The organism is Ralstonia sp. PBBBR1, assembly GCF_002256165.1.
Lineage (GTDB): Bacteria > Pseudomonadota > Gammaproteobacteria > Burkholderiales > Burkholderiaceae > Ralstonia > Ralstonia thomasii.
In genome coordinates, this window is sequence record NZ_NKIL01000008.1 from 224,717 (window position 1) to 321,914 (window position 97,198).

Annotated in this window: 93 protein-coding genes, 3 tRNA genes and 1 riboswitch (1 of these 97 only partly in view); of the genes, 64 read left to right on the forward strand and 32 right to left on the reverse strand. The window is 63.4% G+C overall.

What is annotated here, in order from left to right; translation table 11 throughout:
• On the forward strand, positions 1 to 2,365 hold the 3' portion of the coding sequence (locus CFE42_RS16705) for a bifunctional (p)ppGpp synthetase/guanosine-3',5'-bis(diphosphate) 3'-pyrophosphohydrolase (protein WP_004630924.1). The gene continues 56 nt to the left of window position 1, outside the view; 2,365 of the gene's 2,421 nt are visible here — the last part of the coding sequence; its start codon lies beyond the left edge, outside the window; its stop codon occupies positions 2,363 to 2,365.
• A 156-nt stretch (positions 2,366 to 2,521) separates the two neighbouring features.
• Here the strand turns inward: CFE42_RS16705 and CFE42_RS16710 are convergent.
• Positions 2,522 to 2,598, reverse strand: a tRNA-Arg gene (locus CFE42_RS16710).
• Between the two features lie 118 nt (positions 2,599 to 2,716).
• On the opposite strand from CFE42_RS16710, the gene greB reads away from it, so the two are divergent.
• Positions 2,717 to 3,280 (forward strand): transcription elongation factor GreB, encoded by a 564-nt coding sequence (gene greB, locus CFE42_RS16715; protein WP_004630922.1) that lies wholly within the window; start codon positions 2,717 to 2,719, stop codon positions 3,278 to 3,280.
• Positions 3,281 to 3,289: 9 nt separating this feature from the next.
• Here greB and CFE42_RS16720 read toward each other — a convergent pair whose 3' ends face one another.
• Entirely contained in the window at positions 3,290 to 4,123 is an 834-nt protein-coding gene (locus CFE42_RS16720; protein WP_004630920.1) for a DMT family transporter, read from the reverse strand.
• A 148-nt stretch (positions 4,124 to 4,271) separates the two neighbouring features.
• On the opposite strand from CFE42_RS16720, the gene gcvA reads away from it, so the two are divergent.
• The 3 genes from gcvA to CFE42_RS16735 all read left to right on the forward strand — a co-directional run bounded on the left by gcvA (position 4,272) and on the right by CFE42_RS16735 (position 6,129).
• Positions 4,272 to 5,207, forward strand: coding sequence for a transcriptional regulator GcvA (gcvA, locus tag CFE42_RS16725; RefSeq protein ID WP_004630919.1), 936 nt, complete (start codon positions 4,272 to 4,274; stop codon positions 5,205 to 5,207).
• A 74-nt stretch (positions 5,208 to 5,281) separates the two neighbouring features.
• Positions 5,282 to 5,719 carry a YXWGXW repeat-containing protein gene (locus tag CFE42_RS16730; protein ID WP_004630917.1) on the forward strand — a complete coding sequence of 146 codons (438 nt, stop codon included), beginning with the start codon at positions 5,282 to 5,284 and terminating at the stop codon, positions 5,717 to 5,719.
• A 104-nt stretch (positions 5,720 to 5,823) separates the two neighbouring features.
• Positions 5,824 to 6,129 carry a hypothetical protein gene (locus CFE42_RS16735; RefSeq protein WP_004630916.1) on the forward strand — a complete coding sequence of 102 codons (306 nt, stop codon included), beginning with the start codon at positions 5,824 to 5,826 and terminating at the stop codon, positions 6,127 to 6,129.
• A gap of 7 nt (positions 6,130 to 6,136) precedes the next feature.
• On the opposite strand, the gene CFE42_RS16740 is transcribed toward CFE42_RS16735, so the two are convergent.
• Entirely contained in the window at positions 6,137 to 7,171 is a 1,035-nt protein-coding gene (locus CFE42_RS16740) for a PHB depolymerase family esterase (RefSeq protein ID WP_037044167.1), read from the reverse strand.
• A gap of 302 nt (positions 7,172 to 7,473) precedes the next feature.
• Here CFE42_RS16740 and lysM point away from each other — a divergent pair, with 302 nt between their 5' ends.
• Positions 7,474 to 7,959: a peptidoglycan-binding protein LysM gene (lysM, locus tag CFE42_RS16745; protein WP_004630912.1), complete on the forward strand. Its 486-nt coding sequence runs from the start codon at positions 7,474 to 7,476 to the stop codon at positions 7,957 to 7,959.
• A gap of 69 nt (positions 7,960 to 8,028) precedes the next feature.
• Here lysM and CFE42_RS16750 read toward each other — a convergent pair.
• The 3 genes from CFE42_RS16750 to pepN all read right to left on the reverse strand — a co-directional run bounded on the left by CFE42_RS16750 (position 8,029) and on the right by pepN (position 11,958).
• Positions 8,029 to 8,104 (reverse strand) — tRNA-Thr (locus CFE42_RS16750).
• Between the two features lie 76 nt (positions 8,105 to 8,180).
• Entirely contained in the window at positions 8,181 to 9,197 is a 1,017-nt protein-coding gene (locus CFE42_RS16755; protein ID WP_004630909.1) for a class 1 fructose-bisphosphatase, read from the reverse strand.
• A 46-nt stretch (positions 9,198 to 9,243) separates the two neighbouring features.
• Positions 9,244 to 11,958, reverse strand: coding sequence for an aminopeptidase N (gene pepN / locus CFE42_RS16760; RefSeq protein WP_004630905.1), 2,715 nt, complete (start codon positions 11,956 to 11,958; stop codon positions 9,244 to 9,246).
• Positions 11,959 to 12,110: 152 nt separating this feature from the next.
• Between pepN and CFE42_RS16765 the strand changes: the two genes are divergently transcribed.
• A complete protein-coding gene (locus tag CFE42_RS16765; protein ID WP_004630903.1) occupies positions 12,111 to 12,779 on the forward strand; it encodes a DUF4136 domain-containing protein in 669 nt (222 codons plus the stop codon).
• 295 nt (positions 12,780 to 13,074) lie between these two features.
• Positions 13,075 to 15,396 (forward strand): NADP-dependent malic enzyme, encoded by a 2,322-nt coding sequence (locus tag CFE42_RS16770; protein WP_004630902.1) that lies wholly within the window; start codon positions 13,075 to 13,077, stop codon positions 15,394 to 15,396.
• A gap of 98 nt (positions 15,397 to 15,494) precedes the next feature.
• Here CFE42_RS16770 and CFE42_RS16775 read toward each other — a convergent pair whose 3' ends face one another.
• The 6 genes from CFE42_RS16775 to CFE42_RS16800 form a co-directional block, all read right to left on the reverse strand.
• Complete coding sequence (locus tag CFE42_RS16775; protein WP_004630899.1) at positions 15,495 to 16,565, reverse strand: porin; 1,071 nt, start codon at positions 16,563 to 16,565, stop codon at positions 15,495 to 15,497.
• 152 nt (positions 16,566 to 16,717) lie between these two features.
• On the reverse strand, positions 16,718 to 17,242 hold the full coding sequence (uraD, locus tag CFE42_RS16780) for a 2-oxo-4-hydroxy-4-carboxy-5-ureidoimidazoline decarboxylase (protein WP_004630897.1): 525 nt from the start codon (positions 17,240 to 17,242) through the stop codon (positions 16,718 to 16,720).
• Positions 17,239 to 18,201 (reverse strand): allantoinase PuuE, encoded by a 963-nt coding sequence (puuE, locus tag CFE42_RS16785; RefSeq protein WP_004630895.1) that lies wholly within the window; start codon positions 18,199 to 18,201, stop codon positions 17,239 to 17,241. Before puuE ends, uraD begins: the two co-directional genes overlap by 4 nt.
• A 110-nt stretch (positions 18,202 to 18,311) precedes the next feature.
• The gene (locus CFE42_RS16790) at positions 18,312 to 19,730 is read right to left on the reverse strand and encodes an 8-oxoguanine deaminase (RefSeq protein WP_004630893.1); all 1,419 of its coding nucleotides are present in this window, start codon (positions 19,728 to 19,730) and stop codon (positions 18,312 to 18,314) included.
• A gap of 4 nt (positions 19,731 to 19,734) precedes the next feature.
• A complete protein-coding gene (locus CFE42_RS16795) occupies positions 19,735 to 21,144 on the reverse strand; it encodes a nucleobase:cation symporter-2 family protein (protein WP_004630891.1) in 1,410 nt (469 codons plus the stop codon).
• Positions 21,145 to 21,359: 215 nt separating this feature from the next.
• Positions 21,360 to 22,118, reverse strand: coding sequence for a GntR family transcriptional regulator (locus CFE42_RS16800; RefSeq protein ID WP_004630889.1), 759 nt, complete (start codon positions 22,116 to 22,118; stop codon positions 21,360 to 21,362).
• Between the two features lie 377 nt (positions 22,119 to 22,495).
• Between CFE42_RS16800 and uraH the strand changes: the two genes are divergently transcribed.
• Complete coding sequence (gene uraH / locus CFE42_RS16805; protein ID WP_004630888.1) at positions 22,496 to 22,849, forward strand: hydroxyisourate hydrolase; 354 nt, start codon at positions 22,496 to 22,498, stop codon at positions 22,847 to 22,849.
• 17 nt (positions 22,850 to 22,866) lie between these two features.
• A complete protein-coding gene (locus CFE42_RS16810) occupies positions 22,867 to 24,123 on the forward strand; it encodes a urate hydroxylase PuuD (RefSeq protein WP_004630887.1) in 1,257 nt (418 codons plus the stop codon).
• Between the two features lie 217 nt (positions 24,124 to 24,340).
• On the opposite strand, the gene CFE42_RS16815 is transcribed toward CFE42_RS16810, so the two are convergent.
• The 6 genes from CFE42_RS16815 to xdhA form a co-directional block, all read right to left on the reverse strand.
• Positions 24,341 to 24,913, reverse strand: a complete 573-nt coding sequence (locus CFE42_RS16815; protein WP_004630885.1) for a TMEM165/GDT1 family protein — start codon at positions 24,911 to 24,913, stop codon at positions 24,341 to 24,343.
• An 83-nt stretch (positions 24,914 to 24,996) separates the two neighbouring features.
• A riboswitch (yybP-ykoY riboswitch) is annotated at positions 24,997 to 25,137 on the reverse strand.
• A 13-nt stretch (positions 25,138 to 25,150) separates the two neighbouring features.
• Positions 25,151 to 26,485, reverse strand: a complete 1,335-nt coding sequence (gene guaD, locus CFE42_RS16820) for a guanine deaminase (RefSeq protein ID WP_004630883.1) — start codon at positions 26,483 to 26,485, stop codon at positions 25,151 to 25,153.
• Between the two features lie 16 nt (positions 26,486 to 26,501).
• Complete coding sequence (locus CFE42_RS16825) at positions 26,502 to 27,539, reverse strand: adenosine deaminase (protein ID WP_004630880.1); 1,038 nt, start codon at positions 27,537 to 27,539, stop codon at positions 26,502 to 26,504.
• A gap of 2 nt (positions 27,540 to 27,541) precedes the next feature.
• Positions 27,542 to 28,576 (reverse strand): xanthine dehydrogenase accessory protein XdhC, encoded by a 1,035-nt coding sequence (xdhC, locus tag CFE42_RS16830; RefSeq protein WP_004630877.1) that lies wholly within the window; start codon positions 28,574 to 28,576, stop codon positions 27,542 to 27,544.
• 16 nt (positions 28,577 to 28,592) lie between these two features.
• Positions 28,593 to 30,959, reverse strand: coding sequence for a xanthine dehydrogenase molybdopterin binding subunit (gene xdhB / locus CFE42_RS16835; RefSeq protein ID WP_004630876.1), 2,367 nt, complete (start codon positions 30,957 to 30,959; stop codon positions 28,593 to 28,595).
• 4 nt (positions 30,960 to 30,963) lie between these two features.
• Complete coding sequence (gene xdhA, locus CFE42_RS16840; protein ID WP_004630873.1) at positions 30,964 to 32,478, reverse strand: xanthine dehydrogenase small subunit; 1,515 nt, start codon at positions 32,476 to 32,478, stop codon at positions 30,964 to 30,966.
• A gap of 213 nt (positions 32,479 to 32,691) precedes the next feature.
• Here xdhA and CFE42_RS16845 point away from each other — a divergent pair, with 213 nt between their 5' ends.
• Positions 32,692 to 33,639, forward strand: a complete 948-nt coding sequence (locus tag CFE42_RS16845; RefSeq protein WP_004630872.1) for a LysR substrate-binding domain-containing protein — start codon at positions 32,692 to 32,694, stop codon at positions 33,637 to 33,639.
• Positions 33,640 to 33,683: 44 nt separating this feature from the next.
• Here CFE42_RS16845 and CFE42_RS16850 read toward each other — a convergent pair whose 3' ends face one another.
• Positions 33,684 to 34,532: a substrate-binding domain-containing protein gene (locus tag CFE42_RS16850; RefSeq protein WP_037044162.1), complete on the reverse strand. Its 849-nt coding sequence runs from the start codon at positions 34,530 to 34,532 to the stop codon at positions 33,684 to 33,686.
• 158 nt (positions 34,533 to 34,690) lie between these two features.
• Between CFE42_RS16850 and CFE42_RS16855 the strand changes: the two genes are divergently transcribed.
• The 4 genes from CFE42_RS16855 to CFE42_RS16870 are packed head-to-tail and all read left to right on the forward strand — an operon-like array spanning position 34,691 to position 39,451.
• Positions 34,691 to 35,791, forward strand: a complete 1,101-nt coding sequence (locus tag CFE42_RS16855; RefSeq protein ID WP_004630868.1) for a substrate-binding domain-containing protein — start codon at positions 34,691 to 34,693, stop codon at positions 35,789 to 35,791.
• Positions 35,792 to 35,847: 56 nt separating this feature from the next.
• A complete protein-coding gene (locus tag CFE42_RS16860; protein WP_004630866.1) occupies positions 35,848 to 38,382 on the forward strand; it encodes an ABC transporter permease in 2,535 nt (844 codons plus the stop codon).
• A gap of 36 nt (positions 38,383 to 38,418) precedes the next feature.
• Complete coding sequence (locus tag CFE42_RS16865) at positions 38,419 to 38,823, forward strand: group II truncated hemoglobin (RefSeq protein ID WP_004630864.1); 405 nt, start codon at positions 38,419 to 38,421, stop codon at positions 38,821 to 38,823.
• A 49-nt stretch (positions 38,824 to 38,872) separates the two neighbouring features.
• Positions 38,873 to 39,451, forward strand: coding sequence for a DUF924 family protein (locus CFE42_RS16870; protein WP_004630862.1), 579 nt, complete (start codon positions 38,873 to 38,875; stop codon positions 39,449 to 39,451).
• Between the two features lie 20 nt (positions 39,452 to 39,471).
• Here CFE42_RS16870 and CFE42_RS16875 read toward each other — a convergent pair whose 3' ends face one another.
• The 11 genes from CFE42_RS16875 to CFE42_RS16925 form a co-directional block, all read right to left on the reverse strand.
• Positions 39,472 to 40,068: a LysE family translocator gene (locus tag CFE42_RS16875; protein ID WP_004630860.1), complete on the reverse strand. Its 597-nt coding sequence runs from the start codon at positions 40,066 to 40,068 to the stop codon at positions 39,472 to 39,474.
• A gap of 6 nt (positions 40,069 to 40,074) precedes the next feature.
• On the reverse strand, positions 40,075 to 40,659 hold the full coding sequence (locus CFE42_RS16880; protein ID WP_004630857.1) for a TIGR00730 family Rossman fold protein: 585 nt from the start codon (positions 40,657 to 40,659) through the stop codon (positions 40,075 to 40,077).
• Positions 40,656 to 41,366, reverse strand: coding sequence for a TetR/AcrR family transcriptional regulator (locus tag CFE42_RS16885; protein WP_004630855.1), 711 nt, complete (start codon positions 41,364 to 41,366; stop codon positions 40,656 to 40,658). The genes CFE42_RS16880 and CFE42_RS16885 overlap by 4 nt, the downstream gene beginning before the upstream one ends.
• 137 nt (positions 41,367 to 41,503) lie before the next feature.
• Positions 41,504 to 41,968, reverse strand: a complete 465-nt coding sequence (locus CFE42_RS16890) for a diacylglycerol kinase (protein WP_004630853.1) — start codon at positions 41,966 to 41,968, stop codon at positions 41,504 to 41,506.
• Between the two features lie 12 nt (positions 41,969 to 41,980).
• A complete protein-coding gene (locus CFE42_RS16895) occupies positions 41,981 to 43,024 on the reverse strand; it encodes a glycosyltransferase family 1 protein (protein ID WP_193747923.1) in 1,044 nt (347 codons plus the stop codon).
• 86 nt (positions 43,025 to 43,110) lie between these two features.
• On the reverse strand, positions 43,111 to 44,061 hold the full coding sequence (locus CFE42_RS16900; RefSeq protein WP_024972476.1) for a UDP-2,3-diacylglucosamine diphosphatase: 951 nt from the start codon (positions 44,059 to 44,061) through the stop codon (positions 43,111 to 43,113).
• A 243-nt stretch (positions 44,062 to 44,304) separates the two neighbouring features.
• Positions 44,305 to 45,321 carry an alpha/beta fold hydrolase gene (locus tag CFE42_RS16905; RefSeq protein WP_004630847.1) on the reverse strand — a complete coding sequence of 339 codons (1,017 nt, stop codon included), beginning with the start codon at positions 45,319 to 45,321 and terminating at the stop codon, positions 44,305 to 44,307.
• A 30-nt stretch (positions 45,322 to 45,351) separates the two neighbouring features.
• Positions 45,352 to 45,876: an RDD family protein gene (locus tag CFE42_RS16910; protein WP_004630846.1), complete on the reverse strand. Its 525-nt coding sequence runs from the start codon at positions 45,874 to 45,876 to the stop codon at positions 45,352 to 45,354.
• Between the two features lie 96 nt (positions 45,877 to 45,972).
• Entirely contained in the window at positions 45,973 to 46,812 is an 840-nt protein-coding gene (locus tag CFE42_RS16915; RefSeq protein WP_004630844.1) for a DUF3106 domain-containing protein, read from the reverse strand.
• Between the two features lie 11 nt (positions 46,813 to 46,823).
• Entirely contained in the window at positions 46,824 to 47,264 is a 441-nt protein-coding gene (locus tag CFE42_RS16920) for a DUF3619 family protein (RefSeq protein ID WP_004630841.1), read from the reverse strand.
• Positions 47,261 to 47,827, reverse strand: a complete 567-nt coding sequence (locus CFE42_RS16925; RefSeq protein ID WP_004630839.1) for an RNA polymerase sigma factor — start codon at positions 47,825 to 47,827, stop codon at positions 47,261 to 47,263. The genes CFE42_RS16920 and CFE42_RS16925 overlap by 4 nt, the downstream gene beginning before the upstream one ends.
• A 360-nt stretch (positions 47,828 to 48,187) precedes the next feature.
• Here CFE42_RS16925 and CFE42_RS16930 point away from each other — a divergent pair, with 360 nt between their 5' ends.
• From CFE42_RS16930 to CFE42_RS16955, 6 genes are all read left to right on the forward strand, one after another.
• Entirely contained in the window at positions 48,188 to 49,945 is a 1,758-nt protein-coding gene (locus CFE42_RS16930; RefSeq protein ID WP_004630837.1) for an acetolactate synthase 3 catalytic subunit, read from the forward strand.
• Positions 49,945 to 50,436, forward strand: a complete 492-nt coding sequence (gene ilvN / locus CFE42_RS16935) for an acetolactate synthase small subunit (protein ID WP_004630835.1) — start codon at positions 49,945 to 49,947, stop codon at positions 50,434 to 50,436. The genes CFE42_RS16930 and ilvN overlap by 1 nt, the downstream gene beginning before the upstream one ends.
• A gap of 75 nt (positions 50,437 to 50,511) precedes the next feature.
• A complete protein-coding gene (gene ilvC, locus CFE42_RS16940) occupies positions 50,512 to 51,528 on the forward strand; it encodes a ketol-acid reductoisomerase (RefSeq protein WP_004630832.1) in 1,017 nt (338 codons plus the stop codon).
• Positions 51,529 to 51,674: 146 nt separating this feature from the next.
• Entirely contained in the window at positions 51,675 to 52,322 is a 648-nt protein-coding gene (locus tag CFE42_RS16945; RefSeq protein ID WP_004630830.1) for a phosphatidylserine decarboxylase, read from the forward strand.
• Positions 52,323 to 52,335: 13 nt separating this feature from the next.
• A complete protein-coding gene (gene pssA / locus CFE42_RS16950; RefSeq protein WP_004630829.1) occupies positions 52,336 to 53,208 on the forward strand; it encodes a CDP-diacylglycerol--serine O-phosphatidyltransferase in 873 nt (290 codons plus the stop codon).
• Between the two features lie 316 nt (positions 53,209 to 53,524).
• Entirely contained in the window at positions 53,525 to 55,066 is a 1,542-nt protein-coding gene (locus CFE42_RS16955) for a 2-isopropylmalate synthase (RefSeq protein ID WP_004630827.1), read from the forward strand.
• A gap of 244 nt (positions 55,067 to 55,310) precedes the next feature.
• Here CFE42_RS16955 and CFE42_RS16960 read toward each other — a convergent pair whose 3' ends face one another.
• A complete protein-coding gene (locus CFE42_RS16960) occupies positions 55,311 to 55,763 on the reverse strand; it encodes a hypothetical protein (RefSeq protein ID WP_004630825.1) in 453 nt (150 codons plus the stop codon).
• Positions 55,764 to 55,946: 183 nt separating this feature from the next.
• Between CFE42_RS16960 and CFE42_RS16965 the strand changes: the two genes are divergently transcribed.
• The 43 genes from CFE42_RS16965 to CFE42_RS17175 all read left to right on the forward strand — a co-directional run bounded on the left by CFE42_RS16965 (position 55,947) and on the right by CFE42_RS17175 (position 96,298).
• Entirely contained in the window at positions 55,947 to 57,206 is a 1,260-nt protein-coding gene (locus CFE42_RS16965) for a branched-chain amino acid ABC transporter substrate-binding protein (RefSeq protein WP_004630823.1), read from the forward strand.
• 158 nt (positions 57,207 to 57,364) lie between these two features.
• A complete protein-coding gene (gene rpsO / locus CFE42_RS16970) occupies positions 57,365 to 57,634 on the forward strand; it encodes a 30S ribosomal protein S15 (protein WP_004630822.1) in 270 nt (89 codons plus the stop codon).
• A gap of 318 nt (positions 57,635 to 57,952) precedes the next feature.
• Positions 57,953 to 60,127 carry a polyribonucleotide nucleotidyltransferase gene (gene pnp / locus CFE42_RS16975; RefSeq protein ID WP_004630820.1) on the forward strand — a complete coding sequence of 725 codons (2,175 nt, stop codon included), beginning with the start codon at positions 57,953 to 57,955 and terminating at the stop codon, positions 60,125 to 60,127.
• A gap of 100 nt (positions 60,128 to 60,227) precedes the next feature.
• Positions 60,228 to 61,181, forward strand: coding sequence for an HAD family hydrolase (locus tag CFE42_RS16980; RefSeq protein WP_004630818.1), 954 nt, complete (start codon positions 60,228 to 60,230; stop codon positions 61,179 to 61,181).
• Positions 61,182 to 61,219: 38 nt separating this feature from the next.
• Complete coding sequence (locus CFE42_RS16985) at positions 61,220 to 62,224, forward strand: NAD(P)H-quinone oxidoreductase (RefSeq protein ID WP_004630816.1); 1,005 nt, start codon at positions 61,220 to 61,222, stop codon at positions 62,222 to 62,224.
• A gap of 79 nt (positions 62,225 to 62,303) precedes the next feature.
• Complete coding sequence (gene tpiA, locus CFE42_RS16990) at positions 62,304 to 63,050, forward strand: triose-phosphate isomerase (RefSeq protein WP_004630814.1); 747 nt, start codon at positions 62,304 to 62,306, stop codon at positions 63,048 to 63,050.
• A gap of 62 nt (positions 63,051 to 63,112) precedes the next feature.
• A complete protein-coding gene (gene secG, locus CFE42_RS16995; RefSeq protein ID WP_004630811.1) occupies positions 63,113 to 63,475 on the forward strand; it encodes a preprotein translocase subunit SecG in 363 nt (120 codons plus the stop codon).
• Between the two features lie 179 nt (positions 63,476 to 63,654).
• Positions 63,655 to 63,739, forward strand: a tRNA-Leu gene (locus tag CFE42_RS17000).
• 163 nt (positions 63,740 to 63,902) lie between these two features.
• Positions 63,903 to 64,262 carry an NADH-quinone oxidoreductase subunit A gene (locus tag CFE42_RS17005; RefSeq protein ID WP_004630810.1) on the forward strand — a complete coding sequence of 120 codons (360 nt, stop codon included), beginning with the start codon at positions 63,903 to 63,905 and terminating at the stop codon, positions 64,260 to 64,262.
• A 6-nt stretch (positions 64,263 to 64,268) separates the two neighbouring features.
• The gene (locus tag CFE42_RS17010; protein WP_004630808.1) at positions 64,269 to 64,751 is read left to right on the forward strand and encodes an NADH-quinone oxidoreductase subunit B; all 483 of its coding nucleotides are present in this window, start codon (positions 64,269 to 64,271) and stop codon (positions 64,749 to 64,751) included.
• A 1-nt stretch (position 64,752) separates the two neighbouring features.
• Positions 64,753 to 65,355, forward strand: a complete 603-nt coding sequence (locus CFE42_RS17015; RefSeq protein ID WP_004630806.1) for an NADH-quinone oxidoreductase subunit C — start codon at positions 64,753 to 64,755, stop codon at positions 65,353 to 65,355.
• Between the two features lie 13 nt (positions 65,356 to 65,368).
• Positions 65,369 to 66,622, forward strand: a complete 1,254-nt coding sequence (locus tag CFE42_RS17020) for an NADH-quinone oxidoreductase subunit D (RefSeq protein ID WP_004630803.1) — start codon at positions 65,369 to 65,371, stop codon at positions 66,620 to 66,622.
• Between the two features lie 115 nt (positions 66,623 to 66,737).
• Positions 66,738 to 67,241, forward strand: a complete 504-nt coding sequence (nuoE, locus tag CFE42_RS17025; protein ID WP_004630801.1) for an NADH-quinone oxidoreductase subunit NuoE — start codon at positions 66,738 to 66,740, stop codon at positions 67,239 to 67,241.
• Complete coding sequence (gene nuoF / locus CFE42_RS17030) at positions 67,242 to 68,537, forward strand: NADH-quinone oxidoreductase subunit NuoF (RefSeq protein WP_004630799.1); 1,296 nt, start codon at positions 67,242 to 67,244, stop codon at positions 68,535 to 68,537.
• 12 nt (positions 68,538 to 68,549) lie between these two features.
• A complete protein-coding gene (nuoG, locus tag CFE42_RS17035) occupies positions 68,550 to 70,901 on the forward strand; it encodes an NADH-quinone oxidoreductase subunit NuoG (RefSeq protein ID WP_004630797.1) in 2,352 nt (783 codons plus the stop codon).
• Positions 70,902 to 70,909: 8 nt separating this feature from the next.
• Positions 70,910 to 71,974, forward strand: a complete 1,065-nt coding sequence (gene nuoH, locus CFE42_RS17040) for an NADH-quinone oxidoreductase subunit NuoH (RefSeq protein WP_004630795.1) — start codon at positions 70,910 to 70,912, stop codon at positions 71,972 to 71,974.
• Between the two features lie 20 nt (positions 71,975 to 71,994).
• Complete coding sequence (nuoI, locus tag CFE42_RS17045; RefSeq protein WP_003261939.1) at positions 71,995 to 72,486, forward strand: NADH-quinone oxidoreductase subunit NuoI; 492 nt, start codon at positions 71,995 to 71,997, stop codon at positions 72,484 to 72,486.
• Between the two features lie 146 nt (positions 72,487 to 72,632).
• A complete protein-coding gene (locus CFE42_RS17050) occupies positions 72,633 to 73,265 on the forward strand; it encodes an NADH-quinone oxidoreductase subunit J (RefSeq protein WP_004630790.1) in 633 nt (210 codons plus the stop codon).
• A gap of 17 nt (positions 73,266 to 73,282) precedes the next feature.
• Entirely contained in the window at positions 73,283 to 73,594 is a 312-nt protein-coding gene (nuoK, locus tag CFE42_RS17055) for an NADH-quinone oxidoreductase subunit NuoK (RefSeq protein WP_004630788.1), read from the forward strand.
• Positions 73,595 to 73,623: 29 nt separating this feature from the next.
• A complete protein-coding gene (nuoL, locus tag CFE42_RS17060; protein WP_004630786.1) occupies positions 73,624 to 75,684 on the forward strand; it encodes an NADH-quinone oxidoreductase subunit L in 2,061 nt (686 codons plus the stop codon).
• A 12-nt stretch (positions 75,685 to 75,696) separates the two neighbouring features.
• Positions 75,697 to 77,163 (forward strand): NADH-quinone oxidoreductase subunit M, encoded by a 1,467-nt coding sequence (locus CFE42_RS17065; protein WP_004630785.1) that lies wholly within the window; start codon positions 75,697 to 75,699, stop codon positions 77,161 to 77,163.
• A 16-nt stretch (positions 77,164 to 77,179) separates the two neighbouring features.
• Positions 77,180 to 78,655, forward strand: a complete 1,476-nt coding sequence (gene nuoN, locus CFE42_RS17070; protein WP_004630783.1) for an NADH-quinone oxidoreductase subunit NuoN — start codon at positions 77,180 to 77,182, stop codon at positions 78,653 to 78,655.
• A gap of 13 nt (positions 78,656 to 78,668) precedes the next feature.
• Positions 78,669 to 78,983 carry a DUF2818 family protein gene (locus tag CFE42_RS17075; protein WP_004630781.1) on the forward strand — a complete coding sequence of 105 codons (315 nt, stop codon included), beginning with the start codon at positions 78,669 to 78,671 and terminating at the stop codon, positions 78,981 to 78,983.
• A 44-nt stretch (positions 78,984 to 79,027) separates the two neighbouring features.
• Positions 79,028 to 79,639, forward strand: a complete 612-nt coding sequence (locus CFE42_RS17080) for an NUDIX hydrolase (RefSeq protein WP_004630779.1) — start codon at positions 79,028 to 79,030, stop codon at positions 79,637 to 79,639.
• 137 nt (positions 79,640 to 79,776) lie between these two features.
• A complete protein-coding gene (locus tag CFE42_RS17085) occupies positions 79,777 to 80,238 on the forward strand; it encodes a DUF1178 family protein (protein ID WP_004630778.1) in 462 nt (153 codons plus the stop codon).
• A gap of 84 nt (positions 80,239 to 80,322) precedes the next feature.
• Positions 80,323 to 81,519 carry an acyl-CoA dehydrogenase family protein gene (locus CFE42_RS17090; protein ID WP_004630775.1) on the forward strand — a complete coding sequence of 399 codons (1,197 nt, stop codon included), beginning with the start codon at positions 80,323 to 80,325 and terminating at the stop codon, positions 81,517 to 81,519.
• A gap of 35 nt (positions 81,520 to 81,554) precedes the next feature.
• Complete coding sequence (locus CFE42_RS17095; protein WP_004630773.1) at positions 81,555 to 82,685, forward strand: acyl-CoA dehydrogenase; 1,131 nt, start codon at positions 81,555 to 81,557, stop codon at positions 82,683 to 82,685.
• Between the two features lie 56 nt (positions 82,686 to 82,741).
• Complete coding sequence (locus CFE42_RS17100) at positions 82,742 to 83,227, forward strand: MaoC family dehydratase (protein WP_004630770.1); 486 nt, start codon at positions 82,742 to 82,744, stop codon at positions 83,225 to 83,227.
• Positions 83,228 to 83,264: 37 nt separating this feature from the next.
• A complete protein-coding gene (locus tag CFE42_RS17105) occupies positions 83,265 to 83,744 on the forward strand; it encodes a MaoC family dehydratase (RefSeq protein ID WP_004630769.1) in 480 nt (159 codons plus the stop codon).
• A gap of 263 nt (positions 83,745 to 84,007) precedes the next feature.
• Positions 84,008 to 85,264 carry an urea ABC transporter substrate-binding protein gene (gene urtA / locus CFE42_RS17110; RefSeq protein WP_004630766.1) on the forward strand — a complete coding sequence of 419 codons (1,257 nt, stop codon included), beginning with the start codon at positions 84,008 to 84,010 and terminating at the stop codon, positions 85,262 to 85,264.
• 100 nt (positions 85,265 to 85,364) lie between these two features.
• Positions 85,365 to 86,996, forward strand: coding sequence for an urea ABC transporter permease subunit UrtB (urtB, locus tag CFE42_RS17115; RefSeq protein WP_004630764.1), 1,632 nt, complete (start codon positions 85,365 to 85,367; stop codon positions 86,994 to 86,996).
• A gap of 1 nt (position 86,997) precedes the next feature.
• Positions 86,998 to 88,167 carry an urea ABC transporter permease subunit UrtC gene (urtC, locus tag CFE42_RS17120; RefSeq protein ID WP_004630763.1) on the forward strand — a complete coding sequence of 390 codons (1,170 nt, stop codon included), beginning with the start codon at positions 86,998 to 87,000 and terminating at the stop codon, positions 88,165 to 88,167.
• The gene (gene urtD, locus CFE42_RS17125) at positions 88,164 to 89,015 is read left to right on the forward strand and encodes an urea ABC transporter ATP-binding protein UrtD (RefSeq protein WP_004630762.1); all 852 of its coding nucleotides are present in this window, start codon (positions 88,164 to 88,166) and stop codon (positions 89,013 to 89,015) included. Before urtC ends, urtD begins: the two co-directional genes overlap by 4 nt.
• A gap of 1 nt (position 89,016) precedes the next feature.
• Positions 89,017 to 89,709, forward strand: coding sequence for an urea ABC transporter ATP-binding subunit UrtE (urtE, locus tag CFE42_RS17130; RefSeq protein WP_004630761.1), 693 nt, complete (start codon positions 89,017 to 89,019; stop codon positions 89,707 to 89,709).
• 102 nt (positions 89,710 to 89,811) lie between these two features.
• On the forward strand, positions 89,812 to 90,699 hold the full coding sequence (locus CFE42_RS17135; RefSeq protein WP_004630760.1) for an urease accessory protein UreD: 888 nt from the start codon (positions 89,812 to 89,814) through the stop codon (positions 90,697 to 90,699).
• A gap of 79 nt (positions 90,700 to 90,778) precedes the next feature.
• Positions 90,779 to 91,081, forward strand: coding sequence for an urease subunit gamma (locus CFE42_RS17140; protein ID WP_004630759.1), 303 nt, complete (start codon positions 90,779 to 90,781; stop codon positions 91,079 to 91,081).
• Positions 91,082 to 91,123: 42 nt separating this feature from the next.
• Complete coding sequence (locus CFE42_RS17145) at positions 91,124 to 91,741, forward strand: HupE/UreJ family protein (protein WP_004630757.1); 618 nt, start codon at positions 91,124 to 91,126, stop codon at positions 91,739 to 91,741.
• Positions 91,742 to 91,754: 13 nt separating this feature from the next.
• Entirely contained in the window at positions 91,755 to 92,060 is a 306-nt protein-coding gene (locus CFE42_RS17150) for an urease subunit beta (RefSeq protein WP_004630755.1), read from the forward strand.
• Between the two features lie 13 nt (positions 92,061 to 92,073).
• A complete protein-coding gene (gene ureC, locus CFE42_RS17155) occupies positions 92,074 to 93,792 on the forward strand; it encodes an urease subunit alpha (RefSeq protein WP_004630752.1) in 1,719 nt (572 codons plus the stop codon).
• Positions 93,793 to 93,978: 186 nt separating this feature from the next.
• Complete coding sequence (ureE, locus tag CFE42_RS17160) at positions 93,979 to 94,605, forward strand: urease accessory protein UreE (RefSeq protein WP_004630750.1); 627 nt, start codon at positions 93,979 to 93,981, stop codon at positions 94,603 to 94,605.
• Positions 94,598 to 95,287, forward strand: coding sequence for an urease accessory protein UreF (locus tag CFE42_RS17165; RefSeq protein ID WP_037044200.1), 690 nt, complete (start codon positions 94,598 to 94,600; stop codon positions 95,285 to 95,287). The genes ureE and CFE42_RS17165 overlap by 8 nt, the downstream gene beginning before the upstream one ends.
• An 11-nt stretch (positions 95,288 to 95,298) precedes the next feature.
• Positions 95,299 to 95,919 carry an urease accessory protein UreG gene (gene ureG / locus CFE42_RS17170; protein WP_004630747.1) on the forward strand — a complete coding sequence of 207 codons (621 nt, stop codon included), beginning with the start codon at positions 95,299 to 95,301 and terminating at the stop codon, positions 95,917 to 95,919.
• A 76-nt stretch (positions 95,920 to 95,995) separates the two neighbouring features.
• Positions 95,996 to 96,298, forward strand: coding sequence for a hypothetical protein (locus tag CFE42_RS17175; RefSeq protein WP_004630745.1), 303 nt, complete (start codon positions 95,996 to 95,998; stop codon positions 96,296 to 96,298).
• 8 nt (positions 96,299 to 96,306) lie between these two features.
• Here the strand turns inward: CFE42_RS17175 and CFE42_RS17180 are convergent, their stop codons facing one another.
• Positions 96,307 to 96,966, reverse strand: coding sequence for an isoprenylcysteine carboxylmethyltransferase family protein (locus tag CFE42_RS17180; protein WP_004630744.1), 660 nt, complete (start codon positions 96,964 to 96,966; stop codon positions 96,307 to 96,309).
• Positions 96,967 to 97,198 lie beyond the last annotated feature (232 nt).

Sequence of the window (97,198 nt, forward strand, 5' to 3'; positions counted from 1 at the left end):
CTTGCCTGATCCGCGTGGCGCCGACCTGGTAGGGGAGCGGGCAGCCCTGCCGCCCAAATCGCATAAGGGCGCAAGCGCCGACGCCGCTGGCTCGACAGCCAAGCCGGAGGGCGCCGACACGCTCTTCATTGATGCGGTGCTCGAGCAGACCTATCGGCATCTTTTCGGCCCGACCTCGCAGCCGGCGGCACCGCCTCGCCAACAGGTCGTCTCCATTGCGGGGCTGACCGAAAAGCTGTCGTATCTGAAGCCGGCGGATCTCAAGCTGGTGAAGGAAGCGTTCCACTTCTCCGATGAGGCGCACCTCGGGCAGTACCGCCAAAGCGGCGAGCCGTACATCACGCATCCCGTGGCCGTGGCAGAGATCTGCGCGGGCTGGAAGCTGGATGTGCAATCGATCATGGCGGCGCTGCTGCACGACGTGATCGAAGACCAGGGCGTGACCAAGAGCGAGCTTGCCGAGAAGTTCGGCCCCAAAGTCGCAGAGCTGGTCGACGGCCTGACCAAGTTGGACAAGCTTGAATTCCAGAGCCGCGAACAGGCGCAAGCCGAGAGCTTCCGCAAGATGCTGCTCGCGATGGCGCGCGATGTGCGCGTGATTCTCGTCAAGCTCGCCGATCGTACGCACAACATGCGCACGCTCGACCACGTGCCGCCGGAGAAGCGGCGCCGCATTGCCGGCGAGACGATGGAGATTTACGCGCCGATCGCGCACCGCCTCGGCCTGAATACGACATACCGGGAGCTGCAGGAACTGAGCTTCCGCATTGGCTCGCCGTTCCGGTACGCCACGCTCGAGAAGGCGGTGAAGGCGGCTCGCGGCAATCGGCGCGAGGTCGTGAGCCGCATTCTGGAAACGGCCCAGCGTGCGTTGACCGACGCGGGCATCCCGGCCGAAATGACCGGGCGCGAAAAAACGCTGTACAGCATTTACCGCAAGATGCACGACAAGCAGTTGTCATTTTCGCAGGTGCTGGATGTGTATGGTTTTCGCGTGGTGGTCGACACGCAGATGCAGTGCTACATGACGATGGGTGCGCTGCACAGCCTGTACAAGCCGATGCCCGGCAAGTTCAAAGACTACATTGCCATCCCCAAGATCAACGGTTATCAGTCGCTGCACACGACGCTGGTGGGCCCGTTCGGCACACCGGTCGAGTTCCAGATCCGGACGCGTGAGATGAACCAGATTGCGGAAGCCGGCGTGGCCGCACACTGGATGTACAAGCAGCACCACGACGAGCCCGATCGCGCGCAGCAGCAAGCGCATCAGTGGCTGCAGTCGCTGCTCGACATCCAAAGCCAGACGGGGGATTCGCAGGAGTTTCTGGAGCACGTCAAGATCGACCTGTTCCCGGATGCGGTCTACGTGTTCACGCCCAAGGGCGAGATCCGCGCGCTGCCGCGCGGTGCTACGGCGCTGGACTTCGCCTACGCTGTGCACAGCGATCTGGGCAACCAGTGTGTGGCGGTCAAGATCAACAACGAACTGCTGCCGTTGCGTACGGAGCTGAAAAACGGCGACATCGTCGAGGTGGTGACGGCGCCGTATTCAAAGCCGAACCCCGCATGGCTCACGTTCGTGCGCACAGGCAAGGCGCGCGCGGCGATCCGGCATTTCCTCAAGACGGCCAAGCTGGATGAGGCGATTCAACTGGGCGAGCGTTTGCTCGAACAGGCGCTGCGTCAGATCGGCATCGACATGAAGGCCGTGTCCGCCCAGGTATGGGAGCGCGTCGTGCAGTGGACGGGCAACAAGGCGCGTGAAGACGTTTTTGCGGATCTCGTGCTCGGCCGCCGGGTGGCCGCCGTGGTTGCGCGCCGTCTCGAAATTCTTCTGCAAGAAGGCGGTCACGACGGCGATGAAGCCTTGATGGCGGCCGTGCATACCTTCGCTGGCGACGAGGCCCCTGCCGTCACCGTGAGTGGCGACGAAGGCATGGCAATGGTGTTCTCTTCGTGCTGCCGCCCGATTCCCGGTGACCCGATCGTCGGCTATATCGGCAAGGGCGAAGGCTTGCAGATCCACGTGCAGGAATGCCGCGTGGCCAAACGTCTGCATGGCAAGGATCCCGAGCATTGGATTGACGTCATGTGGGCGGAGCACACGACACGCGCGTTCGATGTGTCGATCAAGGTGCTGGTGCGCAATACGAAGGGCATTCTGGCGCGTGTCGCCGCCGACCTGACTTCGGCTGACGCCAACGTGGCGCACGTGTCGATGGAGCAAGAGGGCGATCAGGAAGCGACGTACATGACGTTCCTGATCCAGGTGCATGATCGCGTGCACTTGGCCGATGTGATGCGCGCGCTGCGGCGCAACCCGGATGTGATTCGTATTGCGCGAGATCGCGGTGGAGATTGACGCTCCGAGCGGAAACAAAAAAAGGCGAGGCCACATGGCTTCGCCTTTTTTGGTTGTGGCCTGCTAGAGCACACACAAGAGCGCTTTGGCACGACCGGCGCGGACAAATGAAGGGGGCTTCCATTTCTGGAAGCCCCTTTCATTCTCGTATTAGGTTGGCGCGGCTGGCAGGATTCGAACCCACGACCCCTTGGTTCGTAGCCAAGTACTCTATCCAACTGAGCTACAGCCGCAACCGAGAAATGAGATTATACAGAGATTTTTTGCCTTGTGAACCCCCTTCTTCACTTTTTCTTCGAGAGGGGCCAACTTTCTATAATGGAGCCTTGATCCACCGTGGCTTCTTCCATCATGAACAAGGCTTTCGTCCGGGAAGATTCCGGCGACGATGAAGACGATCTGCCCGAGGGCGCTGCGCCCTTGCCGCCGGGTTCCAAGAACTACATCACGCCGGCGGGCTACGAGCGCCTGCGCACCGAGCTGATGCACCTGATCGACACCGAGCGGCCCGAAGTGGTTGGCATCGTGTCGTGGGCGGCATCCAATGGTGATCGCTCCGAAAACGGCGACTACCTTTACGGCAAGAAGCGCCTGCGTGAGATCGATCGTCGCATCCGCTTTCTCACGCGCCGTATCGAGAAGGCCGAGGTTGTCGACGCCAGCTTGCAGGGCGACAACGATCAGATCTTCTTTGGCGCGACGGTTACCTACGCCAACCAGCGTGGTGAAGAGAAGACGATCACCATCGTCGGCATGGACGAGGTGGATCTGGACATCGGGCACGTGAGCTGGATCTCGCCGATTGCGCGTGCGCTCATCAAGGCGCGCGTGGGCGATACGGTGCCGCTGCGCACGCCCACAGGTGTCGAGCAGATCGACATCCTCGAAGTCAAATATCCGCCGCGCACCGCCTGAGCGTTGTGCTCAGGCCGGGTGCCCCAGGCAGTAAGCACCGAAGGCGATGACAGAGCAGGCCGACAGGCGCCGCGCCGTGAGCGACTCCTTCAGGAACAGCCGGCCGAGCAACGCGGCAAACACCACCGATGTTTCGCGCAAGGCCGACACGGGCCCCATCGGCGCGAGCGTCACAGCCCAGATGACGATGCCGTAGGCGATGAGCGAGACTACGCCGCCACCAAACGTCTTGTGCGTGTTGGCGTCACGCAGGTCGATGTTCAACGGGCCTTTCCACACGCGATAGAGCAGCACCATCGGCAGTCCGTCGAGCATGAACAACCATGCCGAGTACGCATTCGCATTGCCGGCTGCCCTTGCGCCGATGCCGTCGCACACCGTGTAGCACGCGATGAATACGCCCGTGGTGAGCGCCGCCAGCGTCGAGCCAAGGTCGGCCTTGCGGCCGCGCGCCAGACTGAGAATGCCGCCGCTCACCAGCACCACGCCCGCGAGCGCAATCACGCCCGGCATTTCGCCCGCGAAGAGCGAGGCGCCCACCGTTACCAGCAGCGGCGATGACCCGCGCGCGATCGGGTACACCTGCCCGAACTCGCCAAACCGATACGCGCGCGCGAGGAACACGTTGTAGCCGACGTGCAGCACCGCGGATAGCGCCACATACGGCCACGCGGCCGGTGCGGGCAATGGCAATGCAATCGCCATCGGTAGTGCTGCCACGCCTGAAGCCAGTGTCATCAGCGTGATGGCGCGCAGGCGGTCCGAGCCGCTTTTCAGCAATGCATTCCATGAGGCGTGGAGCAGGGCGGCGCAGAGAACCAGGGCGATAACGGCGGGGGTCACGATGACGTGGTGCGCGAAGTGAGGATCGGGTCGATTTTTCTCACCCGATGTAGTGTCGGCAAGAGCCAGAAGGCGCCAGCGTAGTGCCAGGAAGTGTGATCAACAATCGATATATACTGACCTGATCTGTGCGAAAAACTCACGCGATATGCGCAAGCTGCCTCCTCTGAATGCCGTGCGCGCGTTTGAATCGGCGGCGCGCCATCTGAGTTTCACGCGTGCGGGCGACGAGCTGAACGTTACGCATGGCGCGATCAGCCGCCAGGTTCAGGCACTCGAGGCGTGGCTCGGCGTGTCGCTCTTTCGCAGGCTGAATCGGCGGGTGGAACTGACTGATGCGGGCCAGCGCTACCTGTCGGAGATTGGCGTAGCACTTGACCGCATCAGCACGTCCAGCCAGGCGCTGCGCGACCGCGACGCGGCGCGCATCCTCCGCGTGAACAGCATCCCGACGTTCACCATGCGCTGGCTGATTCCGCGGCTCTCCACGTTCCAGATGCGCTTTCCGCGCGTGGAGGTGCGGTTGACCACCTCCATCGAAGAGATCGAGGACTTGCCCGACCATTTCGACGTGATCATTCGTGGCGGGCCGGAGATTCATGCGGGGTTTCGATCGGGACGCTTTCTGGACGAGAGCCGCTTTCCGGTGTGCAGCCCTGTGTTGCTGGAGCGCTTGCCGTTGTCGACGCCGTCGGAGTTGCGGCATCACACGCTGCTGCATTCGGACACGCTGCCCTCCGTGTGGCCAAGCTGGCTGGTGCTGGCCGGCGTACCAAACCTGCGGCCTGCGCATGCGCTAACGTTCGAGCATTTCTATCTGTCCATTCAAGCCGCCATCGATGGTTTGGGTGTCGCGATGGGGCCATCGGCGCTTATCACGGATGATCTCGAGGAGGGGCGTCTTGTGGCACCGTTCCCCAATCTCGCGCTGGGCGCGCGCAGCTACTACTGGTACAGCCCTGCGCGCAATCTCGGTGACGAAGTGGTGCAGGCTTTTTGCGCGTGGCTCGGCGAGGACCGGCCACAACGTCACGCAAACGTGAACACATTTCCGATCCCCGGTAACGGAGGTAACGCCGCGTAACACCCTAGAGGCGGAGGCGAAACGCGATGCTACGATGCCCCCAAGCTTGATTGCTTTGGAAAGGAGGTCCCCACATGAAGAAGAACGCGTGGATTCTCGCCGCATGCCTGGCCGCTGCCGGTGTGGCAGGTTCGATCGCCTTGCCGGCGCAGGCGCAGGTGTCGATCGGTGTGCAGATCGGTCCGAGCTACGCGCCGCCACCGCCCCAGTATGAGCCGGTGCCGGTCTTGCAGCCGGGCTACGTATGGGTGCCGGGTTATTGGCAATGGCGCGATGGCCGCTATGTCTGGCGTCGCGGCTATCGCGAACACGGCCGCCCGGGTTATCACTGGCGCGAGCCGCGTTGGGAGCAGGGTCCGCACGGCTGGCAGATGCATGACGGTGGCTGGGACCGCGGCGACGACGGTCGCTGGCGTGGCGGTGATCGGGATCGCGACTGGAATCACTGTCGCCGCGACCGCGACGACCGCTACCACTGCCCCCCGGGCCACGCACGCAAGGGCGAATGCTGATGATGCAACGACAGGCCGGTCATGTACCGGCCTGTTTTTTGCAAGCGAGTCTGTCGACGCCGCAACCCCTGAAAGCGAGGCCGCGGCGCCTTCCGGGAGGCCACATGACAATGGAATCGAATTGGCGCACCGAGCTGTACAAAGACTTTGACGTCTACGTACTGGCCATTCCGCGTGCTGAGCGCAAATCGGACAAGAGCGGGCAGGGACCCACGCAGTGGGATTTTGTCGTGCGCATCTGCGAGTCCGGCGCGGACCCGACGGCCGTCGAAACGCTCGTCGCCCATTCGCATGACGAACGCCCGCTGCCCACGCGTGAAGCCGCTGAAGATGCCGGGCTCACGCGCGGCTATGGCTTGATCGATGAATTGCTGGGGCGCAACGCCGTGCAGCAGTCGATCGATCTCTAACGTTCGCTTACGCCGCGAGCGCTGTATCGCGAATGTGCCGGCGTGCGAACTGCCACCACAGCCAGGTCGCGTCCGGGCCCGGCGCGTGGAAGGCGTAGCGCGGGTCGCCGCCGCTCCAGGCGTGGCCTGTGGCGGTGAGTTGGCACAGGCTGACGATGCATTCGCCGTCGCGTATGTCGTTGCGCAGGACATAGCCCTCGCCGCGCGTGGTTTCGCGTGAGACGTTGCGCCCATCGCCCAGATGATTCAGCGCGCGGAACTGCGCGGCTAACTGCGCTTGGTTGGTGGGGTTGACGGCCTCATCGCGCAGACCGTGCAACAGCATCGTTGGCATGCCGGGATAGGCGGCCACGTTTACCACGCTGGAGAGCGCATCGACGGCGTCGACGCGTGCCCCGCGGCGCATCAGGTTCAATGCAGACGCCGGCGAGCGTGCCACGCCCAAGGCCGGGCCCGAATGTAGCGCCAACGCGGCAAACAACTTCGGATGACGCAATGCCATCAGGCCGGCCAATCCCGCGCCGGCCGACAACCCTGCCAGATACACGCGCGAGGGGTCTGCGCCAGTTTGTGCCAGGGTTTGTTCGATCAGTTGGGCAATGCCGTCGGCCTCGCGCGCGCCAGCGTGCTCCGGGTCATACCAGTGCCAGCAGCATTGCGGATGCGCGCGGCGCGGCTGCTCCGGATACAGCACGATAAAGCCCTCGCGGTCTGCCAGTGCGTTCATGCGCGTGCCATGCGCCAGCACTTCCGCCGATTGTTTGCAGCCATGCAGCATCACCATCAGTGCCGGGGGCTTGCTGCCGCGTGTGGGCGGTGTGTAGAGCCAGTATTCCGGCCGGCGCGCCACCACGGCGGGCGACTCGGGTTCGTAGAGGAACTGTTCGCGGACGAAGGTGCCCTGGGTGGGCGTGGGGCGTACGCGGCGCGGGCTCTCGCCGCGTGTGGTTGGCTTGAGCGGCTTAACCGGTTTAGGCGGCCATGACGGGCGCCCAAAGCCCGGTGTGGTCAGGGCGTCGACCAGGCGGGTGATGGATTTCATCCAATTACGGTGCATGGCGGAGGCAAAGTTGCTCGGATGAGGACGATGGTGCGCGTGCTCTCCGAGAGGTCGCAAGGGGTTTCGGTATTGGTAGGACAGTGTGCCAGCGAGTTTGTTGCAATGCAGCATTGAAAGTGGGCGAAGCGCCGCATTGGCGCCTGGTCTTGGCGCAAACTTTGCAATTGCGCGCGACTGTCATGGAGACACCGTTGGCAAGCGGCTACACTGCCGCGACAGGCGCGCTCCGCTGTGGCCCGCCTCTCTGCGTTCCCGTTCCCCGTTGTGTACTTATGGAGGTCGTTATGGGTTTTTTTGACTTCATCAAAGAGGCTGGCGAGAAGCTCTTCCACGGCAGCGCTGCAGCCGCGCCGGCCGATGCGTCGGCGGATGCCGATGCCGCCAAGGCAGCCGACGATGCAAAGGGCCAAGCCATCCAGGACTACATCGCGCAGCAGGGCCTGAGCGCCACAGCGCTGTCGGTGCAGGTGGAAGGCGATGCTGCCAAGGTGTTTGGCGTAGCGCCGGATCAAGCCACGCGCGAGAAAATCATCCTGTGCTGCGGCAACGTCGAGGGGATCAAGTCGGTGGATGACCAGATGTCGGTCAGCACCGAGTCGGAAGAATCGCAATGGCACACCGTGGAGCGCGGCGATACGCTTTCGGCCATCGCCAAGAAGTTCTACGGCGATGCGAACAAGTACCCGGCCATCTTCGAAGCCAACAAGCCGATGCTGTCGAATCCGGACAAGATCTATCCGGGGCAGAAGCTGCGCATTCCGGCGGCTTGATTTGGCTTGCTTTGTTTCGGAGGCGCAAAGCAAAAAGCCCAGTCGATGAAGACTGGGCTTTTTTTATTCTGGTGCCGCTGACCGGAATCGAACTGGTGACCTTCGCATTACGAATGCGCTGCTCTACCGACTGAGCTACAGCGGCGTCGGAAACAGCGATTCTAACAGAACTTTTTGTCGCTCTGCAAGAACCGCTGGAACCACGGCCTTATATGACGTTGTTACGGCGTTTGCTTGGCCTCGAGGTGATATTGCGTGACACGATCCACCTCGTTTTTCGATCCCAGGACCACCGCCACGCGCTGGTGCAGCTTTTCGGGCTGGATATCCAGAATGCGTTGTTCGCCGTTGGTAGCCGCGCCGCCGGCCTGTTCCACCAGGAAGGCCATCGGATTGGCTTCGTACATCAGGCGCAGCTTGCCGGCCTTGCCCGGCTCGCGCTTGTCCCAGGGGTACATGAAGATGCCGCCGCGCGTGAGGATGCGATGCACGTCGGCCACCATCGAGGCGATCCAGCGCATGTTGAAGTCCTTACCGCGCGGGCCTTCGGTGCCGGCCAGGCACTCGTCGATGTAGCGGCGCACGGGCGGGGCCCAGTGGCGCATGTTCGACATGTTGATGGCGAATTCCTTCGTGTCGACCGGAATCTTCACGTCGCGGTGGGTCAGCACGAAGCTGCCGACTTCACGGTCGAGCGTGAACATGTGCACGCCGTTGCCGACGGTCAGCACCAGCGTGGTCTGCGGGCCGTACACGGCATAGCCGGCGGCGACCTGCTTGGAGCCGGGCTGCATGAAATCGGCTTCCGTCACGGCTTCGCCGGCCTTGGGCATGTGCAGCACCGAGAAGATGGTGCCGATCGACACATTCACGTCGATGTTGGACGAGCCGTCGAGCGGATCGAACAGCAGCAGGTATTCGCCCTTCGGGTAGCGATGCGGAATCTCATAGAACGATTCCATCTCTTCCGAGGCCATGGCGGCCAGGTTGCCGCCGTACTCGTTGGCTTCGAGCAGGACTTCGTTGGCGATCACATCCAGCTTCTGCTGGGTTTCGCCTTGCACGTTGCCGGTGCCGGCCGAGCCGAGCACGCCGGCAAGGGCCCCCTTGTTGACGCTGTGCGAGATCGCCTTGCAGGCGCGGGCCACGACTTCGAGCAGCAGACGCAACTCGGCCGGGATGGTGTTGTGCTCGCGCTGCTCTTCGATCAGGTAGCGGGTGAGGTTGATGCGCTTCATGGGTTCTCCTGAGACGGGCGCGATTTTACGATACAAGCGGTGACATTCAGGCCAGCGCCTTGCCAACGATCTCGCGCACATCGCGCGAGAGGCTCGGATGTGCCGCCACGCGCTTGAGCGCGTCCTGCATGGCGTCGCGCAGCGCGGGCACGTACTTGCGCCAGCGGTCCAGCGCGCGGGCCAGGCGGGCAGAGACCTGCGGGTTGATGGCGTCGAGCGCCAGCACCTGCTCGGCCCAGAACGCATAGCCCGACCCATCGGCGGCGTGGAACTGCGCTGGGTTGCCCGAGCAGAAGCTGAAGATGAGCGAACGCGCTCGGTTCGGGTTGCGCAGCGTAAAGGCCGGATGAGTCATCAGGGCTCGAACGGTTTCCAGCGTTGGCTTGCCGGTGGTGCCCGGCTGCATGGCTTGCAGCGAGAACCACTTGTCGATGACCAGGGCGTCGTCGGCGAAGCGCGTGTAGAAATCGGTCAGCGCCGCTTCCCGGCCAGGGGCGTAGCTGTTGACCATCGCCGAGAGGGCGCCCATGCGGTCGGTCATGTTGGTGGCGCCGGCATATTGCCGTTCGGCCAGGGCCAGCGCTTCGGGGGCTTCGGTTTCCACCACATAACCGAGGGCGATGTTCTTGAGCGCACGCTTGCCTGCAGACACGGCATCGGGCGAGTAGGCGCCTTCGGTCTGGTTGTCCTGATAGGCGCGCAGCAGTTCCGCATTGAGCTGTTCCGCCAGGGTGCGGCGCAACGTGCGGCGCGCGGTGTGGATGGCGGCCGGGTCGGCTACGTCCATGCGCTCGGCCAGGTAACTTTCGGCGGGCAGGATCAGCATCTGCTCGCGGAAGGCCGGATCAAGCGAGGTGTCGGCGACCACGGCGCGCAGGGCTTCGACCAGCGCCGGATCCACCACCGGCGCGCGGCCGTGCTGGATGTCGGTCACCATGCGCAGCAGGGTGTCGGTGGCCAGGCGCTGGCCGGCTTCCCAGCGGTTGAACGGGTCGGAGTCGTGCGCGAGCTGGAACGTAAGCTGCTCGGTCGTATAGCCGTATTCCACGATCACCGGCGCCGAGAAATTGCGCAGCAGCGAGGGCAACGGCGCTTCGGCCACGTCTTCGAAGACGAAGGTCTGCTTGATTTCAGTGAAGTCCAGTACGCGCGTGGTTATGGGCGAGGGCGATGCGGCCTCGCCACGCAAACGCAGTGGCAAGTCGCGGCCGTTCTTGTCGATCAGGCCGATCGCAAACGGAATGTGGAACGGTTGCTTCTGGATGCCGCTGTTCACTTCGATACCGACCGGCTCGCAGCGCTGGCGCAGCGTGAGCGTGTAGGTATGCGTGGCGGCATCGTGGTGGCCTTCGACTGCCACGACCGGCGTGCCGGCCTGGCTGTACCAGCGGCCGAATTGCGTGAGGTCGCGGCCGTTGGCATCGGCCATGGCGGCGCGGAAATCGTCGCAGGTGACGGCGTGCCCATCGTGGCGCCGGAAGTACAGGTCCATGCCCTTGCGGAAACCGTCGCGGCCCAGCAGCGTCTGGTACATGCGCACGACTTCGGCGCCTTTCTCGTACACCGTGACGGTGTAGAAGTTGTTGATTTCCTCGTAGCTGTCGGGCCGCACCGGGTGGGCCATCGGGCCGGCATCTTCCGGAAACTGCGCCTGGCGCAGCAGTCGCACGTCCTCGATGCGCTTGACGGCTCGGGCGCTGGCAGCGGCGGCTTCATTGCCGGCTTGCGCGGCCGCTTGTGCCGCCATATCGGCGGAGAACTCCTGATCGCGGAACACCGTCAGGCCTTCCTTCAGGCTCAATTGGAACCAGTCGCGGCAGGTGACGCGGTTGCCCGTCCAGTTGTGGAAGTATTCGTGGCCGACCACCGATTCGATGTTGGCGAAGTCCACGTCGGTTGCCGTTTCCGCATTGGCCAGCACGTACTTCGTGTTGAAGATGTTCAGGCCCTTGTTCTCCATCGCGCCCATGTTGAAGTCGCCCACGGCGACGATCATGAAGCGGTCGAGATCCAGCTCCAGGCCGAAGCGGCGTTCGTCCCAATGGATCGAGTGGATGAGCGAATCCATCGCGTGGCGGGTCTTGCCCAGGTCTTGCGCCTCCACCCACACCTGCAGCAGCTTCTCTTTGCCCGAGGCCGATCGGATGCGTTCTTCAATGCATTCGAGCTTGCCCGCCACCAGCGCGAACAGGTACGAAGGCTTCTTGAATGGGTCGTGCCACACCGCTTCGTGGCGGCCGTCCGGCAGGTCGCGTTCCGACACGAGGTTGCCGTTGGACAGCAGCACCGGGTAATCCGCCTTCGATGCGCGTAGCGTGACGGTGTAGACGGTCATCACGTCCGGGCGGTCGAGGAAGTAGGTGATCTTGCGGAAGCCCTCGGCCTCGCACTGCGTGAAGAAGTTGCCGTTGGAAACGTACAGGCCCATCAGCGAGGAGTTCGCTGCGGGATTGCAGTAGGTGGTGAGTTCCAGCGTGAAGCTGGTGCCAACATCGGCCGGTACGGCTTCGATGGTGAGCGTGTCGTCGGAGGCCTGCAGGCCGGACAGCGCTTTGCCGTCGACCGTCGCGCCCGCCAGCTCCAGCCCTTCACCCGCCAGCACGAGCGGCTTGCCGGCATCCGTGCGCGTCATGCGCATGCGGTTGACGACGCGGGTGCGCTCGGGCACGAGATCGATCTCCAGGGCCACTTCGTCAATGCGGAAAGCGGGCGCGGTGTAGTCCTTGCGGTAAATCGTGACGGCGGTATCGGTGCGCAACATCGGTAACATCCTCGTAGAGGTACGCAAAAGGCCATTGTACTCAGGCGCTTGGCGGGAATCTTCCGCGGCGGGCGTCACTCTGAGTATCAGACCGCGTGCGGCCAGTTTCCGGGCACGCGGCCATCTGTCTGATTGAGAGTAGGGGGATTTTCATGTGGAAATGGATCAAGTCATCGGGCATCGGGCCGATGGCCGGTGCGCTGATGGCGGCCAGCCTGCTGGCGGGCTGTGCGAGCACGGTCACCAGCCAGGTGACGGCGTTCCGGCAACCCGGCTGGACCGACACCCCGCCGCGCACCTACGCCTTCGAGCACACCGCAGCGCAGCAAAATGATCTGGAACGTCAGACCTACGAGGCCTGGACATCAGACCAGCTTGCCGCCCACGGCTTTACCAGCGTGCCGCGTGCCAGCGCGCGCTATCTGGTGCGCCTGGACTACTCGACCGCCACGCGCCTCGTGCAGGTGCGCCAGCCCGTGTATCCGGACCCGTATTGGGGTCCGGGGCCCTGGGGGCCATGGCGCAGCCCTTGGGGGCCTTGGGGCCCGTGGGGGCCGCAATATGTGGATACCAACGTGCAGGTGCCGTTCTACGCCTATCACGTGGAAATTGACGAGGCAGCCACCGGTAAGCGTGTTTATCAGGTGACGGCGCAAACGCAGGGTGGGGATGGATCCCTGACGGCGGTGATGCCTTACCTGGTACGCAGCGCCTTTGCCAATTTCCCGGCGCCGAACGCGCAGCCCATCCTCGTAGAGTTGCCTGTTGATCCATCGGTGAAACCGGCGGCCAAACCAGCTTCCGGGGCGGCATCCAAGTAGTGCGCCAGGGTGGGTTTTGGCTGGCGGTCTACGTTAGAATGCATGACCTAATCTGTAGGCCGCCAGCCGTACTCCGCTTGAGCGTTGTCAATTCATCCCGTCTCGCGCCGACCGCCACCCCTGGCCGGCGCTGCCTCCGCGCCGTCGCTACCCTTCTGACGGTGCCCCACAACGCGTGCGGCCTCACCCCCGGTTTCTCTCTGTTCCCACTGTTTTTTGCCACTTCGTCTCAGGGAGTTTCTGCCTGAGCGCATGTGCGCCTCGTCTGCGGAACTCCCCATCAGGATGCATTGCTATGAACGACAAGCTTCACGACGCCTCGCCGGATTCCCAAGACCAAGGCGCCGAGGCCGAACTGCGCCGCGCAGCGTTTGAATATCACCGCGCCCCCACGCGCGGCAAGATTGAGGTTCGCCCGACCAAGGCGCTGATCAACCAGCGTGATCTTTCGCTGGCGTATTCGCCGGGCGTGGCATATCCGTGTACCGCGATCGAGCAAGACCCGTCGCTGGCGGCGGAGTACACGTCGCGCGGCAACCTGGTCGGCGTGATCACCAACGGCACCGCGGTGCTGGGTCTGGGCGACATCGGCCCGCTGGCCAGCAAGCCCGTCATGGAAGGCAAGGGCTGCCTGTTCAAGAAGTTTGCCGGCGTGGACGTGTTCGATATCGAACTGGCCGAGCGCGATCCGGACAAGCTCGTCGACATCATCACCTCGCTGGAACCGACGCTGGGCGGGATCAACCTCGAAGACATCAAGGCGCCGGAGTGCTTCTACATCGAGCAGAAGCTGCGTGACCGCCTGAATATTCCCGTTTTCCACGATGACCAGCACGGCACGGCGATCATCTCGTCGGCTGCCCTGCTCAACGGCCTGAAGGTCGTCGGCAAGGACATCGGCAATGTGAAGGTGGCCGTGTCGGGTGCGGGCGCCGCGGCCATCGCCTGCCTGGACGTGATGGTCGGCCTGGGCGTCAAGCGCGAGAACGTCTACGTAGTCGACTCCAAGGGCGTGATCTACGCCGGCCGCGACGCCAAGATGGAGCCGAACAAGGCGCGCTATGCGCAAGACACGTCGGCCCGTACGCTGGCCGACATCGTGCGCGATGCAGACGTGTTCTTGGGTTGCTCGGCCGCCGGCGTGCTGACCGCCCACATGGTCAAGACCATGGCGCCGAAGCCGATCATCCTGGCGCTGGCCAATCCCGAGCCGGAAATCCGCCCGGAAGTGGCCAAAGCCGCGCGCCCGGACTGCATCATCGCTACGGGCCGTTCGGATTACCCGAACCAGGTCAACAACGTGCTGTGCTTCCCGTATATCTTCCGTGGCGCGCTCGATTGCGGCGCCACCAAGATCACGGAAGAGATGAAGCTGGCATGCGTGAAGGCCATTGCCGAGCTGGCAGAAGCCGAAACGAACGATGCCGTGGCGCAGGCTTATGCCGGCCAGGACCTGACCTTCGGCCCGGATTACATCATCCCGAAGCCGTTCGATTCGCGCCTGATCGAGAAGATCGCGCCGGCCGTCGCCAAGGCCGCGGAAGAGTCTGGCGTGGCCACGCGCCCGATCAAGGATCTGGACGCCTATCGCGCCCAGCTGAGCGACTTCGTGTACCACACGGGCCTGACCATGCGCCCGGTGTTCTCGGCCGCCAAGGCCAACCCGAAGCGCGTCGTCTACGCCGAAGGTGAAGAAGAGCGCGTGCTGCGCGCGGTGCAGACGGTGGTGGACGAAGGCCTGGCCAAGCCGATCCTGATCGGCCGTCCGCACGTGATCGAAATGCGCATCCAGAAGGCCGGCCTGCGCCTGAAGCCGGGGGTGCATTTCGAGCTGGTCGATCCGGAAGACGACCGCCGCTATCACCAGTACCACACCGCTTACCACGAGCTGATGGGCCGCAACGGCGTGACGCCGGACATGGCGAAGTCGGCGCTGCGCCGTTCGAACACGCTGATCGGTGCACTGCTGGTGCGCCTGGGTGATGCCGATGCGCTGCTGTGCGGCACGGTTGGCCGCTTCGACGCCCACCTGGAACACGTGCGTGACGTGATCGGCCTGGCCCCGAATGCCAAGGTGTTCGCCGCCATGAACGGCCTGATGCTGGAGAAGCACACGCTGTTCATCACCGATACGTTCGTCAACGAGCTGCCGAGCGCAGAAGAGCTGGCCGACATCACCAAGCTGGCGGCAGAAGAAGTGCGCCGTTTCGGCCAGGAGCCGAAGGTGGCGATGCTGTCGCACTCGATGTTCGGCTCGTCGAAAAACGCATCGGCCCGCCGCATGCGCGCTGCGTATGACCTGCTGAAGGTGGAAGCGCCTGACCTGCAGGTGGAAGGCGAGATCCAGGGTGACGCGGCGTTGTCGGAAGACATCCGCCACCACTTCCTGCCCAAGAGCGCGTTCTCTGGCAGCGCAAACCTGCTGGTGATGCCGTCGCTCGACGCCGCCAACATCGCGTTCAACCTGCTCAAGATCACGGGCGGGCAGGGCGTGACGGTGGGCCCGATCCTGCTGGGCGCGGCCAAGCCGGTGCACATCCTGAACCCGTCGGCCACGTCGCGCCGCATCGTCAACATGACGGCGCTGGCGGTGGCAGACGTGTCGGCTACGCGTTGATTGGTTGATCCAACTGTTGGGCCGCTGAAGGTTGGCGGCCCAAAAGAAAACGGCGCCTGGGGAAAGTCCAGGCGCCGTTTTTCTTTGCTGCCGACTGCTTAGAACTTCGCGCGGATGCCCACGCCGAAGGTGTCTGCCGAGCTGAGGCTCGTCACCTTGTCGCGCATGTACGCGGCGTACACGTCAGTGCGCTTGGACAGCGAATAGTCGTAACCGACCGCCCACGTGTTGCGCTTTACGTCGGCCGCACCCGAAGTTTTGGTGTACGCGTACGACGCCAGGATGCTGCCCGGGCCCACCGGCACCGACACGCCCAGTTGGCCGCCGTTGCTCTTCGCGTCCCCCGAGTTGATGGCGTTCTTGATGTACTGGTATTGGCCGTACAGCTTGACCACGCCAAAGTCGTACGTGGCACCGAGCTGCGCGGCCGTCTGGCGCGAGAAGCCTGCCACCAGCGCGTTCAGGTCACCCGGGGCGGAGTCGAAGCGCACCTGCTGGAACGCCGCCGTGGCCGCGAAGTTGCCATGGAAGTACAGGAAGTTGCCGCCCCACTTGTTCTGGCCGTTGTGGCCGGCTTGTTCGCCCGCGCCGTAGATGAAGTTGGCGGTCAGACCGTTGAAGTCCGGCGTCGAATACATGATCGCGTTGTTCCAGCCCGAATCGCCCACCAGACCAGAGATACCGCCGGGGCCGCGCAGGCCGTTGCCGAGGTACGTGTGGAACACCATCGGCGAGAACGTGTACGAATCGATGAACGGGTTGAACAGGATCGTCGATACGAAATACGGCGGCGTCAGGCGGCCGAGCTTGATCGAACCCCACGTGCTCGATTGCAGGCCGACGAACGAGTTCCGGGCGAAGAACGTATCGCCGTCAAAGCGCCCGTACTTGCCGGTGTCCGGGCGGAAGAACGCTTCCAGCGTGAAGATCGCCTTCAAGCCATTGCCCAGATCTTCGCTGCCCTTCATGCCCCAGTACGAGGTCGACATACCGCCCGAGTTGACGCCCCAGGCGCGATCCGATGCGCCCAGGGTCTTGGTGGCGCCCGCCCAGGCATCCACCTGGCCGTACAGCGTGACGGACGACTGCGCCTGCGCACCGGCACTTGCTGCCCCCAGTGCCGATGCCACTGCCAGCGCGGCCATGCCACGCTTGAATTTCGACTGCATTGCTACCTCCTTTGTTGTTGAAAGTCACTGCAGGTTGCGCTGCATTCTTTGATGCAGTCACAGGCCGGCTGGTCAGGCTCCATGCCGGACGGTGTCCCATGCCCCATGACACCGCGCCCACAGCGTTGTTTTTTGCTGCTGAACCTGAGAAATCAGTTGGCGGCGATCAAATCGGCCAGACGGAAACCCGCGATGCGATGAATCTGTTCGAGCGATGCACGCAGCTCGGTATCGCGGTCGTTTTCCACGCGCTCGCTGAAGTTGTCGATGATGCCGTGGCGGTCGTAGCCGCGCACCGCCAGGATGAACGGAAAGCCGAACTTCTCGTTGTACTGCGCGTTGAGGGCCTGCAGGCGTGCAAACTCTTCCGGCGAGCACTGGTTCAGGCCCGCACCACTTTGCTCGCGCGTCGACTCGGCGGTCAGTTCACCGCGCACGGCCGCCTTGCCCGCCAGCTCGGGGTGAGCGCGCACGAGCTTGAGCTGCGGTTCAATGCCGGCGGTGTCCACGGCATTGCGCATGGCAGCCGCGAGCGCCTCGGCCGAGGCGAACGGGCGCTGCGTGGCGGCCTGTTCGGCAACCCACGGGGAGTGCTCGTAGACGCCGCCGAGGACTTGCACGAACTGCGACGCGTCCATGCCGTTGAGTTGCGAGAGGGTGTAGGTGGTCTGGCTCATGCTGTGGTGCTCAAAACGGGTTGCTTGGCATACGGATGGTTCTGGATCCAGTGCTGCGCGATGTCGATACGGCGGCAGATCCAGACCTTGTCGTGCGACTGCACGTAGTCGAGGAAGCGCTGCAGCGCACGGAAGCGCGCCGGGCGGCCCAGCAGGCGGCAGTGCATGCCGATCGACAGCATTTTCGGCTGCGCGAGGCCGTTCGGATCGCCTTCCTCGTACAGCACGTCGAACGCGTCCTTCAGGTACTGGTAGAAGTGGTCGGCCGTGTTGAAGCCTTGCGGGCTGGCAAAGCGCATGTCGTTGGTGTCGAGCGTGTACGGCACCACCAGGTGCGGTTTGTGCTCGCCGGACGAGGTTTCGACTTCGGTCCAGAAGGGGAGGTCGTCGCCGTAGTAGTCGGCGTCATACGCAAAGCCACCGTGCTCGACGACCAGGCGCCGCGTGTTGGGGCTGTCGCGGCCGGTGTACCAGCCCAGCGGCGCATTGCCAGTCAACTCGCGGATGATCTCGACGCCGATGCGCATGTGCTCGCGCTCCGTGGCTTCGTCGATGTTCTGGTAATGGATCCAGCGCCAGCCGTGGCAGGCGATTTCGTGGCCCAGGTCAACGAAGGCTTGCGTCACGTCCGGATGGCGCTGCAGGGCCATCGACACACCGAAGATCGTCAACGGCAGGCCGCGCTTTTCAAACTCGCGCAGGATGCGCCACACGCCCGCGCGCGATCCGTATTCGTAGATCCCCTCCATGCTCATGTGGCGGGCCGGGTAGGCCGCGGCGCCGATGATCTCAGAGAGGAACTGCTCGGAGCCGGCATCGCCGTGCAAGACGCAGTTTTCACCGCCTTCCTCGTAGTTGAGGACGAACTGCAGGGCGACGCGCGCGCCGCCCGGCCAATTGGCGTTCGGCGGGTTCTTGCCGTAACCGATGAGATCGCGCGGATAGTTATTGTTTGTCATGGTTTTTCATGTCGAGGAGACTTCATACAACACCGGTCAGACAGTGGAATGCGGCTTTCCAAATTCACGACATCACAGCGGCGTCATGAACGAGGCAAGGCGCCGCCGCGTCAGGCCGGGACTGCCCGGGCAGCCTGCGCGAGTTCCAGCGCGAGCCTCCGGTGAACCGTGAGATGGGCGTCGAGTTCCAGCGTGGTCAGGCGGCCGTCTTCGACGACTACGCGCCCATTGATCACGCTGTGCGCCACGTTGGACGGGGCGCAGAACACCAGCGCCGCGACCGGGTCGTGGTCGGCGCCGGCAAAACCGATCTGGTGACGATCGAAGCTGACAAAGTCGGCCGACATGCCGGGTGCAAGCGCGCCGATGTCGTCGCGGTTGAGCACGCGCGCGCCGCCGAGCGTGGCGATCTCCAGCGCCTCGCGCGCGCTCATCGCCGCGGGACCAAAGCCGACGCGTGCGAGCAGCATGGCCTGCCGCGTTTCGCCGAGCATGTGCGCCCCATCGTTCGACGCGCTGCCATCCACGCCAAGGCCGACCGGCACGCCGGCATCGCGCATGGTGCGGATCGGGGCGATGCCGGAAGCCAGGCGCATGTTCGAGCACGGGCAATGCGCGACGCCAGTGCCGGTGCGTGCAAACACGTCGATGCCGTGCGCGTCGAGCTTCACGCAGTGCGCATGCCAGACGTCGCGGCCAACCCAGCCAAGGTCTTCCGCGTACTCGGCCGGCGTCATGCCGAACTTCTCGCGCGAGTAAGCGATGTCGTTGTCGTTCTCGGCCAGGTGGGTGTGCATCGATACGCCGTAGCTGCGCGCGAGCTTGGCCGATTCGCGCATCAGGTCACGCGAGACGGAGAAGGGCGAGCACGGTGCCACCACCACGCGCAGCATCGAATGGCGATCGGCGTTGTGCCAGTTTTCGATCAGGCGCTGCGTTTCCTTGAGGATGGCCTCTTCGCCTTCGACCACGCGGTCCGGCGGCAAGCCGCCCTGGCTGCGGCCGACGCTCATGCTGCCACGCGCCGCGTGAAAGCGCATGCCGATCTGCTGTGCGGCTTCGATGGAATCGTCGAGCCGGCTGCCGTTCGGATAGAGGTACAGATGATCGCTGGAGGTCGTGCAACCCGAGAGCAGGAGTTCCGCCATCGCCGTGAGCGTAGACACGCGCACCATCTCGGGCGTGAGGCCGGCCCACACCGGATACAGGTTGGTCAGCCAGCCGAACAGTTCGGCGTCCTGCGCGGCGGGCAGGGCACGCGTCAGGCTCTGATACATGTGATGGTGCGTGTTGACGAAGCCCGGCGTGACCACGTGGTCGCGCAGTTCCATCACACGTACGTTGGGTTGCCCGATGGCCTCGCGGTACTGCGACGGCAGATCGGCCGAGGCGCCAACCCATTCGACTACGCCACCGCGCGCAACCAGGGCGCCGTCGGCGATCTCGCGGCGTTGCGCATCCATGGTGACCAGCACGTCCGCATGACGGGCGATCAGAAGCGGGTCGTTGTGCGCGACAGTGGCGTTCATGCAATTACTCCGTGCCGTGGGTGTTGGCGGCAGCGTCGCGCATGGCGTGCTCGGCCGACTGCATGCCGTTGTAGTACAGGTTAAGGATGACCGCGACCAGCGTGCCCAGCACGATGCCGCTGTGCGTGACTGGCTCCAACCAATGCGGCAGGTACTGGAAGAAGGTCGGGGCCAGCGTCGGGATCATGCCGAAGCCGATCGAAATCGCCACGATGAACAGGTTGTGGCGGTACTTGTTGAAATCGATCGAGCCGAGAATGCGCACACCCGTGGCGGCAACCATGCCGAACATCACGATGCCCGCCCCGCCCAGCACGAACGAAGGGACCGATGCCACGATGTGCGCCATCTTCGGGAACAGGCCCAGCGCGATGAGGATCACGCCGCCCATGGCTGCCACGAAGCGCGACCGCACACCCGTGACCGTCACCAGCCCAACGTTCTGCGAGAACGACGTGTACGGGAACGTGTTGAACACACCGCCGATCACAGTGCCCAGACCGTCGGCGCGCAGGCCGCGCGTGAGGTCATCGGTGGAGAGCTTCTTGCCGGTGATTTCTGCCAGCGCCAGGAACATGCCGGTCGATTCCACCAGCGTGATCAGCATCACGATGCACATCGAAGCGATGGCGCCGAAGTGGAAGGTCGGCATGCCGAAGTGCAGCGGCGTGATCACGGCCACCCAGTCGGCTTCGGTGATGCCGGCAAAGCTGACCTTGCCGAATGCCATGGCGATGAACGTGCCGATCACGATGCCCAGCAGCACCGCGATGTTGCCGATCAGGCCGCGGCCATACTTCGTCAGCAGCAGGATGATCACGAGCACTGCCAGCGCGATGCCCAGGCCGCTCAGGTCGCCGTAGGCAGGATTCGGCACGGTCTTGAGCACGCCGTCCGCCATGGTTTTCATGGTCGGCTGGCCGCCGGCAGCCCAGTTGATGCCCACGCCCATCAGCGACATGCCGATCAGCGTGATGACGGTGCCCGTCACGACAGGCGGGAAGAGTCCAAGCACACGCCCCATGAGCGGCGCGACGATGATGCCGAACAACCCCGCCGCGATCACCGCGCCGTAGATGCCGAGCAGGCCGATGCTCGGGTCCGTGCCGATGGCGATCATCGGGCCCACCGATGCGAAGGTCACGCCCATCATGACCGGCATGCGAATGCCGAACTTCCAAATACCGAAGGCCTGGATGAGGGTGGCAAGGCCGGCGGCAAAGAGATCCGCGTTGATCAGGAAAGCGAGCTGTTCCTTGGGCAGATGCAGTGCACCGCCCACAATCAGAGGCACTGCCACGGTGCCTGCATACATCACCAATACATGTTGCAGACCCAATGCGAGCAGGCGTCCGTACGCCACGCGCTCATTGGTCAGATCCGCCGTGGGGGCGGCGATGGTGCTGCTTGCCATAAAGGTCTCCTTTGGGTGGTAAGCCGGACGGCGTCCGGCTTGGAGCCTGCCCATGTTCCTGCTGCGCGCCCCGATTCTGGCCTTGTGGCACGTCCCGTCCTGATGTCGGGCGGTGTATCCCGGGCCAACCTTCGGCAGGTCGCTACGGATCGTGGACAGGTTCTTGGACGGCCGGCCTCTGTCGTGCCAGCTCGCCCGATACAGCTGAACCGGTCCTAGACTTTGTCCTTCCCGCCGCGTGGGCCCAATACCGAACGCAAATCGAAATCCGCGGGCGCTTCGGGGCGCACGCGATCGGCGCAGCATTGCAAGTGCTGGGCCATGTGGGCCTGGGCAGCGCTGGCGTCGCCACGCTCCAGTGCATTGAGGATGTCGAGGTGTTCGTCGAACGAGCAGGCGTTGTTGCCCGGGGCCTCGACGCTGGCGATCATCAGCGTCGTGCGCGACACCAGTCGACGCATCATCTCGACCACCAGCGGGTTGCCGGACTGCTCGGCCAGCGCTACGTGAAATTCCGCAGACAGGCGAATCCAGCGCGGACGATCCTGCGTGACAAACGCCTGGCGTTCCTGCTTGACGAGTTCCATCAGGGGCGCGATGGCCGCCTTGGGGTTGCTGCTGTGGCCCACCTTGTCGAGCACCGCGCGCTCCAGGATCTGGCGCAGCTCGAACATGGCGTGGGCTTCGTCGATGGAGGGCGCCGCGATGAACGCGCCGCGATTCGGCTCGAGGTCAACCAGGCCGTCAGCGGCCAGTTGGGAGAAGACCTTGCGCACCGTATGACGCGCGGTGGCATAGATTTCGCACAGCGCATGCTCCGTCAGCTTGGTGCGCGGGGGCAGGCGGTGCTCCATGATCGCGTCGTAGATCTCGTGATACATCCGTTCTTCGACCGACATGCGTGTTGCCCCCGATGCCTTGACGCCCGACTTCAACGTCGCTTCCGTGGAGACCAGCTTGAGATTCTTGGACATGGCAGATCCGCCTTTGAGTAACGCGCCGCAGCATAAGCAACTGCGAAAATCTGTTGACAATTATTCGTGGCGGCCGTCAATATTGTCAACAAAATGTGTTCGGGAATCCGACAAACTAGGGAAATCCCTGTTTCAATCCGAGTCCAACGACACGGCAGGAGCAGGGCGTCGGACCCAGAACCAGCGACGGCTTTGCCGGTTTGGCATGCCCCTCCCAACATGGATGGCAGGCGTAAACCGGCTGGACGCGCGCCGGGATGCGTGCACAGCACGTACCGAGCGGGCCCCGACGCCGGTCCTTGTCACACAAGGGTTTGGCGCGAGGTGCAAGTGGAGGCAGCGGCGCTTCTGAAAATTCAAACTACAGAGGAAGACAAATGGGACGCTTGACCACCCATGTGCTCGACACCGCTGCAGGCACGCCGGGTCAAAACCTGGCGATCGCACTGTTCAAAATTGTCGACAATCAGCGACAACCGATCAAATCGGTCCGCACCAATCACGATGGCCGTTGCGATGCGCCGCTGCTGGAAGGCGACGCGTTGCAAACCGGCGTGTACGAGCTGGACTTCGGCGTGGGCGAGTACTACCGCGCCGCCGGCGTCAAACTCCCCGATCCCGCGTTCCTGGACGTGGTGACGCTGCGCTTCGGCGTGGCCGACACCAGTGCGCACTACCACGTGCCGCTGCTGGTGTCGCCGTGGTCGTATTCGACCTATCGCGGTAGCTAACAGGGCAGGGAGTCATCATGGAAGGCTATATCCTCGACTGGGCCAACTTGCTCTTGCGTTGGCTGCACGTGATCGTCGCGATCGCGTGGATCGGGTCGTCGTTCTACTTCGTCTGGCTCGATAACAGCCTGACCAAGCCGACCGCGCCGGACCTGAAGGACAAGGGCGTCGACGGCGAGCTGTGGGCCGTGCACGGCGGCGGGTTCTACAACCCGCAGAAGTACCTGCTGGCGCCGAAGCAGCTGCCCGATCATCTGCACTGGTTCTACTGGGAGTCGTATTCGACCTGGATGTCGGGCTTCGCCCTGCTGACGGTGGTGTACCTGTTCAACGCCAACGTCTACATGATCGATCGCAGCGTGTTCGACATGACCGCGACGACGGCGGTGCTGCTGGCGCTAGGCTTCCTGGTGGTCGGCTGGCTCGTATACGACACGATCTGTCGCGTGTTCGGCAAGAACGACCGCGTGGTCGGCATTCTCGTGGCGATCTACGTGGTGATCGCGGCGTTTGCAGCGTGCCACCTGTTCTCGGGCCGCGCAGCATTCCTGCTGATCGGCGCGATGATCGCAACGATCATGAGCGCCAACGTGTTCTTCTGGATCATCCCGGGGCAACGCAAGGTGGTCGCCTCGCTCAAGGCTGGCGAAAAGCCGGACCCAATCCACGGCAAGCGCGGCAAGCAGCGCAGCGTGCACAACACGTATTTCACGCTGCCGGTGCTGTTCGCGATGCTGTCGAACCACTACAGCATGACGTACGCCGCCAACTACAACTGGGTTGTGCTCGTGCTGATCATGCTGGCCGGCGTGCTGATCCGTCAGTTCTTCATCCTGAAGCACAAGGGCGTCGTGAACTGGGGTTATCCGGCGGCAGGCGTGGCCGTGTTGCTGGGTGTCGCGGTCTGGCTGGCTCCCGTGTCGCGTCCGGCAGCTCCGGTGGCGGAAGCCCCGGCAGCAACGGCGCCCGCAGCTGCGGCAGAAGGCGGCGCTGCGGTTCCGGCAGCCGCCGCTGGCAGTTCGGACTTCGCGAAAGTACAGGCAGTCGTTACCGCACGATGCTACCAATGTCACTCGGCTCATCCTACCCTGATGCCTTCGCCGGCTAAGGGCGTGTTGCTCGATACGCCGGAAGAACTGGGCAAGCACGCGCAGCTCGTCTATCAGCAGGCCGTCCAGCAAAAGCTGATGCCGTTGGGCAATGTGACGCAAATCACCGACGACGAGCGCACGATCATCGCCAAGTGGTTCGAAGGCGGCGCCAAGACGAACTGAGGCGCACGCTCAGCAACAACAGAAAGGTTTATCGGAGCATGCCATTCGTTCCCTAGCGGGTGGCATGACCGGTGAGGGTTGAACGGGGCTGCGGCCCCGTTTTTTTTCGCCTGAAGCGTCTGCGGCGATGTGTCCGTGGCTGGGCTTGATTCGCCGCTGCCTCACCGGCCGCAAGGGGCGCCGGCAGGGCAGCCCCCAGAGCCTCGGAGTGGACGACTTATTTCCCGACGCCCAGCAACGCCAGTACGCCCAGCACCAGGAAGATCAGCGCCGCAATCCGATGCACCAGCGTGATCGGCATGCGCGCAGCGAACTTGTTGCCCATCAGTACTGCTGGCACGTTGGCGAGCAGCATGCCGACGGTCGTGCCCGCGACGACAGAGAACACGTCGTGAAAGCGCGCCGCCAGTGCAACGGTCGCAATCTGCGTCTTGTCGCCCATCTCGGCAAAGAAGAACGCAACGATGGTGGTCCCCAGGATGCCCAGGCCGCGCTGCGCGGTGGAGGGCGCTTCGTCGTCGTCGAGCTTGTCCGGAATCAGCATCCACCCGGCCATGGCGATAAAGCCCACGCCCAGGATCCAGCGCAGCACGTTTTCGCCGAGCACATGCGTGATCCAGCCACCGACAGCGCCGGCCAGTGCGTGGTTGACGAGGGTGGAGATGAAGATGCCGAGAATGATCGGCACCGGCTTGCGAAAACGCGCGGCCAGCAGGATCGACAGCAATTGCGTCTTGTCGCCGATTTCAGCGAGCGCGACGATGCCGGTGGAGACGAGAAAGGCTTCCATGTTGTTGTGGTGTCCGGGCCGTATGCGAACCAATGACGCGCCACTGCCGGCCCTGTCCGCAGTGGGTTGTCATCGGTCTCGCCAGGCGCGTCACCGGGTGCCGGGGTGGCACCCTGAGTGCGGCTGACCACGCCATAACCACCTGTCGTTGCGACGGCGGTCAAGTCTGTTGACGTGGCCCCCGGGGTATCGACCCCAGGCGGCTACTCCCCAATGGAAGCGAGGATTATAATTGGATCAGGCGTTGGCGCCAACCGCGAATTTGGCGGGCTCGCCCTGGATGTATGTGGCAGCCACGGCGCGATCCTCGCCCAGCAGCGCCAATGAGAACAGCAGTTCCTCCAGCGTTTCCGAGCGCGCATTGCGGCGGGCCAGCAGCGGCGTGGCTGCCGGGTCCAGCACGATGAAGTCGGCTTCGGCGCCCGGCACGAAGCTGCCGATGCGGTCTTCCCAGCCCAGAGCCTCAGCGGCGCCGCGCGTGGCCAGGTAGAACATCCGCAGCGCAGTCAGGTGATAACCGCCCATGCGCGCGACCTTATGCGCCGTGCCCATCGTGCGCAGCATCGAGAACGAGCTGCCGCCGCCCACGTCGGTCGCCAGCGTAAGCGCCAGGCGGTATGCGTCGTTCTGGTGGAAGTTGTAGAGGCCGCTGCCCAGGAACAGGTTGGAGGTGGGGCAGTGCGCCACGGCTGCGCCGGATTCGGCCATGCGTTGGCGGTCACCGTCGTCCAGCCAGATGGCGTGGCCGTAAAAGGCGCCTTTGCGCAGCAGGCCGTAGCGGTCGTAGACGTCCAGATAGCTGCGCGCGTCTGGGAACAGGTCAGCCACCCATTTCACTTCGTCGGGGTTCTCGGCGACGTGCGTCTGGATGAAGACGTCCTTGTATTGCTTGGCGAGTTCGGCGCAGGCCTGCAGCTGGGCTTCGCTCGACGTGGGCGCGAATCGCGGCGTGATGGCGTAAGCCAGGCGGTCCTTGCCGTGCCAGCGCGAGATCAGGTCAGCCGTGTCGCGCGCGCCGGATTCCGCCGTGTCGCGCAGGTATTCCGGGCAGTTGCGGTCCATCATCACCTTGCCCGTGATCATGCGCATGCCGCGTTGCTGGGCTTGCGTGAACAGCGTCTCGGCAGACCCGCGATGCACGGTGCTCCACACCATCGCGCTGGTCGTGCCGTTGCGCAGCAGTTCGTCGAGGAAGAACGAGGCGACGCCGGCGGCGTACTGCTCGCTTTCGAAGCGGCGCTCTTCCGGGAAGGTGTACGTCTCCAGCCAATGCAGCAGACCCGGCGACGGCGACGCGATGATGTCCGTCTGGGGGAAGTGGATATGCGTGTCGATGAAGCCGGGGACGATCAGCTTGCCGCTGTAGTCGTGCAATTGCGCGCCGGCCGGCAGGTCTTCACGCAGCGCGGCATAGTCGCCGGCCTTGATCACCTTGCCGCCCAAGACCACGAGCAGGCCGTCTTCCCAGTACTCATAGGCATCGCGCTCGCGATACTGCGGATCGTGCAGGAAATGCAGCACGCGGCCGCGGTAGGCGTGAACGGTGTTGGAAGTCGGAGGCATCGTGGTCATATCGTCTCGTGGATTTTTAGTGTGCGGCTTTCCAGTGGTCGTCGACCTTGGCGAGCCACAGGGCTTTGTCCTGTTCGGGCAGGAAGGACGCCTCGAAGCTGTTGCGCGCGAGCGCGTGGGCATCGGCTGCAGACAGGTCGAGGGCGTTGAACGTGGCGAGCCAGTTGGTGTTCATGTAGCCGCCAAAGTAGGCCGGATCGTCGGAATGCAGCGTCACAGCGCAGCCGGCGTCCAGTAGTTGCTTGAGCGAGTGGTCGCGCAGGTCGGGGTAGACCTTCAGTTTTTCGTTCGACAGCGGGCAGACCGTCAGCGCGATGCGTTCGGCCGCGAGGCGCTTGACGAGCGCGGCATCGTCGATGGCGCGTACGCCGTGATCGATGCGCTCCACCTTGAGGATGTCGAGGGCGTCGATCACGTATTGCGCCGGGCCTTCTTCACCAGCGTGGGCGACCAGGCGCAGGCCGAGTTCCTTGCAGCGTGCGAATACGCGTGCGAACTTCTCCGGCGGGTTGCCGCGCTCGGACGAATCCAGCCCCACGCCGATGATGCGGTTGGCCGGATCCTGGATATAGGGCAGGGCCGCTTCGAGCGTGTCGAAAGCGTCTTCCTCGCTCAGATGGCGCAGGAAGCAGAGGATCAGCGCGCTCGAAAAACCATGCTCGCGCTCGGCGTCATCCAACGCGCGGACGATACCGTGAATGACCACATGCATGGGCACGTTGCGCGCGGTGTGCGTCTGCGGGTCGAAGAAGATTTCGGCGTGGTGGACGTTGTCGGCCAGCGCACGTGCCACGTATGCGGCGGTCATGTCGTAGAAATCCTGCTCGGTGAGCAGCACGCTGGCGCCGGCGTAGTACAGGTCGAGGAACGATTGCAGATCGTCAAAGGCGTAGGCTGCTCGCACTTCTTCCACGGACGCATACGGCAGCTTCACGCCGTTGCGCTCGGCCAGCGCGAACATCAGTTCAGGTTCGAGCGAGCCTTCGATGTGGATGTGCAGTTCAGCTTTGGGGCTGTTGGCGATGCGTTCTGCAAGCGCGGAGGAAATCGGCATGATCAGACAGGCGTGGGGACTCGGTAAGGGACCGCCGCGCCGCTGCTCGCGCTGGTGAGCGCATGCTGTTGCAGCTCTCGCACCTGCAGCAGTTGCGCGACGACGGATACCGCAATGATATCCGGCGCCTTGTCCACGATGCCCGCCACGCCAATCGGGCACACCATTTCCGGCAGGCGGGCCGGGTCCACGCCGTGCTCGACCATGCGGTGCTCGAAACGCGCGCGCTTCGTCTTGGAACCGATCAGACCGAAGTAGGCAAAGTCCGTGCGGCGCATGATGCGTTCGCACAGCGCGAGATCCAACGCATGGTTGTGCGTCATGACCAGGAAGTAGCTGCCCGCGGGCGCGTGGTCGATCACGGCTTCCGGCGTATCGGTGGATTCGATGGCGACGTTCGGCGGCACTTCCGTGGGAAACGGGAACATCGCATCCCGCTCGTCAACCCACGTGACGCGACAGGGCAGATGCGCCAGTGCGCGCACGATGGCGTGGCCGACGTGGCCCGCGCCGCACAGCACGATCGACATGTCGGGCGGCAGCACGGTTTGGGTGAAGCCGCTGGCGTCGAGTTGCACGCCGGCTGCGGCTGCGTCGCCCACGCTCGCTTCAACCGCGACCGCCGGATCGGCGGAGACGATACGGCGCAGGCTGCGGCGTTGGCGCATGGCGTCGTCGGCCAGCGCGATCCACTTCACATCACGCGTGTCGAGTCGTTCAAGCGACAGCCGCACCACGCCGCCGCAGCATTGGCCGAGCGCAGGGCCGAGCGGAATGCGCACGAACTGCCGACGTGCTTCGCCGGCGGCTTCAGGCGCATTCATCATCGTCTGCGCGATTTCCATCGCACGCCATTCGAGATGGCCGCCGCCGATGGTGCCGAAGAAGCCGTCGGTGCATACCAGCATCAGCGTGCCTGGTTCGCGTGGAGCAGAGCCCTGCACGTCCGTTACCGTGACCAGCACGCACGGCTGCGCCGCTTGCACGGTGGCGAGCACGTCGGCGAAGCGGAATGGGCGCAGTTGCGTGTGGTCCATGGTCTGTTCTCCGAACTCAGGCGGACAGCGGGGCGCTGCGGATGGCATCCACAGCCTTGAGGATTTCTTCGCTGGTGGCCGGCGCATTCAGCGGCGGATTCGTCCGGCCATCGCCAACCGCAGCCACCGCATCGCGAATGGCGAAGAAGACCGAGAACGGCAGCAGCAGCGGCGGCTCACCCAGCGCCTTGGAACGGTGGATGCTGTCTTCCACGTTGGCGTTGTTGAACAGATTCACGCGGAAGTCCGGCGGGCAGTCGTTGACCGTCGGGATCTTGTAGGTGGACGGCGCGTGCGTCATCAGCTTGCCGTTCTTGTTCCACCACAGCTCTTCGGTCGTGAGCCAGCCCATGCCCTGGATGAACGCGCCTTCCACCTGGCCGATGTCGATGGCCGGGTTGATCGAGCGGCCGGCGTCGTGCAGCACGTCGGCGCGCAGCAGGCGCCATTCGCCGGTCAGCGTATCGACCACCACTTCCGACACGGCTGCGCCATACGCGTAGTAGTAGAACGGGCGGCCCTTCAGCTTGGATTGATCCCAGTGCAGCTTGGGCGTGGCGTAGAAGCCGTCGGACCACAACTGCACGCGGGCAACGTAGGCCTTGCCGATCAGCTCGTCGAAGGGCACGCGGCGCGTACCGATTTCCAGATGGTCGCCCACGATCGCCACCGTCTCGATGGGCGCTTCGTAATGCTCGGCCGCAAACGCGATCAGGCGCTGGCGGATCTGGCGTGCGGCGTCTTGTGCAGCCTTGCCGTTCAGGTCGCTGCCTGTGGATGCCGCCGTGGCGGAGGTGTTTGCCACCTTGCTGGTGTCGGTCGCCGTGACGCGGATGCGCGTGAACGACACGCCCAGTTCGTGTGCTACGACCTGCGCGACCTTCGTGTTCAGGCCCTGGCCCATTTCGGTGCCGCCGTGGTTCACGAGGATCGAGCCGTCGTTGTAGACGTGCACAAGGGCGCCGGCCTGGTTGAAGTGCTTCACGTTGAACGAGATGCCGAACTTCACCGGCGTCAGCGCAAGGCCACGCTTGAGCACCGGGCTGGTCGCATTGAACGCGCGAATCGCTTCTCGGCGGGCGCGGTAGTCGGACGTCGCTTCCAGCTCGTCCAGCAGTTCATGGATGACGTTGTCCTCCACCGTCTGGCCGTATGGCGTGACGTTGTTCTTGTCCTTGCCGTACAGATTGGCGCGGCGTACGTCGAGCGCATCCTTGCCGACCGAGCGCGCGATGTTGTCCATGATGTACTCGATGGCAAACGCGCCCTGCGGGCCGCCAAAGCCTCGGAACGCGGTGTTCGACTGCGTGTTGGTGCGCGCGCAGAAGCCGTCGATTTCCACCTCAGGCAGCCAGTAGGCGTTGTCGAAGTGGCAGATGGCGCGCGTCATCACCGGGCCCGACAGGTCGGCCGAGAAACCGGCGCGCGAGGTCATGTCGACCTTGACGCCCTGGATGCGCCCATCGTCGTCGTAGCCGGCTTCGTAGGCAAAGCGGAAGTCATGCCGCTTGCCGGTGATCATCATGTCGTCGTCGCGGTCCGGACGCAGCTTGACGGGGCAGGCGAGTTTCCATGCCGCCAGCGAAGCGCAGCAGGCGAACAGGCCCGATTGCGACTCCTTCCCGCCGAAACCGCCGCCCATGCGACGGCATTCGACCAGCACCTGGTTGGCGTGCCAGCCCAGCATGTGCGACACCATGTGCTGCATCTCGGTCGGATGCTGCGTCGAGCACCAAACGTGCATGCCGTTGTCTTCCTTCGGCACCGCGTACGAGATCTGGCTTTCGAGGTAGAACTGCTCCTGGCCGCCCAATGACATCTTGCCGGCTTCGGAGTGGGGCGCGGCAGCGATGCGCTCGGCGGGTTCGCCGCGCTTGAGGTGCATCGGCGGCAGCACGGACTTGCCGGCAGCGCGTGCCTCTTCAGGCGTCAGCAGCGGGGGCAGCACTTCGTATTCGATATTGCCCAGACGCGCTGCACGGCGCGCCGCATCGTGCGACGTGGCCACCACGATGAACATCGGCTGGCCGATAAAGTGCACCGTGTCGGTCGCCAGGATGGGATCGTCATGGATGATCGGGCCGCAATCGTTCGTGCCCGGAATGTCGGCTGACGTGAATACCGCCACCACGCCCGGCGCGGCTTTCACGCGATCCAGATCCATGTTCACGATGCGCGCATGCGCCTGCGTGCTCATGCCGAGCGCTGCGTGCAGCGTGCCGGCCAGCTCGGGGATGTCGTCGGTGTAGGTGGCGGTGCCTGCAACATGCAGGTGCGCAGATTCGTGCGGGCGCGAAATGCTCACCACAGCACCGCGCTGATCAGGCATGGCGGCAGCAATATCGGCTTCCGCCAGCAGGAAGGCTTCGGTTTGCTTGTTCATGTTCTTAGGCTGCCGTGAGGGTATTCAATTCCACTGCGCGCACATTGATCTGTTGGGGCGCGAGCGGCGCATCGGTGCGGGTTTCCAGCCAGAAGCGGTACACCGTGTTGGCAGCCGATACGCGGCGGTAGTTGTCGGTGGCGCGCATGTCGGTCAGCGGGGTGTAGTCACGCGACATGGCTGCCATGGCAGCATGCACCGTCGCTTCGTTCCACGGCTGGCCAACGATGGCGTTTTCCGTCTCCGTCGCGCGCTTGGACGTTGCCGCCATGCCGCCGTAAGCGATGCGTGCGCTGCGCACCATGTCACCGTCCAGTTCGATGGCCAACGCCGCGCACACGGCGGAAATGTCTTCGTCGAAGCGCTTCGAGAGCTTGTACGTACGGAAGCGCAGAGCATCGCGGCCCTCACGTGCGGGGATGCGCAGGCCCGCAACGAATTCGCCTTCTTCCATCGCGTTCTTCTGGTAGGCGAGGTAGAGGTCTTCGAGCGGCAACTCGCGGCGGACTTCGCCACGCTGCAGGACGACGCGCGTGCCGATGGCAATGAGCGCGGGTGCCGAGTCACCGATCGGCGAGCCGTTTGCGACGTTGCCGCCCAGTGTCCCGGCATTGCGGATCGGCAGCGAGGCAAAGCGCTTCCACAGCTCGGTCAGCTCCGGGTAGTCCGCGGCCAGGAATTCGTAGGCCTTTTCCAGCGAGACGGCAGCGCCGATCTCGATCCAGCCGTCACGCTTTTGCAGTGCGTACAGGTCGACCACCTGGCCGATGTACAGGATGTCGCCCAGGTCGCGGAACTGCTTGGTGACCCACAGGCCGACGTCGGTGCTGCCGGCCAGGATGCGGATGTTCGGATGCGCGGCCTTGATGGCGGCAAAGGCCGATGCGGTGCGTGGTGCGTAGAAGCGCGGCGCATTCTCGGTGCCGACGGGCGCATAGCTGAAGGTGTCGTTGCGCTGCAGCTTGCGCAGCGTGTCGGCCAGTTGCGTGCGATCGATGCCTGCCGGCGCGGGCAGTTCGAACATGCGTTCGCCCGCGTCGATGATGGGGCGGTATCCGGTGCAGCGGCACAGGTTGCCAGTGAGCGAATCGCAGATGGTCTGGCGCGAGGGGATTGGCGCCTGGCTGCCGGTGTTTTCGTACAGGGCGTAAAGCGACATCACGAAGCCCGGCGTGCAGAAGCCGCACTGGGATCCGTGGCACTCCACCATGGCCTCTTGCACCGGGTGCAGCGTGCCGTCCTTGCCGCGCACGTCTTCCACGGTGAACAGCGCCTTGCCGTCAAGCGTAGGCAGGAACTGGATGCATGCGTTGACGGCCTTCAGTCCGACGCTGCCATCTTCCTGCAGTTCGCCGAGCACGACGGTACAAGCACCGCAATCGCCCTCGGCGCACCCTTCCTTGGTGCCAGTGCAGTGCGCGTCTTCACGCAGGTATTGAAGCACCGTCCGGGTGATCGGGGCGTCCGTGACGGTGCGGACCTGGCCGCGGTGGAAGAAGCGGATGGGCTGAGTCTCCATGGGGGTTCTACGCCTGTTTGTGTGTGTAACGGAACCATAGCACCGGGCCAGGAATGCAATATTTGGCCCATGTGATAACCCGCATCGGAAAGCCAAAATCCGGGGTATACCCGCCGGTAGCGGTCTGGCGGCGCGGCGTGCAGGTGACATACACTGACAGCGTCCTCAAGCACGTTTTTTAGAAGGGTCGGCGCAGCCGTTACCCGCCTCCAGATGCACGGCAAAGATCACCTCGATACCTATCTCCTGCGCGTTCTCTACACGCTGCTCACCGAGCAGAGCGTGACCCGTACGGCGGTCAAGCTTGGCCAGTCACAGCCGGCCATCAGCAACACGCTCAAGCGCCTGCGCGAGATCACCGGCGACGCCATTCTGGTGCGCGGCAAGAACGGCATGGTGCCGACCGAGCGGGGGCATGACTTGCTGTCGCTGGCCCAGCAAAGCCTGGAGGCGATGGAGCGCATCGCCCGACCTTCGCAGGATTTCGATCCCGGCAACACGACGCGCACGTTCCACCTGGGTGCACCGGACTATCTTGATGCCTTTTTCCTGCCCAACATCGTCGAGCGCCTACGCAAGCAGGCGCCGCACGCCAAGTTGGTGGTGCATCCGCTCAATGCCGGGGTCGACTACCTGGCCGCCCTGGAGCAAGGCGGCATGGACCTGGTGATCGGCAACTGGCTTTCACCGCCCGAACATCTGCACATTTCACCGCTGTTCGACGATGAAGTCGTCTGCATGCTGGGCGCACAGCACCCGCTGGCGCGCAAGGGCATCTCGCTCAAGCACTATGTGGAGATGCCCCATCTGGCGCCTGCGCCATATGCCGTCATGCAGCGCAGCATGATCGATCAGGCTCTTGCGGAGCAGGGGCTCAAGCGGCAGATCCAGGTGTCGCTGCCGTATTTCGGGCTGGTGCCATATGTGCTGATGCGCACCGATCTGGTGTTCACCACCGGCCGCCAGTTCGCCGCGCACTGCGCCCAGTATTTGCCGATCCGCATCCTGCCGACACCCATGGCATTTCCCAAGATGCGCTTCTATCAGCTCTGGCACGAGCGCAGCCACGCGGCGCCCGATGTGATGTGGCTGCGCCGCATGATCGGCGAAGTGGCGGCCGAGTTACCGCAGCATCCGCAGTTGGAATCGGCGGTGGCCTGAACTGAACCGCCGTCGTCCTGCTCTGCGGCGGGGCAGGCAGGAAGCTATTTTCCGGTTGCGACCGCCTTCCCGTAGTCCGGGAAGAACACCTGCTCTCCGTTGACCTTGAAGTCGGCAATGACCTGCTGACCGGCGGGTGACGTGATCCATTCGATCAGCTTGGTTGCATCGGTGTAGTTGACGCTCGGGTATCTCTTCGGATTGACCGCGATGATGCCGTAGGGGTTGAACATGCGCGGGTCGCCGGCCAACACGATGTCGAGACCCGTTTTGGCACGGTAGGCGCCGTAGGTCGCGCGGTCGGACAGCGTGTAGGCGTTCATCTGCGCGGCCATGTTCAGCACTTCGCCCATTCCGAGCCCTGCGCTCACGTACCACGGCTTGCCATTCGGGGCGATGTTGGCGGTCTTCCAGTAGGCCTTTTCCATAACATCGGTGCCGGAGTTGTCGCCGCGCGAGATGAACTTGGCGCCGGCTTTTTCGCCCGCCGCAGCGATGGTCTCCATCCCCTGAATGACATTCTTCTGGCCGCGCACGTGAGCGGGGTCCGCGTCGGGGCCGACGAGGATGAAGTCGTTGTACATCACGTCGCGGCGGTCGATGCCACCCCCTGAGGCGACGAAGGCATCTTCCAGCTGGCGGGCGTGCACCAGCACCACATCCACATCCCCCGATTCCCCCAACTTGACCGCCTTGCCAGTGCCAACGGCAATCACCTGCACATGCACGCCGGTGGCGGCCTCAAATTTGGGCAACAGGACCTTCAGCAGACCGGAATTCTCTGTGCTGGTGGTGGTAGCCATGCGGAGATCACCAGCATATGCGGCAGTGGCAACCGCGAGCGTCAGGCAGATGAGAGCAGATAGCCGAAGGGCTTTGGACAATCGGGGCATGTTGTGGGGGCTAGCGCGAAGGCGTGGACGCTTTATGTCGGATGCTGCATGATGGCGGCAACGTCGGGGGCAGCCAGCGACCACGAGATGCCCGCCCCGCAACGAGCAGAATTGTTCTCCCGGGGCACGGCGGAAGTAAATAGGAAACCATAAACATAATGACATTCCAGTTCGAGGTATTTCCGGTGGTGGGGCCGGACGACAACCCGCGTGCGAACGGCAAGGTGTTCCAGTTACTGCGGGCGGTGCGAGAGACGGGGTCGCTACACCGCGCGGCGAAACAGGTGGGGCTGTCATACCGGCACGCCTGGGGCGTGATGCGGTCGTGGGAGGAGATGCTTGGCCGCGCGCTGCTCGACATGGAGCGGGGCCGGGGCGCCTCCCTCACGCTTTTTGGTGAGCGCATGCTGCGCGCCGAGATGCGCCTGCGCGAGCAGCTCGATCCGGCACTGCATCAGGCCATGGGGCAGTTCCTCTCGGAGCTGGAAGACGCATCCCAGTCGCAGGCGCGCATCCGTTTCTCGGGCAGCCATGACCCAGCCGTGGAGCTGCTGGCCGAGACGTTTGCGCGGCAAAGCCACGGCGCACACATCGACACCGTGTTCTGCAGCGCCGTTGAAGGGCTGATCTGCCTGCAGGAAAAGCAATGCGAGGTAGCCGGCTTCTATGTGGCGCCGCAGCAAGGCGCGGGCTCGATCGCGCACCAGACCTTGCGCAAGTGGCTGCGCCCGACCGCCGTGCGCCTGATCGCCCTGGCCGATCGCGAGCAGGGACTGATGATGTCGGCGGAATGGGCGGGGCGGGTGCAGTCGCTGGGGGATCTGGCGCGCACGCAGGCGCGCTTCATTAACCGCCAGCGCAGTTCGGGCACGCGTTTGCTGTTCGATCAGTTGCTGGTGGCTGCCGGGCTATATCCCGACCAGATCCACGGGTACGACGAGCAGGAATTCTCCAGCGACAAGATCGCCGTGGCCGTGCAGGAAGGGCGGGCGGACGTCGGCTTCGGCCTGCGCCCTGGCGCCGAAGCGCACGGTCTGCATTTTGTGCCGCTGACGCGCGAAACGTACTACCTGGCGGTGCGCCGCAACGACGCACTGTCGCCCTGGGTGCGCGAGCTGATCGAGCGCATCGGGCAGCCGGCCTTCCGCGAAGGCCTGGGCCATCTCGCCGGCTACCGGCCGACCGAGCACGTTTCGCTGCTCACCGCAGAGCAGGCGCTGCCCTGGCACGCTGACGAGGCTCGCGCGCTGGCCCGCTGAAGTCGTGCGAACATGGCAGGGTTTGCGCCATTGCGCGCCTCGTCCATGTTCCGCCCATGTCACGTTTCTCTGTCTGGACCCAAGCCCTGCGCATGCTGCGCCGCGACTGGCGCGCCGGTGAACTGAACCTGCTGCTTGTTGCGCTGGTGCTGGCTGTGGCCGCGCTGGCGTCCGTCAGTTTCCTGGCCGACCGCATGCATGCCGGCCTGGAGCGTGATGCGCGTCAGCTGATCGGCGCGGATGTGCTTGTCGTGTCCGACCAGCCGCTGCCGCCCGACATCGAGGCGCATGCGCATGCGAGCGGCCTGCGGGTCACGCATACCGCCACCTTCCCCAGCATGGCGAGCACGTCGACCAAGGGCGCATCGGGCGAGCCCGCTTCGCAACTCGCTGCCATCAAGGCCGTCGACATGGGCTACCCGCTGCGCGGCACCCTCAAGGTGGGCGATGACGGGCGAGATACCGTGGGCGCGCCAATCCAGGGCGTTCCCGCCGCAGGCACGGTGTGGGTGGACGCACCGCTGCTAGAAGCGCTCGGCATTCGCGTGGGCGATGCGATCCGCTTGGGCAAGCGCACCTTCAAGGTCGCTCACGTCATCACCCAGGAGCTTGATCGCGGCGCGGGCTTCATGAATTTCGCCCCCCGGGTGATGCTGTCGATGTCAGACCTGGGCTCGACAGGCCTCGTCACCTACGGCAGCCGCGTAACGTACCGCTTGCTGGTCGCTGGCCCGGATGCCGCTGCCGGCGCATTCCACACTTGGATCGAGAACGAAGCGAAGACGCGCCAGTTGCGTGGCGTGCGCGTTGAATCGTTGCAGAACGGCCAGCCGCAGATGCGCGAAACGCTGGACCGCGCCGAGCGCTTCCTCTCGCTCGTCGCCTTGCTGGCGGCCATGATTGCCGCAGTGGCGATTACGATGGCCGCGCGCCGCTACACCGCGCGCCATACCGATGCGGTGGCCGTCATCAAATGCCTTGGACTCAAGCAACTGCAGATTCTCGGCACGTTCGCACTGGAGTTCTTGCTGATCGGCGTGATGGGTTCGGCGGTGGGCGTGGCGCTGGGTTATGGCGCGCACTGGTTATTACTGGCGTCGCTCGGCGACCTGGTCACGGTGCCATTGCCCGCGCCATCCGCCTGGCCTGCGATCGTGGGCGTGACGGCGGGGCTGGTGCTGCTCATCGGCTTTGCGGTGCCGCCGTTGCTGGGCCTTGTGCGCGTGGCGCCGCTGCGCGTGCTCCGGCGCGATGTGGCGGAGCGCGCGGTTGCCGCATGGATCGGCTATGCGCTGGGTGCGGCGGCGTTCTTTGCGCTGCTGGTCGTGTCTGCGCGCGACGTGAAGCTTGGCGCGCTGACCGCTGCCGGGTTTGCCGGCGCCATCGTCGTCTTTGCGCTGCTGGCTGCAGGCGGGTTGCGCGCGCTGGCGGTGTCTTTGGGGCGTGGTCGAGCGCTCAGTCTGGGTTGGCGCTTTGCGCTCGCCGTGCTGGAGCGCCGTCGTGGCGTGAGCGTGCTGCAGACCGTGGCACTTGCGGTCGGTTTGATGGCGCTGCTATTGCTTGCCATGACGCGCAATGATCTGATCCGCTCGTGGCACAACGCCACCCCGGCCGATGCGCCCAACCGGTTCATCATCAATATCCAGCCCGATCAGATGCAGGCGGTGGCCCAGGCCCTCGCCCAAGCCGGCGTGGCGGACCCAACGCTCTACCCGATGGTGCGCGGGCGCCTGACGCAGGTGAATGGTCAGGTGATCGACCGCCAGACCTATGCCGAATCGCGCGCCCGCAATTTGGTCGAACGCGAATTCAACCTGTCGTACGCGACCACGCAGCCGCCTGAAAATCGCATCGTTTCCGGCCAATGGTTCAGTGGACAAAAGCCCGAGGCCTCGGTGGAAGAGGGCATTGCCAAGACGCTCAATCTCCATCTGGGTGACGTGCTGCGCTTCGACGTCGCCGGGCAGACCGTGGATGCGCCCATCACGTCATTGCGCAAGCTCGACTGGAGTTCGATGCGCGTGAATTTCTTCGTGATCCTGCCGCCCGTGGCGCTGCACGATATGCCGCAGACGTACGTGACCGCGTTCCGCATTCCCGCCGGGCAGGCCGATCTGCCGGCAAAGCTTGTGCGCGAGTTTCCGAACCTCACGGTGGTCGATACCGAACTGATCCTGCAGCAGGTGCAGGGCGTGCTGGACCAGGTGACGGCGGCGGTGGAATTCCTCTTCGTCTTTACGCTGGCGGCGGGTGTGCTCGTGTTGTATGCAGCGCTCTCCGGCTCGCGCGACGAGCGCTTGCGCGATGCCGGCGTGCTGCGCGCGCTGGGTGCGGGCTCCAGCGTGGTGCGGCAGACGCAGTACGCAGAAGTGCTGATCGTTGGCGGCCTCGCCGGGCTGATGGCCGGCTTGGGCGCGATCGCCATCGGCTGGGTGCTGTCGGCGTATGTGTTCGATTTTCCGTATCGTTTCAACCCGGCAATCCTGCCGGTGGGCATCGTGAGCGGCATGGCGTGCGCCTTTGTTGGCGGCTGGTTGGGCTTGCGCGACGTGCTGCGTCGCCCGGCCATGGCAACGCTTCGTGACGCGTGACGACGCCTGGATTTTTCTTGATGTGACTGACGCTGTATGACTGACGCAACTTCCGGCCAGGAATCCCTGGCGTTCGACCTCATTGGCGGCGAAGCGCGTGTGCGCGAACTCGTTGACCGCTTCTACGACCTGATGGACCTGGAGCCCGAGTTTGCCGTGCTGCGCGCGCTGCATCCGCAAAGCCTGGATGGTTCGCGCGACAAGCTGTTCTGGTTCCTGTGCGGCTGGCTGGGCGGCCCGAATCATTTCATCGAGCGGTTTGGTCACCCGCGCTTGCGCGCGCGCCATCTGCCGTTCGAGATCGGCACGCAGGAGCGCGATCAATGGATGCGCTGCATGGCGCTCGCCATGCAGGACATTGGCCTGGGCGAAGCCCTGCAGATGCGCCTGATGCAGGCGTTCTGGCAGACCGCCGACTGGATGCGCAACGTGCAGCGCTAGGGTGGCGCGCTAAACCGCACCTCACAAGAACACATTCAAGGAGACCCCGATGATCGGTTTGCCCACCGCCGACGATGTGCTCGCGTTCTGGTTCGGCAACGCGCCGCTGCTCGACGCAAGGCCGGAATGGTTCACCAAATCCGACGCGTTCGATGCCGAGATCCGCGCGCGCTTCCTGCCGCTGTGGGAGGCGCTTTCCACGGGCGACGCCGACACCTGGATGGACACGCCGCTCGAAGCCATCGCGCGCATCGTCGTGCTCGACCAGTTCTCGCGCAACATGTTTCGCGGCACCGCCCGCGCGTTTGCCAGCGATGCGGCTGCGTTGCACACCGCGCAGATCGTCGTGGCCGCAGGATGGGACGCGCAATTGCCAACGCGCCATCACCGCGTGTTCTGCTACCTGCCGTTCGAGCACAGCGAGGCGCTGTCTGCGCAGGACGAGTCGATTCGCCTCTATACGCGCCTGCATGATCAGGAAGGCGACGCGGACTCGCTCATCTGGGCGCAGAAGCACCGCGAGATCGTCGCGCGCTTCGGGCGCTTTCCGCATCGCAACGAAGCGCTCGGGCGCGTTTCCACGCCCGAGGAAGTTGTGTTTCTGATGCAGCCGGGGTCGTCGTTCTAGGCTGACGGCGCTTTTCCCGCTTAGCGGCTCAGCACCGAATACATCAGCGTTCCCGAGAAAGTGAGCAGTACCAACGCAGCGCCGCGCAATAGTTTGGGCGTATGAGACGCCCATGAGTGCCGCGCCGTGAGGAGCATGCCCAGATACGACCAGCCGATGGCAATGGGCATTAGCACGACCAGGAACGTGGCCATGGTCCGCCCAAAATCGGCTGCGGTCTGGAATGCCGCGAGTGGAAAGAACGTGCTTCCAAACAGCAGCGCTTTCGGGTTCATCAGCGTGGTGACGAACATGTCGCGCAAGCCCACCGGATTTGCCGCAACGTGCTGCAGCGCACCGCTTTGTCGCCAGATCCTTGCGGCCAGGTAGAGGATGTAAGCAGAACTCAGCAGCTTGACGATGGCCGGTAGCCACGGCCGGCTGACCGACAGGGCGCTCAGGAAGAATCCCCACAGCGAGATTGACGTGACATAGCCCAGCGCCTCGGCGGCAATGAGCGGGCTCGTCTGCCGCACGCCCACCTTGAGGCCGGACGAGAGCAGCAGCGTGTTCGTGGGCCCCGGCATGATCAGCACCAGGGCCACATACAGCGCCATCGTCAGCAACGGATTCTGCATGAAGCCCTACGTGCGCTCGCGACGTTCAGACCACTTGTCGACCGTCTCGCGCGGCGCACGCGCCAGCATGTCGATCAACGCGGCAGGATCGTTGCTCACGTGCAGCAGATCAGCGTGGTGGCGCTTGAGGAAGCCTTCCTGCACGGCATGGTCGATGAAGGCGAGCAGCTTGTCGTAAAAACCCGCCACGTTCAGCAGGCCGATTGGCTTGTTGTGATAGCCGAGCTGCAGCCACGTGAACGTCTCGAACAGCTCTTCGTAGGTGCCGACGCCGCCGGGCATGGCGATGAAGGCGTCTGCACGGTCGGCCATCATCTGTTTGCGCTGGTGCATGCTGTCGACGATGTGCAGTTCGGTCAACTCCTTATGCCCGACCTCCTTGCGCACCAGCGATTTCGGGATGATGCCGATGACCGGGCTGCCGCCGTGCAGCACCGCGTCGGCCACCACGCCCATCAGGCCGACGTTGCCGCCGCCGTAGACGAGCGTGAGGTCGCGCTTGACCATCTCATTGCCGAGCGCGATGGCGTTGGCTTTGTATTCCGGGCGCTCACCCGGGCTGGAACCGCAATAGACGCAGATCGATTTCATTGAGCAGGAGTGGTGGTGCCGGGGTTGCCAATGGGCGGATCGTTGCTGCGGCTGACCGCCAGCAAATCAAACGCTCGCCGCGGCTTGCCGCGCAGGTAAGGCGCGAGGATCGACAGGATGTGGTAGCTCACGCCGTGCAGGTGGTCACGGATAGCGTTCGGGTCGTTGTACTGGCGCGGGTGCTGTACGAACTGGAACGACAGCCAGTAGGTGGCGATCACGACGATGTTGGTACAGATGACGTCGACTTGCTCGGCCGTGGCTTCCATCTCGCCGTCTTCGATGAACTGGTGGCAGATGTCCATGGCGAAGTGGCGCTTCTGCTCGACGATGCGCTTGAAGTTCAGCTCGAGCATGCGGTTGCGCGCGAGCAGATCGTTGATGTCGCGGTACAGGAAGCGGTAGTTCCATAGAAACTCCGACATGTACTGCAGGTAGCCCCACGTTTCGTCGAGTGTGGCCTTGTGGTCATCCGGCAGCTTCAGGCGACGGGCGATCTCCTGCTCGAACTGCACGAAGATCGAGTTGATGATGTCGTCCTTGTTGCGGAAGTGGTAGTACAGGTTGCCCGGGCTGATCTCCAGCTCTTCGGCGATCGTCGTGGTGGTGACGTTGGGCTCGCCCAGTTCGTTGAACAGGCGCAGCGACACTTCGAGAATGCGATCGCGCGTGCGGCGCGGGCCGGTGGAATGCTGCTTGGTTTCCATTGAACTGCCAAGGCCGGTGGCCCTGTCTCCGTGGCGTATTGGTGCCCGGATTATAAGAGATCGTGCTTGTGCAACGACCCCCACATGCTGTGGGGCAGGCATTACCAAACGTTGTCGCCGGCTTTTCGCTGGTGTTCCTAATGCAACAGCGACGCCACCCACGGCCAGGCGATCGCCACCCAAGTCCCCACGCACAGCAGCAGGGCGAGCATGACGGCCGCGCTGCCGAAATCCTTGGCGCGCTTGGACAGCCCGTGCTGCTCCAGCGAGATGCGGTCAACGGCCGCTTCCACGCTCGAATTGAGCAGTTCGACAATGAGCACCAGCACCAGCGTGCCGAGCATCAGAATGCGCTCGACCACCGTGGCGGGAATCACGAACGCGCATGGCAGCAGGATGGCGCACAGCGTCAACTCCTGGCGGAACGCGCTTTCCTCGTCGATGGCGAAGCGGATGCCGCTGATGGAATTCTTGAGCGCAAACCACGCCCGCGTGATGCCGCGATTGCCCTTATGCGGGTTGTCGGCCGGCGAGTACGCACCGGCCGCGGGCGGTGCGGGCGGATTTTCCAGTCGCTTGTCCGGCGGGGTGGTGGGCTTCATGGAATGCAAGGCTCAGGCACCCGCGGCGGTAGTCGGCTCGGCGGCCTTGGTATTGCCGGCGGGTGCAGCGGGCATTGGCCGCAGGTGCGCAAGGAATTGCTCCGAGGCGGCACGCCACGAAAACTTCTCGGCATGAGAACGTGCGGTGACGCGGTCGATGCGCAGCGCTTCCAGGCAGGCTTCGCGCAGGTCTTCGCGCAGCGCGCCGGCCGGCGAATCGCCCAGCACGTCGATCGGCCCCGTCACCGGATACGCGGCCACCGGCAGGCCGCTGGCCAGCGCTTCCAGCAGGACCAGGCCGAACGTGTCGGTGCGGCTCGGGAAGACGAACACATCGGCCGATGCGTACACCTTGGCCAGCTCCGGTTGCTTGAGCACGCCGAGGTAGCTGACGTTCGGGTACTTCGCCTTCAGACCGGCCAGAGCGGGGCCTTCGCCCACCACCCATTTGGAGCCCGGCAGATCGAGTTCCAGGAAGGCTTCGACGTTCTTTTCCACCGCCACTCGGCCGACGTACAGGAAGATCGGATGGGCGGTGTTGAGCACGTTGCTGCGCTGGGCGGTGAAGATGTCCAGATCCACGCCGCGCGTCCACAGCACGCCGTTGGTGATGCCGTAGTCAGCAAGGTCTTTCAGCACCACGGGCGTCGGCGCCATCACGGCCTGCGCGGGGCTGTGGAACCAGCGCAGAAAGCGATACGTCCACGCCAGCGGAATGCCGAAGCGCGCCTGCACGTACTCCGGAAAGCGCGTGTGGTATGCCGTCGTGTAGGGCAGCTTATGGCGCAGCGCGTAGGCGCGTGCAGCCAGGCCCAGCGGGCCTTCGGTGGCGATGTGCAAGGCCTGCGGGGCGAACTTTTCGATGCGCTCCCGCACGCGCTTGGACGGCAGGATCGACAGGCGGATTTCCGGATACGTCGGGCACGGCACCGTCTTGAATTCCAGCGGCGTGATCATGTCGACGATGTGCCCCATGGCCTCCAGCTCGCGGCGCGTCTGGGTGAGGGTGCGGACGACGCCGTTGACCTGCGGTTCCCAGGCATCGGTGACGATCATGACTTTCACGGGCTCTCCTTGGGGGGTAGGTTGGACGGCGACGGGTTGCACGAGGTCGATGCTGGTGTGGGTCATATGGGCTTCCATCAGGCGGCGGCCGCAGCGGCACGGCGTGCGCGGCGGGAAGTGCGCGGCGCATCGAGCAGATGCGTCCAGTAGACGATCTGCAGTTCGCCTTCCATGGTTTCGACCAAGGCAGAGAGGCTCTCTACCCAGTCGCCGTCATTGCAGTAGAGCTGGCCGTCGATCTCGCGGATCTCGGCCTTGTGGATATGCCCGCAGACCACGCCGTCGCAGCCGCGGCGGCGCGCTTCGTCCGTCATCACACGCTCGAACGAATTGATGAAGTTGACCGCGTTCTTGACCTGGTGCTTGAGATATTGCGACAGCGACCAGTACGGAAAACCGAACCGCACGCGGATGCGGTTGAAGTGCCGGTTCATCGCGAGGATGAAGGTGTAGAGCGAGTCGCCGACGTAGGCCAGCCAGCGCGCGTGCTGCATCACGCCGTCGAACAGGTCGCCGTGCACGACCCACAGGCGCTTGCCCGTGGCGGTCACGTGCACAGCGTCTTCAGCGACTTCGATGTCGCCAAAGTTCAGGCCGTGGAACTGGCGCGCCATCTCGTCGTGGTTGCCTGGGATGAAGACGACGCGTGTGCCTTTGCGCGCGCGGCGCAGCACCTTCTGCACCACATCGTTGTGTGCCTGCGGCCAGTACCAGCCCTTGCGCAGTTGCCAGCCGTCGACGATGTCGCCCACCAGGTACAGCGTGTCCGATTTGTGGTGCTTGAGAAAGTCGAGCAGATAGTCGGCCTGGCAGCCCGGCGTGCCGAGGTGGATGTCCGACAGCCAGATCGTGCGGTAGTGCTGGATTTTCTCGGCGGGCGGGTCAGTGTCGGTGTCAGCCGATCGATCGGGCGCCAAGGTCGAAGCCGGCGTGGCGACCGGTGCTTCATGCTCGCGGACATCGCCCCGACCTGCCGGTACAGCGGAGCCCAGCGCACCCGCGGCGGCGAGTCCGGCGGCCATTTGCATCAGTGGCGGTGGAGCGTTCCAGTCGGAACCGGTGAGGGGAGCAGCGCGAAAGCGTTGCGCGAGGCGGCGGAGGAAACCAGGGCGCGATGGCAGATTTGGCAGGACCATGTCGGCAACAGAGGCTGCGTTGGACGGATTTCGCCATCGCTGCATGAAAAAGCCGTGTCAGAAACATGACCGTCACATGACGTGATTGCCGGTAAGGGAAGGGGATGCGCCCAAGAAGCCCGCCGGGCGGGCGTTTCAAGCAGAAGGGGTAGCAGAGACGCCTTCGACGCGGGCGAGTTCTGCCAGCACGGCATCACGCACGCGTGCGTCGCATAACAGCGACACATGGCCGATGCCCGCGAATGGGATGTGCCGCGCGCCTTCCAGCCAGGATGCACCAGCCGGGCCGACGATGGAGTCGTGCCACGAGAAAATCGACGTGATGCGTGCTCGGGAGGCCGGCGTTTCGGATGCCGCAAGCTGGCGCAGCCAAGGGCTCGCCCAAGCCATCTGGCGCACATTGTGGCCGCGTCCCGTACGCGCCATTGCCGTGCCCCGATGCGGCGTGCCGAGCGTGATGACGTGGGCGACAGGGCGGGGCTGCGACTGGCGGAGCAGCGCACGTGCGGCAAGCCCGCCCATACTGTGGCAGAGCAGAACGGGCGCACGGCCGTGCATGCGCGTCAGGCGCGCGACGGCGGCCGCCATGTCCCGGGCGTAGTCGTCGATGTCACCCAGCAGCGGCATGAGATCGATGGCGTCGGTCGGGTATCCGGCTGCCGCTACATGCTGCTGCATCGGCAACCATACCGCGCGATTGCAGCCATAGCCATGGATCATCAGCACGGGCACGCGCTTGCCATCACCCGCCGGTGTATCGAACGCGGCGTGCGCTCGGAACGGTTGCAGCACGTTGAACATCCACGCCACGGATACACATTCGCGCAACCAACATGCGATGAAGCCGGTGATGCCGATGCGGTGTTCGCGCGGCACGGGGATGCGGTCCCATACGGGGTCGTCCGGTATCGCGGTGCCCAGGCTCTTCAGTGACACCAGGAACGCCCACCCGACCGAAAGGAGATATCCCAGCACCAGCGCCGCGCCCGCGAGCAAACTTGCAGCCGGCCAACTCCATCCGCCCCAGCGATGTGCCGCCCAGCCAACCGCCAGCGTCGCCGCACATTGCAGCGCCACGGCAATGCGGCGCGCGGTAGCCGCGGTCAGGAAGGCGAGGGGAACAGGGGAGGTGGGCAGATCGGCGCGCGTCATGGAGGAGGTGGCCGCCGAGCGTGAAGTCAATCAGTCGCGCACCAGCCGCGTGCCGGCCAGGCGATCGTGCAGGAACTGGCGCTGCGGATCGAGCCACGCCAGCGCGACCCAGGCCAGCAGGCACGCCAGAGCGACACCGGCGCCGGCCCAGCGGGACGCTCCACTCAGGTGGATCATGCCGACTGCCGCAGCCACCCATACCCACGCCAGCAGATAGCGCGCAACGGCGCGGCCGAGCGAAATACGCGATCCATCGGCGTTGACCACGCGCATGCGCCACGTCTGCATCGCCAGCGTCTGGCCACGCTTGCGCCAGAACCACACGAAGTACAGACCGAGCGACAGAAAGCCCCACACCTGCAGCCCTACATCGCCGGTGCGCGCCAGCGGCGGCGCGATCAGGCGCAGCAACAGAAAGACAGCCGTGGCGCCAAACATCACACCAAACAGCAGCAGGCCTTCGTACAGCATCGCGGCAAGACGGCGGCGCAGCGTGGGCGCGGCGAGCGGATCAGGCGCCGCAACGGGTGAAGACGTGGAAACGGAGGTGGCCATCGAACAGAGTGTGAGCGCCGTGAGCGCAATCCATCATGTGCCGGCGCGGAGGTCGAGCGGCACGTGGTTCGGATTATGCCAAAGGGTTTGCCGGCCTCAGCCGCCCAGCACCGTCGAGGGCGGCGGGTTGCCCGATTCTCCACCGGTGGTCGCGGGTGGTGCAACAGGGTGCACCGGCGTGAGCGGTGCGCTGGCAGGGGCAGGTGCGGCAGCGGCAGGTTCGGGCGCAGGGGTTGCGGCCGGTGTGGATGCCGTGGCGGTCGTCTTGTACGTCGGCGCGGATTTGGTCGTACCAGGCTTGGTGCGCGCACCGTGATGAATCGATTTGGCCGCGTCCTTCGCCAGGCCCGCGCCGCCCGGCAGTGCCGTCACTGCGGAAGGGTGCTTTTGCGCCTTGGCCGCGGCAACCAGCGCCTTCTTCTGCTCTTCGGTCAGTTGCTGGTAGCTCTGCCAGGCCTCGCTCTTCTTCTGCACTGGCAGCGACTTGGTGGTCTGGAAATTCTCACGCGCGCGGTGGCGTTGCTCCGGCGTGAGCTTGACCCAATCCGCCATGCGCGTTTGCAGGCGCTGCTGCTGAGCCGGCGTGTACTTCGGATACGCCTGGGCGATCTGCAGCCACTTCTTGCGGGCCAATTCCGGCATGCCGTTCCACTCTGGTGCCAGCGGCGCGAAGATGCGCTGCTGAACAATGGTCAGCTCGGCCCAGTTCGGATGGACGGCGGGCAGCGGGTTGGTCGCCGGCGGCGTCGGCAGGTCCACCGGGGCATTGACTGTCACGCCAGGCGCCGCTGCGGATGCCGAAGCGGCCGGAACCTGCCCCGCCGCAAGACCCGCCATCAGGCCGGCAGCGCCGATCAACGCGGAGATGCCGGCGCGCAGGCGCGCGGTCCTTGCGCCTCGCGGTGGTTGGCCGTGGGTGTGCTGGAAGTTGCTCATCGATCAGCCTTTCACTGATCGTGCTTGAGGTACTGATGAAAGCCTTGATCGGCGTAAGCAGCCAGCGGGAGATCGTCGAGCAGCATTGCGGCATCGACCTCCGCGAGTTCGTCCACGCGTTGCTGCTGTTGCCACTGATAGATGCCCGCGAGCCCCGCCACCAGCGCGATGGTCGGCCACAGCAGGCCAAGGCGACGCAGGACTGCAGCGGCACGTTGCAGCGGCGACGGCGCTTCGCCTTCCATCTCGAAGGACACCGAGCCGCCTCCCGGCATCGCCAAGGCAGGCGAGTGCACCGTGCTCGGCGCTTCCGCTTTTTTTTGCGCAAGCGCCATCCGGCGCGCCGCTGCGAGGCGGTCGCGCACGTCGGGCGGCAACTGTCCGGCCGACTCGTTCAGAGCGGTTCGGACGGCATGCACAAAACGGCGTTCTCGGAGTTCTACCTTGTTCATAGTCGGATCCCTCGCGCCCGCAGCGCTTGGGCCAGGGCGTGTGTTGCCCGCGAGCAGTGTGTCTTTACACTGCCCTCGGAACAGCCCATCGCCTGGGCTGTCTCGGCAACATCCATGTCCTCCCAGTAACGCATCAGGAAGGCCTCCCGTTGACGTGTGGGGAGTTTCTCGATTTCGCGTTCCAGAATCTCGAGCATCTGCGAACGCTCGACCTTGTCGGCGCTGCTTTCCGCCGCTGTGGTGCCGGCTTCGCTTTCAATCAGTTCAAGCGGATCGGTGTCGTCGCCTTCGGCGTCCGAGCGGAAGCTGGAGAACAGGCTGACCCACGTGTTGCGCACCTTGGTGCGGCGAAACCAGTCGTGAATCGTGTTCTGCAGAATGCGCTGAAACAGCAGGGGCAGTTCAGCCCCGGGCTTGTCGCCGTATTTCTCGGCCAGCTTGATCATGGCGTCCTGCACGATATCGAGCGCGGCATCGTCGTCGCGCACCGCGAAGACCGCCTGCTTGAAGGCGCGTTTCTCGACGCTTAGGAGAAAGGCCGACAGTTCCTGTTCAGAGGCCATACAACGGCGGGTGCGAATCCTGTGAGGCAGCCGCGCGAAAATTCACGTTCTCAAGAAGTGATGATCACGCCGCGTGGCGTCAACGGCCTTGGCCGTAAAAAATGTTGCGATGCTAGCAAAAATGCGGCCCCGCGGACAGTCCGACTGGGGGGGCGGGCCGCCGGGAGTGGGGAATCGCGCCGGCGCTGGACCGTCATGCGGCATTGCAGTATTATCCTTGGTTCACAACATCTGTGGTTTGTCTCATCTGGCCGCCCATCAGGCGGACCATCCATGCAGACGCGCACCGCTCAAATCCGCGCCACAAGCCCGGTAGAGAGCATCCAAACAATTTTTTGCCGAAAATTGCAAAGGACTGACATGAATATGCCAAGCGCGGAATTTTCCCACGCCAATAGCGGTTCACCTGCCGACATGATGGGGGCTGACATCCTCGTCAATGCGCTCGCGGCAGAGGGCGTCGAGTTCGTCTGGGGTTACCCCGGCGGCGCGGTGCTCTATATCTACGACGCGTTCTACAAGCAAAACAAGATCGAACACATCCTGGTGCGCCATGAACAGGCGGCAGTCCATGCGGCTGACGGCTATGCGCGTGCCACGGGCAAGGTCGGTGTCGCCCTCGTGACGTCCGGCCCGGGCGTGACCAATGCCGTGACAGGCATCGCCACTGCTTACCTGGATTCGATCCCGATGGTGATCATCACCGGCAACGTGCCGACGCACGCCATCGGCCAGGACGCCTTCCAGGAGTGCGATACCGTCGGCATTACCCGCCCGATCGTCAAGCACAACTTCCTGGTCAAGGACGTGCGCAACCTCGCCTCGACCATCAAGAAGGCGTTCTACATCGCCGCAACGGGCCGTCCGGGTCCGGTGGTGGTGGATATCCCCAAGGACGTCTCGCGCGAACTCTGCAAGTACGAGTACCCGAAGACCATCGAGATGCGCTCGTACAGCCCGGTCAACAAGGGGCATTCGGGGCAGATTCGGAAGGCAGTGAGCCTGCTGCTGCAGGCCGAGCGTCCGTACATCTATTCGGGTGGCGGCGTGGTGCTTGCCGAGGCCAGCGAAGAGCTGCGCCAGCTGGCTGCGCTGACGGGTTACCCCGTGACGAACACGCTGATGGGCCTGGGTGCGTTCCCCGGCACCAGCAAGCAGTTCGTGGGCATGCTCGGCATGCACGGCACGTACGAAGCCAACATGGCGATGCAGAACTGCGACGTTCTGATTGCCATCGGCGCGCGATTCGATGATCGCGTGATCGGCAGCCCGGCGCACTTCACCTCGCAGCCGCGCAAGATCATCCACATCGACATCGATCCGTCCTCCATTTCGAAGCGGGTGAAGGTCGACATCCCCATCGTCGGCAACGTCAAGGACGTGCTGCAGGAGATGATTGCCCAGATCCAGTCTGGCGAAGCCAAGCCGAACAAGACGGCGCTGGCCAAGTGGTGGGAGCAGATCGAGCAGTGGCGCAGTGTCGATTGCCTGAAATACGACCGCACCTCTGAGATCATCAAGCCGCAGTACGTGGTCGAGAAGATCTGGGAACTGACCAACGGCGATGCATTCATCTGCTCCGACGTCGGTCAGCATCAGATGTGGGCTGCGCAGTTCTACAAGTTCAACGAGCCGCGTCGCTGGATCAACTCTGGCGGCCTGGGCACGATGGGCGTGGGGCTGCCGTACGCGATGGGTATCAAGAAAGCGTTCCCGGACAAGGAGGTCGTCACCATCACCGGTGAAGGCTCGATCCAGATGTGTATCCAGGAACTGTCGACGTGCCTGCAGTACGACACGCCGGTGAAGATCTGCTCGCTCAACAACGGTTATCTGGGCATGGTGCGCCAGTGGCAGGAAATAGAGTACGACAACCGCTACTCGCATTCCTACATGCAGGCGCTGCCGGACTTCGTGAAGTTGGCTGAATCGTATGGCCACGTCGGCATGCGCATCGAGAAGACGTCTGACGTCGAGCCCGCGCTGCGCGAAGCCTTCCGACTCAAGGATCGCACCGTGTTCCTCGACTTCCAGACCGACCCGACAGAAAACGTCTGGCCGATGGTTCAGGCAGGCAAGGGTATTTCTGAAATGCTGCTCGGCGCGGAGGACCTCTAATGCGCCACATCATTTCCGTCCTGCTGGAAAACGAACCGGGCGCGCTGTCGCGCGTGGTGGGCCTGTTCTCGGCGCGCGGCTACAACATCGAGACGCTGACGGTCGCCCCGACTGAAGACGCCTCGCTGTCGCGCATGACGATCGTCACGACCGGTTCGGACGACATCATCGAGCAGATCACCAAGCACCTGAACCGCCTGGTGGAAGTCGTCAAGGTCGTCGACCTGACCGAAGGTGCGCACATCGAGCGCGAGCTGATGCTTGTGAAGGTGCGCGCGGTCGGCAAGGAGCGTGAGGAGATGAAGCGTACCGCGGACATCTTCCGCGGCCGCATCATCGACGTGACCGAGAAGACCTACACGATCGAGCTGACCGGCAACGGCAGCAAGCTCGACGCGTTTCTCGATGCCATCGATCGCACTGCAATTCTTGAGACCGTTCGTACGGGCGGCTCGGGCATCGGCCGCGGCGAGCGCATTCTGAAGGTTTGAACCGGCGCGTGCACCAGCGTGTAACTGCGGCCGGACCCCATCGATATTGAAGTATTTGAAAATTAGGACATCAACATGAAAGTGTTTTACGACAAGGACGCCGACCTCTCCCTGATCAAGGGCAAGAACGTCACCATCATCGGCTATGGCTCGCAAGGTCACGCCCACGCCCTGAACCTGAACGACTCGGGCGTGAAGGTGACGGTCGGTCTGCGCAAGAACGGCGCGTCGTGGAACAAGGCCGTCAACGCCGGCCTGCAGGTCAAGGAAGTGGCCGAGGCAGTGAAGGAAGCCGACGTCGTCATGATCCTGTTGCCGGACGAGCAGATTGCCGACGTGTACAAGAATGAAGTGCACGGCAACATCAAGCAAGGCGCCGCACTGGCATTCGCCCACGGCTTCAACGTGCACTACGGTGCCGTGATCCCGCGCGCCGACCTGGACGTCATCATGATCGCCCCGAAGGCCCCGGGCCACACCGTGCGCGGCACGTACACGCAAGGTGGCGGCGTGCCGCACCTGATCGCCGTGCACCAGGACAAGTCGGGCGCCGCACGTGATATCGCCCTGTCGTACGCCACCGCTAACGGCGGCGGCCGCGCCGGCATCATCGAGACGAACTTCCGCGAAGAAACCGAAACCGACCTGTTCGGCGAACAGGCCGTGCTGTGCGGCGGTACCGTCGAACTGATCAAGGCAGGTTTCGAGACGCTGGTGGAAGCCGGTTACGCGCCGGAAATGGCGTACTTCGAGTGCCTGCACGAGCTGAAGCTGATCGTCGACCTGATCTATGAAGGCGGCATCGCCAACATGAACTACTCGATCTCGAACAACGCCGAATACGGCGAATACGTCACCGGCCCGCGCGTTGTGACGGAAGAGACCAAGAAGGCCATGAAGCAATGCCTGAAGGACATCCAGACTGGCGAATACGCCAAGAGCTTCTTGTTGGAGTACAAGGCAGGCCAGCCGACGCTGATCTCGCGCCGCCGCCTGACCGAAGAGCACCAGATCGAGCAAGTTGGCGCCAAGCTGCGCGCGATGATGCCGTGGATCGCCAAGAATAAGCTGGTCGACCAGACGAAGAACTGATCGAGCGCATCTTGTGCGAGAAAGCCAGCCTTCGGGCTGGCTTTTTTTATGCTGTTTCCAGGGAGGCAAACAGTGTTTCAAGTGATGGCGCGGCCCCGTGTCGGCTAGAATGCCGCATTTCCTTCAAGACGCTGTCGAGGTCTGATTTGAACAACACGTATCCGCATCCCATCATCGCCCGCGAGGGTTGGCCGTACCTGGGCGGGATTTTCATCGTCACGCTCATTGTGCAGGCTGCCGCCGGCTTTGGCTGGGCATGGCCGTTCTGGGTGCTGACGCTGTTTGTGCTGCAGTTTTTCCGCGATCCCGCGCGCGCTGTGCCAACGCAGGCCAATGCGATTTTGTCGCCGGCCGATGGTCGCATCGTCGCCGTCGAGCAGGTGCGCGACCCGTACGCTGATCGCGACTCGCTGAAGATCAGCGTGTTCATGAACGTGTTCAATGTGCACTCGAACCGCGCGCCGGTCGATGGCACGGTGCAGCAGGTGCAGTACTTCCCGGGCAAGTTCGTCAATGCGGACCTGGATAAGGCGTCGCTGGAAAACGAGCGCAACGCCATCGTGCTGCGCCGCGCTGATGGTCAGCTCGTCACTTCAGTGCAGGTGGCTGGATTGATCGCGCGGCGCATCCTTTGCTATACCAAGGCAGGCGAAGTACTCACGCGTGGCCAGCGCTACGGTTTCATCCGCTTTGGCTCGCGCGTTGACGTGTACCTGCCGCTGACGGCGCGTCCACGCGTGACCATCGGCGAGAAGGTATCCGCCACGCTTACAGTGCTTGCTGAGCTGGACTGATCCGGAGGTCGCCATGCCCGCGTTCAACCGACGCAAGAAGCGTTTTACCGCCGGCAACGTGACGCACCTGCGTCCGCTGCGGCACAACCAGCCGCGCTCGGATGACGACGATCTGGAGATCGTGCGTCCGCGCCGCAGAGGCATCTATCTGCTACCCAACGCGTTCACGACGGCCGCGCTGTTCGCCGGCTTCTTCGCCATCGTGCAGGCGATGAACCTGAACTTTGAGACGGCCGCGATCGCCATCTTTGCGGCGATGGTGCTCGACGGCATGGACGGCCGCGTCGCCCGCATCACCAATACGCAAAGCGCGTTCGGCGAGCAATACGACTCGCTGTCTGACATGGTGTCGTTCGGCGTAGCGCCGGCGTTGGTCATGTACGAATGGATCCTGCGCGATCTGGGCAAGTGGGGCTGGCTCGCTGCGTTCGTGTATTGCGCCGGCGCTGCATTGCGTCTCGCGCGCTTCAACACGAACATCGGATCGGTCGACAAGCGCTTCTTCCAGGGCATGCCTAGCCCGGCCGCCGCTGCGCTCATCGCAGGTTTTGTCTGGCTGGCGATCGACAACAAGCTGCCGGTCAAAGAGCTGTGGATGCCGTGGGTAGCCTTCGGGCTGACGCTGTATGCAGGGCTGTCGATGGTGTCGAACGCGCCGTTTTACAGCGGCAAGGCGCTCGATGTTCGCCACCGCGTACCGTTCGGCGTGATGGTGCTCGTGCTTGTGTTATTCGTCGTGATATCCAGTGATCCGCCGGTGGCGTTGTTCGGCCTGTTTGTTGGCTACGCGGTGTCGGGTTACCTGCTGTGGGGGTGGCGCGCGCTGCATGGGCAACAAGGTAGCCCCCGTTTGCCAAAGCAGGCATCGGACGAAGCGCATGAGTGACCCATGCGCTGCACCATTGTGCGCTTGCGTCAATTTTTGAATTCGTCTATAGTCATTCGTATGCTTTCGCGCCCGATTTCCATTCTGATTACGCTAGTCTCGATTGATGGCCTACTAGGTCGTCAGGTCGGGACACGCGTATAGGAAATCGCAAGACAAGGCAAGCAAAAACCGCCAAGTTTTCGCGAACCAGAATTCACAGCGCCCCGGCCTGCAACCATGCACGCCGGGGCGTTTTGCATTCTGCGCCGCAAAAAACCATTCGAGACACCCACTAAGACCGACGCCAAAAACGTCACCCCACCAAGGAGCCGCCATGAGCGACAAACTGATCATTTTCGATACCACCTTGCGCGACGGCGAGCAGTCCCCCGGGGCGTCGATGACCAAGGAAGAGAAGATCCGCATCGCCAAGCAGCTGGAGCGGCTCAAGGTGGACGTGATCGAGGCCGGTTTTGCGGCCAGCTCCAATGGTGACTTCGAGGCGATCCGCGCGATTGCGCAGTCGGTCAAGGATTCGCGCATTTGCTCGCTGGCCCGTGCGAACGACCGTGATATTTCCCGCGCTGCCGAGGCGCTCAAGCCGGCGGGGCAGTTCCGCATCCACACGTTCATCGCCACATCGGCGCTGCACATGGAAAAGAAGCTGCGCATGTCGCCGGATCAGGTGTACGAGCAGGCGCGCCTGGCGGTGCGTTTCGCGCGCCAGTTCACCGATGACATCGAGTTCTCGCCGGAAGATGGCAGCCGCTCCGATATGGATTTCCTCTGCCGCGTGCTGGAAGGCGTGATCGCCGAGGGCGCGACCACCATCAACCTGCCAGATACGGTGGGCTACGCGGTGCCGGAAGGTTATGCCGCCCTGATCCGCTCGGTGCGCGAGCGCATCCCGAATTCCGACAAGGCGGTCTGGTCGGTGCATTGCCATAACGACCTCGGCATGGCGGTCGCCAACTCCCTGGCCGCTGTCAAACTGGGCGGCGCACGCCAGATTGAATGCACGATCAACGGCCTGGGCGAGCGCGCCGGCAACACCAGCCTCGAAGAGGTGGTGATGGCCGTGAAGACGCGTCGCGACTACTTCAATCTCGACGTGGGTGTCGATACCACGCAGATCGTGCCGGCTTCCAAGCTGGTCTCGCAGATCACCGGTTTCGTTGTGCAGCCGAACAAGGCTGTCGTGGGCGCCAACGCTTTCGCGCACGCTTCGGGCATCCACCAGGATGGCGTGCTCAAGGCGCGCGATACGTACGAAATCATGCGTGCCGAAGACGTGGGCTGGACGGCCAACAAGATCGTCCTGGGCAAACTCTCGGGCCGCAACGCGTTCAAGCAGCGTCTGCAGGAACTGGGCATTGAACTGGATTCGGAAGCCGAACTGAACGCTGCCTTCACCCGCTTCAAGGAGCTGGCCGATCAGAAGGCTGAGATCTTCGACGAGGACATCGTCGCCATCGTCTCGAACGAAGCGCAGCACAGCGAGGGCGAGCACTTCCGTTTCGTGTCGCTGGCCCAGCGCTCGGAAACCGGCGAGCGTCCGCACGCGCGCATCGTCTTCGTCGCGGATGGCAAGGAAGTGACGGGCGAAGCGGAGGGCAATGGCCCGGTCGACGCCACGCTCAATGCGATTGAGAGCAAGGTCGCCAGCGGCGCCGAGCAGCTGCTGTATTCGGTCAACGCCATCACGACGGGCACGCAGGCGCAGGGCGAAGTGACGGTGCGCCTGTCCAAGTCGGGCCGTATCGTCAACGGTGTGGGTACTGACCCGGACATCGTTGCGGCTTCGGCCAAGGCTTACCTTGCCGCTCTGAACAAGCTGCAGGACAAGAGCAGCGAAAAACTCAACCCGCAGATCTGATCGCGGGTTTCATGAACACAGGCAGGAGTCAGCCCAGACCCCAACACGATCACCACTGAGCGCGCACCCGGCTATCCACCGGAACGCGAAGCGGGTGCGGCGGCACCGGACACGTCAGGAGCGTGCACCATGCCGGCCGTCTTTGAGAGCGATGTCTGTGCGATCCACGACATGGCCGACCCGAACGTCCACGCCAGGCGATGCGCCTCGCGTGGAAGTTGCCGTTCTGGCGGTTAACGCTGGTTCACCGGCTTGAATCGTGATCGTGGTCGTACATCGGGTCGGGGCTGACCTGCGTGAGCCGCACGACGCCGTCGCGGTCAAAATAGAAGTTCATCAGCGAGGGCCAGACGCCTTCGTGCCTAAAGCGATAGGACCACACCTGCCGATCCATCAGCCGGAAATAGGCGGTCTCCTCGGGCTTGCCGAACGTCTGCAGCACATCATTCTGCGTCGCCGTGCCGACACGGATCTGCGCAAAATCCATCGTGGTCAGAATCTGCCGGAACGAGACGAGCTTGCCGCTCGCGTCGAAATCAGCGGCATAGGTGAATTGCCCATAGGGCTGCGTCGGATATAGCCAGCGCATGCCGCCATCGGCTCGCGGATACCGCTCGGGTGGTTTGCCAAAGCGTGCTTCCACGGCAGAAGCGGGTTGGCCGACCAGCGCTTCGCCCGTTTGTAAGGGCGCCAGCATGGTACACGCGCACGTTGATGTCAGCGCTGCGGCGAGCAGTGCCGCGCACTGCCATGTCGATCGAATGTTCACAAATAGTCTCCCGATGCCTTCAGTGTAGGAGGCCGTGCGGTCTCTGCCGGCGTGTGGGCTTGTGCCGACATGCGGCGGCGCTTTACCATCCGCGCTTCACGGAGATTTGCCATGGTGTTTCGTTGGTTTGTGGCCGCGCTGGCGGCTGTGGGGTTGTGCGGCGCGGCAAGTGCCCAGCCCGAAGGCGCGCCGATCCGGCTGGCCCTGATTGAAGGGCTTTCGGGCCCGTTTGCCAATGCGGGCGAGGCAGTGGAGCGCAATCTGCGCATGGCCATCGAAGGCGTAAATGCACGCGGTGGTGTGAAGCTGCCTGATGGCCACCATCCGCTTGCGCTTTTGCGCTTCGATAGCAAGAACACCGTCGACGAATCGTTGCTGCAACTGCAGGCCGCCACGGATGCGGGTATCCGCTTCGTGCTGCAGGGCAACAGTTCTGCGGCAGCGGCTGCATTGTCGACGTCGATCTCGCGCTACAACGACCGACATCCGGATGCGCGCGTGCTGTTCCTGAACTACGCTGCCGTCGATCCGGCGCTGACCAATGAGGGATGCAGCTTCTGGCATTTCCGCTTCGATGCGTCGGCCGACATGCGCATGCACGCGCTGACGGAAGTGATCCGCGATGACAAGGCGATCAAAAGGGTCTACCTGATTGGGCAGGACTACACGTTCGGCCGCCAGGTGGCGCAATCGGCGCGCCAGCAGTTGCGCGAAAAGCGACCGGACATCGCGATCGTTGGCGAGGTGCTGCACCCGATCGGAAAGGTGAAGGACTTTGCGCCGTATGTGGCGCGTATTACCGCGTCGGGTGCGGATACGGTCATCACCGGCAACTGGGGGAACGATCTGACGCTGCTCGTCAAGGCCGCGCGAGATGCCGGGCTCAAGGCGCGCTTCTTTACGTTTTATGGCAACTCGCTTGGTGCACCAGGCGCGATGGGCGAAGCCGGCGTCGGCCGTGTGGTGGCCGTGGCGGAGTGGCATCCGAACCTGGGCGGTGCCAAGTCCGATGCGTTCTACAAGGCCTTCCGTGCGCGTTATCCGGCACCCGCCGACGATTACCCATTGCTGCGCGACCAGATGTTGATCGACATGCTGGCCGCCGCCATCGAGCGTGCCGAGACGACGGAAGCTGCCGCCGTGGCGCGTGCGCTAGAACGCGCATCGTTCGACAACGGCTTCCACCGCATTACGCTGCGAGCGGAGGACCATCAAGCCATTCAGCCGCTCGTCGTCGCGCAGATGGAGCGGGCGGGCATGCCCGGTGCGCTGTTTGATATCGAGGGCTCGGGCTATGGTTTTCGTACGCTAAAAGTGATTCAAGGGGCGCAAACCGCATTGCCCACGACCTGCAAAATGGTGCGCTATTAAGCAGGGCGGCACAGCACTGTCGTCAGGGCGCGGTTCTGCGCTATAATCGCGGTCTTGCTGTCCAGACCGATTTTGGATGGGCAGCAAGATCATTGTTCAACACGGCACCAACGGCGGCTATTCAGGCGCTGCAGTGTCCGCAAGTCAAAGGAATCAAAATGTCCGTCGCTGACATCAACAAGCAAGACATCGTCAAAGATAACGGCCGCAGCGCCAACGATACGGGTAGCCCGGAAGTGCAAGTTGCACTGCTGACCGCTCGCATCAACGAACTGCAGCCGCACTTCAAGGCGCACATGAAGGATCACCACAGCCGTCGCGGCCTGCTCCGCATGGTGAGCCGTCGCCGCCGTCTGCTGGACTACCTCAAGAGCAAGGACGCTGACCGTTACACCGCCCTGGTTGCGAAGCTGGGTCTGCGTAAGTAATGGTGGGTATCACGCACTGCGCGTGATGAAAAGTGCCTGCGTCAGCGTGCTGATGCAGGCATTTTGTTTTTGGCGGCTGCGTTTGTGGCCGCGCCGGGCAACCGGTGAGTGATGGCAGTCGGCCAGTTCAAGATGAAGCGGCTGCCAAGGACCGGGGGCGGCAGGAAGCAGGGCCTTGTGTCATTCCAGCGCGGCATTGATGCCAGCGCTGCGCTGGAATGGCATAAAACACACCTCTGCAACCGCACCGTCTTACGGAACGTATTTGTCGCGGTGAAGCGCAATGAAGCGCGCCGCGAATACCGAACAGGAGATGCTATGACCATGTTCAATAAGGTCGTCAAAGAATTCCAATGGGGCGGCCACAAGGTCCGCATGGAAACGGGTGAGATCGCCCGCCAGGCGAGCGGCGCTGTGCTGCTCGACATGGACGACACCGTCGTGCTCGCTACCGTGGTAGGCGCCAAGAACCCGAAGCCGGGTCAGGACTTCTTCCCGCTGACTGTCGATTACCTCGAGAAGACCTACGCCGCTGGCAAGATCCCGGGTGGCTTCTTCAAGCGCGAAGGCCGTCCGTCGGAAAACGAAACGCTGACCTCGCGCCTGATCGATCGCCCGCTGCGTCCGCTGTTCCCGGAGGGCTTCTACAACGAAGTCCAGGTCGTTATCCACGTGCTGTCGATCAACCCGGAAGTGCCGGCTGACATCCCGGCGCTGGTTGCTGCTTCGGCTGCACTGGCTGTGTCGGGTCTGCCGTTCAACGGCCCGGTGGGCGCTGCCCGCGTGGGTTACAAGGATGGCCAGTACCTGCTGAACCCGAACCGCGCACAACTGGCGCACTCGGATCTGGACCTGGTTGTTGCCGGTACCGAGCGTGCCGTGCTGATGGTCGAATCCGAAGCGCAGCAGCTGTCGGAAGAGATCATGCTGGGTGCCGTGGTGTACGGCCATGAGCAGATGCAGATCGCCATCAACGCGATCCACGACCTGGTGCGCGACGGCGGCAAGCCTGAGTGGGATTGGCAAGCTGCGCCGAAGAACGAAGCGTTGGTCGCAAAGGTGTCCGAACTGGGCCTGGCCGATCTGCAAGCTGCTTACCAGCTGCGCCAGAAGTCGGCCCGCAGCCAGAAGCTGAAGGAAGTCTACAAGTCGGTTGCGGCCAAGCTGGCCGAAGCCGGCGTGGAAGCCGATGGCGTGGAAGTCGACAACATCCTGTTCGAGCTCGAATCGAAGATCGTGCGCGGCCAGATCCTGAATGGCGAACCGCGTATCGACGGCCGCGACACCCGCACGGTGCGCCCGATCGAGATCCGTTCGTCGGTGCTGCCGCGTGCGCACGGCTCGTCGCTGTTCACGCGTGGTGAAACGCAAGCGCTGGTGGTGGCCGCTCTGGGCACCAAGAGCGACGAGCAGATCATCGACGCGCTGCAAGGCGAGTACCGTGATCGCTTCATGCTCCACTACAACATGCCGCCGTTCGCCACGGGCGAAACTGGCCGCGTGGGCAGCCCGAAGCGCCGCGAAGTCGGCCATGGCCGTTTGGCCAAGCGCGCACTGATTCCGGTGCTGCCGCCCGCCGACGAATTCGGCTACACGATCCGTCTGGTGTCGGAAATCACCGAGTCGAATGGCTCGTCGTCGATGGCTTCGGTGTGCGGCGGCTCGCTGGCACTGATGGACGCTGGCGTGCCCATCAAAGCGCACGTTGCTGGCGTGGCCATGGGCCTGATCCTGGAAGACAACAAGTTCGCCGTGCTGACCGACATCCTGGGTGACGAAGATCACCTGGGTGACATGGACTTCAAGGTCGCTGGTACCGACGCTGGTATCACCGCACTGCAGATGGACATCAAGGTGCAGGGCATCACCAAGGAAATCATGCAGGTGGCACTGGCGCAAGCCAAGGAAGGCCGTCTGCACATCCTGGGCAAGATGCAGGCTGCCATGGGCGGCGCACGCACCGAGCTGTCGGAGCACGCACCGCGCATGATCACGGTCAAGATCAACCCGGAGAAGATCCGCGACGTGATTGGCAAGGGTGGTTCGACCATCCAGGCGCTGACCAAGGAAACCGGCTGCACGATCGACATCGGGGAAGACGGCACGATCACCATCGCGTCGACCTCGTCGGAAGGCATGGCAGAAGCCAAGCGCCGCATCGAAGGCATCACGGCAGAAGCGGAAGTGGGCAAGATCTACAACGGTACCGTGCTCAAACTGCTGGACTTCGGCGCGATCGTGAACATCCTGCCGGGCAAGGACGGTCTGCTGCACATCTCGGAAATCGCCAACGAGCGCGTGAACCAGGTTTCCGACTATGTGAAGGAAGGCCAGGCTGTGCGCGTGAAGCTGCTGAGCACCGATGAAAAGGGCCGCATGCGCCTGTCGATCAAGGCCGCCAAGGCCGAAGAGGGCGACGTGCCGGCCGCTGCACCGCAAGCACCGGGTGCTGGCGACGCTGCCTCGCAACAACAGCAGCAACAACAGCAGTAAGCGAGCGGTTTTCACCAAGAAAAACGGCTGGACGATGTCCAGCCGTTTTTTTGTTTACACTGCGTCGCGAGTTCTTCCTGTTGTCCCTTCGCGCCCCATCATGAGCCGCCTGTTCGAGCAAAACCGCATCGCCATCGTCTGGGATTTCGACAAGACACTGATCCCGCGCTACATGCAAGTGCCGCTGTTCGATCGCTTCAATATCGCCGAGCAGGGTTTCTGGGACGAAGTGGCTGCAGGCTCGCGCGAAATTGAATCGCGCGGTCAGAAGGTCAACCAGGAAACGTTCTACCTCAATGTGCTGCTGCGCCATGTGCGCGACGGCCGCATGGGCGGGCTCGACAATGCAACGCTGCGCGAACTGGGCGCCGAACTCGAATTCTTCCCCGGCGTGACTGATTTCTTCGAGCGCAGCAAGGCGTGGGTGCGCGACAACGCAACCTACCAGGCGTTCGACATCAAGCTCGAACACTACATCGTCAGCACGGGCCTGACAGAGATGATCAAGGGCTCGCCCATCGCCCCGTACATCGACGGCGTGTGGGGCTGCGAATTTCTGGAGGCGTCCGACTCGAACGCGGATGGCCGGCCGGTCATTGCGGAAGTCATCTACGCCATCGATAACACCACCAAGACACGTGCGCTGTTTGAGATCAACAAGGGCGTCAATAAGCACCCGGAAGCGGTAAGTGTGAACTCGTCGATTGCCGAGGACGAGCGCCGCGTGCCCTTCGCCAACATGATCTACGTCGCCGATGGGCCGAGTGATATTCCGGCGTTTTCGGTCGCCCGCAAGGGCGGCGGCCGCACCTATGCGGTCTACAACCCGGAGAGCCCTCGCTCATTCGAGCAGGCTGACAACTTGCGTGCCGATGATCGCGTCGACATGCTCGGCCCGGCCGACTATCGCGCCGGCTCGCCGACGGAGATGTGGCTCAAGTTGCATATCGGCAAGATCGCCGACGGCATCGTCCACGGCAAACAAGAAATCATGCGCGAAACCACGCGCGGCATTCCGCAGCACTTTGTCGAACCGAGGCGTAGCGTCTCGTAACCCGCGCACTGCGCCGTAACCCTCTCGATCCGATTCTCATGAAAGCGATTGAAATCACCCAGTACGGTGGCCCTGAAGTCTTGAAGCTTGGCGAGCGCCCGATGCCGGAGGCCAAGGCCGGCGAGGTTCTGATCCGCGTGCGTGCAGCGGGCGTGAACCGGCCCGATGTGTTCCAGCGCACGGGCAACTATCCGGTGCCGCCCGGTGCCTCGGATATTCCGGGGCTCGAAGTTGCAGGCGAGATAGTCAGCGGTGATCTGGCGCACGCCGACAATCGCTACGGCCTGAAGGTAGGCGATCGCGTCTGCGCGCTGGTGCAAGGCGGCGGTTATGCGGAGTTCTGCACGGCGCCGTTGGGCCAGGTGCTGCCTGTGCCGGCCGGCTTGTCCGATGTCGAAGCCGCTGCATTGCCAGAAAACTATTTCACCGTGTGGTCGAACGTGTTCGACCGAGGCCTGCTGGGGCGGGGCGCGCACGGCGCCGATGAAACGCTGCTCGTGCAGGGCGGCTCCAGCGGCATCGGCACGACGGCGATTCAGATCGCGTCTGCATTGGGTCACCGCGTGTTCGCCACGGCCGGTAGCGCCGAAAAGTGTGACGCCTGCGTCGAGCTCGGGGCCACGCGCGCCATCAACTACAAGACCGAGGATTTCGTTGAAATCGTCAAGGCCGAGACAGGGCGCGGCGCCGATGTGGTGCTCGACATGGTCGGCGGCAGTTATGTCGCGCGCGAAATTGCCTGCACCGCCGACGATGGCCGTATCGTCTTGATCGCGTTGCTGGGTGGCGCTAAGGCCGAGGTGCCGCTAGGCGACATCCTGCGCCGGCGCATTACGCTGACGGGCTCGACGCTGCGCCCGCGTCCGGTTGCATTCAAGGCCGCCATCGCGGCCAACCTGTATGAAACGGTCTGGCCATTGCTTGCGTCTGCGCGCATCAAGCCGGTCGTCCATGAGGTCATGCCGGCCGCGCAGGCGGCCCAGGCGCATGCTTTGATGGAATCGAGCGCGCACATCGGCAAGATCATGTTGGTTTGGGATTGACGCCAAGACGCCGAAATTGACCCCGTTTTTGCCGCCGCGGTAGAATGCCGGGTTTATTTGACAGTCGACCGGGTAAAACGTGAACGCAAGACCGAAGCTGGTGGTGGGCAACTGGAAGCTGCATGGCAGTCTGAGCACGAACGCCACGTTGCTTGAACAGATCAAGGCGGCAGGCAAAACCAACGCCACGCTGGCCGTGTGTGCGCCGTTCCCGTACCTGGCTCAGTGCCAGTCCTTGCTCGCCGGTTCTGCGGTCGGTTGGGGTGCACAGGATGTGTCGGCTGAAACACGGGGCGCCTTTACCGGCGAAGTAGCGGCATCGATGCTGTCGGAGTTTGGCTGCGGCTACGCGATCGTCGGTCACTCCGAACGTCGCTCATACCACGGCGAAACCGATGCACAAGTGGCGGCTAAGGCAATGCGTGCACTGGAACATGGCATCACCCCGATCGTCTGTGTGGGCGAAACGCTCGCGCAACGTGAAGCAGGTGAGACCGAGCAGGTGGTCGCCCGCCAACTCGATGCAGTTCTCGAAGCGCTGTCGGTCGAGCAACTTGGTCGTATCGTCGTGGCGTATGAGCCGGTTTGGGCCATTGGCACGGGCAAGACCGCGACGAGCGAGCAGGCGCAGGCTGTGCACGCGTTTCTGCGCGCACGTGTTGCTGCCCGCGACGCTGGCGTGGCGCAGCGTCTGTCAATTCTGTACGGTGGCAGCGTCAAGCCCGACAATGCCGGCGAATTGTTTGCAATGGCGGACATCGATGGCGGCCTGATCGGCGGCGCATCGTTGAAGGCGGAAGATTTCCTGGCGATCGGGCGCGCATAAACAACCGATCGAGTCGCGATGTCACCCATGTGCGGCTGCAACATATTATTGAGAGAAACGAAATGGCAATTCTGAAGACTCTGCTGCTGGTGGCGCAAATTCTGAGCGCGCTCGGCGTGATCGGCCTGGTGCTGCTGCAACACGGCAAGGGCGCGGACGTTGGGGCGGCATTTGGGTCGGGCGCGTCGGGCAGCTTGTTTGGTGCCACCGGTTCGGCCAACTTCCTGTCGCGTACGACGGCCGTGCTGGCCACCGTGTTCTTCGTTGCCACGCTTGCGCTGACGCTGATCGGCACCAACAAGGGCGGCGTGTCGGCGGGTGTGATGGGTTCGGTCGCGCCTGTTGCGTCCACGGCATCCGCACCCGCGGCCTCGGCTCCTGCCGCTGCTTCGGGCGCAGCTTCCGCGCCCGCTGTGCCGAAGTAATTTGATGCAACGATCGTGGCGTGCCGTTGAGGTTTTTCGGCGCGTTGCGAGGGATAAGATTTTTGTTTGTGCATTGAACAAAAGCGTTGCTTTGCGGTAGAATGCAAGGCTTGGAACAATACGGGAAACGGCAAGGGCGTTAAGTCTTAACCGCGTTCCTGATAGAGTTTCTTCCCCCAGCCGACGTGGTGAAATTGGTAGACACGCTATCTTGAGGGGGTAGTGGCGAAAGCTGTGCGAGTTCGAGTCTCGCCGTCGGCACCAATCAAATTCGGGGTCTGTTCAACGGGATGTTCCGCGCAGGCCCCTCCGCAAGACGACGCGCAGTCAAGGCGTCGTAAGGCTGCGGACCCGGCGCCTTCGATGGGGCGACAAGGCGCCGCCTGCGGGCAGTGCTGTTGCAACCATTCAAAAAGGCGGGCGTCCCTTGAACCTCGAAGCCTATTTCCCCGTACTGTTGTTCATCGTTGTCGGTGTTGGCCTCGGCCTTGCTCTGATGACCATCGGCCGAGTCCTCGGTCCGAACAATCCCGATCCTGACAAGCTCTCGCCGTACGAGTGCGGCTTCGAGGCATTCGAAGACGCGCGGATGAAGTTCGACGTGCGCTATTACCTCATCGCCATCCTGTTCATTCTGTTCGATCTGGAGACCGCGTTCCTCTTCCCCTGGGGCGTGGCGCTGCGTGAGATCGGCTGGCCGGGGTTCTTTGCGATGGGCGTGTTTCTTCTCGAGTTTCTCGTGGGCTTCGTCTACATCTGGAAAAAAGGCGCGCTCGATTGGGAGTGATGTGAAATGGCGATCGAAGGCGTACTCAACGAAGGCTTTGTCACGACAACCGCTGACAAGCTGATCAACTGGACCCGTACCGGGTCACTCTGGCCGATGACGTTCGGCCTGGCCTGCTGTGCTGTGGAAATGATGCATGCGGGCGCATCGCGTTATGACCTGGACCGTTTCGGCGTGGTGTTCCGCCCGTCGCCGCGTCAGTCTGACGTGATGATCGTGGCCGGCACGCTGTGCAACAAGATGGCGCCCGCGCTGCGCAAGGTGTACGACCAGATGGCCGAGCCTCGCTGGGTCATCTCGATGGGTTCGTGCGCGAACGGCGGCGGTTACTACCACTACTCGTATTCTGTCGTGCGCGGCTGCGATCGCATCGTGCCGGTCGACGTGTACGTGCCGGGCTGCCCGCCGACGGCCGAAGCACTGATCTACGGCATCATTCAGCTGCAGGCCAAGATCCGTCGCACCAACACCATCGCGCGCAAGGCCTGACATGACCGACAAGCTTGCCACCCTGAAGGCCGCGCTGGAAAAGGCGCTGGGCAATCGCGTTCAAAGCCTGACCGAGTCGGTCGGTGAACTCACCCTCGTGGTGAAGGCTGCCGATTACCTCGACGCCATGCGCACGCTGCGCGACGACGCTTCGCTCAAATTTGAACAGCTGATGGACTTGTGCGGCGTCGACTACGCCGACTACGGCGACGGTGCCTGGAACGGCCCGCGTTTCGCTGCGGTGTCGCATCTGCTGTCGATCACGCACAACTGGCGCGTTCGCGTGCGCGTGTTTGCGCCGGACGATGACCTGCCCGTGGTGTCGTCGGTGACCACGATCTGGAATTCCGCTGACTGGTTCGAGCGCGAAGCGTTCGACCTTTACGGTCTTGTGTTCGAAGGCCATCCGGACCTGCGCCGCATCCTGACCGACTACGGCTTCATTGGCCACCCGTTCCGCAAGGACTTCCCCGTGTCGGGTTACGTTGAAATGCGTTACGACCCGGTGCAGCGCCGCGTGGTCTACCAGCCGGTCACCATCGAGCCGCGCGAGATTACGCCGCGTGTGATCCGTGAGGATCAATACGGTGGTCTGAAGCACTGAAGGGCGCCCGAACATGGCAGATATCAAGAACTACACCCTGAACTTCGGTCCGCAACACCCGGCAGCACACGGCGTGCTGCGCCTGGTGCTTGAGTTGGACGGTGAAGTCATTCAACGTGCCGACCCGCACATCGGGCTGCTGCACCGCGCGACTGAAAAGCTCGCTGAGCAGAAGACGTGGATTCAGAGCGTGCCGTACATGGACCGCCTCGACTACGTGTCGATGATGGTCAACGAGCACGCCTACGTGATGGCAATCGAGCGGCTGCTGGGTCTAGAAGTGCCGCTGCGTGCGCAGTACATCCGCGTCATGTTCGACGAAATCACGCGGATCATGAACCACCTGATGTGGATTGGTTCGCACGCGCTGGACGTTGGCGCCATGGCGGTGTTCCTGTACGCCTTCCGCGAGCGTGAAGACCTGTTCGATATGTATGAGGCGGTGTCGGGCGCGCGCATGCACGCCGCCTACTACCGTCCGGGCGGCGTCTATCGCGACCTGCCTGACACGATGCCGCAATACAAGGCATCCAAGGTGCGCAACGAGAAGGCGCTGGCCGCCCTGAACCAAACGCGTTCGGGTTCGCTGCTTGATTTCATTGAAGACTTCACCAACCGCTTCCCGAAGTACGTTGACGAGTACGAGACGCTGCTGACCGACAACCGGATTTGGAAGCAACGTCTCGTTGGTATCGGCGTGGTGAGCCCGGAGCGTGCGCTTAACAAAGGTTTCTCCGGTGCGATGCTGCGTGGTTCGGGCATCGAATGGGATGTGCGCAAGAAGCAGCCGTATGAGGTGTACGACCGCATCGATTTCGACATCCCGGTTGGCGTGAACGGCGATTGCTACGACCGTTATCTGGTGCGCGTGGAAGAAATGCGCCAGAGCAATCGCATCATTCGCCAGTGCATCGAGTGGCTGCGCAAAAACCCGGGCCCTGTGATCACCGATAACCACAAGGTGGCGCCGCCGTCGCGTGTGGACATGAAGACCAACATGGAAGAGCTGATTCACCACTTCAAGCTCTTCACGGAAGGTATGCATGTGCCCGAAGGCGAGGCGTATGCCGCTGTTGAGCACCCGAAGGGCGAGTTCGGCATCTATGCAATCTCCGACGGCGCCAACAAGCCGTACCGCTTGAAGATCCGCGCACCGGGCTTCGTTCATCTGGCCGCGCTTGACGAAATGGCGAAGGGTCACATGATTGCCGATGCGGTGACGATCATCGGTACGCAAGACATCGTGTTTGGCGAGATCGATCGCTGAACCCGCAGGAAACAACGGTTTGACGCGCAGGCAAGCGCGGCTGTGAAACGAGGACGCACGCCGGGGTAAGGCAGTTAGGTAACACGCCCCGCGTCCCGCACCAATCGCAACGAACATGCTATCAGCAGAAGCTCTCAAGGAAATCGATCGGGCGGTCGCGAAATATCCCGCCGACCAGAAGCAGTCCGCCGTGATGGCGGCGCTGGCGGTCGCGCAGAGCGAGAAAGGCTGGGTCTCGCCCGAAGTCATGCAGTTCGTGGCCGAGTACCTCGAAATGCCGCCGGTGTGGGTCGAGGAAGTGGCGACGTTCTACAACATGTACGACACCAAGCCGGTTGGCCGCTTCAAGCTGTCGGTGTGCACGAACTTGCCGTGCGCGCTGTCGGGCGGCGAACGTGCTGCCGACTACCTGAAGAAGAAGCTGGGCATCGGTTTCAACGAGACCACCGCCGACGGCAACTTCACGCTGAAGGAAGGCGAGTGCATGGGCGCGTGCGGTGATGCACCGGTCATGATCGTCAACAACACCCACATGTGCAGCTTCATGAGCAACGAGAAGCTCGACGCGCTGATCGCCGACCTCCAGTCGAAGGCGCCGACCAACGGAGCAGGCAAGTAAATGACCTCTCTGCACGATCGACATATCCAGCCGTTGATTCTTGCCGGCCTGAACGGCGACAACTGGCACCTCGAAGATTACGTCAAGCGTGGCGGCTATCAACAGCTCAAGCGCATCCTCACCGAGAAGATCACCCCAGAGCAGGTCATTGCCGACGTGAAGGCGTCGGGCCTGCGTGGCCGGGGCGGTGCGGGCTTCCCGACCGGTCTGAAGTGGAGCTTCATGCCGCGCCAGTTCCCGGGCCAGAAGTATCTGGTCTGCAACACGGACGAAGGCGAGCCGGGGACGTTCAAGGATCGCGACATCATCCGTTACAACCCGCACGCGCTGATCGAAGGCATGGCCATCGGCGGCTACGCGATGGGCATCACCGTTGGCTACAACTACATCCACGGCGAGATCTGGAACGAATACAAGATCTTCGAGCAGGCCCTAGAAGAGGCGCGCGCTGCAGGCTTCCTCGGTGACAACATCCTGGGGTCCGGCTTCAACTTCCAGCTGCATGCGCACCATGGCTATGGCGCATACATCTGCGGCGAAGAGACCGCGCTGCTCGAGTCGCTGGAAGGCAAGAAGGGCCAGCCGCGCTTCAAGCCGCCGTTCCCGGCAAGCTTTGGCCTGTACGGCAAGCCGACCACCATCAACAACACCGAAACCTTTGCCGCGGTCCCGTTCCTGCTCGCGATCGGTCCGGACAACTACCTGAAGATGGGCAAGCCGAACAACGGTGGCTCGAAGATCTTCTCTGTGTCCGGCGACGTGGAGCGTCCGGGCAACTACGAGATTCCGCTCGGCACGCCGTTCTCCAAGCTGCTGGAGCTGGCCGGTGGCATGCGCGGTGGCAAGAAACTCAAGGCGGTCATCCCGGGTGGTTCGTCGGCGCCCGTGGTGCCGGCCGACCTGATGATGGCCTCCGACATGGACTACGACTCGATCGCCAAGGCTGGTTCGATGCTGGGCTCGGGTGCAGTGATCGTGATGGACGAAACGCGTTGCATGGTGAAGTCGCTGCTGCGCCTGTCGTACTTCTATTTCGAAGAGTCGTGCGGCCAGTGCACACCGTGCCGCGAAGGCACGGGCTGGCTGTACCGCGTGGTCGACCGCATCGAGCACGGCAAGGGCCGCCAGGAAGACCTGGACCTGCTGAACAACGTGGCCGAAAACATCATGGGCCGGACCATCTGCGCACTCGGCGATGCCGCTGCGATGCCGGTCCGCGGCATGCTCAAGCACTACTGGGATGAGTTCGCGTATCACGTCGAACACAAGCAGTGCATGGTGCCCACCTACATTTAAGCGTGGCAGAACATGGTTGAAATCGAAATCGATGGCAAGAAGGTCGAGGTTGCCGAAGGCAGCCTGGTGATGGAGGCGGCTCGCCAGACGGGCACCTACATCCCTCACTTCTGCTATCACCGCAAACTGTCGGTCGCGGCCAACTGCCGGATGTGCCTGGTCGAGGTCGAGAAGGCACCCAAGGCGCTGCCGGCCTGCGCCACGCCCGTCACCGCGGGCATGAAGGTCTTCACCAACTCAGAGAAGGCGGTGAAGGCACAGAAGTCCGTGATGGAATTCCTGCTGATCAACCACCCGCTGGATTGCCCGATCTGCGATCAGGGTGGCGAGTGCCAACTGCAGGATCTGGCCGTGGGCTACGGCAAGTCGGAATCGCGTTACCAGGAAGAAAAGCGTGTCGTGTTCCACAAGAACGTGGGCCCGCTGATCTCCATGGAAGAGATGACGCGCTGCATCCACTGCACGCGTTGTGTCCGCTTTGGTCAGGAAATTGCCGGCGTGATGGAACTGGGCATGCTCAACCGTGGTGAGCATTCCGAGATCACGACGTTCGTCGGTCAGACCGTTGACTCCGAGTTGTCGGGCAACATGATCGACCTGTGCCCGGTCGGTGCGCTGACCAGCAAGCCGTTCCGCTATTCGGCCCGTACGTGGGAGTTGGCACGCCGCAAGTCGGTGTCGCCGCACGACGGCCTGGGGGCGAATGTGATCGTCCAGACGAAGAACCAGCGCGTGATGCGCGTCCTGCCGCTGGATAACGAAGCCATCAACGAGTGTTGGCTTTCCGACAAGGACCGCTTCGCCTATGAAGGCGTAAACAGCGACGACCGTCTGACCCAGCCGATGCTCAAGCAAGGCGGTCAGTGGAAGGCCGTCGACTGGACCACGGCGCTGGAATACGTTGCCAACGGCCTGAACGAAATCAAGCGAGACCACGGTGCCGATCAGATCGGTGCATTGGCAAGCCCGCACAGCACGCTGGAAGAACTGTTCTTGCTGCAAAAACTGGTGCGCGGCATTGGCAGCGACAACGTCGACTTCCGTCTGCGTCAGTCCGATTTCTCGGTCAAGCCGACGGGCGCTCCGTGGCTCGGCATGCCGATCGCCGACGTGTCGCTGCTGCAGCGTACGCTGGTCGTAGGCTCTTTCCTGCGCAAGGACCACCCGCTGCTGGCCGCCCGTCTGCGGCAGGCAGGCAAGAAGGGCGCGCAACTGAACGTGATCGGCGCCGGCGGCGAAGATCTGCTGATGCCTGCTACGCAGTTGCTGGGCGCGCCGTCGCAATGGCTGTCGCTGCTGTCGCAAGTTGCGGTGGCGGTGGCGGCTGCCAACAACGTTGCCCGCCCGGGTGGCACCGATAGCATCGAAGCCGGTGACGTTGCCAAGCGCATCGCTGCGAGCCTTGCGTCGGGAGAGCGTAAGGCTGTGTTCCTCGGTAACGCTGCTGTGGCGCATCCGCAGTTCTCGCAACTGCATGCGCTGGCCCAGTGGGTGGCGCAGCAGACCGGCGCGACGCTGGGTTTCCTGACGGAAGCGGCCAACACCGTGGGCGGCTACGTTGCCGGTGCGTTGCCGCAAGGCAATGGTCTGGACGCCGCCGCCATGCTGGCGCAACCGCGTCGTGCTTACGTGCTGCTGGGTGCCGAGCCGGAATTCGATACCGCGAACCCTGGGCAGGCCCGTGCGGCACTGGACCAGGCTGACACGGTGATCGTGCTGGCGCCGTTTGCCTCCCGCGCTGCACTCGAGTACGCCGACGTGCTGCTGCCGACGGCGCCGTTCACGGAAACCTCGGGCACCTTTGTGAACTGCGAAGGTCTGCCGCAAAGCTTCAACGGCGTTGTGCGCAGCCTGGGCGATTCGCGTCCGGCGTGGAAGGTCCTGCGCGTGCTGGGCAACCTGCTGAACGTGCCGGGCTTCGAATACGACAGCTCCGAAGTGGTGCGCGACGAAGTACTGGCCAAGCCGGTCACCGCCCGTTTGTCGAACACGACGACGGCGCTGACCGCTGCTCCGGCCGCCGCCGCAGCAGGCCTCGAACGTCTGGCAGATGTGCCGATCTACCACGCTGATCCGATCGTGCGCCGCGCTGGTTCTCTGCAACTGACGGCTGCGGCACGCGCGGCCGTGCGCGCTGGCGTGCCGGCCGATCTCTACGCACAACTGGGCTTGGCCAATGGTGACGCCGTGCGCGTGACGCAAGGGCAGCGCAGCGTGGTGCTGCCGGCCGTGCTGGACAAGTCGCTGGCTTCCGGCGTGATCCGTGTGCCCGCCGCTACCGAGGCGTCGGCTCAGCTGGGTGCCATGTTCGGGGCGGTAAGCGTTGAGAAGGTTGAATCGTCCGCGCTGGCGGCTACGGTGTAAGGGTCAACATGATCGAGTCGATTACTTCTTTCGGTACCGCCACCTTCGGTGGCTGGTGGCCGCTGGTCTGGACGCTGGTCCGTGCGGTCTGCATCATTCTGCCGCTGCTGCTGTGCGTGGCTTACCTGATCCTGTGGGAGCGCAAGCTCATCGGCTGGATGCACGTGCGTCTGGGCCCGAACCGCGTGGGCCCGATGGGCCTGCTGCAGCCGATTGCCGACGTGCTCAAGCTGCTGCTCAAGGAAGTCATGGTGCCGAGCGCGGTCAGCCGTGGCATGTACATCATCGCGCCGCTGATGGTGCTGATGCCCGCCGTGGCGATCTGGGCGGTGATTCCGTTCCAAGCCGAGGCGATGGTGTCGAACATCAACGCTGGCCTGCTGTACGTGATGGCGATCAGCTCGGTGGGCGTGTACGGCGTGATCCTGGCCGGCTGGGCATCGAACTCAAAGTACGCGTTCCTGGGTGCGATGCGTGCCTCGGCACAAATGATTTCGTACGAAATCGCCATGGGCTTCGCGCTCGTGACGGTACTGATGGTGACGGGCAGCCTGAACCTGTCGGACATCGTTAACTCGCAGAACCGCGGTTTCTTTGCAGGTCACGGTATCAACATCCTGTCGTGGAACTGGCTGCCGCTGCTGCCGATGTTCGGCGTCTATTTCATCTCGGGTGTGGCTGAAACGAACCGCCATCCGTTCGATGTGGTGGAGGGTGAATCCGAAATCGTGGCCGGCCACATGATCGAATACTCGGGCATGGCGTTCGCGCTGTTCTTCCTGGCCGAGTACATCAACATGATCGTGATCTCGGCGCTGACGGCCACGCTGTTCCTGGGCGGCTGGGCTCCGCCGATCGACGCGCCGGTCCTGAACTGGATTCCGGGCTTCTTCTGGCTGCTGTTCAAGGTTTTCCTGCTGCTGTCGGTCTTTATCTGGCTGCGTGCATCGTTCCCGCGTTATCGCTATGACCAGATCATGCGTCTGGGCTGGAAGATCTTCATTCCGCTCACTGTGGGCTGGCTTGTCGTCGTCGCCATCTGGTTGGTGTCGCCGTGGAACATCTGGAAGTAACGGGACAATAGGAAGGCACCATGTTGCTTGCCATCAAGGAATTCTTTAACAGCCTGCTCCTGAAGGAACTCTTCAAGGGGCTGGCGCTGACCGGGCGCTACCTGTTTGCGCGCAAGATCACCGTTCTCTTTCCGGAAGAGAAGACGCCGCTGTCGCCGCGCTTCCGCGGCCTGCACGCGCTGCGTCGCTATCCGAATGGCGAGGAACGCTGCATCGCTTGCAAGCTGTGTGAAGCCGTGTGCCCGGCCCTGGCCATCACGATCGAATCGGATCAGCGCGACGACGGCACTCGCCGCACCACGCGCTACGACATCGACCTGACCAAGTGTATTTTCTGCGGCTTCTGTGAAGAGGCTTGCCCGGTGGACGCCATCGTCGAGACGCACATCCTGGAATACCACGGTGAAAAGCGCGGCGACCTGTATTTCACCAAAGACATGCTGCTGGCCGTGGGTGATCGCTTCGAGCCGGAAATTGCGGCCAACAAGGCGGCCGACGCGAAGTACCGCTGAGTCAGGACGTCCGCCGTGCAGTTGGCGGGCGGTGCAGTTGACATCCCGGTTGGACAACGGCTCCTCGAGAGCCAACCAGTTGCGGTGGCGTCACGCCATCGCGGCTTTGGACAAGCGCGTGCCGCAAAACGGCCCGTGCCAGGATCATGGAAATCACGACGATCATCTTCTACTGTTTCGCGCTCGTGCTGGTGCTCGCAGCGCTGAAGGTCATCACCGCGAAGAACCCGGTGCACGCGGCGCTGTTCCTCGTGCTCTCGTTCTTCACCGCGGCGGCGATCTGGATGCTGCTCAAGGCGGAGTTTCTCGCCATCACGCTGGTGCTGGTCTACGTTGGGGCAGTGATGGTGCTGTTCCTGTTCGTGGTGATGATGATCGATATCGACATCGAACACCTGCGACGCGATTTCTGGACCTACGTACCGATGGCAGCCTTCGTGGGCGTGGTCATCATCCTGGAAATGGCTGTCGTGCTGACCAAGACCTTCATGGGGCGCGTACAGCCCGTGCAGGAGCTGCCGAAGGGCTTCACCGGCCCGAACACACAGGCGCTCGGGAAACTCATCTATACCGATTACATCTACGCCTTTGAAGTGGCTGGCGCGGTGCTGCTGCTGGCAATTGTCGCGGCCGTGGCTCTGACCGCTCGCCGCCGCAAGGACACCAAGGCACAGAACGTGTCTGATCAAATCCGCGTGAAGCGCAAGGACCGCGTGCGTCTGGTCTCGATGCCGGCGGAAAAATCGGCTGGCGCAGCTTCGGCTGAATCCAACAGCTGAGCCCCGGGAGAACCCATATGTCTTCGCTATCCCTTGCCCATTACCTCGTGCTCGGCGCGGTGCTGTTTGCCATCAGCATCGTCGGCATCTTCCTGAACCGCAAGAACGTCATCGTGCTGCTGATGGCGATCGAACTGATGCTGCTGGCGGTCAACCTGAACTTCGTCGCGTTCTCCCATTACCTGGGCGATCTGGCGGGGCAGGTGTTCGTGTTTTTCATCCTGACGGTGGCCGCGGCGGAATCCGCGATCGGTCTCGCCATCCTGGTGGTGCTGTTCCGTAATCTGGACACCATCAACGTCGACGATCTGGACAGCCTCAAGGGCTGACCTCCGCATCCACCTAAAAGAAGCGTTCCATGGCTACCACGCTCAATCCCAACCTGCTGCTGGCGATCCCGCTCGCGCCGCTGGCCGGCGCGGCGATCGCCGGGCTGTTCGGCACCAAGTTCTTTGGCGAGAAGATCGGCCGCACGGCATCCCACAGCGTCACCATCCTCGGTGTCGCGATCGCCTTCATTCTGTCGGCGCTGACGCTGTCCGACGTCATCAATGGCGCCGGTTACAACGGCACCGTCTATGAATGGATGACGGTTGGCTCGCTGAAGATGGAAGTCGGCTTCCTCATCGATTCGCTCACGGCGATGATGATGTGCGTGGTGACCTTCGTCTCGCTGATGGTGCATATCTACACCATTGGCTACATGGCGGAAGACGACGGCTATAACCGTTTCTTCGCGTACATCTCGCTGTTCACCTTTTCGATGTTGATGCTCGTGATGAGCAACAATTTCCTGCAGCTGTTCTTCGGCTGGGAGGCGGTGGGTTTGGTGTCGTACCTGCTGATCGGCTTCTGGTTCAAGCGTCCGACGGCCATCTACGCCAACATGAAAGCGTTCCTGGTCAACCGCGTGGGTGACTTCGGCTTCGTGCTCGGTATCGGCCTGTTGCTGGCGTACAGCGGTAGCCTGAGCTACGCCGATGTGTTCGCTGCCCGCGACAACCTGGCCACGATTGGCTTCCCGGGTACCGACTGGCACATGCTGACGGTCGCTTGTATCTGCTTGTTTATCGGCGCGATGGGTAAATCGGCGCAGTTCCCGCTGCACGTGTGGCTGCCGGACTCGATGGAAGGCCCGACCCCGATCTCCGCACTGATTCACGCGGCCACCATGGTGACCGCCGGTATCTTCATGGTCGCGCGCATGTCGCCGCTGTTCGAACTGTCGGACACCGCGCTGTCGTTCGTGCTGATCATCGGCGCCATTACCGCGCTGTTCATGGGCTTCCTGGGCATCATCCAGACCGATATCAAGCGTGTGGTGGCGTACTCGACGCTGTCTCAGCTCGGTTACATGACCGTCGCGCTGGGCGCGTCGGCTTACCAAGTCGCGGTGTTCCACCTAATGACGCACGCGTTCTTCAAGGCGCTGCTGTTCCTCGGCGCGGGCTCGGTCATCATCGGCATGCACCACGATCAGGACATGCGCAACATGGGCGGCTTGCGCAAGTACATGCCGGTCACGTGGCTGACATCGCTGGTGGGGTCGCTGGCGCTGATTGGCACGCCGTTCTTTGCAGGTTTCTACTCGAAGGACTCGATCATCGAAGCGGTGCGCGAATCGCACCTGCCGGGCGCCAGCTTTGCCTACTGGGCTGTGCTGGCTGGCGTGTTCGTGACCGCGTTCTACTCGTTCCGCATGTATTTCCTGGTGTTCCACGGTGAAGAGCGTTTCGGCAAGGAACACTCGCATCACGAAGGCAATCACGTGGACGAAGAGGAAACCGCTGACCATCACCACGGCCTGGCTCCGGGTCAGAAGCCGCACGAGTCGCCGTGGGTGGTGACGGTCCCCCTGGTGCTGCTCGCGATTCCTTCGGTCATCATCGGTGCGATGGCAATCCAGCCGATGCTGTTCGGCGAGTTCTTCAAGCACGGTGTTGTGTTCTCGGAGGTCATCTTCAATGCTGACAACCACGAAGCAATGAAGGTGCTGGCCGAAGACTTCCACGGTTGGGTCGAGATGGCGCTGCACGGCTTTACGTCGGCACCGTTCATCCTGCTGCTGGCGGGTGTGGTGCTGTCGTGGTTCTTCTACTTGAAGCGCCCGGATATTCCGGCAGCAATCGCCAAGCGTTTCTCCGGCGTCTACAAGCTGCTGGACAACAAGTACTACATGGACAAGATCAACGAGATCGTCTTTGCCAACGGTGCGGTCAAGTTTGGCCGTGGCCTGTGGAAGGGCGGCGATCAAGGTGTGATCGACGGTGTTGTCGTCAACGGCAGCGCGCGTCTGGTGGGCTGGTTCGCGACCGTCGTGCGCCTGCTCCAGTCCGGCTTCATCTATGACTATGCGTTCGCGATGATCATCGGCACGGTTGGGCTGCTGACGTATTTCGTGTTTCTGGCAGGCAAATAAGGGATTACAAAAATGGTTCTGTCTTTTGCGATCTGGCTGCCGATCTTCTTCGGCGTGCTGGTGCTGGCCTCGGGCTCAGACCGCAATCCCGGTTATGTCCGCTGGATGTCGCTGATCGGCTCCGTAATCAGCTTCGTGATGACGCTCCCGCTCATCACGCGTTTCGACAAGACGACGGCTGCGATGCAGTTCGTTGAGAAATCGTCGTGGATCGAGCGCTTCCACATCAGCTACTACCTTGGAGTCGACGGCATTTCGATGTGGTTCGTGGTGCTGACCGCGTTCATCACCGTCATCGTCGTCATTGCCGCCTGGGAAGTCATCACCGAGCGCGTGGCGCAATACATGGCCGCGTTCCTGATCCTGTCCGGTCTGATGATCGGCGTGTTTGCGTCGCTCGACGGTCTGCTGTTCTACGTGTTCTTCGAAGCCACGCTGATCCCGATGTACATCATCATCGGTGTGTGGGGCGGCCCGAACCGCGTCTACGCGGCATTCAAGTTCTTCCTGTACACGCTGCTGGGTTCGTTGCTGACGCTGGTTGCGCTGTTGTATCTGTATTTCCACAGCGGCACGTTCGAAATCCTGCAGTGGCATCAGGTCAAGCTGTCGATGAACGAGCAGGTCCTGATCTTCCTCGCGTTTTTCATGGCCTTTGCCGTGAAAGTGCCGATGTGGCCGGTGCACACCTGGCTGCCGGACGCCCACGTGGAAGCCCCGACCGGCGGCTCCGTGGTGCTGGCTGCCATCATGCTGAAGCTGGGCGCCTACGGTTTCCTGCGGTTCTCGCTGCCGATCGCGCCGGATGCCAGCCATAGCCTGTCCGCGTTCATCATCGCGATCTCGCTGGTTGCCGTGATCTACATCGGTCTGGTGGCGCTGGTGCAGGCCGACATGAAGAAGCTGGTCGCGTATTCGTCGATCGCGCACATGGGCTTCGTCACGCTGGGCTTCTTCATCTTCAACGAGATCGGTGTGGAGGGCGGTATCGTCCAGATGATCTCGCACGGCTTCATCTCAGGCGCAATGTTCCTGTGTATTGGTGTGTTGTATGACCGCGTGCATTCGCGTCAGATTGCCGATTACGGCGGTGTGGTGAACACGATGCCGAAGTTTGCGGCGCTGTCGGTCTTCTTTGCGATGGCCAACTGCGGCCTGCCGGCAACCTCCGGTTTCGTCGGCGAATTCATGGTGATCCTGGGTTCCGTCAAGTTCAACTTCTGGATTGGCTTGTTGGCCGCCACGGCGCTGATCTTTGGCGCAGCGTATTCGCTGTGGATGGTCAAGCGCGTGATCTTCGGTGATGTGACGCACAAGCATGTGGCCGAGCTGAAGGACCTGAATTGCCGCGAGTTCTTCATGCTGGGCGTGCTCGCGATCGCCACCCTGTACATGGGCCTGTATCCGAAGCCCTTCACCGATGTCATGCATGCGTCCGTGGTCAATCTGCTGACCCACGTGGCTCAGTCGAAGCTGTAAGCAGCGAGAAGAAACTATGCAATCGTCCTCCTCTATTGCGGCTTTTGCCCCAATCGTTTTTCTCGCGCTGGGCATTGGTGCCGTCAACTGGATTGACTTGGCACGCGGCCAGAAACGAAGCAGCGTGGCCTATCCGGTTTCGTTGGTGATTACGCTGGTGCTGGCGGTGTGGTTTGCGCTGAACGCTGCGAACGGTGAGACGCACTACGTCTTCGGCAACATGGCGGTGATCGATCCGATGGCCAACGTGCTGGCGTCGTTCTGTGCGCTGACGCTGTTTGCCACGCTGGTGTACACGCGCCGCTATCTGGCCGACCGTGACATGTATGCGGGTGAGTTCTACATGTTCGCCCTGTTCACACTGGGCGGCCAGGTGGTGATGATCACCGGCAACAACTTCCTCGTGCTCTATCTGGGCCTTGAATTGTTGTCGCTGGCGTCGTACACACTGGTTGCGCTGCGTCGCCGTTCGAACGTGTCGTCCGAATCGGCCATGAAGTATTTCATCCTGGGTGCGCTGGCCTCGGGCCTGCTGCTGTATGGCATGTCGATGCTGTATGGCGCCACCGGCTCGCTGGAACTGGGCAAGGTGTTTGACGCCATCAAGAACGGCGAGATCAACAAGACGATTCTCGTGTTCGGCGTAGTGTTCATCGTTGCCGGGCTCGGCTTCAAGCTGGGTGTGGCACCGTTCCACATGTGGGTGCCGGACGTGTACCAAGGCTCGCCGACGGCCGTGACGTTGCTGATTGCCGGCGCCCCGAAGGTTGCTGCGTTCGCGATGACGCTGCGCATTCTGGTTGAAGGCCTGCTGCCGCTGGCGTTCGACTGGCAGAACATGCTGATTGTGCTGGCCGTTGTGTCGCTGGCCATCGGCAATATCACCGGCGTTGTGCAAACCAACTTCAAGCGTCTGCTGGGCTACTCGACCGTCTCGCATATGGGCTTCCTGCTGCTGGGCCTCGTGTCGGGCGTCAGTTCCGGCAAGCCGGATCTGACGGCACAGGCCTACAGTGCGTCGATGTTCTACGCCATCACCTACGTACTGACTGCGCTGGGCGCGTTCGGCATCATCCTGCTGCTGGCGCGCAAAGGCTACGAGGCGGAAGAGATTGCCGACCTCAAGGGCTTGTCGAAGAAGAGCCCGTGGTTTGCCCTGCTGATGCTGTTCATCATGATGTCGCTGGCAGGCCTGCCGCCGACGGTTGGCTTCTACGCCAAGCTGTCGGTCCTGGGTGCGGTGGTCGATGCCGGTATGCCGTGGCTGGCCGTTGTGGCGGTGCTGTTTTCGTTGGTGGGTGCGTTCTACTACCTGCGTGTCATCAAGGTCATGTACTTCGATGTGCCGGCTGACGAAGGCCCCGTTGAAGCCTCCTTCGGCCTGCGCTCGCTGCTGTCGGTCAATGGCTTGCTGGTGCTGTTGCTGGGTATCTTCCCGGCTGGCCTGATGGCCGTGTGCTATCAGGCCATCCGCCTGACGCTGGCTTCGTAAAACGCGGAGCGCCATGAACACATCGACGGGCGGTCTATTTGTCATCGTGTTGGCACTGATTTGTGCCAACCTGCCGTTCGTCAATCAACGCGTGCTGGCGCTGGTGCCGGCACGCTGGTCGCGCAAGCCGTTCTGGCTGCGCGGCGCCGAGCTGGTTGCCATGTATGTTGTGGTGGGGCTCATCGGCTTCGGTATCGAATCGAGCCAGGGTAATGCGTTTCCCCAGGGTTGGCAGTTCTACGCGATCACCGCTTGCCTGATGCTGGTGTTCGCGTTTCCGGGCTTTACGTTGCAATACCTGGTTCGCCATCCCCGCGATTCCCGTTAATTCCCGCCGGGCAGGTTCCCGCTGTCTCGGCATGAGAGAGCGCCATGTCCGATCACACCCCTCTGAACGAAGCCCCTGATGCGACGCAGGACCCCGACGCCGGTCTGCGCGAGACGCAAGTTGCATCCGCGCTGATGCACCAGGGTAAATTTCTCACGCTCAAGCACGACATCGTCCGCCTGCCGGACGGCCGCAACGCCAGCCGCGAATATCTCATCCACCCAGGCGCGGTAATGATGATCCCGTTGTTCGACGACGGTACGGTGCTGATGGAGCGTCAGTTCCGCTACCCGGTCGGCAAGGTGATGATTGAATTCCCCGCCGGCAAGCTGGATCCGCAGGAAGGCGCGCTCACATGCGGCAAGCGCGAACTGCGCGAGGAAACCGGCTACACGGCCGAGCGCTGGGAGTACCTCACGCGCATTCACCCCGTCATTTCGTATTCCACCGAGTTCATCGACATCTATCTCGCGCGCGATCTCAAGCAGGGCGCGGCAATGCTGGATGAAGGCGAATTTCTCGAGACCTTCGTCACGCCGGCCGGCCAACTGATCGATTGGGTGCGCGAAGGCAAGATTTCCGACGTGAAGACCATCATCGGCACGTTCTGGCTCGAGAAGATTCTGTCCGGAGCATGGACGCCAGGTGCCGTCTGAGCCGCTTGTGATCCTCGCTTGATCAGACCGTTTTCCTATTGCCGCTATCATGGCGAACGGTCGTGCGAAAAAATTAGCACGACCGTTCACAAATTTTCGAATCGGGGATACACTCGTCCCCATGCGCTGGACCGATCATGAAAGTGCTGGACCTCCGTTGTGCCAATGACCACCGCTTCGAAGGCTGGTTCGGCTCCGATGCCGACTTGCAATCGCAGCAAAAGCGCGGGCTATTGACGTGCCCAGTTTGCGGTCACAACGAGGTTGAGCGCTTGCCGAGTGCGCCGCGCCTGAACCTGTCGTCGTCTCGTGCGGAGACCGCCCAGAAGGGCGGGGCCGGCAAGGCGGTCGAGGGCGAGGGCGGTTCGCCCGCAGCCCTGCAACAGCTCTACCTGAAAGCCGTGCGCCATGTCCTTGCCAATACCGAGGACGTCGGCGAGCGGTTTGCAGAAGAGGCGCGCCGCATGCATTACAACGAGGCGCCGGAGCGGGGCATTCGCGGGACGACATCTCGGGAGGAAGCGCAGGAACTGGCGGAGGAAGGCATCGACGTGATGCCGCTGCTGGTGCCCGACGCGCTCAAGCAGCCCGTGCACTAGCAGCCCCGATTCAGGTCCGCGCCGGTCCGACAGAACGTTCTCCACCGATTTGCCACGGTGGGGAGCCAACCACAGGAGACAGGCATGGATCTGAACTACTCGGCGGCCGATGATGCGTTCCGCCAGGAAGTCCGCAGCTGGCTGGAAGCCAATCTGCCCAAGGACATCCAGGACAAGGTGTTGAACCACCGGCGCCTGAACCGCGAAGATTTCGTTCGCTGGCACAAGGCGCTCGCGGGCAAGGGCTGGTCGGTGCCGCATTGGCCGGTCGAGTGGGGCGGTACCGGCTGGTCCCCCATCCAAAAGCACATCTGGGACGAAGAGTGCGCGCGGGTCGGCGCGCCCGGCGTTCTGCCGTTCGGCGTCAGCATGGTCGCGCCCGTCATCATGAAGTACGGCAATGAAGCGCAGAAGCGCTACTTCCTGCCGCGCATCGTTGATTGCACCGATTGGTGGTGCCAGGGCTATTCGGAGCCGGGGTCTGGTTCCGATCTGGCCTCGGTGAAGACGCGTGCCGTGCGCGAAGGCGATCACTACATCGTCAACGGCCAGAAGACCTGGACCACGCTCGGCCAACACGCCGACATGATCTTCTGTCTGGTCCGCACGGATCCGGACGCGAAGAAGCAAGAGGGCATTTCGTTCCTGTTGATCGACATGAAGACGCCAGGAATCACCGTGCGCCCGATCATCATGCTCGACGAAGAGCACGAGGTGAACGAAGTCTTCTTCGACAACGTGAAGGTGCCGGTTCAAAACCTGATCGGTGATGAGAACCGCGGCTGGACGTACGCCAAGTACCTGCTCGGCCACGAGCGCACGGGCATTGCGCGTGTGGGCAATTCCAAGCGCGAACTGGCGTTTCTCAAGCGTGTCGCCCAGCAACACCAGAAGAACGGCAAGCCGCTGCTGCAGGATCCGGTATTCGGTGCCAAGGTGGCCTCGCTGGAAATCGAACTGCTGGCGCTGGAGATGACAGTGCTGCGTGTGGTGTCGAGCGAGAACGCCGGCAAGGGCCCGGGCCCCGAGGCGTCGCTGCTCAAGATCAAGGGCACGCAGATCCAGCAGATGCTGACCGAGTTGATGGTCGAGGCCGCGGGGCCGTACGCCCAGCCGTTCGATCCGAGCTACCTCGAAGGCGACACCTTGCAGGCCGTGACGGGCGACAACGACGCCGCACCGCTCGCGCCGTACTACTTCAACTATCGCAAGACCTCGATCTACGGCGGGTCGAACGAGATCCAGCGCAACATCATCTCGCAGATGATCCTTGGCGTCTGACCAGAACGGCGACAGAACACATAGCGGAGACAAACATGGATTTCTCGTTCACCGACGAACAGAAGCAACTTGCCGATGCGGTGCGCCGCTTCATTGAGAAGGATTACGGCTTTGAAGCGCGCAACAAGGTGGTGTATTCGCCGGAAGGTGTGTCGCAGAGCCATTGGGATGCACTGGCCGAACTGGGCCTGACCGCGCTACCAGTGCCCGAAGCACAAGGCGGTTTTGACGGCCGTGCGATGGACTTGCTGGTGGTGATGCAGGAACTGGGCCGCGGCCTGGTCGTGGAGCCGTATCAGGCCACCGTGCTGGGTGCCCAGGCGCTGAAGCTCGCGGGCGGCCAGGAAGGGTTGCTGGAAGAAGTCGCTGGCGGCGCCGTGAAGCTGGCCATTGCCTTTGGCGAGCGCCAATCGCGTTACGAGCTTTTCAATGTCACCACGCGTGCTGCGCAGCAGGGCAGCGGCTGGACGCTCACCGGCGAGAAGGCGGTTGTGGTGCATGGCGCGCAGGCAGACAAGCTGATCGTCTCGGCGCGCACGGGCGGCGAAGCGCGTGATACGTCGGGCCTGTCGCTGTTCGTGGTTGACCGCGATGCCGCCGGCGTGACGGTCAAGGATTACCGCACGATCGACAACCTGCACGCTGCGGATATCCGCTTCGACAACGCGCCGGCAACGCTGCTGGGCAAGGCCGGCGAAGCGTGGGAGACCATCGACGCCGTAGCCGATCTTGGCTGCGTGCTGTTGTGCGCAGAAGCGATCGGCCTGATCGATGCGCTGAACGCCGCAACGCTGGAGTACACCAAGACCCGCCAGCAGTTTGGCGTGCCCATCGCGCGCTTCCAGGCGCTGCAGCATCGCATGGTCGACATGTTCATCCATGGCGAGCAGGCGCGTTCGATCACGTATCTTGCCGCTGCGCATTTTGAAGATGGCGATGTCGAGGCGCGCCGCCGCTATGTGTCTGCTGCCAAGGCACGTGTCGGCCAGGCGGCGCGTGACGTTGGCCAGGAAGCGGTGCAACTGCACGGCGGCATGGGCGTGACGAACGAACTGCCCGCCGCGCACATGTTCAAGCGGCTGACGATGATCAACACGACGCTGGGCGACGTGGATCATCACCTCGCACGCTTCGCATCGCTGCCCGGCTTCCAGCAGGCGGCGTAACGGCAAACCTGAACGCCCCGCATTCGTGCGGGGCGTTGTCATTTGGAGGAGACGACATGGCAGAGAACGAAAGGGCAGAGCCCACACGATCGTACGAGTTCTACTTCGACGATTTCGAGGTCGGCCGGACGCTGCAGATGGGTACCTACACCGTCACCGAAGAGGAGATTCTGACCTTCGCGCGGCAGTACGATCCGCAGCCATTCCACATCGATGCAGAGGCTGCCAAGCACAGCATCTACGGCGGCATCATCTCGAGCGGCTGGATGACCTGCTCGATCATGATGCGGCTGATGGTCACCGGCTTCCTCGGCAAGGCAGCCAGCATGGGTTCCCCAGGCGTGGATGAAATCCGCTGGATGAAGCCGGTGTATCCGGGCGACACGCTGTCGGTGTCGAGCACGTGCATGGAAGTGCGTCCGTCGCAGTCGAAGCCGGACCGCGGCGTGGCGGTCAATCGCTGGGAGGCTCGCAACCAGCGCGGAGAACTTGTGTGCACGGTCACGGGCATGGGCTTGTTTGGCCGCCGCCCGAAGGCTTGATGACACGTCATCGCATCACAACAAGGAGACAACGCAGATGCGCATCATCGAATCGCTCGACGAGCTGAAAGGTTTGATCGGCCAGGAAGTTGCCGTGAGTGACTGGACCGAGATCACGCAGCAACAGGTGAACCTCTTTGCCGAGGCCACGGGCGATCACCAGTGGATTCACGTGGACGTGGAGCGCGCCAGGCGCGAGTCGCCGTTTGGCGCACCGGTGGCACACGGTTTTCTGACGCTGTCGCTGCTGCCCATGCTGATGGCCAACGCGATCGAGATGTCCGACGTGAAAATGGGCGTGAACTACGGCCTGAACAAGGTTCGCTTTACGGCGCCCGTGCCGGTGGGCAGCCGTGTACGCGCGCGAGTCAAGCTGTTGGAGATGGAAGCGCTGCCGCCGTTGCCGAATGCACCCACGTTGACCGGCGCGCAGATGACCTGGGCCGTCACCATCGAGCGCGAGGGGCAGGAGCGCCCGGTGTGTGTCGCCGAATCGATTTCGCGCCGCTATTCCTGAGTCTGGCTTTTTTCAAGTTCCCGAGGCCGGCGCGATGCCGGCCTTTCTTTTTGTATCGCCCGTCCTTGCGCTCCGCTTGTCTTGTGCTTGTCTTCCTGCGCCCCAAGCGGGCGCATTCCGACGAACAGATGCGCAGAGTTGGCGCGGTTCCAGCACCGTTTTGGCGCGTATTTCCCTTCGAATGAGCCAAATGCGATGGCACGGTAGTTGCAATTTTGGGCCCCGGGAGTCGTTCTCGCCACCAATAAACCCAAGGAGCCGCAATGAAACGTCGTGAGCTGTTGAAGCTGTCTGCCGTCGCCGCCGCAACGCTGTTGTCCGTGTCAAGCCTCGCGTTTGCTCAGGCAAAAGAACCGATCAAGGTCGGCGTCCTGCATTCGCTGTCGGGCACGATGGCCATCTCCGAGACGTCGCTGAAAGACGTCGCGCTGATGACGATCGACGAGATCAACAAGAGCGGCGGCGTACTGGGCCGCAAGCTGGAACCGGTGGTGGTGGATCCGGCATCGAACTGGCCGCTGTTTGCCGAGAAGGCGCGCGGGCTGCTGACGCAGGACAAGGTGGCGGTGACGTTCGGCTGCTGGACGTCGGTGTCGCGCAAGTCGGTGCTGCCGGTCTATGAAGAGCTGAATGGCCTGCTGTTCTACCCGGTGCAGTACGAAGGCGAAGAGATGTCGAAGAACGTCTTCTACACCGGCGCGGCACCCAACCAGCAGGCCATTCCGGCCGTGGAATACCTGATGAGCAAGGAAGGCGGCGGCGCCAAGCGCTTCTTCCTGCTCGGTACCGATTACGTCTACCCGCGCACGACCAACAAGATCCTGCGTGCGTTCCTGCACAGCAAGGGCGTGAAGGACAGCGACATCGAAGAGGTCTACACGCCGTTCGGCCACTCCGACTATCAGACCATTGTCGCCAACATCAAGAAGTTCGCGCAGGGCGGCAAGACGGCCGTGGTGTCGACCATCAACGGCGACTCTAACGTGCCGTTCTACAAGGAACTCGGCAACGCGGGCCTGAAGGCCAAGGACGTACCGGTGGTGGCCTTCTCGGTGGGTGAAGAAGAACTGCGCGGCATCGACACCAAGCCCCTGGTGGGCCATCTGGCCGCATGGAACTACTTCATGTCGGTCAAGAACCCGGTCAACGACGACTTCAAGAAGAAGTGGGCTGCATGGGTCAAGGCCAACAACCTGCCCGGCGGCGACAAGCGCGTCACCAACGACCCGATGGAAGCCACCTACGTCGGCATCATGATGTGGAAGCAGGCTGTCGAGAAAGCCGGTTCGACCGACGTGGACAAGGTCCGCAAGGCGATGTACGGCCAGCAGTTCAAGGCACCGTCGGGCTTCACGCTGGTGATGAACAACAACCATCACCTGAGCAAGCCGGTCATGATCGGCGAGGTGCGTGGCGACGGCCAGTTCAACGTCGTGTGGAAGACGCCGACGGTGATCCGCGCCAAGCCGTGGAGCCCGTACATCTCGGGCAACGAGGGCAAGCCTGACGAAGTGAAGTAATCAGGCGGACCGGCGGCGCATACAGCGCGGCCGGTCCTTTGAACGACGCTGCACGACGTGGCGGACGGCCCCAACACCGGCCGCCACGCATCGGATTGCCATGATGCGCTTGTCCCGCTGGTTGTTTCATTCCCTTGCCGCACTGCTGTGCGCCTTCTGTCTGGCTGCGATGCCCCAAACCTCTGCGTGGGCTGCCGGACAACCCCTGACCCAGGCCGATCTCAAGCCGTTGGCCGAAGACGACTTCGATGCCAAGGTCAAGACGCTCAATGCGCTGACCGCCGCGCCCGCAGAACAAGCCGGGCCGATCCTGCAAGCCTTGCAGAATGACGCGCTGTTCTTCGCGCCCGCCGCCGGCATGGTGCGTCAGGATGGCGAGAAGTACCTGGACGCGATCACTGGCCAGCCCGTCACCGTCAAGGCTGACGACCTGCAATCCCTCACACTGAACAATGCCCTGCGTGCCCAAGTGGACAGCGCGGCGAGCGGCTTCGTGCTGCAATCGCCCGATCGTGCCGTGCGCGCACAAGCGGTCGACACCTTGCTGGCGCATCTCGAGACAGCATCGCGGCCGATTGTCGATGCCGCTCGCAAGCACGAAACTGACACTGCTCTGCGCGCCAAGCTCGACCTGCTGTGGGCCAACCTGGCACTGGACGACGGCACGCATGCCGAGAAGCTCGAAGCGCTCAAGCTGCTTGCGGGCGATACCAATCCGCAGACGCGCCAGCGCATCGCCCCGTTGCTTGCCAAGGACAGCGGCGCCGACGATGAACTGCGCGCCGCGGCCCAACAGGCGCTCGACGGCCTCGCCGCGCAGCAACGCAAGGCCGAGCTGGTCGGCAACCTGTTTGCGGGGCTGAGCCTCGGTTCGGTGCTGCTGCTGGCCGCTCTCGGGCTGGCCATCACCTACGGGCTCATCGGCGTCATCAACATGGCGCACGGTGAGTTCCTGATGATCGGTGCGTACGCCACCTACGTGGTGCAGACCATCTTCCGCACCTACTTCCCCAGCGCATTCGACTGGTATCTGCCCGCAGCACTGCCTGCCGCGTTCCTGGCGGCGGCCATCGTCGGTTTTGCGCTGGAACGGCTGGTGCTGCGTCACCTGTACGGCCGTCCGCTGGAAACGCTGCTCGCCACCTTCGGGATCAGCCTGCTGCTGATGCAGGCGGTGCGCTCGCTCTTCGGTGCGCAGAACGTGGAGGTGGCGAACCCGAGCTGGATGAGCGGCGGCATTGCGCTGTATCCCGGGCTGATCCTGCCGTACAACCGGCTCGTCATCCTGCTGTTTGCGCTGGCTGTGGTGGCGATCGCCTGGGCGGTGCTCAACCGAACGCGCCTGGGCCTGTTCGTGCGTGCCACCACGCAGAACCGCACGATGGCCGCCTGCGTTGGCGTGCGCACGTGGAAGGTCGACAGCTACGCGTTTGCGTTCGGCGCGGGCATTGCCGGGCTGGGCGGCTGCGCGCTCTCGCAGATCGGCAACGTCGGGCCGGACCTCGGCCAGAGCTACATCATCGATTCGTTCATGGCCGTGGTGCTGGGCGGGGTGGGGCAGTTGGCCGGCACGATCATCGGCGCGTTCGGCCTGGGGCTCATCAACAAGTTCATTGAGCCGTTCTATGGCGCGGTGCTGGCGAAGATCATCGTGCTGGTGCTGATCGTGCTGTTCATTCAGAAGCGTCCGCAGGGCCTGTTCGCCCTCAAGGGCCGCAGCGCCGAGGCCTGATATGACGACGACCAAGTTCTCTCTCGATATTCCGGCGCGCATGCCGCTGCTGTCGCGGCGCGGGTGGTCTGCGCTTGTGCTCGTATCGCTTATCGTGTGCATTGGCGCGCCGGTTTGCGCGCTGCTCGTGCCGGAAGGCAGCCCGCTGCATCTGTCGGCGTATGCGCTCACGCTCATCGGCAAGATCATGTGCTATGCGCTGGCGGCGCTGGCGCTCGATCTGGTGTGGGGCTACTGCGGCATCCTCAGCCTCGGCCACGGCGTGTTCTTTGCGCTGGGCGGCTACGCGATGGGCATGTACCTGATGCGTTCCATCGGACGCGAGGGCGTGTACAAGAGCGATCTGCCCGACTTCATGGTCTTCCTCGACTGGAAAGAGCTGCCCTGGTTCTGGCACGGCACCGAGCACTTCGCGTGGGCGATGCTGCTGGTGATTCTGGTGCCCGGCGTGCTGGCGTGGCTGTTCGGCTTCTTCGCCTTCCGCTCACGCGTCAAGGGCGTGTACCTGTCGATCATCACGCAAGCGATGACGTACGCGGCCATGCTGCTGTTCTTCCGCAACGAGACTGGCTTTGGCGGCAACAATGGCTTTACCGATTTCAAGCGCATCCTCGGATTCCCAATCTCGGCGTTGCCTACGCGCACCGTGCTCTTCGTAGCCACGTTCGTCGCGCTGGTGCTGGCGTTCATTGCGTGCCGCGCCATCGTCACGTCCAAGTTCGGCCGCGTGGTCACGGCCATCCGCGATGCCGAAGCGCGCGTGATGTTCTCCGGCTACAACCCGCTCGGCTACAAGCTGTTCGTCTGGACGTTCTCGGCGGTGCTGTGCGGCATCGCGGGCGCGCTGTACGTACCGCAGGTCGGCATCATCAACCCGGGCGAGATGTCCCCGGGCAATTCCATCGAGATGGCGGTGTGGGTGGCCGTGGGCGGGCGCGGCACGTTGATCGGCCCGATCATCGGCGCGTTCCTCGTCAACGGGGCCAAGACGTTGCTCACGGCGTGGGTGCCGGAGTACTGGCTGTTCGTGCTCGGTGCGATTTTTGTGCTGGTGACGCTGTATCTGCCGAACGGCGTTCTGGGGCTGCTGGGCAAGCTGCGGATGAAGCGGCGCACGCCCACGCAAGCCAAGGCGCATGAAACCGCGACCGTCACCGGAGACCACGCATGAGCACGTTCACCGAACTCCCCGACCGCGCGGAGACGGGCACCGCCACCGGCATGGGCCATCTGGTCGAGCCGGACACCATCGACGTCTCGCACGGCGCCATCCTGTATCTCGAAGATGTGACGGTGCGCTTTGGCGGCTTTCGCGCACTGAACGCGCTCACGCTGTCGATCGACCACGGCGAACTGCGCTGCATCATCGGGCCCAACGGCGCGGGCAAGACCACGATGATGGACGTGATTACTGGCAAGACGGGGCCACGCAACGCCGACGTGACCGGCCGTGTCTTCCTCGGCCAGACCATCGACCTGCTGCGCCTGACCGAGCCGCGCATCGCGCAGATCGGCATCGGCCGCAAGTTCCAGAAACCGACCGTGTTCGAGCAGCACTCCGTGTGGGAAAACCTGGAACTGGCCATGAAAGCCGACAAGCGCTGGTGGGTCTCGCTGCGCGCGCGCCTGCTGAACGACGGCCGCCAGCGCATCGAAGAAACGCTCGGCCGCATCCATCTGGAAGCGGAGGCCTATCGGCCTGCCGGGCTGCTCTCGCACGGCCAGAAGCAGCGGCTGGAGATCGGCATGCTGCTGATGCAGCAACCGCAACTGCTGCTGCTCGACGAACCGGTCGCCGGCATGACGGACGAAGAAACGATGCAGCTTGCAACGTTGCTCAACGGTTTGCGCGGCACGTGCTCGATCATGGTCGTGGAGCACGACATGGAATTTGTTGCCGCGCTGGCGGGGACAGAAGGGCGCGTGACCGTGCTGGCTGAAGGCAGCGTCCTGGCCGAAGGCACGCTCGATGCCGTCAAGCGCGATGAGCGGGTGATCGAATCCTATCTGGGGCGTTGATATGTTGCAGGTCCAACAACTGAACCAGTACTACGGCGGCAGCCACATCCTGCGCAACGTCAGCTTTGACGTCCCTACGGGCAAGCTGACCACGCTGCTTGGCCGTAACGGCGTGGGCAAGACGACGCTGCTCAAATGCCTGATGGGCGTGGTGCCCACAGCCAGCGGTGCGATCGATTGGGAAGGGCGCACCATCCAGAAGCTGCCCGCGTACGAGCGTGTCTCGCAGGGCCTCGCTTATGTGCCGCAGGGGCGCGAGATCTTCCCGCGCCTGACAGTGGAAGAGAACCTGCTGATTGGTGCGGCCGCCAAGCGCGCGCCGTCCAAGGTGCCCGATTCGATCTACGAGCTGTTTCCCGTGCTCAAGGAGATGAAGGGCCGGCGCGGCGGTGATCTGTCCGGCGGCCAGCAGCAGCAACTTGCCATCGGCCGCGCGCTGATGAGCGAGCCGCGCCTGCTGATCCTGGACGAGCCGACTGAGGGCATCCAGCCGTCGATCATCCAGGAGATCGGCCGAACGCTGCGGCGCCTTGTCGATGAGTTCGGCATGTCGGTGCTGCTGGTCGAGCAGTACTACGACTTTGCGCGCAGCATTGCCGACCGCTATGTCGTCATGAGCCGCGGCGAGGTCATCGCCCAGGGCGACGGCGCCAATATGGAAGCCGATGGCGTGCGTGATCTGGTGGCCGTCTGATGCCCCGGCTGATGCCCCGGCATTCGACGGAAAAAGTCGAATGCCAAATCTGTGGCATCTGGCTATGATGAGAAAATTCCTAGCCGCCGTGCTGCCTTCCTGATGCGCCATCCCGATTTTCCTGTGCCGCCGCAGACCGATTCGTTCGCGTCCTGGGAAGCCTCGCTGCGCCTGGCGTTTGCACGGCGCGGTGAGCGCACCGTGCTGGCCACGTGCCGGCATCAGGGGCCGCTGCGGGTGCAGAAGGCGCTGTATCCGGAAGGCGAGGGCGTGTGCCATGCCGTCATGCTGCATCCGCCCGCAGGCATTGCCGGTGGCGATGTGCTCGATATCAACATCGAACTCGGTGCCGACGCGCATGCCGTGCTGACCACGCCCGGCGCCACCAAGTGGTACAAGTCGCTCGGCCGCACGGCCACGCAGCGCGTTGCCATCCGGGCAGAGACAGGCGCGCGGCTCGACTGGGTGCCACAAGAGAACATCGTCTTCAACCAGGCCTGCCCGATCATCGACCTGACGCTGGATCTGGCACCGGGCGCCACCGCCATCGGTTGGGACGCGACCATGCTCGGCCGCCACGCCGCCGGTGAATCGTGGGCCGAAGGCCGTATCGTCTTGCGCACCGCATTGCGCTGCAACGGCCAGCCGCTGTGGATTGAATCGGCGGCGTTCGACGCGCAATCGCCCGTGCTGAATGCGACGACGGGCATGGCCGGCTTCCACGTTGTCGGCACGCTGTGGGCCGTGGGCGAGGGCGCCACCGAAGCCCTGGCCGAATCGATGGCCGAGCACCTGCCGTACAACGACGACCTGCGCGCGGGCGTCACCTGCCTCACGCAAGATGCGCCCGGCCTGCCAAACGTTTTGTTGCTGCGCGTGCTTGCACGCCGGCCCGAAGATGCACGTGCCTTGTTGGCCCAGACGTGGCTGGCGCTGCGCGAACCGATGCATGGCGTAGCGGGCCGTCCGCTGCGGCTCTGGTCTACATGACGGCCACATGATGGCAACGTGACCTCGCATCGCCCGATCTGAACTGTACTGAATTGACCCTCACCGAAGAGAGCCCCACGTGGAACTGACCCCGCGCGAAAAAGACAAGTTGCTGATCTTCACCGCCGCCTTGCTGGCCGAGCGCCGCAAGGGCCGCGGCCTCAAGCTCAACTACCCGGAAGCCGTCGCCTTCATCAGCGCTGCCATCATGGAAGGCGCGCGCGACGGCAAGACCGTGGCCGACCTGATGCACTACGGCACCACGCTGCTCACGCGCAATGACGTGATGGACGGCGTGGCCGAGATGATTCCCGACATCCAGGTCGAGGCCACCTTTCCGGACGGCACGAAGCTCGTCACCGTCCACCACCCGATTGTTTGACGTTCTGAAGTCCGCACGCCACTCACCACTACGAGTCCCGCCATGACGCCTACCCTGTCTCGCTTCGTCCGGCCCGCTGCGGCCATTGCGCTAACGTTTGGCGCCTCTGTTGCCTTCGCTCACCCGGGGCATCCGGGCCATACCGCCGAGGGCAGCCTGCTCGCGGGGTTCCTGCATCCGCTCACCGGTGCAGATCACCTCCTGGCGATGGTGGCCGTGGGTGTGTGGAGCGCACTGGCCTCGCGCTCGGTGCGCGACGCGTTGTGGGCGCCGGTCGCCTTTGTCGCGTTGATGATCCTGGGCGCGCTGCTCGGCGCCGGCGGCGGGGCGCTGCCGATGGCTGAGCCGTTGATTGCCGCATCGCTGCTGGTGTTCGGCCTGCTGATTGCCGCACGCGCGCAGCTGCCGACCTGGGGCGGTGCACTGCTGTGCGGCGCGTTCGCGCTGTTCCACGGCTATGCGCACGGCACGGAATTCCCCGCAGGCGCGCAGGCCATGTTCCCGTATTTCGTTGGCGGCTTTGCCGTGGCGACGGCGCTGCTGCATACCGCCGGCATCGGCGCGGGCTTTGCACTGAAGCCGCGCATGGCGTGGCTGGCGCGTCTGTCGGGTGTGGGTGTGGCGCTGTACGGCGCAGGCCTGCTGGTTACGGCGATCTGAGGGGGCTTTCACCATGATCCCCGGCGAACTCCTGCCGCAAGACGGCGATCTGGAACTCAACGCAGGCCGCCCCACGGTGACGGTAACGGTGGCCAACACGGGCGATCGCCCGGTGCAGATCGGCTCGCACTACCACTTCTATGAAGTGAACGACGCGCTGCGCTTTGACCGCGAAGCTGCGCGCGGCTTTCGGCTGAACATCGCCGCCGGCACCGCCGTGCGCTTCGAGCCGGGGCAGGAGCGTACGGTCGAACTCGTGGCGCTGGCGGGTGATCGCGTGGTCTACGGCTTCGCCGGCCGTGTGATGGGCAAGCTTTGAGCGAGACACGGACATGACATTGAAGATCAATCGCCGCGCCTATGCGGAAATGTTCGGCCCCACGACGGGCGACCGCCTGCGTCTGGCCGACACCGACCTCATCGTCGAAGTCGAGCGCGACTTCACCGTCTACGGCGAGGAAGTGAAATTCGGCGGCGGCAAGGTCATCCGCGACGGCATGGGCCAGAGCCAGCGCGAATCGAAAGACTGCACCGACACCGTCATCACCAACGCGCTGATCATCGACCACTGGGGCATCGTCAAGGCTGACATCGGCCTGAAGAACGGGCGCATCTCGGCGATCGGCAAGGCGGGCAATCCGGACATCCAGCCCGGCGTGACCATCGTCATCGGCCCCGGCACCGAGATCATCGCGGGCGAAGGCATGATCGTCACCGCCGGCGGCGTCGACACGCACATCCACTTCATCTGCCCGCAGCAGATCGACGAGGCGCTCAACAGCGGCGTGACGACGATGATCGGCGGCGGCACCGGACCCGCCACCGGCACCTACGCCACCACCTGCACGCCGGGCCCGTGGTACATGCAGCGCATGCTGCAGGCCGCGGATGCGTACCCGATGAACATCGGCTTCCTCGGCAAGGGCAACGGCAGCCTGCCGGGCGCGCTGCGCGAGCAGATCGACGCAGGCGCCATCGGCCTGAAGCTGCACGAAGACTGGGGCTCCACGCCCGCCGCCATCGATTGCTGCTTGGGCGTGGCCGACGACACCGATACGCAGGTCGCCATCCACACCGATACGTTGAACGAATCGGGCTTCGTTGAAGCGACCGTCGCTGCGTTCAAGGGCCGCACGATCCACACGTATCACACGGAAGGCGCGGGCGGCGGGCATGCACCGGACATCATCCGTGTGTGCGGTGAATCGAACGTGCTGCCGTCATCGACCAACCCGACGCGGCCGTTCACCGTCAACACGCTGGACGAGCACCTCGACATGTTGATGGTGTGCCATCACCTCGATGCGTCCATCGCCGAAGACATCGCCTTTGCGGAGAGCCGCATCCGCCGCGAGACGATCGCCGCCGAAGACATCCTGCACGACCTCGGCGCGTTCTCGATGATCTCCAGCGACTCGCAAGCCATGGGCCGCGTCGGCGAAGTCGTGCTGCGTACGTGGCAGACCGCACACAAGATGAAGGTGCAGCGCGGCAAGCTGGCCGGTGATCCGAACGATGCGCGGGGCGGACATGACAACTTCCGTGTCAAGCGGTACGTGGCGAAGTACACGATCAACCCCGCGCTCACGCACGGCATCGCACATGAAGTCGGCTCGGTTGAAGTCGGCAAGTGGGCAGACCTCGTGCTGTGGAAGCCGGCGTTCTTTGGCGTGAAGCCGAGCCTGATCCTGAAGGGCGGGATGATTGCCTCTGCGGCGATGGGCGATGCGAATGCGTCGATCCCAACGCCGCAGCCAGTGCACTATCGGCCGATGTTTGGGGCAGCGGGCGGGGCGCTGGGGCGGACGTCGTTGACGTTCCTGTCGCAATCGGCTGCTGCGGCTGGCGTGGCGGAGCAGTATGGGTTGGCCAAGACCACGGCGGTCGTCAAGGGCACGCGTACTGTGAGCAAGGCGGACATGATTCATAACGACTGGCAGCCGGATATTTCGGTGGATCCGGAGACGTATCAGGTGGTGGCGGATGGGACGGTGCTGACTTGTGAGCCGGCGGAGGTGTTGCCGATGGCGCAGCGGTATTTCTTGTTCTAGCTGGTGGTGCGGGGTGGGCTCGGGTTTCTTGTTGTTGGTCCATCCGTCGTATCGTCCCCGGCAGGAGGTGAAACAAGGGATGCCACGCCGCTCCGAGATCGAAACTCCACGCGTGGAGATTAGAACCCGGCGCTTGGATTTCAGAACTTCGAGCTTCATAGTTGGATGACGAATTAGATCCTATAGATGCTTTCCATCAACAAACATCTCCCCGCGCCGCATGGCCTGGCCTCCGTGCTGGTCAAGCGTGCGCCCAAGCTGGTGCTGCCATTCCTGGAGCGCAGCCGCAGCCGCCTGCGCGCCGCCCTCGACGATGGCCGTGAAGTGGCCGTCGTGTTGCCGCGGGGCACCGTCATGCGCGGCGGCGATGTGCTGGTCGCTGAAGACGGCACGCTGGTGGAAGTGCAGGCCGCGCCCGAGCAGGTGCTGCGCGTAAGCAGCGACAACCGGCTCGCGCTGATGCGCGCCGCGTATCACCTCGGCAATCGGCACACGCCCGTGCAGGTGAGCGCCGATGCGCTGCAGCTCGAAGCCGATCCGGTGCTCGAAGACATGCTGGTCCGCCTGGGCGTGACCGTCGCGCATGTGGAGGCGCCGTTCGAGCCCGAGGCGGGCGCCTATGGTGGCGGCCATCGTCACGGCCACGATGCGACGTTCGAAGAGGACTACGCGGCCGCGCAGGCGCTGTACCACGAGCATCACGGGCACGATCATGGTCACTCGCATGGCCACGATCACGCACATGGTCACGACCACGACGACGGCCATGTCCATGGGCCCGGTTGCGGCCATCACCACCATCACCATGACTAACGCGGCGCAGCTCACCGCCTTGCTGCATCTCGCGTCCCCGGCGCTGCCGGTGGGCGCGTTCAGCTATTCGCAGGGGCTGGAGGCGGCGGTGGATGTGCGGCGCGTGGCGGACGAAGCGTCGGCTGCCGCGTGGATTGCCGAGGGGCTCGACGTGCTCGCCGCATGCGAGGCACCGCTATGGCTGCTGCAGTTTGCCGACTGGCAGGCAGGCCGCTTCGATGCCGTTGCCGAGCGCGATGCGTGGTTCCTCGCCACCCGCGAGACGCGCGAGCTGCGGCTCGAAACGTCTCAGATGGGCTGGTCGCTCAATCGCCTCATCCAGCAGATGGAGTGGGGCGATGACGCACTGCGCAGTGCCTTGGCCGCATGCGCTTCGGTGACGTTTCCGACAGCGTTTGCCGCCGCTGCTGCCGCGCTGAATGTCGACCCGCGCGATGGCGTGACGGCGTACTGCTTTGCCTGGGTGGAAAACCAGATGGCGGCGGCAGTCAAGGCCGTGCCGCTCGGGCAGGCTGCGGGGCAACGGATTCTCTTTGGCCTGCACGCAGCGGTGGCGCGTGCGGTGGAGGAGGCGACGCGCCGTGCGGCCTGTCATCCGCCTGAACTGTCTACGTTTTCGCCGGGGCTGGGCGTGCTGTCCGCCCGGCATGAAACGCAATACTCACGACTCTTTCGTTCCTGAACCTGATCATCATGCGAACCAAGAAACTTCCTGCCCTGCGCGTTGGCGTGGGCGGCCCGGTGGGCTCCGGCAAGACCACGCTGCTCGAAATGCTCTGCAAGGCGATGCGCGAGCGCTACGACCTCGTGGCGATCACCAACGACATCTACACGAAGGAAGATCAGCGCCTGCTGACCATCTCCGGCGCGCTGCCTGCCGAACGCATCATGGGCGTCGAAACCGGCGGCTGCCCGCACACGGCCATCCGCGAAGATGCGTCGATCAACCTTGAAGCGGTGGATCGCATGCTCGCCAAGTTTCCGGATGCGGATGTCGTCTTCATTGAGTCGGGCGGCGACAACCTCGCGGCGACGTTCAGCCCCGAGCTGTCGGACCTGACCATCTATGTGATCGACGTGGCCGGCGGCGAGAAGATCCCGCGCAAGGGCGGCCCGGGCATCACCAAGTCGGACCTGCTCATCATCAACAAGACCGACCTGGCGCCGTATGTCGGGGCGTCGCTGGAGGTGATGGAGAGCGACACGCGCAAGATGCGCGGCGATCGGCCGTTCGTGATGTGCAATCTGCGCGCGCAGGGTGGGTTGGATGAGGTCATCAGGTTCATTGAGCGGCAGGGGATGCTGGCGGCCTGAGGAGCCGGATACGGGGCACTCCCGATCGCACGGCAAGTCAAATCCACGGTGGTCTGTGCGTGATGGGAGGTGCCGGATGGGAACACGTCGTTGGCTGCTGCTGGTGGCATTCGCCTGGGGTGCAGCGGCGTGCACTCCCGTCGTCTCGGGCCCGTCTTACACGATGGAGGTGCGCCTGCATGACGGCAAGCATGTGCGCTGCGCCATCAACGAGCCGCTGGTCCGGCCCGCTCCGCCGGGGCCGGCGCTGACTACGCGCGAGCGCAACGAAGCCGAGGTGCTTGCGCTTGCCCCGATGCGGCTGGAGGTGGGGCCCAGGTCGCCGTATCCGACGCCTTATACGGCGCCGGATGTCCAGTGTCTTGCGCTGCCGCTTTGAACGAGGCGCTAGTACAAGCCAGGAATCAGGCGCCAGGTCCGGGCACGGTATGCGTCGTATTCGGCGCCAAATTGCGATTGCAGCAGGGCTTCCTCAGCGTGCATGCGTGCCACCAGCGGCGGAATCAGCAATGCGGTGAGCACCACGCCGGCCACCGCCCGGAATCCCAGGCCCCATCCCAGCGTACTGACCAGTAATCCCACGTAACTGGGGTTGCGCACGTAGCGGTAGATGCCGCTGGTCATCAGCGTATGGCCCGGCTGAATCGCCACCAGTCCGCTGAAGCGGTTGCCCAGCACATGCACGGGCCACAACCGCAGGGCGCCGCCCGCGGCATAGAGCACCACACCCAGCCACCTCACCAAATCGCCGTCGATGCAAAAGAGGTCGTGCCGGTCCGTATACGCCGGCAGCCAGGCGCTGACGAGGCCGATCAAGCCAAACACGGGCAACACCCACCGGTTGGACCGGTCCTCTCGCTCACCGGCGCTGAGATTGCCGCCTGCGAACATTGCAGCAATCGTCAGCGCAGCCGTCACCACCACCAGCGCCACGCGTGCCGGATGCGCAAGCAGCGGGCCAACGCCGCCCCAGCCCCACGCTGCGAGCGCGAGATAGCCGAGTACCGAAATCACCGCTGCAAAACCAAACCTGGCTGATGCCGCCATGATTGCTCCAGGAGAATCCGCATGCGCTCAGTGTAGGACCGGCGCGGGGTGCGCCCTGCTAACGGCCATTAAAAAGGCCGCATGCGCGGCCTTTTGTCTCGTGATTGACCCGTCCTGAATAAGGTTGACACTTTTTCCCCGCCAGGGAGTGAGGGTCAAGATGGAAGGGCAGAAGAAGCGAACGCAGAGGGACTACACGCTGGCTTTTAAGTTGGCAGTGGTTGAGCAGGTG

What these genes read in the sequence shown, in the direction of transcription:
- CFE42_RS17145 (WP_004630757.1), top strand. Translation starts at nt 91,124, where the DNA reads ATGACGCCTACCCTGTCTCGCTTCGTCCGGCCCGCTGCGGCCATTGCG.
- CFE42_RS17180 (WP_004630744.1), bottom strand. Translation starts at nt 96,966, where the DNA reads ATGGCGGCATCAGCCAGGTTTGGTTTTGCAGCGGTGATTTCGGTACTC.
- CFE42_RS16795 (WP_004630891.1), bottom strand. Translation starts at nt 21,144, where the DNA reads ATGGCAAGCAGCACCATCGCCGCCCCCACGGCGGATCTGACCAATGAG.
- nuoG (WP_004630797.1), top strand. Translation starts at nt 68,550, where the DNA reads ATGGTTGAAATCGAAATCGATGGCAAGAAGGTCGAGGTTGCCGAAGGC.
- CFE42_RS16825 (WP_004630880.1), bottom strand. Translation starts at nt 27,539, where the DNA reads ATGCCGATTTCCTCCGCGCTTGCAGAACGCATCGCCAACAGCCCCAAA.
- urtA (WP_004630766.1), top strand. Translation starts at nt 84,008, where the DNA reads ATGAAACGTCGTGAGCTGTTGAAGCTGTCTGCCGTCGCCGCCGCAACG.
- CFE42_RS16980 (WP_004630818.1), top strand. Translation starts at nt 60,228, where the DNA reads ATGAGCCGCCTGTTCGAGCAAAACCGCATCGCCATCGTCTGGGATTTC.
- nuoL (WP_004630786.1), top strand. Translation starts at nt 73,624, where the DNA reads ATGGCTACCACGCTCAATCCCAACCTGCTGCTGGCGATCCCGCTCGCG.
- uraH (WP_004630888.1), top strand. Translation starts at nt 22,496, where the DNA reads ATGGGACGCTTGACCACCCATGTGCTCGACACCGCTGCAGGCACGCCG.
- nuoK (WP_004630788.1), top strand. Translation starts at nt 73,283, where the DNA reads ATGTCTTCGCTATCCCTTGCCCATTACCTCGTGCTCGGCGCGGTGCTG.
- CFE42_RS16925 (WP_004630839.1), bottom strand. Translation starts at nt 47,827, where the DNA reads ATGGCCTCTGAACAGGAACTGTCGGCCTTTCTCCTAAGCGTCGAGAAA.
- CFE42_RS17135 (WP_004630760.1), top strand. Translation starts at nt 89,812, where the DNA reads ATGCGCCATCCCGATTTTCCTGTGCCGCCGCAGACCGATTCGTTCGCG.
- CFE42_RS16885 (WP_004630855.1), bottom strand. Translation starts at nt 41,366, where the DNA reads ATGGAAACCAAGCAGCATTCCACCGGCCCGCGCCGCACGCGCGATCGC.
- CFE42_RS16905 (WP_004630847.1), bottom strand. Translation starts at nt 45,321, where the DNA reads ATGACGCGCGCCGATCTGCCCACCTCCCCTGTTCCCCTCGCCTTCCTG.
- CFE42_RS16815 (WP_004630885.1), bottom strand. Translation starts at nt 24,913, where the DNA reads ATGGAAGCCTTTCTCGTCTCCACCGGCATCGTCGCGCTCGCTGAAATC.
- CFE42_RS16850 (WP_037044162.1), bottom strand. Translation starts at nt 34,532, where the DNA reads ATGCCCCGATTGTCCAAAGCCCTTCGGCTATCTGCTCTCATCTGCCTG.
- CFE42_RS16880 (WP_004630857.1), bottom strand. Translation starts at nt 40,659, where the DNA reads ATGAAATCGATCTGCGTCTATTGCGGTTCCAGCCCGGGTGAGCGCCCG.
- CFE42_RS16930 (WP_004630837.1), top strand. Translation starts at nt 48,188, where the DNA reads ATGAATATGCCAAGCGCGGAATTTTCCCACGCCAATAGCGGTTCACCT.
- urtD (WP_004630762.1), top strand. Translation starts at nt 88,164, where the DNA reads ATGAGCACGTTCACCGAACTCCCCGACCGCGCGGAGACGGGCACCGCC.
- puuE (WP_004630895.1), bottom strand. Translation starts at nt 18,201, where the DNA reads ATGACAAACAATAACTATCCGCGCGATCTCATCGGTTACGGCAAGAAC.
- CFE42_RS17020 (WP_004630803.1), top strand. Translation starts at nt 65,369, where the DNA reads ATGGCAGATATCAAGAACTACACCCTGAACTTCGGTCCGCAACACCCG.
- CFE42_RS17085 (WP_004630778.1), top strand. Translation starts at nt 79,777, where the DNA reads ATGAAAGTGCTGGACCTCCGTTGTGCCAATGACCACCGCTTCGAAGGC.
- rpsO (WP_004630822.1), top strand. Translation starts at nt 57,365, where the DNA reads ATGTCCGTCGCTGACATCAACAAGCAAGACATCGTCAAAGATAACGGC.
- guaD (WP_004630883.1), bottom strand. Translation starts at nt 26,485, where the DNA reads ATGACCACGATGCCTCCGACTTCCAACACCGTTCACGCCTACCGCGGC.
- pnp (WP_004630820.1), top strand. Translation starts at nt 57,953, where the DNA reads ATGACCATGTTCAATAAGGTCGTCAAAGAATTCCAATGGGGCGGCCAC.
- nuoF (WP_004630799.1), top strand. Translation starts at nt 67,242, where the DNA reads ATGACCTCTCTGCACGATCGACATATCCAGCCGTTGATTCTTGCCGGC.
- nuoN (WP_004630783.1), top strand. Translation starts at nt 77,180, where the DNA reads ATGCAATCGTCCTCCTCTATTGCGGCTTTTGCCCCAATCGTTTTTCTC.
- CFE42_RS16810 (WP_004630887.1), top strand. Translation starts at nt 22,867, where the DNA reads ATGGAAGGCTATATCCTCGACTGGGCCAACTTGCTCTTGCGTTGGCTG.
- nuoE (WP_004630801.1), top strand. Translation starts at nt 66,738, where the DNA reads ATGCTATCAGCAGAAGCTCTCAAGGAAATCGATCGGGCGGTCGCGAAA.
- CFE42_RS16955 (WP_004630827.1), top strand. Translation starts at nt 53,525, where the DNA reads ATGAGCGACAAACTGATCATTTTCGATACCACCTTGCGCGACGGCGAG.
- CFE42_RS16875 (WP_004630860.1), bottom strand. Translation starts at nt 40,068, where the DNA reads ATGCAGAATCCGTTGCTGACGATGGCGCTGTATGTGGCCCTGGTGCTG.
- pssA (WP_004630829.1), top strand. Translation starts at nt 52,336, where the DNA reads ATGCCCGCGTTCAACCGACGCAAGAAGCGTTTTACCGCCGGCAACGTG.
- CFE42_RS16770 (WP_004630902.1), top strand. Translation starts at nt 13,075, where the DNA reads ATGAACGACAAGCTTCACGACGCCTCGCCGGATTCCCAAGACCAAGGC.
- nuoI (WP_003261939.1), top strand. Translation starts at nt 71,995, where the DNA reads ATGTTGCTTGCCATCAAGGAATTCTTTAACAGCCTGCTCCTGAAGGAA.
- CFE42_RS17075 (WP_004630781.1), top strand. Translation starts at nt 78,669, where the DNA reads ATGAACACATCGACGGGCGGTCTATTTGTCATCGTGTTGGCACTGATT.
- CFE42_RS17175 (WP_004630745.1), top strand. Translation starts at nt 95,996, where the DNA reads ATGGGAACACGTCGTTGGCTGCTGCTGGTGGCATTCGCCTGGGGTGCA.
- CFE42_RS17105 (WP_004630769.1), top strand. Translation starts at nt 83,265, where the DNA reads ATGCGCATCATCGAATCGCTCGACGAGCTGAAAGGTTTGATCGGCCAG.
- CFE42_RS16865 (WP_004630864.1), top strand. Translation starts at nt 38,419, where the DNA reads ATGACTGACGCAACTTCCGGCCAGGAATCCCTGGCGTTCGACCTCATT.
- CFE42_RS17080 (WP_004630779.1), top strand. Translation starts at nt 79,028, where the DNA reads ATGTCCGATCACACCCCTCTGAACGAAGCCCCTGATGCGACGCAGGAC.
- CFE42_RS17015 (WP_004630806.1), top strand. Translation starts at nt 64,753, where the DNA reads ATGACCGACAAGCTTGCCACCCTGAAGGCCGCGCTGGAAAAGGCGCTG.
- CFE42_RS16895 (WP_193747923.1), bottom strand. Translation starts at nt 43,024, where the DNA reads ATGATCGTCACCGATGCCTGGGAACCGCAGGTCAACGGCGTCGTCCGC.
- CFE42_RS16730 (WP_004630917.1), top strand. Translation starts at nt 5,282, where the DNA reads ATGAAGAAGAACGCGTGGATTCTCGCCGCATGCCTGGCCGCTGCCGGT.
- urtE (WP_004630761.1), top strand. Translation starts at nt 89,017, where the DNA reads ATGTTGCAGGTCCAACAACTGAACCAGTACTACGGCGGCAGCCACATC.
- CFE42_RS16765 (WP_004630903.1), top strand. Translation starts at nt 12,111, where the DNA reads ATGTGGAAATGGATCAAGTCATCGGGCATCGGGCCGATGGCCGGTGCG.
- ureE (WP_004630750.1), top strand. Translation starts at nt 93,979, where the DNA reads ATGCTTTCCATCAACAAACATCTCCCCGCGCCGCATGGCCTGGCCTCC.
- CFE42_RS16845 (WP_004630872.1), top strand. Translation starts at nt 32,692, where the DNA reads ATGCACGGCAAAGATCACCTCGATACCTATCTCCTGCGCGTTCTCTAC.
- CFE42_RS16985 (WP_004630816.1), top strand. Translation starts at nt 61,220, where the DNA reads ATGAAAGCGATTGAAATCACCCAGTACGGTGGCCCTGAAGTCTTGAAG.
- secG (WP_004630811.1), top strand. Translation starts at nt 63,113, where the DNA reads ATGGCAATTCTGAAGACTCTGCTGCTGGTGGCGCAAATTCTGAGCGCG.
- uraD (WP_004630897.1), bottom strand. Translation starts at nt 17,242, where the DNA reads ATGAGCCAGACCACCTACACCCTCTCGCAACTCAACGGCATGGACGCG.
- CFE42_RS16890 (WP_004630853.1), bottom strand. Translation starts at nt 41,968, where the DNA reads ATGAAGCCCACCACCCCGCCGGACAAGCGACTGGAAAATCCGCCCGCA.
- CFE42_RS16735 (WP_004630916.1), top strand. Translation starts at nt 5,824, where the DNA reads ATGACAATGGAATCGAATTGGCGCACCGAGCTGTACAAAGACTTTGAC.
- CFE42_RS16790 (WP_004630893.1), bottom strand. Translation starts at nt 19,730, where the DNA reads ATGAACGCCACTGTCGCGCACAACGACCCGCTTCTGATCGCCCGTCAT.
- CFE42_RS17010 (WP_004630808.1), top strand. Translation starts at nt 64,269, where the DNA reads ATGGCGATCGAAGGCGTACTCAACGAAGGCTTTGTCACGACAACCGCT.
- CFE42_RS16860 (WP_004630866.1), top strand. Translation starts at nt 35,848, where the DNA reads ATGTCACGTTTCTCTGTCTGGACCCAAGCCCTGCGCATGCTGCGCCGC.
- CFE42_RS17095 (WP_004630773.1), top strand. Translation starts at nt 81,555, where the DNA reads ATGGATTTCTCGTTCACCGACGAACAGAAGCAACTTGCCGATGCGGTG.
- CFE42_RS16960 (WP_004630825.1), bottom strand. Translation starts at nt 55,763, where the DNA reads ATGCTGGCGCCCTTACAAACGGGCGAAGCGCTGGTCGGCCAACCCGCT.
- CFE42_RS16855 (WP_004630868.1), top strand. Translation starts at nt 34,691, where the DNA reads ATGACATTCCAGTTCGAGGTATTTCCGGTGGTGGGGCCGGACGACAAC.
- CFE42_RS17165 (WP_037044200.1), top strand. Translation starts at nt 94,598, where the DNA reads ATGACTAACGCGGCGCAGCTCACCGCCTTGCTGCATCTCGCGTCCCCG.
- ilvC (WP_004630832.1), top strand. Translation starts at nt 50,512, where the DNA reads ATGAAAGTGTTTTACGACAAGGACGCCGACCTCTCCCTGATCAAGGGC.
- CFE42_RS16965 (WP_004630823.1), top strand. Translation starts at nt 55,947, where the DNA reads ATGGTGTTTCGTTGGTTTGTGGCCGCGCTGGCGGCTGTGGGGTTGTGC.
- CFE42_RS17150 (WP_004630755.1), top strand. Translation starts at nt 91,755, where the DNA reads ATGATCCCCGGCGAACTCCTGCCGCAAGACGGCGATCTGGAACTCAAC.
- ureC (WP_004630752.1), top strand. Translation starts at nt 92,074, where the DNA reads ATGACATTGAAGATCAATCGCCGCGCCTATGCGGAAATGTTCGGCCCC.
- CFE42_RS16800 (WP_004630889.1), bottom strand. Translation starts at nt 22,118, where the DNA reads ATGTCCAAGAATCTCAAGCTGGTCTCCACGGAAGCGACGTTGAAGTCG.
- nuoH (WP_004630795.1), top strand. Translation starts at nt 70,910, where the DNA reads ATGATCGAGTCGATTACTTCTTTCGGTACCGCCACCTTCGGTGGCTGG.
- CFE42_RS16775 (WP_004630899.1), bottom strand. Translation starts at nt 16,565, where the DNA reads ATGCAGTCGAAATTCAAGCGTGGCATGGCCGCGCTGGCAGTGGCATCG.
- urtC (WP_004630763.1), top strand. Translation starts at nt 86,998, where the DNA reads ATGACGACGACCAAGTTCTCTCTCGATATTCCGGCGCGCATGCCGCTG.
- CFE42_RS17100 (WP_004630770.1), top strand. Translation starts at nt 82,742, where the DNA reads ATGGCAGAGAACGAAAGGGCAGAGCCCACACGATCGTACGAGTTCTAC.
- CFE42_RS16900 (WP_024972476.1), bottom strand. Translation starts at nt 44,061, where the DNA reads ATGCAAATGGCCGCCGGACTCGCCGCCGCGGGTGCGCTGGGCTCCGCT.
- CFE42_RS16740 (WP_037044167.1), bottom strand. Translation starts at nt 7,171, where the DNA reads ATGAAATCCATCACCCGCCTGGTCGACGCCCTGACCACACCGGGCTTT.
- xdhB (WP_004630876.1), bottom strand. Translation starts at nt 30,959, where the DNA reads ATGAACAAGCAAACCGAAGCCTTCCTGCTGGCGGAAGCCGATATTGCT.
- CFE42_RS16920 (WP_004630841.1), bottom strand. Translation starts at nt 47,264, where the DNA reads ATGAACAAGGTAGAACTCCGAGAACGCCGTTTTGTGCATGCCGTCCGA.
- lysM (WP_004630912.1), top strand. Translation starts at nt 7,474, where the DNA reads ATGGGTTTTTTTGACTTCATCAAAGAGGCTGGCGAGAAGCTCTTCCAC.
- greB (WP_004630922.1), top strand. Translation starts at nt 2,717, where the DNA reads ATGAACAAGGCTTTCGTCCGGGAAGATTCCGGCGACGATGAAGACGAT.
- urtB (WP_004630764.1), top strand. Translation starts at nt 85,365, where the DNA reads ATGATGCGCTTGTCCCGCTGGTTGTTTCATTCCCTTGCCGCACTGCTG.
- xdhC (WP_004630877.1), bottom strand. Translation starts at nt 28,576, where the DNA reads ATGGACCACACGCAACTGCGCCCATTCCGCTTCGCCGACGTGCTCGCC.
- CFE42_RS17090 (WP_004630775.1), top strand. Translation starts at nt 80,323, where the DNA reads ATGGATCTGAACTACTCGGCGGCCGATGATGCGTTCCGCCAGGAAGTC.
- pepN (WP_004630905.1), bottom strand. Translation starts at nt 11,958, where the DNA reads ATGTTGCGCACCGATACCGCCGTCACGATTTACCGCAAGGACTACACC.
- CFE42_RS17050 (WP_004630790.1), top strand. Translation starts at nt 72,633, where the DNA reads ATGGAAATCACGACGATCATCTTCTACTGTTTCGCGCTCGTGCTGGTG.
- ureG (WP_004630747.1), top strand. Translation starts at nt 95,299, where the DNA reads ATGCGAACCAAGAAACTTCCTGCCCTGCGCGTTGGCGTGGGCGGCCCG.
- CFE42_RS17065 (WP_004630785.1), top strand. Translation starts at nt 75,697, where the DNA reads ATGGTTCTGTCTTTTGCGATCTGGCTGCCGATCTTCTTCGGCGTGCTG.
- gcvA (WP_004630919.1), top strand. Translation starts at nt 4,272, where the DNA reads ATGCGCAAGCTGCCTCCTCTGAATGCCGTGCGCGCGTTTGAATCGGCG.
- CFE42_RS16910 (WP_004630846.1), bottom strand. Translation starts at nt 45,876, where the DNA reads ATGGCCACCTCCGTTTCCACGTCTTCACCCGTTGCGGCGCCTGATCCG.
- CFE42_RS16915 (WP_004630844.1), bottom strand. Translation starts at nt 46,812, where the DNA reads ATGAGCAACTTCCAGCACACCCACGGCCAACCACCGCGAGGCGCAAGG.
- xdhA (WP_004630873.1), bottom strand. Translation starts at nt 32,478, where the DNA reads ATGGAGACTCAGCCCATCCGCTTCTTCCACCGCGGCCAGGTCCGCACC.
- CFE42_RS16870 (WP_004630862.1), top strand. Translation starts at nt 38,873, where the DNA reads ATGATCGGTTTGCCCACCGCCGACGATGTGCTCGCGTTCTGGTTCGGC.
- CFE42_RS16755 (WP_004630909.1), bottom strand. Translation starts at nt 9,197, where the DNA reads ATGAAGCGCATCAACCTCACCCGCTACCTGATCGAAGAGCAGCGCGAG.
- ilvN (WP_004630835.1), top strand. Translation starts at nt 49,945, where the DNA reads ATGCGCCACATCATTTCCGTCCTGCTGGAAAACGAACCGGGCGCGCTG.